At 42.1% G+C, this 115343-nt stretch carries 101 protein-coding genes, 1 pseudogene and 1 riboswitch (1 of these 103 running past the window's edge); of the genes and pseudogenes, 33 read left to right on the top strand and 69 right to left on the bottom strand.

The window, feature by feature from the left end; all coding sequences use genetic code 11:
- Positions 1–1177: the end of a TonB-dependent siderophore receptor gene (locus tag NXR94_RS07975; RefSeq protein ID WP_258104090.1), read on the top strand. The gene continues 1475 nt to the left of window position 1, outside the view; only the last 1177 of its 2652 coding nucleotides appear in the window; its start codon lies off the left edge, out of view; the stop codon is at positions 1175–1177.
- Here the strand turns inward: NXR94_RS07975 and mltB are convergent, their stop codons facing one another.
- From mltB to NXR94_RS07955, 4 genes are all read right to left on the bottom strand, one after another.
- Complete coding sequence (mltB, locus tag NXR94_RS07970) at positions 1178–2164, bottom strand: lytic murein transglycosylase B (RefSeq protein ID WP_258104089.1); 987 nt, start codon at positions 2162–2164, stop codon at positions 1178–1180. It abuts the gene before it with no gap.
- A gap of 104 nt (positions 2165–2268) precedes the next feature.
- Positions 2269–3291, bottom strand: coding sequence for a bestrophin family protein (locus NXR94_RS07965; protein WP_258104088.1), 1023 nt, complete (start codon positions 3289–3291; stop codon positions 2269–2271).
- Positions 3292–3336: 45 nt separating this feature from the next.
- Positions 3337–5610 (bottom strand): beta-glucosidase BglX, encoded by a 2274-nt coding sequence (gene bglX / locus NXR94_RS07960; RefSeq protein WP_258104087.1) that lies wholly within the window; start codon positions 5608–5610, stop codon positions 3337–3339.
- A gap of 268 nt (positions 5611–5878) precedes the next feature.
- On the bottom strand, positions 5879–8821 hold the full coding sequence (locus NXR94_RS07955) for a triple tyrosine motif-containing protein (RefSeq protein WP_258104086.1): 2943 nt from the start codon (positions 8819–8821) through the stop codon (positions 5879–5881).
- A 220-nt stretch (positions 8822–9041) separates the two neighbouring features.
- Here NXR94_RS07955 and NXR94_RS07950 point away from each other — a divergent pair, with 220 nt between their 5' ends.
- From NXR94_RS07950 to NXR94_RS07930, 5 genes are all read left to right on the top strand, one after another.
- A complete protein-coding gene (locus tag NXR94_RS07950) occupies positions 9042–10532 on the top strand; it encodes a PKD domain-containing protein (RefSeq protein ID WP_258104085.1) in 1491 nt (496 codons plus the stop codon).
- Between the two features lie 120 nt (positions 10533–10652).
- Positions 10653–11738: a glycoside hydrolase family 16 protein gene (locus NXR94_RS07945; RefSeq protein ID WP_258104084.1), complete on the top strand. Its 1086-nt coding sequence runs from the start codon at positions 10653–10655 to the stop codon at positions 11736–11738.
- A gap of 12 nt (positions 11739–11750) precedes the next feature.
- The gene (locus tag NXR94_RS07940; RefSeq protein ID WP_258104082.1) at positions 11751–12584 is read left to right on the top strand and encodes a glycoside hydrolase family 16 protein; all 834 of its coding nucleotides are present in this window, start codon (positions 11751–11753) and stop codon (positions 12582–12584) included.
- 36 nt (positions 12585–12620) lie between these two features.
- Positions 12621–15731, top strand: coding sequence for a TonB-dependent receptor (locus NXR94_RS07935; RefSeq protein ID WP_258104081.1), 3111 nt, complete (start codon positions 12621–12623; stop codon positions 15729–15731).
- A 19-nt stretch (positions 15732–15750) separates the two neighbouring features.
- Positions 15751–17298, top strand: a complete 1548-nt coding sequence (locus tag NXR94_RS07930) for a RagB/SusD family nutrient uptake outer membrane protein (RefSeq protein WP_258104080.1) — start codon at positions 15751–15753, stop codon at positions 17296–17298.
- A 443-nt stretch (positions 17299–17741) separates the two neighbouring features.
- On the opposite strand, the gene NXR94_RS07925 is transcribed toward NXR94_RS07930, so the two are convergent.
- The 16 genes from NXR94_RS07925 to NXR94_RS07850 all read right to left on the bottom strand — a co-directional run bounded on the left by NXR94_RS07925 (position 17742) and on the right by NXR94_RS07850 (position 32348).
- A complete protein-coding gene (locus tag NXR94_RS07925; protein ID WP_258104079.1) occupies positions 17742–20207 on the bottom strand; it encodes a glycoside hydrolase family 127 protein in 2466 nt (821 codons plus the stop codon).
- A gap of 258 nt (positions 20208–20465) precedes the next feature.
- Complete coding sequence (locus NXR94_RS07920; protein WP_258104078.1) at positions 20466–20699, bottom strand: hypothetical protein; 234 nt, start codon at positions 20697–20699, stop codon at positions 20466–20468.
- A gap of 9 nt (positions 20700–20708) precedes the next feature.
- Entirely contained in the window at positions 20709–21014 is a 306-nt protein-coding gene (locus NXR94_RS07915; protein ID WP_258104077.1) for a transposase, read from the bottom strand.
- 277 nt (positions 21015–21291) lie between these two features.
- Positions 21292–22119 (bottom strand): hypothetical protein, encoded by an 828-nt coding sequence (locus NXR94_RS07910; RefSeq protein ID WP_258104076.1) that lies wholly within the window; start codon positions 22117–22119, stop codon positions 21292–21294.
- Positions 22120–22158: 39 nt separating this feature from the next.
- Complete coding sequence (locus NXR94_RS07905; RefSeq protein ID WP_258104075.1) at positions 22159–23247, bottom strand: HesA/MoeB/ThiF family protein; 1089 nt, start codon at positions 23245–23247, stop codon at positions 22159–22161.
- A gap of 1 nt (position 23248) precedes the next feature.
- On the bottom strand, positions 23249–24358 hold the full coding sequence (gene thiH / locus NXR94_RS07900; RefSeq protein ID WP_258104074.1) for a 2-iminoacetate synthase ThiH: 1110 nt from the start codon (positions 24356–24358) through the stop codon (positions 23249–23251).
- Positions 24345–25121, bottom strand: a complete 777-nt coding sequence (locus NXR94_RS07895) for a thiazole synthase (RefSeq protein WP_258104073.1) — start codon at positions 25119–25121, stop codon at positions 24345–24347. Before NXR94_RS07895 ends, thiH begins: the two co-directional genes overlap by 14 nt.
- A gap of 2 nt (positions 25122–25123) precedes the next feature.
- Positions 25124–25750, bottom strand: coding sequence for a thiamine phosphate synthase (locus NXR94_RS07890; RefSeq protein ID WP_258104072.1), 627 nt, complete (start codon positions 25748–25750; stop codon positions 25124–25126).
- Entirely contained in the window at positions 25747–26505 is a 759-nt protein-coding gene (locus tag NXR94_RS07885; RefSeq protein ID WP_258104071.1) for a bifunctional hydroxymethylpyrimidine kinase/phosphomethylpyrimidine kinase, read from the bottom strand. Before NXR94_RS07885 ends, NXR94_RS07890 begins: the two co-directional genes overlap by 4 nt.
- Positions 26489–27082 (bottom strand): thiamine phosphate synthase, encoded by a 594-nt coding sequence (locus NXR94_RS07880; protein ID WP_258104070.1) that lies wholly within the window; start codon positions 27080–27082, stop codon positions 26489–26491. The genes NXR94_RS07885 and NXR94_RS07880 overlap by 17 nt, the downstream gene beginning before the upstream one ends.
- Before the next feature lie 8 nt (positions 27083–27090).
- Positions 27091–28947 (bottom strand): phosphomethylpyrimidine synthase ThiC, encoded by a 1857-nt coding sequence (gene thiC, locus NXR94_RS07875; protein WP_258104069.1) that lies wholly within the window; start codon positions 28945–28947, stop codon positions 27091–27093.
- Between the two features lie 95 nt (positions 28948–29042).
- The gene (thiS, locus tag NXR94_RS07870) at positions 29043–29258 is read right to left on the bottom strand and encodes a sulfur carrier protein ThiS (protein WP_258104500.1); all 216 of its coding nucleotides are present in this window, start codon (positions 29256–29258) and stop codon (positions 29043–29045) included.
- An 81-nt stretch (positions 29259–29339) separates the two neighbouring features.
- Positions 29340–29435, bottom strand: a riboswitch (TPP riboswitch).
- A 112-nt stretch (positions 29436–29547) separates the two neighbouring features.
- Complete coding sequence (locus NXR94_RS07865; RefSeq protein WP_258104068.1) at positions 29548–30564, bottom strand: zinc-binding alcohol dehydrogenase family protein; 1017 nt, start codon at positions 30562–30564, stop codon at positions 29548–29550.
- A 97-nt stretch (positions 30565–30661) separates the two neighbouring features.
- Positions 30662–31174: a hypothetical protein gene (locus NXR94_RS07860; RefSeq protein ID WP_258104067.1), complete on the bottom strand. Its 513-nt coding sequence runs from the start codon at positions 31172–31174 to the stop codon at positions 30662–30664.
- Positions 31171–31692, bottom strand: coding sequence for an acyl-CoA thioesterase (locus tag NXR94_RS07855; RefSeq protein WP_258104066.1), 522 nt, complete (start codon positions 31690–31692; stop codon positions 31171–31173). The genes NXR94_RS07860 and NXR94_RS07855 overlap by 4 nt, the downstream gene beginning before the upstream one ends.
- Positions 31689–32348 (bottom strand): protein-L-isoaspartate(D-aspartate) O-methyltransferase, encoded by a 660-nt coding sequence (locus NXR94_RS07850; protein WP_258104499.1) that lies wholly within the window; start codon positions 32346–32348, stop codon positions 31689–31691. The genes NXR94_RS07855 and NXR94_RS07850 overlap by 4 nt, the downstream gene beginning before the upstream one ends.
- 44 nt (positions 32349–32392) lie before the next feature.
- On the opposite strand from NXR94_RS07850, the gene NXR94_RS07845 reads away from it, so the two are divergent.
- Together NXR94_RS07845 and NXR94_RS07840 are read left to right on the top strand one after the other, a co-directional pair.
- Complete coding sequence (locus tag NXR94_RS07845) at positions 32393–32983, top strand: riboflavin synthase (RefSeq protein ID WP_258104065.1); 591 nt, start codon at positions 32393–32395, stop codon at positions 32981–32983.
- Entirely contained in the window at positions 32980–33681 is a 702-nt protein-coding gene (locus NXR94_RS07840) for a LytTR family DNA-binding domain-containing protein (protein ID WP_258104064.1), read from the top strand. The genes NXR94_RS07845 and NXR94_RS07840 overlap by 4 nt, the downstream gene beginning before the upstream one ends.
- A gap of 1 nt (position 33682) precedes the next feature.
- Here the strand turns inward: NXR94_RS07840 and hemF are convergent, their stop codons facing one another.
- Both hemF and NXR94_RS07830 read right to left on the bottom strand, forming a co-directional pair.
- Positions 33683–34579, bottom strand: a complete 897-nt coding sequence (gene hemF / locus NXR94_RS07835) for an oxygen-dependent coproporphyrinogen oxidase (RefSeq protein WP_258104063.1) — start codon at positions 34577–34579, stop codon at positions 33683–33685.
- A 2-nt stretch (positions 34580–34581) separates the two neighbouring features.
- Positions 34582–37017: an outer membrane protein assembly factor gene (locus NXR94_RS07830; protein ID WP_258104062.1), complete on the bottom strand. Its 2436-nt coding sequence runs from the start codon at positions 37015–37017 to the stop codon at positions 34582–34584.
- Between the two features lie 15 nt (positions 37018–37032).
- On the opposite strand from NXR94_RS07830, the gene NXR94_RS07825 reads away from it, so the two are divergent.
- Positions 37033–37764, top strand: coding sequence for an RNA methyltransferase (locus NXR94_RS07825; RefSeq protein WP_258104061.1), 732 nt, complete (start codon positions 37033–37035; stop codon positions 37762–37764).
- Positions 37765–37791: 27 nt separating this feature from the next.
- Here NXR94_RS07825 and pgi read toward each other — a convergent pair whose 3' ends face one another.
- The 4 genes from pgi to trpS form a co-directional block, all read right to left on the bottom strand.
- Positions 37792–39444, bottom strand: a complete 1653-nt coding sequence (gene pgi / locus NXR94_RS07820; protein ID WP_258104060.1) for a glucose-6-phosphate isomerase — start codon at positions 39442–39444, stop codon at positions 37792–37794.
- A 44-nt stretch (positions 39445–39488) separates the two neighbouring features.
- The gene (locus tag NXR94_RS07815; RefSeq protein ID WP_258104059.1) at positions 39489–40478 is read right to left on the bottom strand and encodes a calcium/sodium antiporter; all 990 of its coding nucleotides are present in this window, start codon (positions 40476–40478) and stop codon (positions 39489–39491) included.
- 112 nt (positions 40479–40590) lie between these two features.
- Complete coding sequence (locus NXR94_RS07810) at positions 40591–42315, bottom strand: phospho-sugar mutase (protein ID WP_258104058.1); 1725 nt, start codon at positions 42313–42315, stop codon at positions 40591–40593.
- A gap of 49 nt (positions 42316–42364) precedes the next feature.
- Entirely contained in the window at positions 42365–43339 is a 975-nt protein-coding gene (trpS, locus tag NXR94_RS07805) for a tryptophan--tRNA ligase (protein ID WP_258104057.1), read from the bottom strand.
- A gap of 72 nt (positions 43340–43411) precedes the next feature.
- Here trpS and NXR94_RS07800 point away from each other — a divergent pair, with 72 nt between their 5' ends.
- Complete coding sequence (locus tag NXR94_RS07800; RefSeq protein ID WP_258104056.1) at positions 43412–44464, top strand: DUF1573 domain-containing protein; 1053 nt, start codon at positions 43412–43414, stop codon at positions 44462–44464.
- A 1-nt stretch (position 44465) separates the two neighbouring features.
- On the opposite strand, the gene NXR94_RS07795 is transcribed toward NXR94_RS07800, so the two are convergent.
- From NXR94_RS07795 to NXR94_RS07775, 5 genes are all read right to left on the bottom strand, one after another.
- The gene (locus NXR94_RS07795; RefSeq protein WP_258104055.1) at positions 44466–46319 is read right to left on the bottom strand and encodes a M1 family metallopeptidase; all 1854 of its coding nucleotides are present in this window, start codon (positions 46317–46319) and stop codon (positions 44466–44468) included.
- 121 nt (positions 46320–46440) lie between these two features.
- The gene (gene gyrB, locus NXR94_RS07790) at positions 46441–48381 is read right to left on the bottom strand and encodes a DNA topoisomerase (ATP-hydrolyzing) subunit B (protein ID WP_258104054.1); all 1941 of its coding nucleotides are present in this window, start codon (positions 48379–48381) and stop codon (positions 46441–46443) included.
- A gap of 150 nt (positions 48382–48531) precedes the next feature.
- Positions 48532–48900, bottom strand: a complete 369-nt coding sequence (locus tag NXR94_RS07785; RefSeq protein ID WP_258104053.1) for a CoA-binding protein — start codon at positions 48898–48900, stop codon at positions 48532–48534.
- Between the two features lie 4 nt (positions 48901–48904).
- On the bottom strand, positions 48905–50737 hold the full coding sequence (locus tag NXR94_RS07780; protein ID WP_258104052.1) for a toxin-antitoxin system YwqK family antitoxin: 1833 nt from the start codon (positions 50735–50737) through the stop codon (positions 48905–48907).
- A gap of 12 nt (positions 50738–50749) precedes the next feature.
- Positions 50750–51688: a tryptophan 2,3-dioxygenase family protein gene (locus tag NXR94_RS07775; protein ID WP_258104051.1), complete on the bottom strand. Its 939-nt coding sequence runs from the start codon at positions 51686–51688 to the stop codon at positions 50750–50752.
- 62 nt (positions 51689–51750) lie between these two features.
- On the opposite strand from NXR94_RS07775, the gene NXR94_RS07770 reads away from it, so the two are divergent.
- Positions 51751–52974 (top strand): acyl-CoA dehydrogenase family protein, encoded by a 1224-nt coding sequence (locus tag NXR94_RS07770; RefSeq protein ID WP_258104050.1) that lies wholly within the window; start codon positions 51751–51753, stop codon positions 52972–52974.
- Here the strand turns inward: NXR94_RS07770 and NXR94_RS07765 are convergent, their stop codons facing one another.
- The 4 genes from NXR94_RS07765 to NXR94_RS07750 form a co-directional block, all read right to left on the bottom strand.
- A complete protein-coding gene (locus tag NXR94_RS07765) occupies positions 52975–53682 on the bottom strand; it encodes a pirin family protein (protein ID WP_258104049.1) in 708 nt (235 codons plus the stop codon).
- Between the two features lie 13 nt (positions 53683–53695).
- Positions 53696–54277 (bottom strand): nitroreductase family protein, encoded by a 582-nt coding sequence (locus NXR94_RS07760; RefSeq protein ID WP_258104048.1) that lies wholly within the window; start codon positions 54275–54277, stop codon positions 53696–53698.
- A gap of 85 nt (positions 54278–54362) precedes the next feature.
- Positions 54363–56411, bottom strand: a complete 2049-nt coding sequence (locus tag NXR94_RS07755) for a helix-hairpin-helix domain-containing protein (protein ID WP_258104047.1) — start codon at positions 56409–56411, stop codon at positions 54363–54365.
- A complete protein-coding gene (locus NXR94_RS07750) occupies positions 56408–57196 on the bottom strand; it encodes a hypothetical protein (RefSeq protein ID WP_258104046.1) in 789 nt (262 codons plus the stop codon). The genes NXR94_RS07755 and NXR94_RS07750 overlap by 4 nt, the downstream gene beginning before the upstream one ends.
- Positions 57197–57265: 69 nt before the next feature.
- Between NXR94_RS07750 and NXR94_RS07745 the strand changes: the two genes are divergently transcribed.
- Positions 57266–57880, top strand: coding sequence for a toxin-antitoxin system YwqK family antitoxin (locus NXR94_RS07745; RefSeq protein WP_258104045.1), 615 nt, complete (start codon positions 57266–57268; stop codon positions 57878–57880).
- On the opposite strand, the gene NXR94_RS07740 is transcribed toward NXR94_RS07745, so the two are convergent.
- Positions 57877–59322, bottom strand: coding sequence for a BamA/TamA family outer membrane protein (locus tag NXR94_RS07740; RefSeq protein ID WP_258104044.1), 1446 nt, complete (start codon positions 59320–59322; stop codon positions 57877–57879). The two genes, NXR94_RS07745 and NXR94_RS07740, sit on opposite strands and share 4 nt — an antisense overlap.
- Before the next feature lie 109 nt (positions 59323–59431).
- Here NXR94_RS07740 and yidD point away from each other — a divergent pair, with 109 nt between their 5' ends.
- Positions 59432–59641 (top strand): membrane protein insertion efficiency factor YidD, encoded by a 210-nt coding sequence (gene yidD, locus NXR94_RS07735; protein WP_258104498.1) that lies wholly within the window; start codon positions 59432–59434, stop codon positions 59639–59641.
- Between the two features lie 173 nt (positions 59642–59814).
- Here the strand turns inward: yidD and nadE are convergent, their stop codons facing one another.
- From nadE to NXR94_RS07715, 4 genes are read right to left on the bottom strand one after another with little or no spacing between them, the layout of a single operon-like run.
- Positions 59815–61611, bottom strand: a complete 1797-nt coding sequence (gene nadE / locus NXR94_RS07730) for an NAD(+) synthase (protein WP_308706260.1) — start codon at positions 61609–61611, stop codon at positions 59815–59817.
- Positions 61612–61652: 41 nt separating this feature from the next.
- The gene (gene rnc, locus NXR94_RS07725) at positions 61653–62402 is read right to left on the bottom strand and encodes a ribonuclease III (protein ID WP_258104042.1); all 750 of its coding nucleotides are present in this window, start codon (positions 62400–62402) and stop codon (positions 61653–61655) included.
- Positions 62402–63655: a beta-ketoacyl-ACP synthase II gene (gene fabF / locus NXR94_RS07720; RefSeq protein ID WP_258104041.1), complete on the bottom strand. Its 1254-nt coding sequence runs from the start codon at positions 63653–63655 to the stop codon at positions 62402–62404. The genes rnc and fabF overlap by 1 nt, the downstream gene beginning before the upstream one ends.
- 22 nt (positions 63656–63677) lie before the next feature.
- Positions 63678–63914, bottom strand: coding sequence for an acyl carrier protein (locus tag NXR94_RS07715; protein ID WP_258104040.1), 237 nt, complete (start codon positions 63912–63914; stop codon positions 63678–63680).
- 404 nt (positions 63915–64318) lie between these two features.
- Here NXR94_RS07715 and NXR94_RS07710 point away from each other — a divergent pair, with 404 nt between their 5' ends.
- Positions 64319–64747, top strand: a complete 429-nt coding sequence (locus NXR94_RS07710) for an IPExxxVDY family protein (protein WP_258104039.1) — start codon at positions 64319–64321, stop codon at positions 64745–64747.
- Positions 64748–64749: 2 nt separating this feature from the next.
- Positions 64750–66183 carry a pyruvate kinase gene (gene pyk / locus NXR94_RS07705; RefSeq protein ID WP_258104038.1) on the top strand — a complete coding sequence of 478 codons (1434 nt, stop codon included), beginning with the start codon at positions 64750–64752 and terminating at the stop codon, positions 66181–66183.
- 51 nt (positions 66184–66234) lie between these two features.
- Here the strand turns inward: pyk and NXR94_RS07700 are convergent, their stop codons facing one another.
- The 6 genes from NXR94_RS07700 to NXR94_RS07675 form a co-directional block, all read right to left on the bottom strand.
- Positions 66235–66651: a response regulator gene (locus tag NXR94_RS07700; RefSeq protein ID WP_258104037.1), complete on the bottom strand. Its 417-nt coding sequence runs from the start codon at positions 66649–66651 to the stop codon at positions 66235–66237.
- A 121-nt stretch (positions 66652–66772) separates the two neighbouring features.
- The gene (locus tag NXR94_RS07695) at positions 66773–68317 is read right to left on the bottom strand and encodes an NFACT RNA binding domain-containing protein (protein ID WP_258104036.1); all 1545 of its coding nucleotides are present in this window, start codon (positions 68315–68317) and stop codon (positions 66773–66775) included.
- Positions 68318–69079: an MBL fold metallo-hydrolase gene (locus tag NXR94_RS07690; protein ID WP_258104035.1), complete on the bottom strand. Its 762-nt coding sequence runs from the start codon at positions 69077–69079 to the stop codon at positions 68318–68320.
- Positions 69076–69351, bottom strand: coding sequence for a hypothetical protein (locus tag NXR94_RS07685; RefSeq protein ID WP_258104034.1), 276 nt, complete (start codon positions 69349–69351; stop codon positions 69076–69078). Before NXR94_RS07685 ends, NXR94_RS07690 begins: the two co-directional genes overlap by 4 nt.
- Positions 69341–69721, bottom strand: coding sequence for a response regulator (locus NXR94_RS07680; protein ID WP_258104033.1), 381 nt, complete (start codon positions 69719–69721; stop codon positions 69341–69343). Before NXR94_RS07680 ends, NXR94_RS07685 begins: the two co-directional genes overlap by 11 nt.
- Before the next feature lie 18 nt (positions 69722–69739).
- A complete protein-coding gene (locus NXR94_RS07675; protein WP_258104032.1) occupies positions 69740–73012 on the bottom strand; it encodes a PAS domain S-box protein in 3273 nt (1090 codons plus the stop codon).
- A gap of 40 nt (positions 73013–73052) precedes the next feature.
- Between NXR94_RS07675 and miaA the strand changes: the two genes are divergently transcribed.
- Positions 73053–73970, top strand: coding sequence for a tRNA (adenosine(37)-N6)-dimethylallyltransferase MiaA (miaA, locus tag NXR94_RS07670; protein WP_258104031.1), 918 nt, complete (start codon positions 73053–73055; stop codon positions 73968–73970).
- On the opposite strand, the gene pfkA is transcribed toward miaA, so the two are convergent.
- Positions 73967–74938: a 6-phosphofructokinase gene (gene pfkA, locus NXR94_RS07665; protein WP_258104030.1), complete on the bottom strand. Its 972-nt coding sequence runs from the start codon at positions 74936–74938 to the stop codon at positions 73967–73969. The genes miaA and pfkA overlap by 4 nt on opposite strands.
- A gap of 140 nt (positions 74939–75078) precedes the next feature.
- Between pfkA and NXR94_RS07660 the strand changes: the two are divergent.
- Both NXR94_RS07660 and NXR94_RS07655 read left to right on the top strand, forming a co-directional pair.
- A pseudogene (locus NXR94_RS07660) lies at positions 75079–76134 on the top strand (DegT/DnrJ/EryC1/StrS family aminotransferase); the annotation flags it as partial.
- Positions 76124–78520, top strand: coding sequence for a YfhO family protein (locus NXR94_RS07655; RefSeq protein WP_258104029.1), 2397 nt, complete (start codon positions 76124–76126; stop codon positions 78518–78520). The pseudogene NXR94_RS07660 and the gene NXR94_RS07655, both read left to right, overlap by 11 nt.
- Here the strand turns inward: NXR94_RS07655 and NXR94_RS07650 are convergent.
- Positions 78517–79389: a hypothetical protein gene (locus tag NXR94_RS07650; RefSeq protein ID WP_258104028.1), complete on the bottom strand. Its 873-nt coding sequence runs from the start codon at positions 79387–79389 to the stop codon at positions 78517–78519. The genes NXR94_RS07655 and NXR94_RS07650 overlap by 4 nt on opposite strands.
- Before the next feature lie 100 nt (positions 79390–79489).
- Here NXR94_RS07650 and NXR94_RS07645 point away from each other — a divergent pair, with 100 nt between their 5' ends.
- Both NXR94_RS07645 and NXR94_RS07640 read left to right on the top strand, forming a co-directional pair.
- The gene (locus NXR94_RS07645) at positions 79490–80761 is read left to right on the top strand and encodes a glycosyltransferase (protein WP_258104027.1); all 1272 of its coding nucleotides are present in this window, start codon (positions 79490–79492) and stop codon (positions 80759–80761) included.
- 227 nt (positions 80762–80988) lie between these two features.
- Complete coding sequence (locus NXR94_RS07640; protein WP_258104026.1) at positions 80989–81336, top strand: hypothetical protein; 348 nt, start codon at positions 80989–80991, stop codon at positions 81334–81336.
- A gap of 157 nt (positions 81337–81493) precedes the next feature.
- Here NXR94_RS07640 and NXR94_RS07635 read toward each other — a convergent pair whose 3' ends face one another.
- Entirely contained in the window at positions 81494–82255 is a 762-nt protein-coding gene (locus NXR94_RS07635) for a glycosyltransferase family 2 protein (protein WP_258104025.1), read from the bottom strand.
- A 180-nt stretch (positions 82256–82435) separates the two neighbouring features.
- Between NXR94_RS07635 and NXR94_RS07630 the strand changes: the two genes are divergently transcribed.
- Genes NXR94_RS07630 through NXR94_RS07615 form a run of 4 tightly spaced genes read left to right on the top strand, consistent with a single transcriptional unit; the run spans position 82436 to position 85965 of the window.
- Positions 82436–83149 carry a sulfotransferase gene (locus NXR94_RS07630; RefSeq protein WP_258104024.1) on the top strand — a complete coding sequence of 238 codons (714 nt, stop codon included), beginning with the start codon at positions 82436–82438 and terminating at the stop codon, positions 83147–83149.
- On the top strand, positions 83146–83826 hold the full coding sequence (locus NXR94_RS07625; RefSeq protein WP_258104023.1) for an FkbM family methyltransferase: 681 nt from the start codon (positions 83146–83148) through the stop codon (positions 83824–83826). Before NXR94_RS07630 ends, NXR94_RS07625 begins: the two co-directional genes overlap by 4 nt.
- Positions 83823–84779 carry a glycosyltransferase family 10 domain-containing protein gene (locus NXR94_RS07620; RefSeq protein ID WP_258104022.1) on the top strand — a complete coding sequence of 319 codons (957 nt, stop codon included), beginning with the start codon at positions 83823–83825 and terminating at the stop codon, positions 84777–84779. Before NXR94_RS07625 ends, NXR94_RS07620 begins: the two co-directional genes overlap by 4 nt.
- A 7-nt stretch (positions 84780–84786) precedes the next feature.
- Positions 84787–85965: a glycosyltransferase gene (locus NXR94_RS07615; protein WP_258104020.1), complete on the top strand. Its 1179-nt coding sequence runs from the start codon at positions 84787–84789 to the stop codon at positions 85963–85965.
- On the opposite strand, the gene NXR94_RS07610 is transcribed toward NXR94_RS07615, so the two are convergent.
- Both NXR94_RS07610 and NXR94_RS07605 read right to left on the bottom strand, forming a co-directional pair.
- Positions 85962–86627, bottom strand: a complete 666-nt coding sequence (locus NXR94_RS07610; protein ID WP_258104019.1) for a hypothetical protein — start codon at positions 86625–86627, stop codon at positions 85962–85964. The two genes, NXR94_RS07615 and NXR94_RS07610, sit on opposite strands and share 4 nt — an antisense overlap.
- Positions 86624–88111: a lipopolysaccharide biosynthesis protein gene (locus NXR94_RS07605; RefSeq protein WP_258104018.1), complete on the bottom strand. Its 1488-nt coding sequence runs from the start codon at positions 88109–88111 to the stop codon at positions 86624–86626. Before NXR94_RS07605 ends, NXR94_RS07610 begins: the two co-directional genes overlap by 4 nt.
- Positions 88112–88196: 85 nt before the next feature.
- Here NXR94_RS07605 and NXR94_RS07600 point away from each other — a divergent pair, with 85 nt between their 5' ends.
- Together NXR94_RS07600 and NXR94_RS07595 are read left to right on the top strand one after the other, a co-directional pair.
- A complete protein-coding gene (locus NXR94_RS07600; protein ID WP_258104017.1) occupies positions 88197–89189 on the top strand; it encodes a polysaccharide biosynthesis protein in 993 nt (330 codons plus the stop codon).
- Positions 89182–90315 carry a DegT/DnrJ/EryC1/StrS aminotransferase family protein gene (locus tag NXR94_RS07595; protein WP_258104016.1) on the top strand — a complete coding sequence of 378 codons (1134 nt, stop codon included), beginning with the start codon at positions 89182–89184 and terminating at the stop codon, positions 90313–90315. Before NXR94_RS07600 ends, NXR94_RS07595 begins: the two co-directional genes overlap by 8 nt.
- A 250-nt stretch (positions 90316–90565) precedes the next feature.
- Here the strand turns inward: NXR94_RS07595 and NXR94_RS07590 are convergent, their stop codons facing one another.
- The gene (locus NXR94_RS07590; RefSeq protein ID WP_258104015.1) at positions 90566–91318 is read right to left on the bottom strand and encodes a sulfite exporter TauE/SafE family protein; all 753 of its coding nucleotides are present in this window, start codon (positions 91316–91318) and stop codon (positions 90566–90568) included.
- Positions 91315–91812: a 2-amino-4-hydroxy-6-hydroxymethyldihydropteridine diphosphokinase gene (folK, locus tag NXR94_RS07585; RefSeq protein WP_258104014.1), complete on the bottom strand. Its 498-nt coding sequence runs from the start codon at positions 91810–91812 to the stop codon at positions 91315–91317. Before folK ends, NXR94_RS07590 begins: the two co-directional genes overlap by 4 nt.
- A gap of 157 nt (positions 91813–91969) precedes the next feature.
- Between folK and sppA the strand changes: the two genes are divergently transcribed.
- From sppA to NXR94_RS07570, 3 genes are all read left to right on the top strand, one after another.
- Positions 91970–93703 (top strand): signal peptide peptidase SppA, encoded by a 1734-nt coding sequence (gene sppA / locus NXR94_RS07580; protein WP_258104013.1) that lies wholly within the window; start codon positions 91970–91972, stop codon positions 93701–93703.
- A 30-nt stretch (positions 93704–93733) separates the two neighbouring features.
- Positions 93734–94717, top strand: coding sequence for a biotin synthase BioB (gene bioB / locus NXR94_RS07575; protein WP_258104012.1), 984 nt, complete (start codon positions 93734–93736; stop codon positions 94715–94717).
- A gap of 113 nt (positions 94718–94830) precedes the next feature.
- A complete protein-coding gene (locus tag NXR94_RS07570; protein ID WP_258104011.1) occupies positions 94831–95589 on the top strand; it encodes a hypothetical protein in 759 nt (252 codons plus the stop codon).
- Between the two features lie 1021 nt (positions 95590–96610).
- Here the strand turns inward: NXR94_RS07570 and NXR94_RS07565 are convergent.
- The 8 genes from NXR94_RS07565 to groES all read right to left on the bottom strand — a co-directional run bounded on the left by NXR94_RS07565 (position 96611) and on the right by groES (position 102723).
- Entirely contained in the window at positions 96611–96814 is a 204-nt protein-coding gene (locus NXR94_RS07565) for a hypothetical protein (protein WP_258104010.1), read from the bottom strand.
- 255 nt (positions 96815–97069) lie between these two features.
- Complete coding sequence (locus tag NXR94_RS07560; RefSeq protein ID WP_258104009.1) at positions 97070–97633, bottom strand: uracil-DNA glycosylase family protein; 564 nt, start codon at positions 97631–97633, stop codon at positions 97070–97072.
- A 42-nt stretch (positions 97634–97675) separates the two neighbouring features.
- Complete coding sequence (locus NXR94_RS07555) at positions 97676–98353, bottom strand: DsbA family oxidoreductase (protein ID WP_258104008.1); 678 nt, start codon at positions 98351–98353, stop codon at positions 97676–97678.
- Between the two features lie 53 nt (positions 98354–98406).
- Positions 98407–99348 (bottom strand): glycosyltransferase family 2 protein, encoded by a 942-nt coding sequence (locus NXR94_RS07550; RefSeq protein ID WP_258104007.1) that lies wholly within the window; start codon positions 99346–99348, stop codon positions 98407–98409.
- 40 nt (positions 99349–99388) lie between these two features.
- The gene (locus tag NXR94_RS07545; RefSeq protein WP_258104006.1) at positions 99389–100075 is read right to left on the bottom strand and encodes a hypothetical protein; all 687 of its coding nucleotides are present in this window, start codon (positions 100073–100075) and stop codon (positions 99389–99391) included.
- Positions 100068–100652 carry a DUF4202 domain-containing protein gene (locus NXR94_RS07540; protein WP_258104005.1) on the bottom strand — a complete coding sequence of 195 codons (585 nt, stop codon included), beginning with the start codon at positions 100650–100652 and terminating at the stop codon, positions 100068–100070. The genes NXR94_RS07545 and NXR94_RS07540 overlap by 8 nt, the downstream gene beginning before the upstream one ends.
- Positions 100653–100760: 108 nt before the next feature.
- Positions 100761–102398: a chaperonin GroEL gene (gene groL / locus NXR94_RS07535; protein WP_258104004.1), complete on the bottom strand. Its 1638-nt coding sequence runs from the start codon at positions 102396–102398 to the stop codon at positions 100761–100763.
- Positions 102399–102444: 46 nt separating this feature from the next.
- The gene (gene groES / locus NXR94_RS07530; protein WP_258104003.1) at positions 102445–102723 is read right to left on the bottom strand and encodes a co-chaperone GroES; all 279 of its coding nucleotides are present in this window, start codon (positions 102721–102723) and stop codon (positions 102445–102447) included.
- A gap of 213 nt (positions 102724–102936) precedes the next feature.
- On the opposite strand from groES, the gene NXR94_RS07525 reads away from it, so the two are divergent.
- Positions 102937–103647 (top strand): hypothetical protein, encoded by a 711-nt coding sequence (locus NXR94_RS07525; protein WP_258104002.1) that lies wholly within the window; start codon positions 102937–102939, stop codon positions 103645–103647.
- Positions 103648–103652: 5 nt separating this feature from the next.
- Here NXR94_RS07525 and secG read toward each other — a convergent pair whose 3' ends face one another.
- The 6 genes from secG to NXR94_RS07495 form a co-directional block, all read right to left on the bottom strand.
- The gene (gene secG / locus NXR94_RS07520; RefSeq protein ID WP_258104001.1) at positions 103653–104018 is read right to left on the bottom strand and encodes a preprotein translocase subunit SecG; all 366 of its coding nucleotides are present in this window, start codon (positions 104016–104018) and stop codon (positions 103653–103655) included.
- A gap of 1 nt (position 104019) precedes the next feature.
- Positions 104020–105147 carry a tetratricopeptide repeat protein gene (locus NXR94_RS07515; RefSeq protein ID WP_258104000.1) on the bottom strand — a complete coding sequence of 376 codons (1128 nt, stop codon included), beginning with the start codon at positions 105145–105147 and terminating at the stop codon, positions 104020–104022.
- Between the two features lie 39 nt (positions 105148–105186).
- Complete coding sequence (lptE, locus tag NXR94_RS07510; RefSeq protein WP_258103999.1) at positions 105187–105705, bottom strand: LPS assembly lipoprotein LptE; 519 nt, start codon at positions 105703–105705, stop codon at positions 105187–105189.
- The gene (locus tag NXR94_RS07505; protein WP_258103998.1) at positions 105686–106975 is read right to left on the bottom strand and encodes a sigma-54-dependent Fis family transcriptional regulator; all 1290 of its coding nucleotides are present in this window, start codon (positions 106973–106975) and stop codon (positions 105686–105688) included. The genes lptE and NXR94_RS07505 overlap by 20 nt, the downstream gene beginning before the upstream one ends.
- Entirely contained in the window at positions 106975–108438 is a 1464-nt protein-coding gene (miaB, locus tag NXR94_RS07500; RefSeq protein ID WP_258103997.1) for a tRNA (N6-isopentenyl adenosine(37)-C2)-methylthiotransferase MiaB, read from the bottom strand. Before miaB ends, NXR94_RS07505 begins: the two co-directional genes overlap by 1 nt.
- Before the next feature lie 68 nt (positions 108439–108506).
- The gene (locus NXR94_RS07495; RefSeq protein WP_258103996.1) at positions 108507–109235 is read right to left on the bottom strand and encodes a YceI family protein; all 729 of its coding nucleotides are present in this window, start codon (positions 109233–109235) and stop codon (positions 108507–108509) included.
- A 77-nt stretch (positions 109236–109312) separates the two neighbouring features.
- Between NXR94_RS07495 and NXR94_RS07490 the strand changes: the two genes are divergently transcribed.
- The 3 genes from NXR94_RS07490 to NXR94_RS07480 are packed head-to-tail and all read left to right on the top strand — an operon-like array spanning position 109313 to position 110709.
- On the top strand, positions 109313–109828 hold the full coding sequence (locus NXR94_RS07490; protein WP_258103995.1) for a gamma carbonic anhydrase family protein: 516 nt from the start codon (positions 109313–109315) through the stop codon (positions 109826–109828).
- Between the two features lie 3 nt (positions 109829–109831).
- Positions 109832–110356, top strand: a complete 525-nt coding sequence (locus tag NXR94_RS07485; RefSeq protein ID WP_258103994.1) for a DinB family protein — start codon at positions 109832–109834, stop codon at positions 110354–110356.
- Between the two features lie 5 nt (positions 110357–110361).
- Positions 110362–110709, top strand: a complete 348-nt coding sequence (locus NXR94_RS07480) for a phage holin family protein (protein ID WP_258103993.1) — start codon at positions 110362–110364, stop codon at positions 110707–110709.
- Here NXR94_RS07480 and NXR94_RS07475 read toward each other — a convergent pair.
- Positions 110700–111635 carry a type IX secretion system membrane protein PorP/SprF gene (locus tag NXR94_RS07475; protein ID WP_258103992.1) on the bottom strand — a complete coding sequence of 312 codons (936 nt, stop codon included), beginning with the start codon at positions 111633–111635 and terminating at the stop codon, positions 110700–110702. The genes NXR94_RS07480 and NXR94_RS07475 overlap by 10 nt on opposite strands.
- 10 nt (positions 111636–111645) lie before the next feature.
- A partial coding sequence (locus tag NXR94_RS07470; RefSeq protein WP_258103990.1) for a gliding motility-associated C-terminal domain-containing protein occupies positions 111646–115343 on the bottom strand: 3698 nt, incomplete at its 5' end.

Below are 115343 nucleotides of genomic sequence, written 5' to 3'. Positions count from 1 at the left end.
TTTTGAATGGAACCTGAATAGGCGTTGGAAGCATGAATGGGGAGGAGGCTATAGGCAGCAGGAAGTAAAATATAGAATAAGGACGCCCCTGAGAGGAGTTGATACTACCGCTAATCCAGGTGAACCATTAGAAGCATTTGAGATAATTAAGGCGAGAACGATTTCCTCCTATTTCAATACGATATGGAATGGTGTTGCAGGATTGACAGTGCAGCTGGGGCTAAGGGGATGTTATTATGATCAACTCAATAGTATAAATCTCATGCCCCGTGCTTCATTGAGTTACGATTTGTCTCCAAAATGGATGATTAAGGGGTCTTATGGTACATACGCTCAGTACTTGTCTCAGGTTCAGTATCTGGAATTTAGCAACGCCGGATTTGAAAACCGGCTTTGGTCCCTTGCTGATAAAGATGGTTTGAATATGATTGATGGTGACCAGTCAATGATGGGGTTTTTATTCAATAATGATCATGTCGTCTTTGATGTGGAGGCTTATAGAAAGAGAACTAATAATGTGAATTTCTCTACGACTAAAAGATATAACGAGAGAACAACTACTACGGCAGTGGATTATTTAGCTTATGGGATGGACATGTTCCTGAAGTTTAAAGCAGGAGAGTACAGCGATATTTGGATGGGATATACGTACAGTAGATTGCTCATGGCTTTTGATAGTGCTTCAAATAACCAGTATCCTTCAAAATATGATCAACCTAATAAGGTTTATGTTGGTGCATCCTATGCCAAGGGTAACTGGAGTATTTCCGGAGGTTGGAGAACAACTTCAGGACAATATGCTTATTCCGCAGAGGTGCGTCAGGCTGAGCAGGTTTTTCTGGATGCCAGAGCCTCTATGCCACCTCCTCCTCCGCCACCTCCTGGAAGTGGGCCTCCACCGCCACCACCGGAGAATCCCTTTAGAGGGCTGGATAAAAGGATAGATGCCGTTCACATGCTGGATATTTCTGCTTCTTATAAGTTGCCCAAGAAAGAGCGGAGACCCTTCAAGACGACCTTTGGGCTTTCTTTGCTCAATGTGTTTAACGTAGATAACCTTACGGATCAGGCTATTAGGTCCTCATTAGATGTGGGGGGTACAAGAGATATAGCTGTATTGGTGGATCGGAATGCGATCGGCTTTGCTCCGAACCTGATGATAACGATTGAGTGGTAGCTATTTTGGGAATTTTCTCTCCTTGATGGCCGCACCAAGCTGGTAGACAGCCAGTGCGTAAAGTGGGCTGTGGTTGTAGCGTGTGATGACGTAAAAGTTATTCATACAAAACCAGTATTCATTTTCGGCCTCATTTTCAAACTCAATCAGAGTGACCGTTTCGTCAATAGTAGACCCGTCCTCTGGTGCATACCCTAAAGCACCGTAATGACTGGTGGAATGTCTGGGCCTCGTGGATTGTTTGCTAAGGGTTTGGGCGTCCGCTGCTACCATTGCTTTTGTGGTAATTCTTCCCGATGGATCCCAACGATGCACTTTGAGGTAATTAGCCACACTGGCCATGGCATCATCTACATTGTTGATCAAATCAATACCACCCATGCCATCATAACTTTTAGCATAAGCAAGGTAGCTGGTAGGCATAAACTGGCAATAACCCATGGCCCCTGCATAAGAACCCTTAATGGTCAGCGGGTCCAGACCCTCATTTTTGCACAGCTCAAGAAACTTGGCCAGCTCCGCTTTAAAATAAGAAGATCGGGGAGGGTACCCGAATCCAAGGGTGTATAGCGCGTCCAGCACGCGGTAGGTGCCCTTTCTTGTTCCAAAAAACGTTTCAACGCCAATGATCCCCAGGATGATCTCTTCAGGAATTCCTGAGTTATTGCTAATGTTTTCAAGCTCAATGAGGTTCTCATTCCAGAACTTTACGCCGGCATTGATCCGGTCTTCAGTTAAAAAGATGCTTCTGTAGCGCTCCCAGGTAAGTGTCTTCTCAGCAGGACGCTCCATTTTCTCGATAATGGAATTTTGGAATTCTGCTTTGGAAAGAATTTCTTCAACTTCAGCTAATGGGATTCGCTCCTGGAAGGCATAATTTCGGGCAAAATCATCCACATCTGCTTGCCTAACCTGGCCATAGGCCAATACCGTGCAGAGTATTATATACAATATTAAACCCAGTCTTTTCCCGCTTCTTCCTCTCATGTCCTTTTCTTTTTGACCTAAGCCATCAACATTGATGCCACATCAACTGCAAAAATGGCTTTTTAGGTTCGCTAATCCAATAATTGAGGTAATGTTCTGTGCTTCTACCAAAGCATCCTGAATGGGCCTAGCGGCTTCATAGGTTCTGGTAGGTCAGTTTCTTCCAACATCTGTCGGATATCAATTTCAATCGATCTGGCCATGGAGGTAATAGGAACGTCATTGTAAAGTCCTTCAAAAGGGTTTTCGCTGTACTCTCCAATCATTTCCATAGTCCAAAAAACCATAGAGCAGAGGATTGAAAAAGGAATACTTAACCAGATCATGGTGCCATCTGCAAAACCATTGAAGATGCTGAGCATACCAAAGGGTAACAAGAACAGGAAGGTGCAGACAAAAAAGAAATTGGCGGTGGCATATTGCCTGGGAAAAGGGAAGTTCTTGATCCTTTCGGACTGTCCCTGAAGCTCATAGAGTCTACTAATCTTACTAACAATCTCCATATGACGGAAATCGTCAACCAAGCCCTGAAACTTTAATTGCTTAATGTCTGCTGACTGTAGGCTGAGCAGGTGAGAGGCTTTATTCCCTTTTTGTTTAATGTATTTTAAGTCGGCCTCTGATAGAAATTTTGCTAATTCATCAAACTGAGTTTCACTATAGTTCAGGCCTAAATAGGTTCTGAAACGGGAATTCCTTTTATCGTCATGTTCCCATTCCTGTAGTTTTCTTAACTGAAAGGTCAGGGCGTACATCCATGCGATATGGCGGTGAACAAGCCTTTTGGTAATGGTGAAAAGTGTTTCCTCAGGTTGAGGCTCTTTAGCATATTCGTTGGTCACAAAATCCCTGAACATGATGGTGATCGAGCGAGATTCGTTCACTATGCCACCCCAAATTTTTCTGGCTTCCCAAAGCCTTTCGTAGGAAGAGTTGTTTTTAAAACCCAGATAAAAGGCCACCGCAATACCTATCAGGGAAAGCGGTTGCCAGGGTATAGGGATCCAGGAATGATCAGTAAAGTAGTATAAAATAACGGGGATGGAATCCAGTACAAGGAATATGAAGAGATACTTTCTCTGCCAATTAATGAGTTGCCATAGGGTATATCTTTTTCCAGCTTGCATGATTAAAGATGCAAACAGAATCTCGCTTGTACAAATCCCCGAATTTTAGATTCCTTTTTCAAAGGAAAGACTAATCGTCTCTTTCAGTGTGGTTTCTGAGCTGCCTCCCACCATAATATCAAATTCTCCGGCTTCTACGACCCATTTTCCTTGATTGTTGTAATAACCCAGGTCCTTTTCAGTGAGTGTAAAAGAGATTTTTTGGGAGGCACCTGTTTCAAGCATTACCTTTTGAAAGCCTTTTAGTTCTTTAAGAGGTCTTACGAGGGTAGCAACCTTGTCTCGAATGTAAAGTTGCGCAACCTCTTCACCTGCCAGGGATCCTGTGTTTGTAACTGTGACTTCAACGGACACTTCCTGCTCACTCACCTTATCTACTTTCAAATCACCGTAGCTGAAAGTAGTATAACTCAATCCATATCCAAATGGGTAGAGGGGAGAGTTTTTTTCATCCGTATAGTGAGACCAGAAAACATCTTCATTTGGGCCCGGTCTACCGGTATTCATGTTGTTATAGTAGATGGGGATCTGGCCTACGCTTCTCGGGAAAGTCATTGGCAGTTTTCCCGAAGGATTATACTTTCCAAAGACCACATCTGCGATTGCATGTCCCGTCTGGCTACCTCCAAACCACGTTTCTAAGATGGCTGGTGCCTTTTCAGCTATCTCATTGATGATCATTGGACGTCCATTCATTAGAATCACCGCAACGTTTGGATTGACCTTGATGATTTCATTGAATAGCTCCATTTGCACACCTTTCAGGCTAATATCTGTCTGGCTTCTGCCTTCACCGGACTGATGACAATTTTCTCCTATGGCCAACAATACCAGATCAGCTTTTTTTGCTGTTGCGATAGCTTTTGCAAATCCGCTTTTGTCGTTATTGATGAATTCCAACTCCGTGAAAAATGTACCGGCCGAGGTGGTGAGGTCACAACCTTTGGCATAGCTGATATCGATCTGATCTCCAACGGCCGCCTTAACTCCTTCAAGTAGCGATACAGCAGATCCTTTAATGGCTTTGGCTCTCCAGTTACCCAGTGGGGTGTCTTTGTCATCAGCCAATGGGCCAATCACTGCAATGCTTTTAATGTCTGACTTGATGGGCAACAGGCTTCCTTCGTTTTTCAATAGCACCATGGACTCTCTGGCTACTTTTCTGGCCGCCTCATGGTTTTCCGGAGCATTGATGATGCTTTTTTCCCTTGTGCTATCTGAGTAACGATAAGGATCTTCAAACAGTCCAAGTCTATATTTGGCCCTTAGTACGCGTTTTACGGCATCGTCAATGAGTTTTTCATCCACTTTCCCATCCTCTACGAGTTGCTTTAGATGAGCTATATAGGCGTTGCCCTCCATATCCATGTCAGAACCGGCATTAATCGCCAATTCTGCAGCTCGTTTAAGGTCTTCAGCCGCCCCGTGAGCAACCATTTCGCCGATGCTGTTCCAGTCAGAGACAATGAAGCCATCGAAGTCCCACTTATCCTTAAGGAGATCTCTTTGGATGTAGGTGTTTGCTGTAGCTGGGAGACCCTGGATGGTGTTAAAAGCATTCATAAAAGTGAGCGCCCCCGCTTCAGCTGCCGCTTTAAAGGGAGGTAGTACTACATTATGAAGGGTCTTATCATTAATAGTAGTGATGTTGTAATCACGACCGGCCTCTACAAAGGCATAACCGGCAAAATGTTTGGCGCAAGCCGCAATAGTAAGGTCATTATTAAGGTCGTCGCCCTGAAACCCTTCAACTCTCGCAACAGACAAAACAGTTGCCAAATAAGGATCCTCACCAGCGCCCTCCATTACTCGTCCCCAACGTGGGTCACGACCTACGTCCATCATTGGAGCGAAAGTCCAGTGAAGACCTGCCGCCGCTGACTCTTTAGCTGCAATGCTTGCGGATAACTTAAGTAGCTCTGGATTCCATGAGGCAGCTTCACCAAGAGGTACGGGGAACATGGTCTGATAACCGTGGATCACATCATAGCCAAAGATCAAAGGAATTCCTAATCTGCTATTTTCTACAACCAGTTTTTGTGCTTTTAGTGTGGCTGCTGCTCCGGTTACGTTCAGCATGGAGCCTACTTTTCCGGTCTTGAGATGCTCCAGATAGTATTGGGCTGAACCTGTAGCTGGTGCGGGACCTGTCATTTCCCATTGGCTCGTGATCTGATGTAGCTGCCCAATTTTTTCTTCAAGGGTCATTTTGGAGAGCAGATTAGAAATAAACTGCTCTTCGTCAGTCTCCTTTATGGCGGAGGCGCAAGAAAACCCTAGAATAGCTAATACAATGACCGTCAGAAAAGATTGTCTCATAATTGGTGTTTTACGTTGTACAATTCCGGAACATGTAGGTTGGGGTATCCCGGATAATTTGATGATACGGCAATGTTCTGAAAGAAGTGCCTTTCAATTAAGAAACTAACCCCTACAATAATACACCAGGAGTTATTCAGGGGCTACATCAAAAATACATCAAAAGCACCAAAAATATGCTCTGTTTTGCAATTATCGGCAATTTGAGTATTAGGAAGAATACTGCAATTTTTGTTTTGAGTTGTATGGCTATTTGAGCTATTGCTGTTTAGAATCGGGCAATGAACTCCGTGAGGTTGTCCGTTCTGTCCAGCTCCAGTTTTTTCCTGAGTCGATACCGTGCGATCTCTACGCCACGTGTTGTTATATTCATTAGTTGGGCAATCTCTTTCGTTGACAGGTTCATTCTTAGGTAATTTGAGAGCTTTACTTCCTGGGGCGTAAGGTTGGTGTATTTGCTTCTCAATCGTTGGGTGAAGTCTCCGTGGACCTGATCAAAATATTGTTGGAAATGTTCCCACTCGTCATCACTCGAGATGTTCTTCTCAATTTTTTTGATCATATCCTTGATCAGCTTATTGCTGCCATTTTTTTTATCTGAATTAATAATGTTCATGAGCTCGTCTTTTAAACCTGTTAGAAGCTGGTTTTTATCAATGAGGTTCATGGTGGAGCTAGCCAGTTCCTTGTTTTTCGAGTTGATGTCCAGCTCCAGTTTTTCATTTTGAAGTCTCATGATCTCAGCGTTTGATTTTTCAGACATTTGCTCAAATTCATGATCTTTTCTAATCAACTCCCGCTGCTGTTTTATGGTCATGGCTTTTTTCTCGTATTTATGCCTCAAGCCTTGCCATAGGAGGGCACCACCGATAAACATAAAGCCAAGCAGGATGTAAGACAGGTAGGCAACACGTGTTCTATACCATGGAGGTAGTATGATAAATCGATAGGTCGATTGCTCGCTTACTACATCATAGATGTTTTTGGCCTGAACCATAAATTCGTATTTACCCTCTCTGAGGTTGGTATATTCCTTTTCAGTACTGGGTTGCCAATCAGACCAGTCCTTATCAAACCCTTTAAGGAAATAGCGATATTCCGTGTCTTCATCTGCAAACGTGGAGCTGAATTCAAAAGAAATAGAATTATAAGCGAATTTGTACTCAGGGGACTGATTAGAAGGCTGATTCATGGTGATGATGCCTTCGTCTGAAAAGCTTCCTGAAAACAGCACGCTATCCACATTGGTCGAGGTGATTTTGCGGATGAGGATGTTTATGGGGTTCAGTAGGTTGGTGGGTTGCTTGGCATCATAGTGTATGAATCCCTGATAGGCGCCGAATAGCACTTCATTGAACCCCACAACGGAAATGTCTTCCAGATCATCATTAAGCTGTGTTCGTATTTTATTGAAGATCTGGGTTTCCAGGCTAAATTTTCCAAATCGATCTTTCTTCAATACCCCACAAAAGTTTTTCGCAATGAAATAGATGTTTCCATAAGGGTCCTCCTCCATTTCACGCACGTGGATTTCCGGTCCCAGTAGTTGTGTGAACTGTTTGTGTAGGTGAAATCGGTCGGTTTGTTTGCTGTAAGCGTAAATCCCTTGTCCTGTACAGAAAACAAATTCATTATTCACATGAAACACGTTGATCAGTTGGTTAGTCGCGAAACCATCCTCTTCACCATAGTATTTAACATTTTTGAACGATTTGTAATCTTCTGATGGTTCAAGTTTGTAAACCCCCTTGTAGCCGTGGGTCATCCATATGGTGCCGTCCAGCTCTTCTTCAAATACCCTCGATGACTCTTCCAATCCTTTGATGTAGCCATGGTGATTCCAGTTGCCATTTTCTTTGGTGTAGAGTTCGAATCCAGTGTACCCTCCCTGAAGCAATATATTCTGTCGGCTTCTTGGGATCATAAATTTCCAGGCACCATAAACATCTGCCAGCTTTTTAATTTGATTGTTCTTCATAATCATAGCGGTGTTGTTGTGGCCGATAAATATGGAGTTGTTAAGCTCTGTAATAGAGTAGACCTGACCTTCAGCCAGTTTTCTGGAGCTGTAATGACTTACAGTATTGTTGATATTTCTTTCAAAAAGGAATAACCCATTGTTTGTCCCCATGAGTACCCCTTCGTTGGTTGGGTAACTGCAATAACCTGCACCCTGCACTCCATACTCTTCGTTGATGTAGGTGAAAGGGGAGGAGCTTTCAATTTTGGCAAGTCCGTTGTTCTGGCCAACCCAGATATTCCCATAATCATCCTCCATCAATCCAAGAATGTCACGATCATTAAAGCCCCTGCTGCTATCATGGTGGTATAGCACCTTGCCATCAGCGCTAAGGATGTAAAGCCCGCTGTTATGGGTCCCTACTGCAATCCGATTTCCTGAAAGCTGTTTCATCAGGCTTATGCGTGTTGACTTCAATACCTTATTTGCTGGAGTGTTCCATGGCTCCATGGTATTCCCGGTGTATTTATAGATGCCTGCATTTTCAGTGGCAACGAGCAGATGGTCACGCGTAATTGGGATCAGGCCGGTAACTACCTTGTCCGACATCCCATCAGAACCTATCAATGGAACCAGCTCATCATTTTCTATAAATGAAAGACCTGAATTGTCTAATTGAACGTAGATGCGAGATCCAACTAAATAGGTATTAATAATGGATGATTCAGGCTTGATTATTTTGGGTTGGTTGAACCTGTAAATGAATATGTACTCTGTGGTGGCAAAATAGACAGTGTTGCCGATGATATGTGTTTTCCAAACCTCATCCAGCTCCTGATATTGCTCGTCAAGGTCGTCGGAAAGGGAATGATAACTCAATGATCCAGAACCATCAGGGAAGAAGTAACCAAATTGATTCTGAGCAGACACATAAATTCTTCCAGTGGAATGAATGGCTATTGAGCGGACCTTGGTGCCATTTGAGACCGGATAAGTCTGCCAGTTAGTTCCGTCATATTCCAGCAGTCCGTAGTTGTTGGCAAGGTAAATTATGCCTCTGTTATCCTGTGACAGATCGCTGTTTTGCATACCAGCTCCATACTCTTTAGGCATGTAAGTCCTGACCAAAGGGATTCCTTTATAATCTCCGGCTATACTCATGAATTGATGTATAGTCAGGGCTATTAGGAGGATTGTAGTAGTATAGGGTCTTGAAATCATGGTAAATGTTGTAAGTATTGAATCCGCCATAAATATGCTTCATATGACATTTAAAGCCTCATTTTAAGTCCCGTTGTTGTGGTTTTGATGTAGTGTGATTAGTATTTTGATGTAATATTGATGTGGTACAATATAATGCATTCGTGGGATTCTATTTGAAAATTTGAAGAGTCGATTGAGTAAAAATTATGAAAACAATAAAATGACTTACTCGAAAGGCGTTCGAATTAACAACTAAATAATCCTAATTATGAAGAAAATTGGACTCAGTGCAATCTTATGGTCAGTGTTGATCACAAGTTTAACTCTACTAGTATCTTGTAAGGACGAGGAGCCTGGCAAGGACGGTGACGGAAATGGCGGAACTAACCCTATCGCAAGTTTCCAGTTTGAAATAAGCGAATCAAATTATCTGGAAGTAACCTTTACGAATTTTTCCCAAAATGCAACTTCGTATGCATGGGACTTCGGTGACGAGGGCAGCTCGGCCGAAGAAAGCCCTGTATATTCTTATGCAGACACTGGTACCTACGTTGTTAAATTAACAGCGATTAATGATGCCGGTACTCATACGTTTGAGAAAACCATCGAAATTACTGATCCGGAAGCAGCATCTAAGTTGCTACATGGTGAGGTGTCTAAAACCTGGAGCCTATACAGAGCAGAGACAAGTATGGGTGTTGGACCTGATGCGGCAGGTGCAAGAAGCTGGTGGTCATTGGCCAATGATGGCTCAAGACCATGTGTATACCACCACACATTTACTTTCAATGCTGATGGCTCGTTCGTTTTTGACGATATGGGTTCATTCTGGGGTGAAGGAGCAGTCTTCGCAGGAGATCTTAAAGAAACTTGCTTTGATGCTACAGCTACAAATATGGTGAATTCAGATGGAGCGGATGTGAGCGCATGGTTGTCAGGAACACACGCATTTACCTATGAGCCTTCTACAGGTAAAATAACCTTGAATGGTACTGGAGCATGGATGGGTCTTCCTCAACTCGGAACTGCCGCTGAGGCGATCACTCCTGAGGCATCAAAATCTTTCAGTGCTAAAATTGAGCAATTTACAGGCTATGATCTATTGACAGTTTCTTATACATATGACGGTCTGTATTGGGACTTCACTTATGCTAGTTATTCTGATGCTAGCCTTCAGCCTGATATAGTAACAGAAGCTGCTCCATTTGGAGAGGATCTGGCTAACATTACTCCGGATGAGTTGTCACATACTTTTGTTTCAGCGGAAAGCTTTGTTTTACTTGGAACTCTTGGAGGTGCTTCAGTGATCACGCCTGGTGTAGATGATCCTGCGGATGCTGCAGCAGCAAAAGTTGCTCAGTTTGATAGAATTGCTTCAGATTACCAGGAAGCTCAATTAACTATCAGCCCAGATCCTTCAGATATTACTTTCACTAACCTGACTACTATTTCTGTAGATGTATATCTTCCTAGCAGCAATGATTATTCTACTACATTGACTAAAGGAGTTGTACTTGGATTCGCAGATCAGAGTGCGACTCAAGAGTGGTGGACAGACATCTACCAGTATGAGGCTACTGATCTTGCACTTGATCAATGGCATACACTTACCTTTCAAATTGATACCCCGGCATGGGATTCAAACAATGGTAACTCTCCTCTGGATAGAGATGATCTCGATATGTTCTATATCGGAATAGGTGGAAGCGGACACAGCGTAGCTGGTACCTTCTACATCAGAAACCTTTCTATTCAATAAGACCAGTGCTAAGCGCCTCAGGGTTGTCCTGACCCTGAGGCCTTTAAACAACTATTGACTGTTCCTGACTGATAAGTGATGTATTCGATTTTGAACAACTTTAAGTATTTATTTTTGGCAATGTTACTACTTACCGCATGCGGCGAAGAGGGTGGTGATAATGTCGAAATGACCGATCCTTCTGATCTGGTAGTAGATGTTGAGGTCTCAACAGATGGCTCCGGGTTGGTTAGTCTTGAGGCAAGCGCGATCAATGCTGAAGGTTTTCAATTTGATATGGGAGATGCCTCTGAGGTGATCTTCAATACATCCGGGCAAGTAATCGACTACAAATATGAAACAACAGGCATTTATGCTGTTGAAGTTCGGGCGATTGGTAAAACGGGCAGATACGTCAAAAAGGAAATGTCTTTGAGTGTTCAGGTGGGAGATTCCGGACCGGTTACTCTTGAAGATGGATATGCTACTCCGATCTCCTATGATGGGATGTCCCTGGTGTGGAGTGATGAGTTCAACGGCTCTTCCCTCAATACAGATGACTGGACCCATGAAATAGGGAATGGATGTCCCGGGCTGTGTGGCTGGGGTAACAATGAACTGGAATACTACCGATCTGAAAACACCTGGATTGAGGATGGAGCGCTTGTGATTGAGGCACGAAAGGAAAACTTTCAAAGTAACAACTACACCTCATCAAGGATCATAACAAAAGGGAAGAAGTCTTTTCAATATGGCCGTGTGGACATCAGAGCACTTTTACCAAAAGGTCAGGGAATTTGGCCCGCACTTTGGATGCTCGGTGACAACATTGACGCGGTGGGATGGCCAGCTTGTGGAGAGATCGATGTCATGGAACTCATAGGAGGTACCCCGAATGGAGACAATACCTCATATGGCACTGTACACTGGGATAGTGGTGGTCATGCAGAACACGGAGGTAGCTATACGCTGTCATCCGGAATATTTAACAACGAATATCACGTCTTCTCCATCATTTGGGACTCAAGTGCAATCAAATGGTATGTGGACGATGAGCAATATCAAACAATTGATATAACACCAGCGACCTTAAGCGAATTTCATGAAAAGTTCTTTTTCATTTTCAATGTAGCCGTGGGCGGTACCTGGCCGGGAAATCCGGATGGGAGTACTGTGTTTCCGCAACAGATGAAGGTGGATTACATAAGGGTTTTTCAAGCCAATTAAATGATGAAAACAATGAATAAGGTTATCAAGCTATTAGCATTAGCCCTTTTGGTGATCATTACGATAAAAGGCTGCTATATGATCGGAAAGAACAGCGAGGAGAACTCATCCAAATACACCACAGAGGTTTGGGCTGATGAATTTGATTATGCAGGCTTGCCGGATTCTACCAAATGGAGTTATGATGTAGGAGATGGTTGTCCTGATAATTGCGGGTGGGGTAATAATGAATTGGAGTATTATACTGAAGCGCGACCAAAAAATGCTCGTGTCGAAGATGGAAAGCTGATCATTCAGTTACACAAAGAATCCTTTGGTTCACGTGAATATACCTCTGCAAGACTAACAACAAAAGGTAAAGGCGACTGGAAATATGGCAGATTCGAAATTCGTGCCAAGCTGCCTTCAGGTTTAGGTACCTGGCCTGCTTTGTGGATGCTTCCAACTGACTGGAAGTATGGAGGATGGCCTGAAAGTGGAGAGATAGATATCATTGAGAAAGTAGGCTACAGTCCGGATACCGTTGTGGCAGCTGCTCACACAGGAGCTTACAATCATGGGATTGGCACACATAAGAATGCTTATCACAAGGTAGCAGACAATGATGAAGCGTTTCACACTTATGTGCTGGAATGGGAAGAAGATGAATACCGTGTATATACGGATGACGAACTCTTTTTCACCTTCAGGAATGAAAATAAAACCACCTCAGAATGGCCTTTCAACCAGCGGTTCCATTTGTTGCTCAATATAGCATTTGGTGGAAATTGGGGTGGAAAAATGGGCATCGATGATGCCTCCTTGCCCGCCACTATGGAAATAGATTACGTAAGGGTGTTTCAATAAAACATGCCCAGAAACAACAACTTTAATCAAGTAACAATGCAAAGAAAATTTTACAGAATCTTATCGATGCTTTTCGTATTGCTAATATCTACCCAGGTATTTGGGCAAGAGAAGCTTAGCGGAAAAGTAATCGATGATCAAACCGGGGAGGGAGTTCCCGGAGCGACGGTAATGGTCAAAGGGACCACTAACGGTACAGTAACAGATTTTGATGGTAACTACTCTTTGGAGGTTAATTCAGAAGATGCGGTCATCACAGTTTCTTTCATAGGTTATCAACCAATGGAAGAGGTTGTTAATGGTAGATCTGTGATCAATTTCGACATGCGAACGGATATAACTGAGCTTACAGAAGTGATCGTAGTGGGTTATGGAACTCAGAAAAAGAAGGTAGTAACAGGGGCAATTGCCTCAGTGACCTCTGAGCAAATTACTCAAACGCCCGTCCTAAGAATGGAACAGGCGCTACAAGGACGTACTCCTGGGGTGCAGGTTACCAATTTGTCAGGACAGCCGGGTGAGGCACCTACAGTGAGAATTCGTGGTGCAGGAACTACCGGAAATGCGGAGCCACTTTATGTGGTAGATGGAATGGTAGTTGGAGGAATAGACTTCCTAAACCCTGGGGATATTGAGAGTATAGATGTATTGAAAGATGCTGCTTCTGCAGCGATCTATGGAGCGAGAGCAGCTAATGGTGTTGTTTTGATCACCACCAAATCCGGAGTGAAAGGACAAATGAATGTTTCATACTCAGGGTATTATGGTATTCAAAATGTAAACAATACACTCGATATGCTCAATGCTGAGCAATATCGTGAATTTATGAATGAGGGAGCCAGAAACGCCGGATTGACCGAGCCTTTTGACCTGAATCAGGTGCCGGCTCATGATACCGACTGGCAGGATGTGCTTTTCGAAAGAAATGTACCGATCATGAATCACCAGATCACGGTTTCCGGTGGTACAGATAAGTCTACTTATTCATCTTCACTATCCTATTTTTCTCAGCAGGGAATTATCGGAGGAGACAAGTCTCAGTTTGACAGGATTACTGCAAGGCTAAATACTTCACATAAAGTGAATAAGATTTTCAGTTTTGGAAACAATATCGCTTACTCACATATCATTCGCAGAGGGATATCAAGCAACAGTTCATTCAACGGTGCTTATAACGGTGCTTTAAACCTGGATCCATTAACCCCTGTTTACGAAACGGATACTGCTATTCTTAATAATCAGACTCCTTATGCAGATCAACCGGTTGTAACCGATGAGGATGGAAATGTTTTTGGAATATCTAATTATGTAGGAGCAGAAATTGTCAACCCTTTGGCGCTATTGGCTAATACTTACACCGAGACTCGTGTGGATAAGATCGTTGGAAATGTTTACGGGGAAATTGAGCCTATTTCAGGATTAAAACTTAAGACAAGCTATGGTATTGATCTGGCTTATGTGCTTAACGATAGCCACTCACCCATTTATTATCTAAATGGTGCACAGAATAGGGACATTTCCAATGTGAATAAAGGCATTGACCGATACTTCACCTGGCAATGGGAAAATACGATGATATATACCAAAAACATTGGTGATCACCATATGAGTGGTTTGTTGGGTATTACAGCTCAGGAAAGGGTTTTTGAGAATATTACCGGATTTACGGCAGGTGCTTCAACGGCTGATCCTGACAATGTTTACTTAGTAATGGGTGTTGATTCTCTCGATAGAGTCGGAGGTGGTGCATGGCACTCGACACTTTACTCTCAATTTGGTAGGGTTACTTACGATTATAAAGACAAGTATTTATTTACTGCGATCCTTCGTCGTGACGGCTCGTCAAAATTTGGTCCCAACAAGAGATTTGGTATTTTCCCATCTATTGGAGTAGGCTGGGTTGCGAGTGATGAGGCATTTCTTCAAGATCTTGGTCCGGTTAACTTCCTGAAGCTTCGTGGATCATGGGGAGTTAACGGTAACCAGGAGATTGGGGACTATCAGTTTGTATCGACTATCGACCGAACAAGAGGATACCTGTTTGGTTCTGGCCTGGCGATTGGTGCCTCTCCGCAATATTTGGAGAACGCAGACATCCACTGGGAAGAATCAGAGCAAATTGACGTGGCGTTAGATTTTGGATTGTTCGACGATAAACTGACCGGATCATTTGATTACTATGTGAAGACGACAAAAGGGCTATTAGAAAAGGTTCCTATTCCTGGTCACGTAGGTAATGAGGCTCCTGTTTCCAATGCCGGATCGGTAGAGAATAAGGGTGTGGAGATTGCATTGAACTGGAGAAGCAAAGCCGGTCCGGTTAACTACACTATAGGTGCTAACGCTGCCTATAATAAGAACACCATGACCAAAATTGCCAACTCACAGGGTGAACTTCCGGGAGCAACCTGGGGGGTTGCAGGCCAGGTAACCAGAGCTAAAATAGGGCTTCCTATCGCATACTTCTGGGGTTATAAGACAGACGGTATTTTCCAGAGCACTGCGGAGGTCTTCCAACACATCAACAGTACTGGTGATTTGCTACAGCCTAATGCGGTAGCCGGAGACGTTCGTTTTGTGGACGTGAATGGCGACGGTCAATTAAACGATGAGGATCGTACGATGATCGGTAACCCAAATCCTGACTGGACCTTCGGTTTCAACCTGTCAGCAGACTATCAAGGGTTTGATGTCGCAATATTCCTTCAGGGCTCATTGGGCAATGATATCTTCAATGGTACTCAAAGAAATGACCTGAGGTATACCAACAGGACCACTGCTGCATTGGACAGATGGACAGCTGAGAATCCATCCAATACCACCCCAAGATATACCTGGATTGATACGAACAATAATGAGCGCATTTCAGATCTGTACATCGAGGATGGCTCTTTTGCGAGATTGAAAAACGTTCAGATCGGATACAACCTTCCTAAGGGAGTATTGGAGAAAATAGGTGCTACGAACTGGAGGTTCTATGTGTCAGGGGAGAACCTGCTAACCTTCACCAACTACAGTGGTGCAGATCCTGAAATAGGAGTGATGGATGGTGCTAATGGACAGAAAAGTGCATTTAACGTGGGTATCGATAGAGGTATCTACCCTCAGGCACGCACCTTCCGAGTTGGTACAACACTTACTTTTTAAGATTTAAAGGAAAATGACCATGAAAAAGATATATATCATAGCTGCTTTAGCCGGAATGTTGATTTCGGGTTGTTCAGAAGATTTTTTGGACACACAGCCTTTGGATAACGAAGTATCATCCAACTTTTATCAGACAGAGGAGGATGCCATGGAAGCCCTTGTGGCGGTGTACGATGCCCTGGGTTATCAATCTACCCCGGGAGTTTCCTGGGCGCCGTTTCAGGCTGTATCTGATATGCTTTCAGATGATGAGTTTGCTGGTGGATCTGATGCCAATGACGGAAAATTTCAGGATGAGCTGAATAACTTCAATATTTCGACCTCCAACCCGGTTGTTCGTTCTCTTTGGATGAAGAACTACGTTGGAATCTACAGGGCCAATTTACTGCTGGAGAAAATTGGAGGTATTGATGCAAGCGATGAGTTTAAGGCTCGCGTAATTGCAGAATGTAAATTCATGAGAGCCTACTTCTACTTCGAGTTAGTGAGGTTCTTTGAAAACATCCCATTGATGACTTCTACTATTAAAGGTCCTTCAGGATATGTTCAGGAACAAGCTGAACCGGCAGATGTTTACAACCAGATCGCGCTTGATTTGGTAGAGGCTGCTGAGGACCTTCCGGGAGTGATCCCGGCCACCGAAAAAGGAAGGATATCAAAATGGGCAGCACAGTCCTTATTGGGAAGAGTGTACCTGTTTTACAATGGTGTATATGGCGCAGACCTTATAGCCGGAGATGTAACCATCAATGCGCAGGCTGCGGCAGACTACCTGGATGACGTGATTGATAATAGTGGTCATGACCTGATGGCTGACTATGGTGACATCTTCCACCTTTCAGGGGAGTTTGGAATAGAATCTGTTTTTGAGATTTCTTATGGAGATGATGCTACCTGGTGGGACTGGGGCTATGTGCGCGGGGGCGAAGGCAACCTGGCAGCTCAGCAGCAAGGTCCGCGTGTAACCAATTCAAACAATTGGGACCGGGGATGGAGCTTTGGAACAGTATCAGAGAAGTTGGCTGCTGACATGACCGGTGATCCAAGATTTCAGCACACGATCCTTACAGAAGGTGAGCTGGATGGTGATTTAGCTTACGGATACCAACATACCGGATACTTCAATAAAAAGTATTCATCAGATGCGGAGCATCAGAGTGCCGGAGGTCAGTTTGAGCTCAACCGTACCTGCAACTATCGTGTGATCCGTTTTTCGGATGTGCTTTTGATGGCCGCAGAGCTGGGAAGTCCCAATGCTCAGGATCACCTGGACAGAGTGAGAGCAAGAGTAGGACTGGGCAGCGTGCCGGTTAACCTGGACAATATTTATAATGAAAGAAGAATGGAGTTGGCATTAGAGGGAATCAGGTACTTCGACGTAATCAGACGAGGTATGAGCTATGCCGATGCCCAATTATCGAGTAGTGGTGTGCGCGGAACTAACTACGTAGGAGATCAGCAGATCTTTGATGTTAGTTTCAATTCCTCCACAAATGGGTTCCTTCCGATTCCTCAGGAGGAGATGGATATCATTTCGGGAACCTTCACTCAGAATACAGGATATTAAGATCAAACCAACCAACCAGCGGTTTAGTAGTTGTTTCTAAACGGGCGAGGCTACCTCTTTTAAGGGGTAGCCTCTTGTTTTTTGGTGTTGATTGGCCTTTAGCGTTAGCCATTGGCTGTTTGCTTTTGACCTCTACAATTAACTATGAACTGATAACCGGAAACTGAAGGCTATTTAGCTTTTGGCCGTTAGCTGTATGCTTTTAGCGTTAGCTGTGGACTGCTCACGAAGAAATCCTGCGTTTAGAAAAGTTTAGCATTTGGTCCTTGGTCGTTTAGCCTTTGGCCTTTCCAACCAGCGCGGAAGTTACTTCCGTGATAGAGATGATTCAGGCCTCAGACCTCTATATATGAATCATTTGGCACAACCGATTGATTGTCTGAATATTAACCCATTTTGGACAATCAGACCTTTAATATTATTGATGATCTATCAGGAGGTATTCAATAAACTCCCCATTCATGCACTCCTCCTGAAACACCCTCCTGAAAGGTCATTTCTAATTTGAGAGTCGTAGTTTTTACCGGTTCGAATTGAATTTCCGTCCATCCGTCTTTGACGATATTGATGCCGTCAGGCACGTAGACAGAACGCCATTTGCCATTTTCCAGGTATTTCAAGTCAATTGATTTTGGTATCCGACATCCTCCGTTGATGTCTTCATCATCAAAAAAGTAAATTCGAGCTGTACCTACTTGTTCCTCTTGTGGAAACTCATACTTCAACCATGCTGTAGTTCCGAATTGAGGCCACCAGTGGACAAAGGAGCTTTCATGGTCGGAGGCCGATTGAGGTTCATACTGATCGGCAATTTTTTGAATTTGACCTTTTACTCCTTCGGAAGCATCTACACTGGAGAGATAGGCAAGACTTGGTTGTGCTATTTCCCTTGCAGCGCTCAAAGTATAAGGAAGCCAAACAAGCATGTTGTCCTTTCCCCGATTAGCCCACATGAAATAGGGGATCGCTTTAAGCTCCAGTTTTTCGAGTTCTGCTTCATTTTCATTTATTTTTTCGGACACGAGATAGCCATTAAAATTCAGGGTGATGATACCTCCGAAAAGCTGCTCATCAAATTTCTTCATTACGGAAACCGTATCCGGTACAAGCAAGCTGAGAATGCGATCATCTTCCTGATCCTTTCCTTCCAGGCAATAGACCAGAGGCCCACTTTTTAGCGCGAATCTTCCTTTGTCTGATTCAACTTTTTCGTTCGCCCTTATTTTATGAATTTCCATTGGTAGATCCATTTCTATGAGATCACCCTTTTTCCACTTTCGGGAAATTACTATAAAGCCCTTCTCCAGCCTGGGTTGAACCATTTTACCATTTATTTTAATTGAAATTGGTTCACTCGACTGATTGCTTACCATATATAAATCAAGAGGTACTGTTTGCCCTTGAGCCCAACCCGGGATTCTCATATAAATGGTAAATGCTAAAGCCTTCTCAGGGTCAATTTGCAAACTGATTTTACCATCCCACGGGTAGTTGGTTTCCTGGCGAATACTAACAGAGGAGGTTTGACCATTTTTTAATTTTTGCTGAATACTCGTTTGACTGGCCGCATATTGAGTGATATAGATGTCATTCCCTTTTTGTCCATAAAACAGACCAGACAAAGAGTTGTAAAATCGGCTCAGATTGGGCGGACAACAAGCACATCCAAACCAAGGGGTACGCTCCACATTCTTTCGACTTTCTAACGGATTAGGATAGAAATAGTGATCTCCTGATAAGGACAGGCCAGCATTGAGGGCATTGTAGATGGTCAGTTCCAGTACATCAAGATAGCGACTCTCACCCGTCAGCTGAAACATTCGTTGAGACCACAAAACAAAAGAGATAGAAGAGCAAGTCTCGTTGTAAGCAGTGTAATTGGGCAGATCGAAAGAACCCCCAAAGCCCTCATTACTACCAGTAGCTCCAACCCCGCCAGTGAGATAAATTTGACTGCCGACGATGTCCTCCCATACAGATATCATCGCTTCATCGTATTCTTTGGAGCCTGTCAATGCTGCCACATCTGCTGCTCCCATGAACATATATCCCAGTCGAACGGCATGACCAACGGCTTTACGCTGATCCTTTAGATTTTGATGATTTTGCGAATATTCTTCTCCGTAACCTCGCACGTCGATAAAGTATTTGGCAAGGTCCAGCCAGCGTTCATCATTGGTTGCCCGATACAGCTTGATCAGGCCTACTTCCACCTCCTGATGTCCGGGTGCTTTTTCTAGTTTTCCAGGGCCGAAATCCTGATAGACTAATTCGGCATTTTTAAGGGCGATATCCAGAAGTTTTCGCTTTCCAGTAGCTTCATAATAGGCTACTGCCGCTTCGTACAGATGTCCGACATTGTAAAGTTCGTGGCTCAATTTGTCAACATTTTCCCAGCGGTCACCTTCCAGCCAGTTGAATGTTCTCGGCTTGTTAGGTATGTCAGCAGGTACCTGCTGATTCGTTTTATTATAAATGGTTCTCCAGGTGTACAGATATCCATCTTCTTCCTGAGCATTTCCAATTAATTGAATTAATCGATCTACCTCAGCTTCCAGTTCAGCATCAGGATAAACTTTTAAAGCATAGGCAGCACCCTCTATGCTTTTGTAAACATCCGTGTCGTCAAATGGATATTGAGTGCAAATTTCACCATCCGTAACTCCTGCTGCAATCTCAAAGAGCTTTACCCTAAAGGTTTCTTCATTTTTTTGAAATGTAGCCGGAATCGTAATCTTTCGTGCCGTTTCCATACGTGGCTGCCAGAAGGAATCCTGCATTTTCACTTCATAAAATGGAATGGCCTTGATTGGATAGTCATTTTGTGAAAAAGCCTGGAAGACAATCACAAGAGAAAATAGGGTATAGGTAGTTTTAGTAATTAGAGATTGTAAACTTTGGATAGTCATAGTTATCAATATCAGGTTATTAGTTGTTGTTCGCGATGAAAGGTTGAGCTAATCTGGTCCTTGCTTCTTACAATATACAATTAAATTAAAAGTAGCTTGTCTGTTTCTTCTGTTGGTGATGTGGCATTTAGCCCTTTGCTATTGGCTTTTAGCCGTTGCGTGAACAAATTAATTGTCATGTTGAGCCTTCGCTAGCGCACGCGTGTCGCGTGTGTCAATTTCTATTAAAGTTTTCTTCATATTCATCCATTCTTCAATTCAATCAAGAAAATCTATTTCCAATAAACCTTTACCTCCGGAGTAATCAATAGCACTACTGTACCTCCAGTGCCAGCCTTCCAATACAAAACCTGCAGCGACAGGGTTTTCATGAATGTACGCAACTTTTTGATCGATTACGGGCGCACTCCAAAGTTCAATAGGTTTGTTATGGTGCTGCCACAATTGTTTTCCTTTTACATTACTGGAATTAGTAGCTGCTCTTTCCATCATCCACAACATTCATTGAGCTCTGCTTTCTTGTGGATTGTTCTTAATCTCTTTTTGAAGCTTCTTGGAGGTGTATTCTTTGAATCTACAGAGAATGGCTTCTTGATTGTTTTCTTGAGCAGAAAAGATCAGATGTAAATGACTCGGCATAATACACCAACAAAAAATATTCCTTCCTTTGTTTTTGCGACAGTAATCAAGACTTTCAATAACAATGGAACTATAAGAGTCTCTGACAAACAGGTCAATCCAATATACAGTAGCGAAGCTGACGAAATAGAGTCCTTCGGGATTATGAAACTTATACTTTCTACTCATTTCAGAAAAATATTAAGAATAATGGAATTGTGTGAAAGCACACGCGACAAGCGTGCGCCAGCGGGGGGGGGGATATTGTGCAGAGAAAGTAGTTGATGCAAAGACTAATTCTCCCACGCTGGCCCACGCGCAATGTCGTTAAGGACGGTATATGATAGTAAAGCACAAGTGGACACTTGCGCCAGCTCCTCATTTTTAATATTACATCCTTAGACTAGTTGGGGAATTGCGTGAAAGCACACCCGACAAGCGTGCGCCAGCGGGGGGACAAGAAAGGTTACCGACTTTTACTTAGATATTTTTTGAATTTCTTTCGGTCAACAAAGTTCACCTTAAAAGTGAGTTCAGTCAAAATCCCTTGTTCAAAATCCCTGATTGAAGGGTTAAGGCTTCGTTTGTTGATAATAATGTCATCTGGTAGGAATTCGCTTATTAATGCCGAAAGATTCGGGTCATAATTTTTATAAGTGGTGTCGGACATAAATGGTATTAGGAAAGATTCTTGCCCATTTGATTGGATGATTAAAGTATCAATATCATTTTCAAATGCAACAGTTACACCTGAGTATCCAGATGAGTTTGATTGAATCACATGATAAAATGCCATTTGTTCAAACTGTTGAAAATCATTCAAAACATACTTGGCATATTCCTGCTTGATTTTGTCATTTTGTTCGTTTGATGATAACCATTCTTGAATCAGTCTTTCCTTATTGGAGCTGTGCCAAATGCTGTCAATCCGGAAGAAGTCCAGCAGGCTATTTAGTCCTTTGGGATGGTTTATAGTTTCAATGAGACTATCAATTAAATGAGGGCTAATTGAACCAAGTGGTTTATTTGGAGTTCTGTTTTGAATATCATCCCAGTTCGGAATTCTCCCTTGATAGATTCGATGTAATGTGTCTGGGTATTTGTATTCACTTGTTAACGTAAGGTTAGGTAGACTATCATGTAAATTCAGTTTGTAAACCCTTCCGTAAATCACGTTATAGTTGTTGTTGTATTCATCAGCGATTACCAGTCTGTCAAATTCGGATTTATCAACCAGTTGGCTTGTTGCGGACAAATGACTTAAAATCAGAAATAGAAATGTCAGATTTCGCATAACAACGGTATATATATAAACCTCCAATATAACCGCTTTCTACAATGAAGGCAAATGACCGCCATTTCTGACCCTAGCCATACCTCCTGTTAGGTTGTAGTACCTTTTGTCGGGGAACAATTGCTGCAATTGCTGAATGGCCTGTTCGCTGCGCTTGCCGGATGCACAATAGACGAGGATCGAATCATGATCTTCCAGTTCCGTGTATCGCTTCGAAATCTCATTTAGTGGGATATGAAGTCCACCGAGGCTGGCTACCTCCCTTTCATGAGCATTTCTTACATCCAGCAGACTGAATACTTCCTGGTTTTGTTCGTAGTCGCTGTAGTCAACCTCCGCAATCTGTGACGTTGGAGCCGCACAGATTAAATTGATCGTTTCCAGTTTCTGAACCTGAATGGCAGGGTCCTTTTCAAATGGGAAAATAATGTTGTCCATGCTCAGCGTATTCAGGGACAATAGTTTTCCCGATAGGACATCGCCTGTACCAAGGATGATTTTCAATACCTCGTTGGCCATATAACCTCCCGTAATTCCGGTGATCACTCCCATGACCCCCACCTCGGAACAGGTAGGCATTTCCTGAGCATTCATGGGTTTCGGGAATAGGCAGCGATAGGTGGGGCCGTTTTGATAGTTGTACACGGAGAGCTGACTTTCATATTTGAAAATGGAGGCCATCACCAGCGTTTTGCCCGTTAGCACGGCAGCATCATTGGCCAGGTACTTAGTGGTAAAATTGTCACTACCTTCTACAATCAGATCATACTCCTCAAATAAGGAAATTGCATTGGAGGCATTTAAAGCTTCAGGGTAGGTGCTGATCTCAATGTCCGGATTCATGGCTTCCAGTCGTTGCTTAGCGACATCCACTTTAAGTTGTCCTATATCCTGTTCGGTATAGAGGATTTGACGTTGAAGGTTGCTGCGGGAGACCTTGTCCTCATCGATGATACCGATTTTACCGATGCCGGCTGCCGACAGGTATTGTAGTGTCGGACAACCCAGTCCTCCTGCTCCAATCATGAGAACACTAGCGGACTTGAGCTTCAGCTGGCCCTCGAGTCCGATGTTTTCCAGTAAGATATGTCTGGAATAACGATCCTTTTCTCTTGCTGATAATGTCATGCTACCATGCTTTTTCCCAATCTTTCCATACCGGTTCGATTCCGCTATTGCTTAGCATTGCCCTGATATCCTCTGTACTTCGTTCATCGGAGATTTCGAATTGCTCCAGAGATTGTCGCTCCACGACATAGCCGCCTGGGTTGGTTTTGGATTCGGCACTCATGGAGGTGATCCCCAATTGGGTAATATGATCTCTGAACCTTGGTGTTTCTCTTGTAGAAATAGAAAGCTCTACATCTTCATCCAATATTCGATAAGCGCAGATGAGCTGGAGCAGGTCAGAATCAGTCATTTCTACCTTTGGCTCTAGTCCTCCACTAAATGGCCTTAGTCGAGGGAATGAAATCGAATAGCGGGTCTTCCAATAGGATTTTTGCAGGTATTTCAAATGTAGCGCCGTAAAAAAGCTATCAGCCCGCCAGTCTTCCAGTCCAAATAACGCACCCAAACCTATTTTATGTATTCCCGCTTTCCCAAGTCGGTCGGGTGTTTCCAATCGGTAATCGAAATTGGATTTTTTGCCTTTTGGATGATGCGTTTTGTATGTGGCCCGATGGTAGGTTTCCTGATAGACCAGTGTCGCATACAATCCCTCGTTGATGAGGAGTATATACTCATCCTGATCCAGTGGCTGTACCTCCATGGAAATATTGGCAAAATGAGGCTTTAGTAGCCGGATCGCATTTCGCAAATAGTCCGTACCAACCGTTTGATTAGCCTCACCGGTTACCAGTAGGATGTGCTGGTATCCTTTCTTTTTGAGATGGTTAGCTTCCAGAAGGATCTCTTCATCCGTCAATGTCTTCCGCGGGATTTTATTCGTTAGACTAAATCCACAATAGGTGCAGATGTTTTGGCACTCGTTGCTCAGGTAGAGGGGTGCATACATCTGCATGGTATTGCCGAACCTCCTTCTGGTGATTTGCTGACTTTTCCGAGCCATTTCCTCAAGGAAGGGACGCGCAGCAGGAGAGATCAATGCCTTGAAATCCTTCAGGTCAGGCTTGGTTTTGGACAATGCGATCTGCACGTCCATTGAAGTCCTGGAGTTGATATCACTCAAAACCTCATCCCAATCATATTGATCCAGAAGCATATTAAACCTGGTCATACAAAAACTGGGTTAGTGGACTACTGGCTTCTGCTGTTTTTACTGTTTTGGCAAGCTGGGCTTCATATGCCATGCGACCCGCTTCAACAGCCATTTTAAAAGCAACCGCCATATCTACCGGGTTCGGGGATACTGCAATGGCAGTATTGACCAATACCGCATCAGCACCTATTTCCATGGCGTGGGCCGCATGGGATGGACTTCCAATTCCAGCATCAACGATAACCGGTACATTGCTTTGCTCTATGATGATCTCCAGAAAATCCAGCGTTTTGAGCCCTTTGTTGGTGCCGATAGGAGCCCCTAATGGCATCACGCATTGTGCTCCAACTTCTTCCAGGCGTTTGCAAAGTACAGGGTCTGCATGGATGTAGGGCATCACCACAAATCCCTGCTTCACCAGCTCCTCGCATGCCAGTAATGTTTCCATGGCATCGGGCAAAAGGTATTTTGGATCGGGATGAATTTCCACCTTGATCCAGTTGGTTTCCAGGGCTTCTCTGGCCATTTGAGCTGCGAAAACAGCTTCTTTGGCATCGCGAACTCCTGAGGTGTTAGGTAGAAGACTAAGGCGCTCATGGGCGAGACCATTGAGTAATTCATCTTCTTCATTTTCTGCTTCCACACGTTTCAGAGCCACCGTGACCAACTCACTTTCTGACGCCAGGACGGCATCGCGCATCAATGTTGGATTACTGAATTTTCCCGTTCCGGTGAATAAACGGGAGTTAAATGTTTTATCTGCTATGGTTAACTTTTTCATGATCAGTTTTTTAAGCATTCAATTATTTCGTTCGCGACCAGCTCCGGCTTTTCTGCATTGGTCAGCAAGCCTGAGATGGCTACGCCGTGTAGTCCGATGCCCTTGAGGATTGGGATATCTTCTGTCACCACTCCCCCGATCGCAATAACCGGAACAGCTCTTTCATCTTTCAGGTAGGTGCCCAACAGTTGCTCGTACCCATCAAAACCCAGTATCGGGCTGAGCTTTTGTTTGGTCGTGGTGAAACGCAATGGACCGAGTCCGATGTAGTCAACCCCGGCGTGCAGCAATCGAAGACAATCTTCTAGTGTGTTGGCGGTACCGCCGATGATCTTATTCGCTCCAAGTATTTTCCTTGCTTCGATGGGGGACATGTCATCTTTTCCAAGGTGGACCCCATCGACATCTGAAGCTTTGGCAATTTCCGGATAATCGTTGATGATCAGCTTTGCACCATATTGAAGGCATGCATTTTTTGCTGAAAGTGCCGTTTCCAGAATCTCCTGCTCCGGCATTTCTTTCAATCTGAGTTGAATCCAGTTGGCCCCGGCTTCGAGCATTCTTATTGTGTTCGTCAGATGGGCTGCCTGGTCTTTGCCCTGCGAGATATAGTGTAAGCTTGAGATCATATGTGATTACCTAGTAGTGAGATGGAGGAGGAGAGAAATTCCTCTGTGTATTTTTTGGCTTCTGAAGCCCCAAGATGCAGTCCTTTTCCGAGGGCCAGTTGTGATGCCAGCGCCGAAGATAGCACACAGCCGCTGCCGTGTTTAGGATAGACCGTCGATAGAATGGGATCAAGTTGCAAGACTTCTCCATTACTGAAGTAGACCTGATCTACCCCTGGGTTAGCTTCGTTGTGACCGCCTTTGAGATAGCAATGGCAAAACTGAGTAATGTATGAAATACCCTCTTCGACAGTTCCCGCAGAAGTAAATGCACTGATCTCCTCCAGGTTTGGAGTGACTACATCCAGATTGCTGAGTATCTGTTCCAGCTTAGGATGATCATAAAAGTCCTTCCCAAATTCGAAACCGGTCGTTGCCGATAATACAGGGTCCCAAACGATCTGAATATTTGGAGACTTGGCCTTCAAAAGAGAGATGATGTCATCCAGTACGTCCAGACTTTGGACGATGCCAATTTTAGCCGCTGCAACAGGATAATAAAACATCTCATCGATCTGCTTCAGGAGCCAATCCGCGTTGGTCCAGTCACATTGATAGAAGTGAGCATCCGTTTGAATCGTATTGGCCGTCATGGTGCCTAATCCATAAACCCCATGGTTTTCCATCGTCTTGATATCGGCTAAAAGGCCGGCACCTGCAGAGGGGTCAAGCCCTGAGATCGCAAGCACAAATCGCTTATCAAAATGCGTTGTCATAAGCTTCTTTTATTTGTGAAAATGCATCTGCAGGATGGTCAGATTTCCAAACAGCACCCATTACTGCTGCTCCTGAAAACCCATCTTTTTTTAGCTGTGATAGATTTTTGACACTCACACCTCCCAGACCAACAACCTTTTGGCGTATGCCTGAAACGTCGAATCCCTTTCCTTTGTAGTTGTTTTTGGAAATGGAATCGAAAACCGGACTTAACAGCACGTAGTCAAAGCCATTGGACTCTTCAAGCGAAGCGGTTGCATGAAAGGAAGAACTTACGGAAAGCCCCTGATCACAATACGAATGAATCTGATCGTCAAGGGCTTCTCCGAGAACTGTTCTTTCGGCTTCCTTGAAATGGATGCCACCAGTCGAATACTCCATCGCAAGGTCATGATGCTGGTGAAGGACCATTTTCTTGCGCACTGAAGTGTCAAACTGCTCTATCCATGATCTAAGGCCATCCTTCGTAAGATGCGGTTTCCGTACGTGAATTGTACAGCTTTCCGTATCGCAGATGGTTTTCAGGATATCAGCTTCCATTTCAATGGATTGCTCTGCTGTGATGAGAATGAGCATTTACTTACTTACAGATAAACCTCACTGCCTTTTTCTTTGAATTCTTCAGACTTTTCAGCCAGACCTTTTGCGATGGCCTCATCAGTCTCAAGTTCATTTTCTTTGGCGTAGTTACGTACATCCTGCGTGATCTTCATCGAACAGAAATGCGGTCCGCACATAGAGCAGAAATGTGCCACTTTAGCATTTTCTGAAGGCAATGTTTCATCATGATAGGACTTAGCTGTGTCCGGATCAAGAGAAAGATTGAACTGGTCTTGCCATCTAAACTCAAATCGAGCTTTACTAAGTGCATCGTCTCTGTGCTGTGCACCAGGATGGCCTTTCGCAAGGTCAGCTGCATGAGCGGCGATCTTGTAAGTGATCACACCCTCTTTAACATCTTCTTTGTTTGGCAAACCAAGATGTTCCTTAGGCGTCACGTAACAAAGCATCGCACATCCGTACCATCCAATCATCGCGGCGCCAATACCACTAGTGATATGATCATAACCCGGCGCAATGTCGGTAGTCAATGGACCGAGCGTGTAAAAAGGTGCTTCTCCACATTCCTTCAACTGCTTGTCCATGTTTTCTTTGATCATGTGCATCGGAATGTGGCCCGGACCTTCGATGATACACTGGACATCGTGTTTCCATGCAATTTGTGTAAGCTCTCCAAGTGTCTCAAGCTCAGCGAACTGGGCATAGTCGTTGGCATCAGCGATACTTCCCGGACGAAGTCCATCTCCAAGAGAGAATGACACGTCGTAGGCTTTCATGATCTCACAAATCTCCTCGAAGTGGGTGTAAAGGAAGTTTTCCTTGTGATGAGCAAGACACCACTTGGCCATGATAGAACCACCCCTTGATACGATTCCTGTAACTCGCTTGGCTGTGTGAGGAACGTATTTTAAGCGCACACCTGCGTGGATGGTGAAGTAGTCAACACCTTGTTCAGCCTGCTCGATGAGGGTGTCTCTGAAGATCTCCCAGGTCAGGTCTTCTGCCTTACCATTAACTTTTTCGAGCGCCTGGTAAATTGGTACGGTTCCGATCGGAACAGGAGAGTTTCTGACAATCCACTCGCGGGTTTCGTGAATATTCTTTCCGGTAGAAAGGTCCATGATCGTATCAGCTCCCCAACGACAGGCCCATACGGCCTTTTCAACTTCCTCTTCGATAGATGAACTCACGGCAGAGTTACCAATGTTCGCGTTGATCTTTACAAGGAAGTTTCTACCAATGATCATTGGCTCGATTTCCGGGTGGTTGATATTGCTAGGAATTACTGCTCGTCCTTTGGCTACCTCTTCTCTGACAAATTCAGGAGTGATGACCTTCGGGATATCGGCTCCGAAGCTGTTACCTTCATGCTGAGAAGTAATTGCTTTGATCTCCTGAAGCTTTTGATTCTCACGAATGGCGATGTATTCCATTTCCGGCGTGATGATGCCTTTTTTGGCATAATGCATCTGCGTCACGTTACTTCCTGCTTTCGCTTTCAAAGGCTGCTGGATTCTTTTGAATCTCAGATGGTCCAGTTTTTCATCGGCTTCACGATCTCTACCGTACTGGGAGGACAGTCCCGGAAGTTGCTCCACGTCTCCACGTCCTACGATCCACTCATGACGAACAGGCTCAAGTCCTTTTCGTACATCGATAGCTACGTTTGGATCTGTGTACGCGCCGCTGGTGTCATAAACCAATACTGGTTCGTTGGGCGTGCGCGTGTTGTTAAATTGATCTACCGTGTCGTCCAGTGAGATTTTTCGCATCGGGACTTTGATGTCCTTGTGGATGCTGCCTTGCAGATAGATTTTTTCTGAATTTGGAAATGGATCCCTGCTGATTGCCTGATCCGTTGGAATTTGTTCTTGCTTCATGCCACGTTTTAATGGGTTCTAAAATTCGATTTTGAGATTGCCGAAAACTGCTAACTGATTACCGTTAACTGGTCACTGAGATTTGTCAACTGATTTCAACCACCCTGGGTCGCTTTGATGATGAGGACTTTGCTGTCTTGCTCCAGTTGGTGTTCGGTCCATTTTGATCGGGAAACGACCTGGTTGTCCACCGCCACAGCAATGCCATTGGTCTTGATGCTCAGTTGCTCCAGCAACGCTTGTAGGCTCAAAGGCTGATCAAAGGAATGATGTTGGTTGTTAACGTTTACAGTTATCATAGTTTTGAAAATTCGGATAGCTGTAAACCAAAAGGGAGTGGCCCTAAGAAAAGAAGTGAGAATAAAGATGGTACTGTTTACCTATCTATCGTCTCGGATTGTTCAACTTTTCCCTTCGCAGGTATTATCCTGGATCAGGTTCAAAGGGTGTTATCTCAGCCGGGAAAACCGGCACCCCTAAAGTCTACAGACGCGACAAAATTACCCAAAGAATGTTCAATACAAAAAAGGAAGAACCCTCAAAAAACTTTGTCTTGGAAAATTGTTTGGTAAAGTACTGTTAATGAGATGGTTGTGACGATCAATCCAGTGTTGTCACCACTTTAATTTCTTTTGACTCGGGGCTCGTCCATGCATCGAATCCTGTAAGGATGGTCTCAAAGGGAACCTTACTGGTAATGTAGGCTTCGGTATTAAACTCTCCTTCAGAAAGTACTTTCATCACGAACTCAAAATCATAAAGGGTAGCATTTCGACTACACATCAAAGTGGTTTCCTTGGCGTGTATTTTCGGATGTGTAAAAGTTAAATCCCCTTTGAACAAACCTACAAGGACATAGTTTCCTCCATGACGCATATAATCTGTTCCACCTTCGATGGCCCGCTTACTGCCGGTTGCATCAAAAACGGAGTTGGCAAGCCGACCGTTAGTAATTTCTTTGACTTTCTCCACCGGATCCTCAAGAGCATTTACAATATGATCTGCACCAAACTGTTCTTTCACCATTTTGAGGCGGTGGTCATTAATATCGATGGCAATAACTTCTGCACCCAGGTATTTCGCCAGTTGAATAATACCAATACCTATAGGTCCGCAGCCCATGACCACGACGACATCTCTGGATTTAATATCTGCTCGCCTTAATGCATGGGCACCGATGGCCAGAGGCTCTACAATGGCAATTTCCTCGAAGGTCAAATCGTTGGCCTTAAGTAACAGTCGGGTAGGTAAGGAGATGACTTCCTGCATGCCACCATCAGTATGTACGCCAAATACCTTAATATTTTCACAACAGTTTGATTTCCCTGCTTTGCAGGCATCACATTCCTGGCAGTTGATATAGGGCATGATCACTACTCGATCCCCAACTGAAATGCCCTGATGGTTTTCACCGACTTCTACCACCTCTGTTGCAAGCTCGTGCCCTAGAATTCGTGGGTAGCTAAAGAAAGGTTGATTTCCTTTGAACGCATGCAAGTCCGTTCCACAGATGCCCACTCTTTTTACTTTAAGTAGGGCGTTTCCTTCAGAAAAGGCTGGAGCTTCTTTCGTTTTTAGTTCGAACCGGTCGGGCTCTTCGCAAACAATGTATTTCATGGTTACAGTGGTGTCTATTGCCTTAACAAAAATAGGCACAATTAAATGCTCCGATTTTCAGTTTTGATCATAAATAATTTTTGTAAGACAGCATGCATTACAGAAACACCTGCTGTAATGCTTTCCAGAGTTTGCCTTTCTCTACATTGTTATCATGAAGGCTGGAAAGCGGCTTTGAAATGAGAATTTCTTTTGACTTCCATTCTGCCGGGCTGTATTCAGCTAACTCAACCTGAAGTTTTGCTTTGAGTTCATTGTGGTACCCAAAAGAGAGCAACTTTTTGAAGTTGGCATCCAGCTCAGAAAAGGAATTGATCAACTTAATATCATCTCGCTTTTTGTTGATGGCCTTAAGAAGATTTTGGAGCAGTTGCTCGTCTTTACTATTCATTGGAAAGACCAGTACTACCAGCTCATGAATTTCCGGTTGCGGAGTTGGTTCCGGCTCTTTGGCTACCGGTATTTTAGGCGCTTCAACTTTTGCCTGTGGCTGAACAGGAACTACTTCCTCTTTTTGAGCAGGGGGTTCCTCCTTGGGCTCGGCCTGAGACTCATCCAGCACAAAAATGCTTTCGGTGATAAAATGCTTTAAGTTTTGATCTTCAATCATTTGTCTTTGAACAATGCCATAAGTTCCGTGGCGTCCTGAGGTTTCATTCGGTTGCCTAAAATAAGCCTTAATTGACGTCTGCGAAGCGCACCGGCGTGTAATTTTCTCTCCCGTTCAGTTTGAGGTATAGCCTCCGCTACCGGAATAGGTGATCCTTCCGGACTAACGGCTACAAAGGTGAAAAACGCGCTATTGGTCTCTATTTTTTCAAGTTCCGGTACTTTTTCAGCAGTCACCTCCATGTAAACCTCCATAGAGGTGTTGAAGGACCGCGTTACAAAGGCCTTTAACGTAACCACATGTCCTAGTCCTATTGGATTGCGAAACGAAATATTATCGACCGAGGCCGTTACCACAAGACCGTTACAATGTCTTTGAGCAGCGATGGCACCAACAACATCCATCCAGTGCATGAGTCGGCCTCCCATGAGGTTGTTTAGGTAATTGGTGTCATTGGGCATGACCATTTCGGTCATCGTGACAGAGGACTCATTGCAGAATTTTTGACCTTGACTCATTTGTTCCATCCTTTTTCTCCGAGTAAAGGTACAAACCGGAACTGGTTATATTCCTTTTTCATCACTTTGTTATTTGGATGGAGTGTGAGCTTATACATAGTCTGTGTTCTGCCCCCGCCAACGGGGATCACAAGCCGTCCACCAACCTTTAGTTGCTTGAGCAATTCATTGGGAACTGATGGTGCACCGGCCGTTACAATGATGCCATCATAAGGGGCATGTTGTGGAAGCCCTTTTGATCCATCACCGTAAAAGAAGTTTAAGGAGTAACCCAGTTTAGGTAGGAATTTCCGGGTCTTATCAAACAAAGTCTTTTGATACTCGATGGTGTAGACATTGGCACCCATCTCCGCAAGTATGGCGCCCTGATAGCCTGATCCTGTTCCGATTTCCAAAATATTATCTCCAGGTTCAATCTCCAATAGCTCCGTCTGGAAGGCTACAGTATATGGCTGGGAGATGGTCTGGCCGGCACCTATCGGAAAGGCTTTATCCTCATATGCATGGGTATCGAAGATGTCATCAAAGAAAAAATGACGTGGTACTTTCAGTAGTGCATTGAGCACTCGCTCGTCTCTAATGCCCTTTGAGGCCACTTCTTTGACGAGCTGCTTTCTCATTCCCTTGTGCTTGTAGCTATCCTTCAAATGCCTAATATTGTATCAACGAAATTACTTTAACTTCAATTCAATAGCGATATATGTTTACCGGGATCATCGAAGTGGTTGGCGAAATAATAGAAAAAAGAGGGGATGGGACCAATCTTCATTTAAAAATTAATTCCTCCATAAGTGAAGAGTTGAAAATCGATCAAAGTGTGAGTCATAATGGGATTTGTCTGACGGTTACGGCAGTAGAGGAGGGAAGTCACTGGGTCACAGCCATTGACGAAACTTTATCGAAGACAAACCTCAATAACCTTGAAGTCGGAAGTAAGGTGAACCTGGAACGTTGTATGATTATGAATGGGCGTTTCGACGGACACATTGTGCAGGGCCATGTAGATACTGTGGCCAAAGTGGTGAAGAAGGTTAATAAGGATGGTAGCTGGCAGTTTACTTTTACCTACCCTGAAGAAAAGGGTTTCATGGTGGAGAAGGGGAGTGTTTGCGTGAATGGAGTAAGCCTAACTTGCTTTAACATAAAGTCCGGTCAATTCGATGTTGCGATCATTCCCTATACGCTGGAAAACACAAATTTTTTAAATTTAGCAGAAGAAGATTATGTAAACGTTGAGTTTGATATAATTGGTAAGTATATTGAGAATCTGCTACTAAAACGTAATCAATGATTCTGAATTGCCTCCTTGTAGATGATGATCAAACGTCTCGACTAGTAATTAAAAAATTTATCGAGCAAACTGACTTTCTTCATCTTGCCGAAGAAGCAGAGAGTTCGGTCGCTGCTTCCAATATCCTGTTGAATGAAAAGAACAGTGATATTGATTTAGTTTTCATGGACATCCAAATGCCGGAAATGACCGGTATGGAGCTTGTCAAAAATCTCAATAATGCGTATCCCGTGATATTTATCACCTCTAATAAGGATCATGCTTTAGAGGCTTTTGAAGACAATGTGCTGGATTACCTGGTCAAACCGGTAGATTACAGTCGATTCCTGAAAGCTGTAAAAAAAGCACTTGAGGCACGTGAGAAAGAGCTTAAATACGCTGAACAGGAAAATCACATACTTGTAAAGTCTGACTCTAAATATGTGAGGATATCGTATTCTGAGTTGATGTATGTCGAAGCCCTGGCTGATTATGTTATATTCAATACCACGAAGGGCAAGTATATCGTCCATCATACCATGAAGGGTATTGAAAAGAAACTACCGTTTAGTTCCTTTAGCCGTGTTCATCGCTCGTATATAGTCAATCGTAACCAAATCAACTACATCGAAGACCTGACTGTCTCAATAGGGACCAAGATGATCCCGATTGGTGCTTCCTATCGAGAGAAGTTTCTTGAGAAGCTGAATCAGATCTAGTTTAGATCCAGTCTATGTCCTTTTTCAGCCAATTGAGCGTTTCTGCTTCCAGAGATCCTGCAGTGGGTTGATGGTCATATTCCCATGAGCATTGAGGAGGCAGACTCATCAGGATAGACTCTGTCCTGCCATTGGTGTCCAGTCCAAATTTGGTTCCTTTATCCCATACCAGGTTAAATTCAGCGTAGCGTCCTCTTCTTAGGAATTGCCATTTTTTATTGCCCTCATTAAAAGACCTGGATCGATGCTTCTGAGCGTAATCGGAATAAATGGGAACGAACGACTTTCCAACACTCTGAACAAATTGCCATAAGTCTTCTTTTGATTTGCCTTCGGATTGTTCATTGATACGATCAAAGAAGATTCCACCAATGCCTCTTGTTTCATTGCGGTGTCTTATGAAAAAGTAATCATCGGCCCAGGATTTGAATCTTGCATAATACTCTGGGTCTATTTGATCACAAGCCGCTTTCAATATAGAGTGGATCGTGACACCATCCTCTTTTCCATGCACATAATGAGGAGTCAGATCAATCCCTCCACCAAACCAATAGGTTCCATTACCCATTTCGAAGTAGCGTACATTCATGTGAATGATGGGAACCCATGGGTTTTGTGGATGAAGAACTATAGATACACCCGTGGCATAAAAGTCTGTTTCCGGAAGGTTCAGTGCCTCCAGGATCTTTTTGGGAGTTGGTCCGCTAACAGCTGAAAAATTGACACCACCTTTTTCAATTAGATTACCGTCATCTATAACCCGGGTTCTACCGCCTCCACCTTCCGGTCGTTGCCAGTTATCTTCTTTGAAACTAGATTTTCCATCCAGATCTTCCAGGCCCTTGCAAATTTCATCCTGAAGTTCTTTGAACCAATCGGTTATCGTTTGTTTGTTCATTTTTAAAAAGGGTATCCAATACCAAAATTCCAGTTGATCCTAGGCCAGAGATTCCTCGGCTTTAATTCATCCAAAACATATCGTTGATTGAGAGGAACAGCCGGGTCAATAAACTTGTAGGCCGCATCAATTCTCATGACGAGGAATGACATATCTATTCTCAAGCCGGCTCCTGCGCCTACCGCAACCTCGCTAGCAAAGTTGTCTAAATTAAATTTACCACGATCACCCTGAGGGTCCAAGTTGTTGTCGATGGTCTTACTTCTCCATAGCCAAACGTTACCAGCATCCACAAAAAGAGCATAATCGAAGATGGCAAAGAAGTCTCTTCGAATTTCGGCGCTCAATTCTACGATAATATCTCCCGGCTGCTCCCTGTCATAGTTAACTTCTTTATCGCCATTTTCTCTGACAATATATTCTCCATACGCACCGGGACCTAGCCTTCTTGGCTGCCATGCTCTGATGCTGTTGCTACCACCTGCGAAATAATACTTTTCATATGGGAGGGATCTACTTGAACCAAACACATAAGCCACTCCAATATTGGTGCGATATACGAAGGAGGTTTTTCTGTCAAGTCTCACACTCTGCCTGAAATCTATTCCTCCTTTGAGGTATTTATAATAAGTCAGGTCCTTTCTAAAAGGTGTATCTCCAAGTATGGGCTGAAGGAGTCCACCGTATTCGATCTCCATATGAAGGAATTTGGCGTTGACATTACCAAGTCCGTAGCCTCCGCTATTGTAGTCCATCGACATGGCGCTATTACTTACGAATGAGGATTTGAAGGCGCTCACGTACGAGATGTTACCATTCGCTTCAAGTGTATCCAATTCTGCTTTAAAGGCATCAGAGTTGATGGACCTGATGTATGCGACTTCATATGGTTTGAAATTGAACCTAAGGTTATCGCTGATTTGCCAGGTATAGGTCCAACTGGAATTGAAGGTAGTCCTCTCATACTCACCAAATCTGTATTCAAAATTTACCCCGATGGCAGCCTTTGTTTTGGGGTTGTAAGCTCCAATTTGCTTTTTATAAGCATTCTTAATCGGAAAGACGAATTGAGGGAAGGTGATAGACAGTGTGGCACCATATTGTAGTCGTGAGTATTTTCTTGAGTTGGAGGTTTCCTTACTTACCCCGTTAATCCCCTGGATACTTGCGCTCCCATCCAACTGAAGAATTTCTAATCCCTTAAAAGTATTTCGGTTCTTGGCGTTAAAGTTAATGAACGGACCGGGTAACCCTTGTGCCTGGCTTTCCAGAATACTAAGCCCGCCTTCAAAAGAGGTTTGGTACTTGCTCAATGGGCTGGTGAAAATATTGGTAACGAACCGGCCTCCTGTGGTATCGTGGTTGATGTTGACAAATTTGAACATGTCGAGGTACCCAAGCTGCTTTTGGGTCTCCTGCACCAGCTGTTTATTGTACAAACTGTCGGGATAGGTAAATATTCGCCAGTCGACTACTCGGGGATAGAATACATTATTCGTCAGATTGAAAGTGATATTGTTATGCCTCGAGGGTTCGCGTCGTCTGACGTAGGATTCGTTTGGGTTTGCGGTAAATATCACCGAGTCGATCTGATATTGCTTATGTTCCTTGTCAATGGGGTTGGCAATAATTTCTTTTACAATCAGTCTTTGATCATCGAGACTGGCACTGTCCACCTCGAAAATGACATATTGTCTTTTGAAATCATAGTAGCCGTTGTTACTCAAAAGTTCATAAACGCGATCTCTTTCTCTGGTGATTAGGTCCTGGGAGTAGGGTTCTCCATCTAAAAGTCGTTGTTTAGGGTAGCGGTTAAAGATTTCGGAGATTTTCTCATTTTGAATGTCATAGATCATCGAGTCCATCATGTATTGTGGGCCTTCAATGACTTTAAGTTTTATGGAGGTCTTTTTTTCTTCAGTTTTGAAATACCTTGTTTCTACCTCAGCATCAAAATGGCCGATAGAGAAGAGGTAGTTTTTGAAATTTTCTTTTGTCTGCAAGTATTTGGAGCTATCAAAAACCGCCAGTTTTTCACCCCATCGCATTCTGAGGTTTCCTTCCTTGATTTTTGAATCCCACTTGTCTTGCTTTCGGATTTTCTTTGACTGGAGCTTCCGTTTTTCTTTTTTGGTTTTAGCCTTTTCCATTTTTCGGTCATACCGTTCACCAATCCTGTCACGTTTTTGCACCATTCCAATAGAATCGTAATTGGCGTAGCCCCACTGGTATAAATAAACAAGATGCGTAAACGGGAAAAGGAAAAAGTGGGTGTTAGGTTCTTGTTCCTGCAATAGGACGAGCTCATCAATACTCACATGGCCATCTGTTTTGATAGCTTGCTTTTTGAGGATAGTTTGACCTTCTTCTAAATATCGAGTACCCAGGCAAGAAGAAAGAATGAATATTGTGGAGATGACGAGTAACTTTACCTTCAAACCCTTCAGATCAATATGGTTTCCAAAAATCGCTTAAAATTCATCAAATCACTCAAGATAAAAAAGTACAGACAGAAGGAAAGAAGCTTTTTAGTAGAAGGACGAAAAAACGTATTGGAACTCATTAATTCCGATTTTGAAGTTCAGTGTATATTGGCAACGAATAAATTCATTTCATCTTATGGAAATACCGGCAATAATTTGGAAATCCATGAGGTGAATTCAGACCTGCTTGCAGAGGTAGGGTCCTTTCAAACCAACGAAGACTGCCTGGCTGTCGCAAGTATGAAACCATCCATTTTGAGCGAATTGATCATTTCTAAACCGACGTTTGTATTGGATGGAGTAGGGGATCCGGGAAATCTCGGAACGATTATCAGGACACTTGACTGGTTTGGCCACGATACTTTGATATGCTCCTCAGACACCGCGGAGTTTTATAATCCGAAAGTCATCAACAGCACGATGGGGTCTTTTACAAGGGTCAAGGTTTATTATACCGCTTTAAAAGAATACTTAACCAATGTTGGCCTTCCTATCTATGGTGCAGACTTAGACGGCGTTCATCCCAGGGATTGTGATTTTTCCGTTCCGTCGCTGATGGTAATGGGTAGTGAGTCCCATGGCTTATCTGAGGAGGTTAAACCATTGATTAATCACTTTGTGTCAATTCCAGGCAGTGACAGAGCCGAGTCGCTTAATGTTGCGATGGCCACGGGGATATTGGCTTATCAGGCCTATCATTAAAAAAGCCACCCAAAGGTGGCTTTGTGATTAATTTCTAAATGCTTTGTAAGCGTTGATAAGACCAGATGTCGATGCATCATGGTCTGTAACTTGCTGATCATTTTCCAGTTTTGGAAGAATTCTTTTTGCTAGCTGCTTACCTAATTCGACACCCCATTGATCAAAGCTGAAAATATTCCAGATCACACCCTGCGTGAATATTTTATGCTCGTACATGGCAATAAGTGATCCAAGTGTTCTCGGGTTCAGTTCTTTGAACAAAATGGAATTCGTAGGTCTGTTCCCTTCAAATACTTTGAAAGCGGTGAGTTCATCTATTGTTGCCTGATCTACTCCCTGGCTTTTAAACTCCGCCACTACTTCGTCAGAAGTCTTACCCATCATAAGTGCTTCTGTCTGTGCAAAGAAGTTTGCCAATAATTTAGGGTGATGATCACCTACTGGGTTTTGACTATTCGCAGCTGCCAGGAAATCACAAGGTATGATTTTAGTGCCCTGATGGATCAATTGATAGAAAGCGTGTTGACCGTTAGTGCCTGGTTCACCCCAGATAATAGGCCCTGTCTGGTAACTGACTTTTTGGCCGTCTCTTCCAACGTATTTCCCATTGCTTTCCATGTCACCTTGCTGTAAGTATGGAGCAAAAGCATGCATGTATTGGTCATATGGAAGGATTGCGTGAGATTCTGCTCCAAAGAAGTTGTTATACCAAACTCCTAGTAAAGCCAGAAGTACAGGAATGTTTTCCTCATCAGGGGCAGTTTGGAAATGTTGATCCATTGCCTCAGCTCCTTTAAGTAGCTCCAGGAAGTTATCGAACCCCACGGCACAGGCGATTGGCATACCTATCGCAGACCATAAGGAATAACGTCCGCCAACCCAATCCCAGAATTCAAACATATTGTCGGTATCAATACCGAATGCTGAGACTGCATCTTTGTTCGTAGAGATTGCGATGAAATGATTTTTTACAAACGTCTCATCTTTTGCAGTTTTCAAAAACCAGGATTTGGCTGATTCTGCATTGGTCATTGTTTCCTGTGTGGTAAAGGTTTTGGAAGCAATGATGAAGAGCGTTGTTTCCGGATCTACTTCTTTTAACGTGGTGTAGATATGACTACCATCCACGTTCGATACAAAGTGTGGAGTGATGCCTTCCACCGCGAAAGGTTTCAGACACTCTGTTACCATGAAAGGGCCTAAATCAGATCCGCCGATACCAATATTTACTACGTGCTTGATTGGCTTACCTGTGTATCCTTTTAGCTCACCTGAATGAAGTTTGGATGTGAATGCTTTGATTTTGTCTAGCACCGCGTTTACATCCGGCATAACATCCTTGCCATCTACGAGAACGGGCTTATTGCTGGTGTTTCTCAGGGCAATATGAAGGACGGATCGGTTTTCAGTTTTGTTGATGGCTGCACCATCAAACATTTGCTTCCTTGCATCTGAAAGACCGCAATCTTTCGCCAGATCAAAAAGTAAACTTAAGGTTTCTTCTGAAATACGATTTTTGGAATAGTCTAGAAGTATATCCTCAAATTGAGTAGAAAATTTCTTGAATCTATCCGGATCAGCAGCAAACTGATCCTTCATTTTTATTGCATACTGCTTGTCAAAATGGGCTTGAAGTTTTTTCCAGGATGGTGTCTCCGTGGGGTTAGTTGTTGGTAGCATACTTTGTCAAATAATCTGATACATCTTTCGATGTACGAAGATTATTAAAAAATACCAATAGCCAACTCTCTATCAAACAAAAAGAGCATGTAAACAAAGAATCCGATGAGATAAATTAATCCTTCTGCCCTGTCAACCTGCTGCTTCGCGAAGGTGAACATGAAAACAAACAATAACAGGGTACCCAGAATCACCATGTACATATCCATGTTGAGCACCACATTGAATGTTAGCGGGCTGTGAATCATTCCCGTCACCCCTAATACTAATAAGAGATTGAAGATATTGGATCCAACGATGTTACCAATGGCCAAATCGGACTTCTTTTGATATGCTGCCACCGCAGATGTTGCAAGTTCAGGAAGAGAAGTTCCTGCTGCTAGTATTGTCAGACCAATAAGTTTTTCACTCACACCAAACAATTCAGCAATTGACACTGCATTATCAACGATCATTTTACCCCCGAAAATCAACCCGGCAATACCCAGAATAATCATGATGGTAGTTTTCATGCTGCTGTAAACAACAATCTCTTCAAGTTCTTCTGCCTCATCCGGATGCCTTGTAAGGTTCATGAAAATGTATATCAGGAACAGTGCAAACATCACCAAAAGGACTATCGAATCATAAAAACTCAACGTATTGGTATCCTTCTCAAAGAAGATTACATCATTCACCAGAATGAAGAAAACAGCGGTTGCAAGTAGGGAATAAGGAATTTCCTTCCACAATGCATTTTTTTGTACTGTTAGCGGGTAGATTGTGGCTGATACACCAAGAATCAGAAAGATGTTAAAGACATTGGATCCGATAATATTTCCGAATACCACGTCGTGAGAAACAGAACCGGAAATAATATTTACCACTAGTTCCGGGGCAGATGTGCCCATAGCTACTACCGTCAGACCAATCGCAATGTCTGATACATTAAATCTTTTGGCTAGCGATGAAGCTCCATTTACTAGAAAGTCTGCTCCCTTGATTAAGAGAACAAATCCAACAATTATCAGGAAAAAATTTAATACAACTTCCAAGGCGGATCTAAAGGTTAAGCTGACAAATACAAATCAATATAAATATATTGGGATTTTATTTAATCTCGGCAAGATAGCCATAACATTAATTTTAACAAAACTACTCAATTGGCTAAATACCAAGCTCTTCTATGATTTTATTTGTTTTATTTTTTAATAGCTGTTTCGCATTTTCGTAATCCTCAGTACTACTAAGCTCGCCCTTCACACTAAAATAAAATTTGATCTTGGGTTCTGTTCCCGAAGGTCTTACTGATACTTTGGTTTCATCGGCAGTTAAAAACTGTAGAACATTGGAAGATGGAAAATCAATTTTAGTTTCAGTACCATTTGTTGGGTTCTTACTAGTACTCGATTTATAATCGATTAATTCTACCACAGGAGAGCCCGCCAAAGTTTGAGGAGGATTGTTCCTGAAGTTAGCCATCATCTCGTTAATTTCTTCGGCTCCCGATTTCCCTTTTTTAGTAATTGACTTCAATGATTCCTGATACAGACCAAACTCCCTGTGAATTTTTTCAAGGGTATCAAATATGGTTGAACCTTCTGATAATATCCATGCTGTCATTTCAGCTATTAAGGCACATGAAGCCACTGCATCTTTATCTCTTACAGAATCTCCTACAAGATAGCCGTAGCTTTCCTCTCCGCCACCTATAAACTTCTCTTTTCCTTCTAGCTTCCGGATGATTTCTGCAATGTATTTAAAGCCGGTAAGTGTATCGTAGAGTTTGACATCGAACTTAGCCGCGATCTTAGCAATAAGGTCGGTGGTCACCACGGTTTTCACCATGAACTGTTTGCCGTCAATTTTTCCGTTCTCTTTCCATTTTTTGGCGAGGTAGTAGAGAAGTAAGGATCCCGTTTGGTTTCCATTTAACAATTCAAATTCCCCGTCTTTATTTCTGGCTGCAATTCCTACACGGTCAGCATCAGGGTCTGTAGCCATTACCAGCTCCGCATTCACTTCTTTAGCCTTTTTCAAAGCCAGTGTCAAAGCTTCAGCTTCCTCCGGGTTAGGATATACGACAGTAGGGAAGTTGCCATCAGGCTCAGCCTGCTCGTCAACTACTGTGACATTGGTAAACCCAAATTTCTCAAGAACCGGAGGCACGACCTTAATTCCCGTTCCGTGAATTGAACTGAATACGATAGGGATGTCTTGGTTTTGCTTGATGATTTCTGGAGAAAGGGTAAGTTCAGCGAGTGTGTTGAAATACTTTTCGTCCATTTCCTCACCAATAATTTCGATAAGATCCTGACGTGCATCAAATTTCACCTCATCAATCGAGGTTATTTTTCCAACCTCAGTAATCACATTTTTATCGTGTGGAGGAACCATTTGCGCTCCATCTTCCCAATAAGCCTTATACCCGTTGTATTCCTTAGGGTTATGAGAGGCAGTTAGTACCACACCACTTTTACAGCCTAATTCGCGAATAGCAAAGGATAATTCCGGAGTAGGCCGAAGGCTTTCAAATAAATAAACTTTAATGTTATTGGCTGAAAAAACAGCTGCAGTCGTTTCTGCAAAAAACCGGCTGTTGTTTCTGCTATCGTGGGCAATAGCCACGGAGATAGATTCTCCGGAAAAGACATCGTTAAGGTAATTGGCCAGTCCCTGGGTAGCCATCCCCACTGTATATTGGTTCATTCTGTTGGAACCAACGCCCATGATTCCTCTCAATCCACCCGTACCAAATTCAAGGTCTTTATAAAAACACTCTGTCAACTCTGTGTTGTCAGAATCATTGAGCATTTTCTTTATCGCTTCTTTCGTTTCACTGTCAACTTTTTGGCTGTTTAGCCAATTCTGTGCCTTTGCTTCTAAACTCATTTTGGTGATATTTTAATGTGTGCTATTTGGGAGGTGTTAATTTATGATTTTAATAACTAAATCCAATCTTTTTTCTAACCCTTTCAAGAGTGTCCATGGCAATTTCTGAGGCCTTTTCTTCTCCAGTTTGGAGCTGGTCTTCCAGCTCTTTTGGATTTTGGATCAGGTACTGAAATTTCTCTCTCTCCACTTTGAATTTTTCCATTACCAATTCAAACAATGCTTGCTTGGCATGACCGTATCCAAAATTTCCACCCAGATACTTCTCTCTCAGCTCCTGAACTTCCTTTTCTTCTCCCAAAAGTGAATACAGTGAGAACACATTACAGGTATCCGGATTTTTTGGTTCTTCCAGAGGAGTACTGTCAGTCACAATGGACATTATTGATTTTCTTAAGGGCTTATCTGCCTGAAAGATGTCAATGGTATTGCCATAAGACTTACTCATCTTTTGTCCATCAGTGCCCGGAATGGTCATGACCGACTCATCTATCTTTGATTCAGGGACCACGAAAGTTTCTCCATACTTGTTGTTGAAGCTAGTAGCAATATCCCTGGTCATCTCAAGGTGTTGCTTTTGGTCCTTGCCAACAGGGACAATATTTGCATCATAAAGCAAAATATCCGCAGCCATTAATACCGGATATGTGAAAAGTCCTGCGTTGACATCTGAAAGTCTGTCGGCCTTATCTTTAAATGAATGCGCATTAGCCAGCATAGGAAAGGGCGTATAGCAATTTAGATACCATGCCAATTCACATACCTGAGGTACTTTGCTCTGACGGTAGAAAAGGTTTTTTTCAGTATCAAACCCACAGGCTATCCAGGCAGCAGCCACAGCAAGGGTATTCGCCTTCCTTTCTTCTGCGTCCTTGATCGTTGTGAGCGAGTGCAAGTCTGCGATAAAAAAGAAGGATTCATTTTTTTCATCCCTGGAAAGCTCTATTGCCGGAATGATGGCTCCAAGTAGGTTTCCAAGGTGAGGTTTTCCCGAGCTTTGAATGCCCGTTAGTATTCTTGCCATGCAGGGTAAAATTTTTTGTGCAAACCTAAATAATTTGAACCTTTGTCGCGAGTTAGAAAATAAAGAATAGTCGTGCTAAGAAATATCTGGATTGTGATTTTGGTAATGGGCCTTCATTTCGTTCTGTTAGCCCAAAATGAGGTTGGTTTTATTGAGAAGAAATTTGATTTTGGAAAGATAGGGGCAGTCGGGGGAAGGCTGGATCATTCATTTCTATTTGTAAACAAAAGTACAGATCCAGTTTCGGTCATCGGCCTGAGATCTGGTTGCGAGTGTATCGTGGGTGAATGGCCCTCAGAGGCAATAGCGCCCGGAGATTCAGGGGCAATTGAGGTAGGTTACTTCTCTTCAGGGAGGCTAGGTTATTTTTCGGAATCAATTCAAGTACAGTTTAAGTCCAGAGAATCCGTTTCATTGGAGATTTCAGGTCATGTGATTTATGATGATGCCGAACTCGTGCATCTCGAATTTGGCCAGGGAGCGATTTATTCGAAAAGTCAGAAGTTAAGCCTTGGAACCCTTTATGAAGGGGATACCATTTCGAAAAGCATTCTAATTCAAAACCAGTCGGAAGACACTGTGATATTTGACCTCAGTAGGTCCACAGGTCCCAACCCGATATCCTGGTTTTTGAGTGATAAACAGATGGGTCCAAATGAAGTTCAGGAACTGGTCTTTAAGATGAATACCAGTGGATTACAACCTGGGTACAGGATGGATGAAGTGGAGTTGATTACTGATGAGAAAGATTCGGTGAAAACTTACCAGCTATCCAGCGTTATAGTGCCGTCTCCTCAGCGGGAGGGAGCCTCCGGAAGAATTTCGCTTGATCGGGATTCACATGATTTTGGAATGGTACCCGAAGGGGACAGCGTGGTCACCACTTTTCAACTGATCAACACCGGAAGGGGTGATTTGGAGATATTGCGTGTAGAACCTAATTGTAGCTGCATTGGTGTGCTGCTTCCAAAGGAGCGTCTGGAATCATATGAGCGGCTCGATTTCCAGGTTTATTTCCTGACGGAAGGTCGACGTGATAATGAATATAAACGAGTAGCACTATACACAAATGACCCTAACCATCCGGTCAGGGTCATTTCTCTAAAAGCCAGGGTTCAACCATGAATTATTCGGCACTAAAAACATTATTGGTTCTGTCCAGATCAGCCATGCGCTGCGTCTCGTCTATTTCTATTTTTTTGATATCAGATTTTGGTAGATCAATAGTAAACGAATATTCCGGATGCGTCCAATACCAATCAGGAAGTATGGTGCGCTCAAGGTCTGTTTCGTTCGGCTTCTCTCCGCGCATTACGCCAATCGGGATATAGTACAGAAACTGTGATCCATCTTTCTTTGTGACAACAATATCAAGGGGCATTGGAATGCGTCCAATCTTGGATAGAGTTACTTCAGTAGTTTTTCGATTTTTCTCTACCGACTTGATCCCATAATCAATGGTATTGGTGGTGTGAATCCACTCATCGAAAAACCAGTGCAGTTCCAGATCACTTTTCTTTTCCATGAGTCTGATGAAATCATTTGGTGTTGGGTGCTTGAATCCCCACTCATTTCTGTACTCGATAAGTCCTGCTCTCATGGTTTGGTCACCAATGATGTAACTCAGTTGATTGAGTGCTACACCACCTTTTACATAAGCAGATCGACCATAGCCACTATTGGTGATAAAATGGTCAGCATGGGTGCAAGCAGGTTCCTCCAGGCCTGTTTTAGCCCAATTGATATAGTGTTCATTACTACCTCCTACCGCCGGCCAATCCTGACCCCAGTCCCTGATCTCATTTAGAATGATGTCTTCCGCATAGGTCGTAAAGCCCTCATCCATCCAGGCAAAGTAGCTTTCGTTGGTGGCAAGCATACCCTGATACCAACTGTGGAGTGCCTCATGAACGAGGGTGCCGGTAAGCGAGCTAAGGGAACGGACTCCGGTTCGTTTTCTATTAATAATTAATGTTGCCATGGGGTACTCCATACCACCATCTCCACCTTGAATGATAGAGTATTGAGACCAACCATACTTGCCGAAGTTTTTTTCTATTGATTCGAAAATTTTTGCGGCTTGTGGAGCCAATTCCGTCCGCCAAAGGATGGTTTCTTCCTCATCGATACTAAATATCCGAATGAGCGGTCCTCCATTTGGGGTTTGTATGGTGTTTTGCACATATTCGGTGTCCGCTGCCCAGGCAAAATCATGAACATTTTCTGCTTTAAACTTCCATGTTAATTTATCTGATGGGTAGGACACGTTCACCCCTTCATCCTCATAGCCATAACCTACTTCATTAGGGTTTTGGACAATTCCGGTTCCTGCCAATACATAGTCTTTATCGATGGTGATATTGACCTCATAATTTCCCCAGGGTGCATGAAACTCCCGAGCGACATAAGGGTCGGCATGCCAGCCACTCTCATCATACTCGGCCATTTTCGGGAACCATTGGGTCATAGAGTAATCCACGCCATCGAAGCTGTCTCTTCCCGTTCTTCTGATTTGGAGTGGAACCTGTGCATTGAATTCCATTTCAAATGTGGTTGAGCCTCCCGGAGGAATCGGGTCTGCCAATTTTACTTCCAGCGTGGTATATGAAACATGGCATTCAAGGTCTTTTCCATCCTGAGTCAGAGTAGCAACTTTCTGATAGCCTATTTCGTCTTTTTTGAGCTTATCCATTTGTCCCATCAATGGAAATCTGGGATCCGGATCAGGTACGCTCAAGGTTTTCCAGTACATCATGCTATTGGGTTGAAAAGCATTGTAGTAAAGGTGGTAGTAAACCTTTTTGAGTGTGTCTGGTGAGTTGTTAGAATAAACTAGGGTCTGCTTGCCGGAAAATTGATGATTCTTGGCGTCGAAATCAATGTCCATTTTATAGTCCACATGTTGTTGCCAGTAACCCTGTGCGAAGGGGGTGGAGGTGGTCATGAGGAATACCATAATAGACAAAATGAAAAACTTCATGTTAATATGTTTTATTTGAATCTTAACCTGGTGTAAAAATAAAAACCACCAACCAATTGCCTGTAAGACTCTTGATTGATGGTTTATCAATGTTATAAATGGGAAAGAATATTAAGATGCATTAAACATCCACTTTCGCATATTTTGCATTTTTCTCAATGAATTCTCTACGCGGAGCTACTTCATCACCCATTAGCATGGAGAACAGGTGATCTGCCTCAGCGGCTGACTCAATAGTAACCTGCTTTAAACTTCGGCTATGAGGATCCATGGTAGTGGTCCACAACTGCTCCGGGTTCATCTCTCCCAGACCCTTGTATCGTTGGATGTTTACAGAATCTTCCTTGCCTTCTCCAGCGATCTCCTTAATCAAACGATCTCTTTCATCATCGGACCAGCAGTATTTTTCCTGCTTTCCTTTTTTGATTTGGTATAGGGGAGGAAGAGCAATGTACAGATAACCGTTCTCGATTAGCTCTCTCATATACCTGAAGAAGAATGTTAAGATCAGCGTACGAATATGGCTACCATCGATATCGGCATCAGTCATGATGATGATTTTATGATAGCGCAATTTTTCGGTATCCAAAGCCTTTTCATCGTCTTCCTTGCCAAATTTCACTCCAAGGGCCGTAATGATGTTTTTGATTTCATCATTGTCATATATTTTGTGCTCCTGGGCCTTTTCAACATTCAGAATCTTACCTCTTAGCGGAAGAATAGCCTGAAACGCTCGATCACGTCCTTGTTTGGCTGATCCACCCGCTGAGTCTCCCTCCACCAGGTAAATTTCACAGGCGTGAGGATCTTTATTTGAGCAATCTGCCAGTTTTCCGGGTAGTCCGGTTCCGGAAAGCACGTTCTTTCTTTGAACCATCTCACGAGCTTTTCGTGCGGCGTGTCTTGCCTGTGCGGCCAACACTACCTTTTGCACAATTTGCTTCGCTTCTTTTGGGTGCTCTTCCAGGTACTCATTGAGCATGTCGGCTACGCAAGTATCCACAGCTCCCATGGCCTCCGAGTTACCCAATTTGGTTTTGGTCTGGCCTTCAAATTGAGGTTCAGCAACCTTCACTGAAATAACAGCCGTGAGGCCTTCTCTAAAGTCATCCCCGGTGATATCAACTTTCACTTTTTCCAGTTGACCTGATTTATCGGCGTAGGACTTTAATGTTCTGGTTAAAGCTCTTCTAAAGCCTGCAACGTGCGTACCTCCCTCTATGGTATTGATGTTGTTTACATAGGAGACTACATTTTCACTGTAAGAAGTGTTGTAGTTCAAGGAAACCTGAACGGGAATACCCCCTTTGTCACCTTCAATAAAGATAGGCTCAGGAATTAGCTTCTCCCTGGTATTATCCAGGTACTCAACAAATTCTTTTAACCCTCCTTCAGAGTGAAAAATATCGTGTAAATCTTTACCATCTTCGTCTTGCTCACGATGATCATAAAGATGAATAGTGATCCCTGCATTCAGGAATGATAACTCTCGCAGTCTGGCTGCAACCGTCTCATGATTAAACTCTGAAACGGTAAATATGTCGGTATCCGGTTTAAAGTGGATAATGGTCCCTGTTTTATCCGTCTTACCGATTTCTTTTACCTCGTATTTTGGAATACCAATGCTGAACTCCTGCTGGAAGATGGTGCCTTTTCTATGAACTGTGGCGATCAATTGCGAAGAAAGTGCATTCACACAGGACACCCCAACACCATGAAGTCCACCGGACACTTTGTAGGTGTCTTTATCAAATTTACCACCGGCATGAAGTACCGTAAGAACCACCTCCAGTGCCGATCTTTTTTCTTTTTCATGGTAGTCCGTCGGGATACCACGACCATTGTCGGTTACTGTGATGGAGTTATCTTCATTTATCTCAACTGTGATTTCATCACAATGGCCGGCGAGTGCTTCATCTATGGAGTTGTCTACTACTTCCCATATTAAGTGATGCAGTCCTTTTACCCCTACATCACCAATGTACATAGCGGGTCTCTTTCTTACAGCCTCCAGACCTTCAAGTACCTGAATATTACTCGCTGAATACTCTTTTTGACTCATTGTAAATTGCTTGTGTTGTTCATTTTGATAACAGGCAAAACTATATAAATTCTACCACTCTGACCCGGGTATTTTGGCCATATATGGACTTGGCGAAAGGGGGGTAATAAAACCCTGTGAAATAGGGCTTTGATTGTGGATGGAAGGAATTTAATATGTACTTGATGAGAGCATCACCAGGGTACATCCGTTCACAGTTTCGATACCCTGATTAGCTGCCCGTCTTGCAAGATCGGGGTTTTCAGTTCCCGGATTAAAAATGATTCGCTTAGGGCTAAGACTAAGCAGGTAATCTTCCCATTCTTTTTGATGATCGGGATTGATGTACAGAGTCATCGTGTCAATGTTGGGTATTTCGGGTTGATCACTTAGTTGCATGATCTCTTTCCCAAAAATGTTGCCCTTCCTGATGCCTAAAGGAACAATCTCATGATGGTAACTTGTAAGACGCTCTGCGGCGAGGTAAGCAAAGCGCGAGGTGTGTGGGGTAGCTCCTATGATTGCTGTTTTTTTACTCATAGAGTTAGAAACTAGGACTTGGTCTTTTTGGACCTGAAAATCCAATATTCACCCCAAAGATAATAGGAGTAATGCCGGTTCTTTGGGGAACCTGATTAAATAGCCCTTCATTGATGGTGGTCGAGGCGTATTTCTTTGAGAACAGTCGGGTGCCTACCGATATTCCAAGATGGAAGTCTAAAGTTACCCCCGCATTCCCCGGACGTTGCATCCATCGGTTCCCAATAAAAAGTCCATACGCGAATTGCGACTCGTTTGCTTTTAACCCTATTTCTCTTGGAGAGAGCGGATTAAAAATTGAATCTAATTTATTGATTTGGTGAGACTTGTATGTCAGCATGATCTGGTGGCCGAAATAGAACATCCCGAGCTTTTTATCGAGGTGATAAAACTTTTGTCTAAACTCAGTACGCACTCCATTTGTACTCACTTTATTGATCTCGGCCTTTTCGAAGAAGGGGTCATTAATGATGGTTAATTCTAATTCATAACCGAGTCGCTCCTGAATATAGTATTCTGCTGCAATAGGCAATTCCCCAAATAATGTCCAAAAAGGGTTTGTAGCAAAAATGTATCCCTTAAACTCTCCTTGCCGGGGTACGAAATAGCGTATGCTGTTGCTCTTGTATTTGTATTCGGGTTTGTCGATAAACTCTTTCTCTTGTTTTGCGATGGATTCTGAAGTTCGAAAAATGGGCTTTTCGTCTTCGTACACAGGCCGGTAAACACCGGCTACGGAGCCATCCGGATTATAAAGAATCCATTTTCCAACACGTCTGTCTCCATGCAGTTCACCTTCCATCTTTAAACTACCGTCCGGGTAGTAGCTCATATAGGTGCCATGGCCTTTGTCATAATGAGCAACGCCATCTTCCAGCCCTTCTTCGTTGTAAAAGACCCAGTCTCCATGCTTTTGGCCATCAAGAAGTTCTCCGCTTGCTTTTTGCTTGCCACTCTCATAGTATTCCTGATAGTTTCCTGTCCCCACTTCAAACTCGCCTTCACCCTGGACGATACCTGAAGGGTAGTAGAGCTTCCAGTACCCATCTTTTTGATCTTGCCTCATAGGACCTTCGGAGCTTACAGAGCCGTCAGAATAATAATATTTCCAGGGACCACTTTTTTGCCCATCCACAAATAATCCCTCCGCAGCTACCTGTCCATTCTTGTGGTAATATTTCCAGTAGCCATTTCTCAATCCATCATGAAAATCTCCGTGGGCCTCCAGTTCACCAGATTGATAGTAATAAGTCCAGTTGCCTTCACTTTTTTCATCTACGTTTTTACCCTCCATCTTGAGACTACCATCAGGGTAAAACTCTTTGTAAATGCCCCTCCCCAGATTAAAAAAGGCCTGTGCTTTGAGTGTTCCATCTTCGTACTGATAATTCCAGATGCCCTCTTTTTTACCCTCGTAATAGATACCGGCACTTTTTTCATTGCCATTTTCGAAGAAAAAGGTCCAAGAGCCATGCTTAGCATCATCCTTGAAAGCCCCTTTAACTTTCATATTGCCATTTTCAAAGTAGTAGATCCATTTTCCTACCTGGCTGCCATCGCGAAACTTGCCTTCAGCTTTTTTCTGACCGTTTTCATAAAAGAAAGCCCATGTGCTATCCGACTCGTTGTTATGATAATAACCCCTTGATTCGAGGGAGCCGTTTAAGTAAAATGATTGATAAAGGCCCTGAAGGCTGGAGTCTGCCTCACTCAGTGAGATCATCTCCTTTAAGTGAGTGGTGTCCGCGTCAAAGAAGGTTTTTTTGACGAACACCTGTCCGAAAGCAGGACAGACCACGGAGAAGATTAGCAGATATTTTAGGAAGGTGGGCCGCATGGACTGGTGGGTTTAATGAAGATTTTCCTTCTTTCCCCAATCCTCCATTTCCTGCTCTTTGTACAACCCGGGGTAGAAAACTACCTGCTGCTTTTTGGGCGGTAGATATTTCTGCCAGTTAGTACCACCGGTGGCCTTGATTTCCTTAGGATCTCGGTTCAGGTATCTTGCTGCACTTCTGTAATGCATCAAAGGCCAGGTGACATTGGCTTTATAATCCAGGTTCCTTAATTCATGCTCAACTTCCTTATCACCCTGAAAATTTTTCAGGTATAGCTGTCGAAGGTTGGTGTCCTTAAGGTCATGAGCCATCTGGATAAATTGCTTGGAATACTTCTCTTCAAACTGAATCAGCGTAAGGGTTTTCTTTCCGGTGGCAAGTTCTGTGGCGCCTCTCTTCCAGTAAAGTGACTCATAAATATCTTCAATGCTGCTATACTCGTTGAATTGGTCCCGTTGATCCGGAGCAACCAGTAGATGGAAGTCGGTTGAATTAATCTCAATCATTCGGTATTGTGCTGATTGGAATCCGGAAGCTGGCAATAGGGACATTCTGAACTGCAGAAATTGATCGGTATCCATCCCATCTATCATCACATCGAAGGAATCAATCAAATGATCGAAATAGCGGTTCATTCGATTTAAACTACGCTTGAATTCCTCTCGTGTAAAAGTTCCTTGCGTAAGTCGCTCCTGTTCCGTTAATATTAAGCGGAAATACAATTCGGAAATCTGATGATACAGGATGAAAATGCGCTCATCGGGGAAACTGGTTTTGGGCGTTTGCAGGCTCAAAAGAGTATCCAAATGGATATAATCCCAGTAAGTGAGGTAGTCAGCATGCAGCAGTCCGTCGAGATAAGATCCCAGGTTTTGACCACTGGATTTGTATTTGGCTTCAAGCTGTTCCAGCTTGTCCAATATCTCAGGACTGAAAGTTCGGTTTCCCATTCTTGTTCGTTAGCTTACGAATGTAAAATTGGATCAATATACTGATAATACAAAAGCGGCCAATGTCTAATCAATCAACACCCCAACATGGTTCCGACGTAAAAAGGTCATTTTCAGATGATTTTGAGTCACCTGATTTTTATCAAGTCGATGATTTACTGTCAGAGGAGCATCTACTCATACGGGCGTCGATCCGTGATTTTGTGAAAAAGGAGATCACCCCATTTATTGAAGGGTGGGCCGAAAACAATCACTTTCCTGAGGAGATCGTCAAAAAGTTTGGTGAGATCGGTGCCTTCGGTCCTACGATTCCGGAAGAATATGGAGGAGGAGGACTGGATTATATCAGCTATGGTTTGATCATGCAAGAGATAGAGCGCGGCGATTCAGGCATGAGGTCCACTGCTTCTGTGCAGGGCTCGCTGGTCATGTACCCGATTTATGCCTACGGGTCGGAAGAGCAACGAAAAAAATACCTTCCCAGATTAGTTTCAGGGGAACTATTAGGTTGTTTTGGACTCACGGAGCCGAACCATGGATCCAATCCGGGAGGTATGGAGACACGGTTTACGGATGAAGGAGATCATTATCTGTTGAATGGAGCCAAAATGTGGATTTCCAATGCTCCCAAGGCAGATATAGCCGTGGTTTGGGCAAAGAATGAAAAGGGCAGAGTGCAGGGACTCATTGTAGAGCGCGGGATGGAGGGTTTTTCTACCCCTGAAACACACGGCAAGTGGTCGTTGAGAGCATCGTGTACAGGTGAATTGGTTTTTAGTGATGTAAAGGTTCCAAAAGAGAATCTTTTGCCAGGAAAAGATGGTCTTGGTGCACCAATGAGTTGTCTTGATCGGGCACGATATGGTATCTCTTGGGGAGCAGTAGGTGCGGCGATGGATTGTTATGAAGCGGCACGTAAATATGCGATCGAACGGGTTCAATTTGGGAAACCAATCGCGTCATTTCAGCTTATCCAAAAGAAACTGGCTGAAATGCTGACAGAAATTACCAAAGCACAATTATTGAACTGGAAACTGGGTAAAATGATGGATGAAGGTAAGGCCACGACACCTCAGATATCTCTTGCAAAGCGTAACAATGTCGAAGCGGCCCTATCAATTGCACGAGAAGCCCGGCAGATCCATGGAGGAATGGGCATCACAGGAGAGTATCCTATGATGCGCCATATGATGAACCTTGAATCGGTAATAACCTATGAAGGCACGCATGATATCCATTTATTGATTTTGGGTAACGAGATCACAGGGATTCAGGCTTTTAAGTAATTACTGCATTGGTACTTCTACCAACAATAATTTGGAATCTGAGCCTGCTTTTATTTCAAGCTTCTCAGTCTCATAAACCCCCAGTCCATCACGCCTTGAGATACTGAGGCCATTTACATCAACTAACCCATCAATAACAAAGATGTAAACTCCATTTTCAGCACTGTGAAGTGTATAATCGAGAGTTAAACCCTTGTTAATATCAGCCAAAGAAAACCAGGCATCCTGATTGATCCAAAGTGCCTGCTCATTATCGGGAGCCACTACGGTTTGTACCTGATTGTTTCGATCTTCAGATTTAAAGGTCTTTTGATCATAGCGAGGGGTAATATTTTCCTCCTTCGGGAATACCCAAAGCTGAAGAAAATTGACTTTGTCATCCTTGGAATGGTTATACTCAGAGTGAGTCAGCCCTGATCCTGCGCTCATGATCTGCACATCGCCGGTGCGAATTACCTCTGTATTTCCGGTGCTGTCCTTATGCTCCAGATCTCCCTGGAGTGGGATGGACACTATTTCCATGTTGTCATGAGGGTGTGTCCCAAATCCCATTCCCGGTTCAACGATATCATCATTGAGAACTCGAAGTGCACCAAAATGAATTCTATCCGGGTCATAGTACCTACCGAAACTAAAAGTATGTCTGCTGTGCAGCCAACCAAAAAAGGCTGTACCTCTGGTGTCTGCTTTATGTAATACGGTTTTCATTTTTCCTCCTTTTTTAACCGTTAAATGTTTCGTGAAAAACAATCTCTTCTAAAGGTCTGCGATTACGGGTCGCAAGTTCTCGATCTCTTAAAGCTCCCTCCAACTGTTCAGGACTACCTGCTTTTCCAACAGCAATAATCGTTACAGGTTCATAATCTTCCGGGATATTAAAATAATCGATTATTAAATGATGCTCAAATCCACCCATTTGATGTAGTGCATATCCCAGTTCGGTTGCCTGAATAGTCAAGTTGCCTACGGCGAGACCAAGATCATGGCTGGCAGCTGCGTTAGGAGCCCCATTGCGCTCAAATGTCTTTTTCACGAGAGTGACAATGAGGGCAGATGCGTTGGGTGCCCATGGTTGATTGCCTGGTTTCAAAGCCGCAACCATTTTATCAAAGGCCGCTTCACCTCTTTTGGCATAAAGAAACCTCCAGGGCTGCTCGTTCATAGCTGATGGCGCCCATCTGGCAGCCTCGAATAGTGAGAAAAGATCTTCGTCACTAATAGACTCTCCAGTAAACGATCTTGGGCTCCATCTGCTCGCAATAAGGTCATTTATTTTATATGTTGTTTTGGCTGTTTTGTTCATGCTAATAGATTGTTTGATTCATTATAATCAATTATACGTTACTACATTATATGTAGTTACATTTAATTTATAAAAACTTCTTTGTCTAATTGAACTTGTACCTCATCATAACCTCAATTCCACTTTTTGTGTTTCCATCTATTTTGGTAGATCCGGAGCCAATGGAATCTTGGTTATAGTACCGATATTGGCCGTAGCGTGTCCAGAGTGACAAGCTTCGGTTGCATTTGTATTGTAGAAGGAGATAGGTGCGTGTTCCCAAACCATTGTAAGCTGGTATGGAAAAGGCATAAAGTACATTTTTTTCATAGGTGTACTGTCGGTTGTCGTAGTCCGTGTCAAAAACAGCCACTCTTCCACTAATTTTTAGTCTTTTGTATTGGTAGGTGAGGTCTTGAATGAGGGCATAACCATCACTTTTCTGTTTAGAGGTTCTGAAGGTTGAGGTTTGTAGGCGTGTTTTGAGTGATAAATTGGCGTTGAGCTGATGGTCAAGGTTGATCAGATAGTTTCGTTTCACGGTGTTGACCAGTTGATTGATGTTATCACCATCTTGCAGATAGGTCCTCTGTTTATTTTCCTGACGAAACTGAGCATAGATTATGGTGGCCTTTCGTGGTTGAAAAGTGTAGCGGCCAAGGTATTCGAATCCCTCAGATGGAGATTCAGTTCGATATTTTAACCAGGGGAAACTGAATTTATCATAGTAAGCCGCGAAGGTATGTCGTCTCGACGGATGAAACTTCAGCCCCCAGTAAATACCTTTTTCATTAATGATTCTACTGTTTTCCCCAAATCCGTTCCCATAAAAGCTGTGAAAATTCTTGTCATAGTTTCTAATCACCAAACTAAAATCCAGCGTGGGTGAGAGGCTTGTGATAAAACCGCCTATTATGCCATTTCCCCCTGAACTGGACCGGGCAACTTCACCAAAAAAGAGACTGTTTTGCCATCCATAGGAACCGTAGATGCTGCCAACCTGATTGTGGCTTCCCGTAAACTCAAACTGGTTGTAGTTGTTGGGCTTTCTTTGAATTGGTTTTGAATACTGAGATTGTAAATAAGCAGCACCAAACTTCAGACGCGGGTTCCGTCTTTGTTCGAAAATGACTCCGGCTGAACGTTCAAAAATCTGGTCTCTCGAAGATAATTCTCTGGTTGTACGATGATATCCTGTTGATTGGATGGTGTTGATGAATTCTTCAAAGTTGGAATAGGTGGAATCATTCACGGGATTGGCGTCCTGAGCTAGCTGTGAGTAGAACCCGGTAATCTCATTTCGTCCAATCTGTAAAGTGGTCGCAGTTCCACGAAAGAAACTAGATTCTAAAACACTAGTGTAAGGTCTGATTCCGGTGCTGTTGCGCTTGACCGTGGTGATTGTCTCTGACCCTTTCCCCAGGCTAAATCCAGAGCCAAAGACAAGACCCTGCCCAAACTGCATTTGGAAGTCACCCACTATCATGCTTTTGATGATGCCCTTGTTCATTAGACATGCATGACCCGAATAAAAGTCGAAACCTTTGGCTTGTCGGTTCCATTGCAATGACTCTCCGGGATCCTTTTCAAAAGTGAAACCAAAACTGAAATCGCCGGGACTGCTCAGGCGGTATCGTCCGTATACTTTGTTTGGGTCTCCTATGAATTTGTTGGATGTTTCGGATTGATAACCCTTTTGTGCTTCAATATTTCTGGTAAACCTTAATAGAAAATAATGATTGATAGGATCCCTAAGTCGTTGAGGAAATGGCTGGTTATCCGTTTTCTCTCTTACGGTTACAAAAGGAAGCATCAAGTTTATCGTGGCGAGATCAAAATGAGGGATATTTTGCAGTTCATAGGTGGATAGAAGCATTCCAAACTCTTGGATGTAATCAAAGAAGGATGTTATTTGAACCGGAGACAGGATATAAAGTGCGTCAAGGTCTTCACGAGTGGCTTTGTTAAGGTTGATGGGGTTGGTGTAATGAATCAAAAGTGATTCATACAAGTCCTCATAGTCTACGTTTTCATCCTGAATGGAGAAAAGGTTTTCCGCAAGGTCATTAAAGTCTTCAATAGATTGTGATTGTGTTGTTTGAAACCATAACAGGAGTAGCACCAGATGAAATACCCGCTTTAGATTGTATATCATGAGTGAATGTTGTAGGCCAAAGACAGTTCATGGATAGGACCAAGATTGTTGTCACTCGAGAAACAATAATCAATGTTGAATTTCATTACTAAAAGCCCCAGGCCAAATGCGCTTTTAAAAGGGTAGGTGGAGAGCCCTGTTCGAAAGAATAGCGGATGTATGATTTGATATTGAATGCCGGCTTTGAACTGTTCCTTAAAACCTATTTCTTTTTCTGTTTCAATATTGATCATGACCTGATCGTTGGGGCGATAGCTCATTCCGGCCTTCATGTTAGTAGGTATGTATTTACTTTCACGAAAATTGAAGATATGCGCTCCTAGATAAAGCTTTGGGAAGATTTCAGCAACACCACCAAACTCAAGTGCGAACCTTCTTTTGGTTCCCAATCCTTCGATATGATATTGAACTACATTGGCACCAATTCCGAGACTTACCATTTGTATTTGATTGCCAATTGCCAACGATATTTTTTGCTGGTTAAAAAAGTCGTCACCAAATTTGAAGTAGCTAATACCACTGGTAACGGAATTAAAATGATGTGACAGGGTTGCAGCTTTTACCTGAAAGGCATGGATATCATATCGGTTTTGATATCCGGCAGCTACCTGGGTGCCTGTTATTCTTCCAATCGCGCCGACATTGTTAAAAATGGACCAGGAATCGGCTATTGTAACACTGGCACCTCCCAAAGCCGCATTAGTGGCTCCCATCCGATAATTGGCATCCTGGCAGAATGCAATCAAGTTGATGATCAAGAGGATTAAAAGAAATAATATTCGCATATAACGCAAATTATCAATATTTACTATAAATCTGCGTCTCGAGGTTGTCAATGTTTATATTGTAGTGGAATGAAATACCTGTTATTGATATCAGCCTTGTTCATGGTCATTCCTTTGATGGCACAGGATACCATTTACTATGAGAATGGAGCCATTAAAGGGATTGGTAGCATTGTGGATGATGAAAAGCATGGAAAATGGGCTTATAGGTATCCTGATGGTGTAATTAGTGCTGTTTTCAATTACGATAGCGGGATGTTGGATGGGCCGCAGGTCTATTTTCATCCTAATGGGAATCTTTCAGGCGAAGAAATTTGGGAAAAGGGCGTACAAACGGATACCACCAAAAACTTCTATGACAATGGCCAGCTGAAACGTATTGGTATCTTTAAAGATGATGCCTATGCAGGCCTGTGGAAATACTACTATCCTTCAGGAGTTCTGGAACAAAAGGGAGGGTATGTGGACGGTCTTCCGGATGGCGAGTGGTGTATTTATCATCCCAATGGACAAGTATCACAAAAGGGGAATTTTCAGGCAGGAGAGATGATCGGGAAATGGACTTATTTTGATGAGAACGGCAGAAAGACTTATGTAGGTAATTATGAGTCCGGAGAGCAATCGGGACAGTGGTACTTCTTCAATAAAAAGGGGAAGAAGAAAAAATGGAAGAACTTTGATTAAAGGTCGTGCTTGAAGTTGAGCACGAAATGAAAATCCCCTTCTGCATTATAAGACTCTTCCAATCGAATGGTCAGGTCATGGATAGTCACGAAATCAACCCCCACCCCAACAGAATAGAGAGCCTTGTTCGATAGTCTGCTATTGAGCTCATAGTTCGGGTAGTTTCTGACATATCCCGCATCAAAGAAAGTTTTGATATAGAGTGCCATGGGCCATCTTCTGAATTGCTTAAGAGGCATGAGCTGATCAGGTACGTTGAATGCAGTTTTAAATACTCTCTTTTTGAAGGAGTTTTTGAAAAGAAAGGCTTCATACCCTTCCACCACACTGAGTTCGTACCCCCGAACCAGGTAGTTTTCAATACCAAATTCATAGTACCGGGAATAGGGGACATCATTTTTAGAAGAGAACCGGGAGGAGAAATAACTCCCTAAGTAGAATCCCTTTCCAAGCGCCAGGTATTTATAATAGCTCGCCTGCAAATACCATCGGTCAAAATCATTGAAAATACCAAGTCCATTTTTCCCCACAGTGAAAACGAGTAGATCACCTTTGAGCGGATAGGTATGATTGTCTCTATAGTCCCTGCTAAAGCTATAGCTCAGGCTAAAATATCTTTGAGTTCGATCTCCATTACCAAAAAAGTCCGGATTCAGAGTATTAACAGAGTCTGAGATATGAGAGGAATAGAAGCCTGTGCTCAGGTAATGTCTGGAATAAAATGATTTTCTGTAATTCGCGGTGGCTGATGTAGAAAAAGTACGGCGCTGTTGTTCCCGGCTCAGGAGAAAGGCAGGGAGGTGGTCGATCGTGCGATAGGCGATGTTATTGTATTCACCATATCCAGCCACCAGATTAAGCCCAACACGCTGGCTCTTATCAATATATGGCATGGTATAATCCAGAAGAAATACCCGCTCGAACCCAAATTGAGCAGTCAATAAGACGGTTTCGTCTCGTCCTCTAAAGTTATACTGGCTCAGCCGGGCTCCATAATTTACCCTGCTTAAGTCATGGTCTCTGTTGACCCACCAGTCGTTGAAATTTCGGTCACTCAGTTTAAATATAATATTCGGATAGGTGTACCAGCGCTCAGTTACTTTGACGAGCACATTTACCGTGGACTTATCTAATTCCAGTATTTGTAGTTCGACGGTATTGAAGATGTTGGTATTGTATATTTTGTTGCGATCCTCCGTTTGATAGCCGATTAATTGATGCATGGTCAGGCTATCCCCCTTTTCAAAGCTCAATTCTCTGGTGATAATTGACTCTTTGGTCTTCTTATTTCCAATGATGAATATGTTGCTTACGAGTACCTTAGGGTTTGGTACAGTATCCAGATTGATAGGTGGGAGCTCTTCCAACGACTGAGCAGTCACCTCGGATACGTAGCAGACTATTATTAATACAAGAAAAAGTAAACGGTATCTTCCTTTCAACTGGTTTCTGACTTTCTACCTGCGATTAAAAAGCGGACTAAGGCACAAAAGAACCTAATTTATTGTTAGCACCAAATATGAAGCATACTTTTGGCAGGTGGGCAAATTAATCAAGCAACTCTTTATTCTCCCCGTACTTTTCTATCAGTACTGTATTTCTCCGTTGTTTCCGAGTACTTGTCGCTACACACCTACCTGTTCTCAATATGCAAAGGAAGCAATAATGAAACATGGGCCACTTAAAGGAATAGTGCTAGCAATTAAGCGCATTGCAAGTTGTCACCCATGGGGTGGAAGTGGGTACGATCCTGTGCCTTAATTGTTTAACCCGAAATATGCACTAGAAAATCTATTACAAGCGAAATTACTGTGAATCAGTCGCTATGCTAGGTTTTTTAATTTCACCATAGCGGTGCTTGCAGAAATCAATAAAACTTCCTGATTCTTTGTTATTTAGGCTTTCATCACGAAGTTCTAATGCATAATTCGGGTTTATGAACGACTTAATTCGTCCAATTCTTCCTGAAATCCACTGGAAAGGATAGGGAACCGACACCATGTTCGGGGATCTACATTGAAGTCATCCAGATGAAAACTAGGTGCAATTCGCTCACGCTTCCACTGATTGATAGACCACATTCGGAAAAATTTGGTGATCCATTGTTTCAATAGGACATGATCCGGATAGCCTCCTTTTAGTCGATCATATACCTCCAGCGGAGATTTTTTGTCACGAACAGCTTTCCTTTCTATATCCACGAGAACTGAATAAGGCATCAGGTCGGCTTCATCCGTCTGCATCATCTCCTGTGGTCTTAGCTCGGCTGTAGGGGCCAGGCTGTTTACGTGTTTTAATCCTTTGTAACCCAGCTCATTTTCAGCATACGTAAGCCAGGAAAGAATAAAGCTTTTATCTACAGCTGCAATCGGAGAAATACTTCCACTGGTATCTCCATCCATCGTGGCATAACCCACATCTCCTTCGCTCCGATTTGAAGTGGATAGGAGCAAGCATTTTTCGATATTGGCAAGCATCCAGATGATTGGTGAACGTGCACGAGCCTGTATGTTTTGAAGTGCTATATCGTCGGTTTCCCAGGTCAGTTCGCGTCCGATGGCCTTTTCGATTGAGTCCCTGTAAGCCCCCACCTCCTCATCAATCTTCCAATCGTAAAAGCGTGCCCCAAGGCTTTCTGCAAGTGATTTTGCTGAATTGAAGGTGTCTTCTGATGAATTGACAGTTCCTTGGTAAGCAGTATGTAATAGCTGGTAAACAACTTTCTTTGCATCACCTTCTGTCAGGTCAAGACCTGATTTGACATTAAATCCATCAAAACCTAATTCCTCCAGCCCATTTTTGACCATTTCAGCAACCAGAACAGCAATACTACTTGAGTCTGCACCTCCGCTTAGCGATAGGACAAAACCTTTGCTTCTACTTTTTCGCATGTAATCAAAGAGTGCAAGCGAAGCGGCTTTGCCAAACTCGGCAAAAGGGTTCGGGTGATCCAGTTGAATGGCTTTCTCACCATCCTGGTTCCCATTAAAATCTATGACCGCACTGAGCAGGTTGAAGTTTTTGAATGATAATCGTCTATTTCTCCCTATGAGCTGACCTTTTTTGGCAATTAGTATATCGCCATCATAGATCATACGGCCAGCCTCATTTCCTAGTAGGTTGGTATAAAGATAGGTGCAGTCAAAGCGCTCCGAACTTTTAACTACCAGGGATTCTCTAAATTCTGCTTTACCAAAGGCAAAGTGACTAGCACTGGGGTTCAAGAAAAGATCTACCCCATGGTTGATTGTGTGGCCCGCCGGTCGATCTTCTCGCCAGGCATCTTCACATATTTCAAAGCCAATTTTGATGTCGAAGAGGTCAAGGGTGAAATGTCCAATGGGGTAATCAGTTCCTAAATAATGAAATGAAGCTGCCTTTCCAGTTGGCCATGGAGTAAACCATCTGGGCTCATAATGAACACCATCATTTGCAAGCTTTTGTTTTGCATAGAATCCAAGGACCTGTTGATTATAGATCAGACAGATAGCGTTATAACACTTATCCTCAAACCATACAGGTAAACCTACAGTGACAAAGATGTCTTTTGTTTCGGGTACAATGTGTCCGAGCTTATCGAGGGCTTTTTCCGCAATCCATGTGCTGTGAAACATATCTTCGCAGCCATAACCGGTTATGCACAATTCCGGTAGACAAAGTATTTGGATACCCTTATGCTGAGCCTCATTAATAGCTTCAATGATATTGGAAAGGTTATTTTCCCAATTCATTGGGATTTGATTAAGACAAGCTCCTCCTAAATGTAATTTCTTCATCCCAGGTCTAAATCAAGTTGGTCCAATGTCTTTTGTGCCGCATCCTGTTCGGCCTTCTTTTTGCTAAAACCAAAGCCTTTTTCCATCGGAGTATCGTCAATGAAAACCTGGGCAATGAACTGCTTATTATCAGATTCTTCATTCGTTTGAAGAATTTCAAACTTCAGGTTTTTATCCTCCTTTTGAGCCCATTCAATGATTTTGCTTTTGTGGTTGATGGTGGTGGCGGCAATCTCATCGAGGTCAAAGTGCGGAGTAATGAGTTTGACGATAATGAATTTTTTGCAAGCCCAATAACCTCTGTCGAGATAGATGGCTCCAATTAAGGCTTCCAGGGAATCTCCATAAACAGATTTATGGGAGACGCTATTACCACGGTTGCGATTGTACTTCACCAGAAGTTGGAGCCCTATTTTTTTTGAAAGCTGATTGAGCGTTTCTCTGTTTACCAGCTTAGATCTGGTTTCAGTAAGAAATCCCTCGTCTTTGAAAGGAAATTTCTTGTAAAGCATCTCAGCGACCACCATTCCAAGAATGGAATCCCCAAGAAACTCCAGGCGTTCGTACGATTCTTTTACTCCCTTTTTGTTGACTTTGGCAGCACTGGTATGTCGCATTGCCAATGTGTACAGAGAAAGGTTGATCGGACGGTTACCCGTAATGATTTTAAAGTTTTTGTAAAGCTCCTTATCGTTAGAGATGAGGTATCCAAGTAGGCCAATAGATCTTCTGATCAGTGATAGCACTACCCCTCGTATTTCCCGAAAATCATAGAGCTGTTGTGTCCACCAAATCCAAAGGTGTTACTCAATGCAACCTTAACCTCTCTTTTTTGAGCTTTGTTAAATGTTAGATTAAGTTTTGGATTTATCTCCGGGTCATCAGTAAAGTGATTGATGGTAGGAGGGATGATCCCCTGATCGATGGTCATAAGACAGGCAATACTCTCAATTGCTCCGGCTCCTCCCAACAAATGACCAGTCATAGATTTGGTTGAACTGATGTTCACGTCAAATACGTGATCACCAAGAACACTGCAAATAGCTTTGATCTCTCCGGCATCTCCTAGTGGAGTCGAGGTACCATGTGTGTTCACATAGTCAATTTGCTCAGCAGAAATGCCGGCATCTTCCAATGCAGCATTCATCACCAGCTTGATACCCAAACCTTCCGGATGGGGTGCAGTAATGTGATAAGCATCGGCTGACATACCACCACCCAAAACTTCAGCATAGATTTTCGCTCCACGAGCTTTGGCGTGTTCCAGTTCTTCGAGTATCAATGCACCGGCACCTTCACCAAGAACGAATCCATCACGATCTTTATCGTAAGGTCTTGAGGCCGTTTCCGGAGAGTCATTTCTCTCAGAAAGAGCTTTCAACGCATTGAATCCACCAATGCCCGACTCAATGACTGCTGCCTCAGATCCTCCAGCGAGAATGGCGTTGGCTTTGCCAAGTCGAACATAGTTGAAAGCATCATTGATAGCATGGCTCGAAGATGCGCATGCAGATACGGTTGCAAAATTTGGCCCTCTAAAGCCATATTTCATTGATAGTTGACCTGGAGTGATGTCCAGGATCATTTTAGGAACAAAGAACGGGTTGAATCTCGGTGTGCCGTCTCCAGTGGCAAAGGCGGTTACTTCTTCCTGAAAGGTGGTGAAACCTCCAATACCACTTCCCCAAATCACACCGATTCGGTCTTTGTTTACTTTTTCAAGATCCAATCCTGAATCTTTTACAGCCTCATCACCAGCGACCATCCCATATTGGGTGCATGGGTCCATCTTTCTGGCTTCTTTGCGATCCAGGTAATCCTGAGGATCGAACCCTTTCACTTCACAGGCAAATTTTGTCTTAAATTTTTCTGTGTCAAATCGCGTTATTGGGGCAGCACCGCTTACACCATTAGCCAAAGCTTCCCAATATGATTGTTTAGAATTACCTAGTGGTGTAACAGCACCAATCCCCGTAACAACGACTCTTTTTAATTCCATGAAAGGATTTTAAATAAAAATATTATTTAACGTTTTCTTCTAGATAAGATACTGCCTGTCCAACAGTGGCAATGTTTTCGGCCTGATCGTCTGGAATAGAGATGTTAAATTCTTTTTCAAATTCCATGATCAATTCCACTGTATCAAGTGAATCTGCGCCAAGGTCATTTGTGAAGCTAGCTTCAGGAGTTACTTCTGATTCCTCAACACCCAATTTGTCAATGATTATTGACTTCACCTTTTGTGCTATTTCTGACATTTTTTTAAGTTTTAGTTAAAATCCAGTGCAAAGAAATACATTAACGATTTAAAAACAAACTAAAATAATCTCCCTAAAAAGAAGGCGCAGGCGGTTGTCGGCAACAGTGGGTAGAATACCCTTGAAAATAAGTCAATATCCATATATCTCTGCTGTAGATATAAGTACCTATTATGTAAATAGGTAGCTGGACCATTATTAGAAGTAAGAAGAAGTGGTCTTTATAATTGCCTGTTTCGATGAAATGGTTCTTGAAGTTATTTTTCAAAGGGTTAAGAAAAATTGGCATGCAATCGATTATTCAGGAAAAACTACTGAGAAAATACGTAGTTGTGGAAAATTATTTTGCGATTTGAGCAAATCATGCCTTCAGAGTTTTGTTATTTTGCCACGCAAATTCTGATATGAGTAAGAAGAATAAACTAGAAGGTGATTACCCAATAGATTTCGAACTCATTGGTGTGGTGTCCCCCATGAAAGAGTATAAACTTGGATGGCATCTAAACCAGTTAGATCTGTTTCATCTGGTGAAGGGTGCTGACATCAAAATTGAATTTGCGGGTAATAAATTGATTAGTATTTCCAATTTGATAGACGAAACTGAGTTCAGCTCCGTACATTTGCTGCGCAACAAATTGCAGCAGACTTCGGCCAAGGTTCAGTTTTTAGTGTCTGATTTACAGCAATTTGATTATCTGCTTAAACTTAAAAATTCCTTGATCGACTCATGGTCGAAAGAGGTAATGACCAAACTTAAAGATTGTGAGGCTGTTGACTACGCGGTTGTAATTGATCTCGATAAAGTCAAAGCCAGGGAGAATTTAATTTTTTAAAAATGAATCCTTATTTGTCTAAGAAGACTAAGATTGTTGCCACCATTGGACCAGCAAGTAGAGATCGCAAGATCTTGAAAGAGCTTATCCTCAGCGGGGCTAATGTGTTCCGATTGAACTTTTCTCATGGATCTCATGAGGATCACAAGAAAACCATAGAAATGGTAAGAAGCCTAAACGAGGAGTTGGGCACGCATGTGGCTTTGCTACAGGATTTACAGGGACCAAAAATCAGAGTAGGTCAGGTAAAAGATGGCGGAGTGCCGATCCAGCCCGGACAGCAACTGATTATTACCACGGATGAGATGGAAGGTACGAGCGAGAAGGTGAGTACCGTATATAAAGGTATCACTCAGGATGTGAAACCTGGTGATATGATTTTGGTAGACGATGGTAACATTGAATTGAAGACCATCAAAGTAGAAGGCAATGATGTATACACTGAGGTGATACATGGAGAATTATTGAAGTCTAGAAAAGGTATTAACCTACCTAATTCTAATGTCTCGGCTCCTTCTATGACCGAAAAAGACATTGAAGATCTGGAATTTGCTTTCCAATTCGATTTGGAGTGGGTTGCACTTTCTTTTGTTAGAACGGCAGAAGATATCAGAGATATCAAAGAAAGAATTGCCAAGGCTGGTGTAGGTACCAAGGTGGTAGCCAAGATGGAAAAGCCGGAGGCCATGATAAACATGGATGAAATCATCGACGCAACTGATGGGTTGATGGTGGCACGTGGTGACCTTGGTGTTGAGGTTCCATCTGAAATGGTTCCGATATACCAGAAACGTCTTGTTAGAAAGTGTAATAAAGTAGCGAAGCCGGTAATCATCGCGACTCAAATGCTTGAGAGCATGACCGAGAATCCAAGACCAACTCGTGCTGAAACTAATGACGTTGCGAATGCGGTGTTAGATGGAGCGGATGCTTTGATGCTATCTGCGGAATCTGCTTCTGGTAAATTTCCGATTGAGTCAGTTCGTCAAATGGCTCAAACCATTCTTGCTATCGAGAATGACTCAAATACCATTTATAACAAGTTTGCAGAAGAGGATGAATTTTCATCGACCCGACTGAACGACCTTTTGGTTAAGTCGGCATGTGAACTGAGCAAAACTGTAAGTGCGAGAGCAATCATAGGTATGACTAAAACAGGTTATACCGGCTTCAGAATTTCCATGCATAGACCTCAGGCTAGCATATATGTGTTTACGAACGATAAATATATCCTAAGCCAATTGAGCCTTGTATGGGGTGTGAAGGGATATTACTATGAGAAGTTCGAAAACATTGATGATACTTTCGATGAACTTGAAGGTATTCTTAAGAAAGAGGGCTTACTTGAAAGCGGTGATATATTTATCAATACTTCTTCAATGCCTTTGCATTGGGAAGGTCATACAAACATGGTAAGGTTGAATCAGGTGAAATAAGCCTGATAACCTAATGATATTAAAAAGGGATGCTTAGCATCCCTTTTTTGTTTAATCTGCAAATGTGATAAGTTTCGGATCTGGTCTTAACAGGTTTTGAAAAATGCCCATCAGGTCATCAAAATCCCATGGTTTGGTCACATACCCGTGAATTCCGAAATTTTCCGAAGCAAGTTTAAGCTCCTCAATCTTAATGAAGCCACTAAGGATCATTCTCCTAATATCAGGATTCAGGTTTGATACCTTGTTAAGTAACTCGGTGCCATTCATTTCAGGCATTCGGTGATCAGAAACGATAATGTTGATGTTGTTGTTCTCGATGATGTCTAAAGCTTCCGCGCCACTTAAGGCTGTATGAATGTTGAAATGTCTTCGGAATGCTGTCTTAAAACCTCTTAGGTTAGGAGCCTCATCGTCTACGTAAAGTATTGAAAACTCCTTTTTCTTTTTTACTCTGGGTTCTCTCATAGTCAGGTGGTTGGGTTGGTTCTTTAAGACTAAATCAAATGAGCCTTGTCATTACTTATTTGATTTAGATTAATTTCAAATATATCCCGAAAGAGTGAGATTTAAATAAAATGTGAGCATTTTAATTGAGGTGATTTTTCGGAGTGACAATAATCACATTTTCTTTATCCACTTTCACCATTCCCGCGGGAGCCCCCTTGATCTTTCGGACATATTTTCGTTCTGTGTAGATGACAGGGCAGAGGGAGTCTGTTTTTCTTTTTGAGAACCAGCCCGCCAATTCAGCAGCGAACTCGAGTATGTCTGAGGGAATTTTTGTATTACCATGACGCTTGATAATTACGTGAGATCCTGCTACATCTTTGGCATGTAACCAGAGGTCATTCTTTTTTGCTATACGAGTAGTGAGTTCATCATTTCCTCTGGCATTTTTACCAATGAGTATTTCATGCGAGCCCTTTATTATGCTATGATAGGGTTGATTGGTATCAGCTTTCTTCTTTGGGGAGGATTTTTGTAACTCCTTGATCCCTTTGAAGTCAGCTTTTGATGCTACTATCTCCTTTTGGTGCTTTAGGTCAGATAACTGATTCTGTCTGTTTTGAATGTTGTCCTCTAATTTTTGAACTTCTATTTTCTGATTTTTTGATTTACGATAAAGGTTTTCGGCGTGTTTTTGTGGTGAGGTGCCATGCTTGATTTTAACTTTCAAGGGTTGGTTCAGGTAGAAATCAAAAAGCTCCAGTTCAGTGGTTTCAGGCCTAAATGCGTGTAAATTCGCCATGATCACATTGGCCATCTCTTCATAGCTACGCTGGTTTTCAACCTCCTTTAGTTTCAATCTCGATTTTTTTAAGTAATTCTCCGTTTTATGAATTTTCGCATCGAGTTCTCTGATCATTTTACTCTTAGAGCTATTGAGATAGTATTCGCGGGTAAAAGTCAGATAGAATTCATTGGCTGCAGCTATTGGATCATTTAATTGAACCAGGTCTGCATTGGGGTTTTCGAGGAGCGTAAGGGTAGGGGGTGTGTCGAGATTATTGATTGTAACAGGGTTGGATTCCAGTTTGGAAAGAAGATTGGACATCATAGTCCATTTTTCCTCCAAGGACATATCCCAATATTGTTGCGTCGCCAGCCAATTCTTAACTTCCTTGCCGAGAGCTGGAAGAAACTTACCGGGTTCACCATCAACTTCAATAAAGTGTTCCTTGTCAGGGGCAGGCTTGTTTAATGACGTAGGTATGATGTCCAGATCATTTTGCAGGGATTTTCGAAAGCAGTTGATCACCTGGTCATTTTCCGATAGAAGGATATTGGAACGGGATCCGTGCATTTTGAAGACCAGGCTTTGCGTATTCTCGAATATGATCTGAAAAGACCGGTCATATTGAAAGGGTTTAACAGATTCGACCTTGGAGTCCAACAGACCAGAGAAAAGATCAACACTGTTCTTCTTGGCCCTTTTAAATTCAGGCGTGATCTGTAACAGGGAGACCTGGGGAGCTAGATTGGCCTTGATGTAGAACTGTTTGTCCTTGCTGTAAAAACCAAGAATTAGTTCGTCTTTGTTTTGTGAAAAACATTCACCCAGCGCGAATCCCCCGATTTGATCATTGAGTGCTTGCGCAAGCCGTTTTAAGAAGAAATAATTATGAAACATTTACAATTCGACTTTCAACCCATCGAATGCAAGTTCGCAGTTTTGAGGGAGTTCTTTTTCGATATCTCGCTGCTTACCCAGTTTGTGACTGATATGCGTGAAATAAGCTTTTTCCGGCTGTATTCGTTGCACCATTTTCACTGCCTGCTCAAGGGTAAAATGGCTTAGGTGGGGTTTCTTTTGTAATGCATTGAGGACAATTACCTTACTGCCCTTTATTTTTTCAATTTCTTCATCACTAATAAAATTGGCATCTGTGATATAGGTGAAATCCTTAATTCGAAATCCATATACAGGTAATTTGTGGTGCATCACTTCAACAGGGGTGATCATGGTGTCACTGATTTTGAATGGACTCCCGTTTATTTCATGAATGGCCACTTGTGGAACTCCGGGATATTTCTTGTCAGCAAACACATAGCTAAACTCCTTCTTTAGTTGCTCTATGACCCTGTGATGGGCATAGATGGGCATGTCTGCTTTTTGAATGAAATTAAAACTACGCACATCATCCATACCCGCTGTATGGTCTTTGTGCTCATGAGTGTAAAGTATGGCATCTAATCTTTTTACCCGCTCTCTGAGCATCTGGTAGCGAAAATCCGGGCCACTGTCAATAACCAAACTCAATCCGTCGACATCAATATGTACGGAGCTTCTTGTTCTTTTGTCTCTAAAGTCTATGGATTTGCATACATCACATTCGCATGCGATGACGGGAACACCCTGTGAGGTACCTGTGCCAAGAAAGGTTACTATCAAAACTGGAGCTGTGTTGAGTTGATTTCGAAGTAAAGCTTTCTGTTTTTATCGCTCAACCCTGAGATGTCAAGTTCCACGGATTTTAGGATTTCCAATAGGCTGTTGATTTTACCATCGAGTGAATAATATTTATTCACAATAGCGATTTTTGTTTCTTTCAGGACACAGTAACCAGACTGGAAATTGCCTTTTTCATACCTGAGTATGTAATCGGTTTCTGAGAATATATCCTCAAGGCGATTTAAGAATTGCTTGGTGTATTTAATTTCCATTAGTCATGAAGCTGTTTACAGTTTCTACCAATGTGTCATAGTTCAATGGTTTGGGAAGGAAATAATCTATACCCACTCTCTTGAACTCATCCTCACTGTAGTTGTTGGCATTCCCTGTAATGGCAATAATAGGGATAGCGCCATTCATGTCCTTGGGTAATTTACGGATTTCCTGTGCGCATTCCATTCCATCCATTATTGGCATGTGAATGTCTAAAAGAACCAAATCAAATGGCTCTTTATTCAAAAGCTCCAGAACCTGAGCGCCGTTTTTCACGGAGCTGATCTTATAATTCTGCAACGAAAGAATCCTTCTGGTTAGATTTTGTATAACCGAACTATCTTCTGCAACTAAAATTTTTTTACTCATGTGTTCAGATCTAATTAGCTAGCTAGTAATAAGGTTTTGATAACTTTCTTTGAACTCAGAGAGATTAAATAGCAGTGTTTTCAGTAGAGCGTCAAGGTTATCAAAGTTATTTTCTTTTATTGATTTTTCCATCAGCGCCGCCGTTTTTGATAATTTTTCTATTCCCAAAGTCCCTGCGTTGCCTTTAAGCGTATGCAACTCCTTTCGCAAATCTTCATATTTCTTTTCTTTGAAAAATAATTCAATATTCTCCGTTTGTTCAGTGGATTCCTTATCAAAATCCTCCAGAACACTTTGGATAAATTCTTTTCCTCCGAATTTATAAAGCTGATTCAGGGTGTTTTGGTTGATCGTCAACTCGCCCGTTTCCTCGGTAAAAAACTCAGTATTGACATGACTTGCAGGTTCAAAGGCCAGCCATTTTTTGACCAACTCAATGAGATTACTTGCCTTAATGGGCTTTGGCAGGTAGTCGTCCATTCCCTGATTAAGGAAATTGGCTTTGTCGTTCTCCATTGAATAGGCTGTCATGGCCACAATTGGAGGTAAATCAGTAATTTTCAGTTCTCTTATGTGATGTGTGGTTTGTATGCCATCCATTCCTGGCATTTGTATATCCATAAAGATCAGGTCGAAATGGTTCTTCTTCACTGACTCAATAGCATGTTCCCCGGTTTCTGCTTCGATTACCTCACAGCCCGATTTTGATAATATATTCATGGCTACACGCCTGTTTATATCATTATCATCAACCAGTAATATTTTTGGACTTGAGGTAGTGAACTGCTTAATGAAAACTGGTTCTTCCTTTTTTTCTGATACTTCTTCCGGTGCAATACTTTCCGCATCGAAGGTAAATGAGAAGGTGCTTCCAAGGCCGGGAGTAGACACCACGCCAATTTCACCTCCCATGGATTTGACAAGTTCCTTGGAAATGGCAAGGCCGAGACCTGTGCCTGAAAAATTCTTACTGGAGGAGCTGTCCAATTGACTAAAGCTTTGGAAGAGCTTTTCACAATCTTCCTTAGAAATTCCAATACCTGAATCCTTTACAGATATTTTTATTTTGCACTTTTTGCCGTCTTGTTCTAATAAGCGTGCACTGATGTTAATATGCCCTTTATTGGGTGAAAACTTAATTGCATTGCTGGTGAGGTTGGATAGCACCTGAAGGAGTCTGGTTTCATCCGTAAGGATGTATTGGGGCAATTTATCGTCAATATGGTAATAGAGTGTATTGTTAATCAAGTTGGCCTGCTGGGAATACAGCTCATATACTTTTTCAAAAGGTTCGAGTATTCTTACCGGATCCTTTCTTAACTCCATCTTGCCGGCTTCGATCTTCGAAAGGTCGAGTATGTTATTGAGAATGTTGAGCAGTGTGTCTGAAGATTTTTTAATGGTTTTGATATAATCTGTTTGCTCGTGATCCAGGTTGGTAGTTGCAATCAGGTCAATCATGCCTATAATACCATTCATCGGTGTTCTGATCTCATGGCTCATGTTAGCCAGGAAACGCTCTTTTATCTTTAGGGAGTTCTCTGCAAGTTCTTTTGCTGCTCTTAGCTCTTCATTTGTTCGTTTGATCCGGGTGATGTCTCTTGCAACCCCTTCAATTTGAGGTTTTGCTTTGTCTCTTTTTATCAACCTGACATTGCTAATAAACTCAATTGGATTACCTCCCTTAGTTTGAACAGATCCTTCAAAGTTGCTGACCTTATTGTCTGTATAAAGTTTTCTGAAGAGTTCAGAGATTTTGGCTTTGGAAAGAAAAAAATCAGTAATGTTTTTACCAATCAAATCGGAGGCTTTCATACCGACAACGTCCTGAACCGAAGGGCTGATCATTGTGATTTTTCCGTTGATATTACACCTGAAATAGATGTCCTGGAATGACTCAAATATATTTCGGAACTTCTCCTCGCTTTCCTTAAGAGCCATATCCGCCTGCCTTCTTTCGGTGATATCATTTGCAATGACTGATAGCTCCTCAATTTCCCCACTGGGAAGGTGAATGGGGTTCACAAAGAAATCCCTCCATACCCGCTTACCCTCTTTATTTTTAATAGATGTCTGAAAGTTGATAGTACTACCCTTGAATGCTTCGTCATATTTCTCCTTCCAGAAACGGCGTGTTTCCCTTGGCACAGTTACAGCTCCTTCGTTGACCAGAGAGTCGCCTAATTTTGGTTCTGCGCCAAAGTATGATTCAAAAGCCTCTGCATAATTTTGATTGAAGGAAGTAAACTCGTATTTGTTATTAATCGACCAGATTTGGTGGGTACTACTTTCAAAAATAGCACTTAGTCGAGCTGCCTGATTCTGAATTTTTTCCTCATTCATCTTGCGCTCAAGTGCAAGACTCATTTGCCCGGAAATAAAGTCCAGAAGCTCAAGATCTTTATGGTTATAAACTGCCTGATCACGATAAGAACTGATGGACAATACCCCGATAGCTTCTCCTTCCAATTTTACAATCACCCCAAGCCAAATTTTCGGAATATCGGTTTTGATTTTCCTTCGCTTCTGTTCAGCAATTTTTTGAATACCATCTTCGTAGATGATCAGCGGTTTGGTTCGTTCAAAAGTGTAAGAGATAAGAAGTCGTTCCAGATCCTGGATCATAGCAGTCTCCTGATGTTGGATTTCATTTCTCCAATACACAAAATTCACCTCCTGCTCTCCCTGTGAGCTTTTTAGAGCGACACAAAAGTTATTGACATTAAGGATTTCATTGAGCTCTAAGTAAATCTTGTGATAAAAGTTTTCAAGGCTCAGCGGCTCCATGGTAATGTTGGCGATCTTGTAGTAGAGCGCCTGAGCTCTTTCTGCGCGAAATCTTTCTGTGATGTCAAAGAAGATGCACCTAAATTCAATGATTTGATCATTATGGAAAATGGAGGTAAGTCTTCCCGTGACATAGACATTCTTTCCATACTTGGTTACCAGAACCGTTTCAAATCTTTCAAGGTGACTGCCAGCCGAAAGTTTTACAAGACTTTGAAGGGTTTGCTTTCGATGGTCGGGATGGATAACATCCACGAACTTTAATTCAGAAACCTCTGATTCTCGGTATCCGAGTTTATTCCGCCATGCCTCATTGACGAATTTGAATTCCCCATCTGGTCTAAAAACCTGGACCAGGTCATTTGAAGAGTCGAAAAGCTCTTTGAGGTGTTGATAATCATGGAGTTTTAGCTTTTCGTATTCCTTTCGAAAGAAATCGAGATCTGCCCTAAGCTTTTCTATCTCATCATTTAAATTTTCTACCCGATCATCTATCTCTTCCATATTGCTAAATTTAGCCAAATAAAGGTACATTTTTGAGTTTATGAATGACAAGAATGGATTGTTGGTTTCGGTGGTTGGACCAACTGCAGTAGGTAAGACCAGCTTTGGAATAAGCCTCGCACAGCATTTTGGTACGGAGGTGGTCTCAGTAGATTCCAGGCAGTTTTATCGTGAAATGGAGATCGGGACAGCAAAACCCAGTAAGGAAGAACGATCCCTTGTCCCTCATCATTTTGTTGACAATTTGTCTATTCATGACTCTTATACCGTTGGGATGTTTGAAACAGAAGTTATTCAACTGCTGGATGAATTATTTCTTAAGCATGATGTAGTGATAGCAGCGGGGGGTTCGGGTCTCTTTTTTAAGGCAATCTGGGAAGGTTTTGACGAAATGCCCATGGTGAAGGAGGGGCTGCGTGATGAATTAAATCAAGCGTTCAAATCCAATGGTCTCACTCCGCTGACGGAAGAACTAAAACTGAAAGACCCTAAATATTATGAGGAGGTAGATCTGAAAAACCATCAGAGGGTCATACGAGCCTTAGAAGTGATCAGAACTACGGGTAAACCATTTAGCAGCTTCAGAGTAAAAAAGGTAAAAGAACGTCCTTTTCGAAATCTAAAGCTGGGGATATCAATGGATAGGGATATTTTGAATGAAAGAATTGACCTCCGAATGGATGAGATGATTTCTCAGGGTTTGTTTGAAGAAGCCGAAAAACTTCACGTAGACAGGAATCTTACTGCTTTACAAACAGTTGGTTACACAGAGATTTTTGACTACCTGGAAGGTAAATATGATAAGGAAGAAGCTATTCGACTGTTAAAGCGGAACAGTAGGAGATATGCCAAAAGACAAATGACCTGGTTTAATGCATGTGAGGATGTGATTTGGTTACATCCTGAAGACATTAATCAGGCCATTGATAATATAAATGTCGAGCTTGCTAAATTTTAGATACTCATTACCTCAACCAGTCTCATCAACTCATCATTGATTGGCTTGGATTTAGAGATAGCCAGTTTGATGTTAGTAAAGACGATCTTGTTATCAATGATTCCCACCATTGAATTTTTCTGACCGTTAACTAACCCTTCAACAGCTGCCATTCCTAAACGAGAAGCAATCATTCTATCAAGAGCGGTAGGTGCACCGCCTCTTTGAACGTGTCCAAGGTTAGTTACCCTGATATCCAGTTTTGGTAGTTCTTTGGAAACTTTAGCCGCCACTTCTATGGCATCGCCCTGCTCTCCGCCTTCCGCAACGATTACGATGTGAGAGGTTTTATGTCTGTTCTCTCCGGCTTTCAGGGTGTCGATTACGTCCTGAATGGTCACGGAAGTTTCAGGAACCATTACCATTTCGGCACCACCACCTATACCACAATTAATAGCGATGTAACCGGAATGTCTTCCCATTACCTCAACAAAGAAAACACGATCGTGAGAATTGGCCGTATCTCTGATTTTATCAATAGCATCTAATGCGGTGTTAACAGCAGTGTCAAAACCAATGGTATAATCAGAACCGTAAAGGTCATTATCGATAGTTCCCGGACATCCAATGGTAGGGATACCAAACTCTTCGTAGAATAGGTTTGCTCCTGTTAATGTGCCATCTCCTCCAATGGCCACAAGACCTTCAATGCCTCTTTTCTTAAGTTGTTCGTAGGCCTTTTGTCTACCTTCTTTTGTACGGAATTCGTTGCTTCTAGCAGACTTCAATATCGTTCCACCTTTCTGTAATATGTTACTTACAGAATAAGATTTCATCTTATAGATATCCCCTTCAATCATTCCATTGTATCCGTATTTGATCCCGTAGACATCAATGCCTAGATACAGTGCCGAACGAACTACAGATCGAATGCAGGCGTTCATTCCCGGAGCATCACCACCTGATGTAAAAACACCAATACTTTTCATAAACAAATCTTTAAAATCTTCTAAAAGGTTAGGGGGTTGTAGTTTATTTGTTTCGGGGGTCAATATTAGCTAAAATTCAAATGCTATTGAAGTGCCCCTTTTAAAATGTGAAGATTCTTTTCTGATATAACGATTGCTCAGGTTTGAATAATAAAATAGACCCTAAAAAGTTGAATGAAGAGGTGCAAAAAGCCATCACTAAAGTGGTAGATAGCGGGATATTTATTCAGGGTGAGATGGTTAGGAGATTTGAACAAAATTTTGCTAAATATCTTGGTGTAAATCACTGTGTAACTTGTGGAAATGGAACTGATGCCCTGGAGATGTCTTTAGAGGTTTTGAGTATTGGGCAGGGTGACGAAGTGATACTGCCTGCATTTGGGTGGGTTTCACCCGCTATGGCTGTAAAGAGATCCGGTGCAACACCTGTTTTCGTGGATGTGGAATACACAACCGGGAATATAGATATTAGTCTGGTGCAAGCTGCGATTTCGGAAAGAACTAAAGCGATCATTCCTATTCATTTATTTGGTAATCCTTGTGATATTATTTCTTTGCGAAAGCTATGCGGTGATTACAAAATCTATCTCATTGAAGATTGCGCACAGGCGCATGGAGCCGAGGTGCAGGGAAAGAAGGTTGGGAGTTTTGGTGAACTAGCTGTTTTCAGCTTTTATCCGACAAAGAATTTAGGAGCATTTGGTGATGGGGGAGCTTTGGTAACCAATAATGATCAACTGGCTGAAAAATTAAGAGCATTGCGGGATTATGGAAGGACCTCAAGGCATGAGTTTAATTTTGCTGGCCGAAACAGCCGATTAGACGAAATTCAGGCCGCCGTGCTGGGTGTTAAGTTGAGGTATCTGGATCGAATAAATGAGGAGCGCAGAGAGAGAGCTAAAATCCTATGGGAAAAAATAGCCTTGCCAAAGAAAGATTTTCCGGTTAATTCGGTTTTTCATCAGTTTGTGATCAAGGTTAAGGATCGTGATGAGGTCTTGAGTGTATTAAAACAATTGGATATCCATTATCCCTTTACCATTCCCGAAACAATCAATTATCATAACAATTATCCAATCGCCAAAGGACTTAGCGAGGAGAGTATATCTCTTCCTTTGTACACAAGGTTGTCAGAAATAGAAATAACATACATTTGCGATCATCTAAAGTCAAGATCAGACCAATATGAAATTTGATAAAGCCTACTTAAAGCACCTGCTGCCAATAGCCATATTCTTCATTATTACGAGTATCTATTTTGCGCCACTTTACTCTGGTAAAGTATTGGTGCAATCAGATAACCTGCAGATGAAAGGGACTGGAAAGGAAATAGCAGAATATCGTGCTAAAGGAGAGGTTATACGTTGGAATCCACGTGAATTTGCAGGAGTACCATTACAAAGTGGTTCGAGTTATAATCCATTCGCATATGTGAATAAAATATTTTTTTATGGAATAATACCTAAGCCAATGGCGATGGTCTTGGCTCTTTTTGTTGGCTTTTATTTGCTTTTGCAGGTATTTGGGGTGTCAAGATGGCTTTCTGCGATTGGTAGTTTTGCCTACGCCTTTTCGACATTTAACATTATTAGTATTGAAGTCGGCCATGACAACAAGGTGATTGCTATGGCTTTGATGGCACCGGTACTTGCCGGTATAATAGCTGCTTATAAGGGTAAATTCATGAAAGGTTTCATTTACGCTTTTATTGGCTCAGGTTTTCAATTGTACTTTGGTCATATCCAGATCACCTATTATTTACTCATAATGGCATTGGCTTATGCCGTTTATGTGGTATTTGAGTATTCGAAAAGTGGAGAATGGGGGCAATTTTTCAAGGCATCCGGTGTACTCTTGCTCTCGGCGACACTGGCTTTTGGTTCCAATTTCATGAAACTGTACTCGATGCTTGAGTACAAAGATTATTCCACAAGAGGTGGTTCAGAGCTTACCACTACAGATGGAGAGAAGTCAAGCAGCGATGGTTTGGATAAAGATTATGCATTAAGCTGGAGTTATGGTAAAATGGAAACATTTACCCTAATATTCCCCTATTTTCATGGGGGCGCCTCCTCTGAGTCACTTTCTAAAAGCTCTGAAACCTATGAAACGTTGAGCAGTAATGGAGTGGATCGTCGGACAACCCAGAATGTCACCGAAAACGTGCCTTTATACTGGGGTGATCAACCATTTACCGGAGGTACCATCTACTTTGGGGCAATACTTTGTTTCCTTTTCATCCTGAGTTTCTTCGTATTAGATAACAATTTGAAATGGTGGGGGCTAAGCCTATTTATCTTATCCGTTTTACTTGCGATGGGTAAGAACCTGGAATGGTTTACTGATATTTTCTTTTATCATGTTCCGCTTTACAACAAGTTCCGTACGGTTACTATGATATTCTCCATTACTCAATTGATAGTTCCTTTTATGGGTATTTTAACTCTGGATCAAATCCTGAAACAGGAGCAGTCAGTTGATACAAGGAGACTAATGCAGGTGGTTCTTGGGGTCATTGGAATTGGTTTGTTCTTCCTAATGTTCAAAGGGGCATTCTTCGATTTCAAGGGGGCAAGGGACCAGGCTTACGGATTCCCGGATTGGTTGATGGATGCCATCATTTCAGATCGCAAAAGACTATTCAATCAGGATATTATAAGGTCCATAGTTTTTATCGGTTTGGCTGGGGCCGGTATTTGGCTTTATGCCAAATCAAAACTTAAAAGTCTCTATTTGCTGGGAGGAGTTGGCTTTTTGATTCTGATTGATCTCTGGGGTGTAGATAAAAGACATTTGGATTCAAAGGATTTTCAAAAGGAAAAAACCGTAAGTGCTCAGGTTTTTAAGCCGAGTGTAGCTGATGATGAAATAATGAAGGATAACACCTACCACAGGGTGCTTAATCTTACTAGTCAAAACCCTTTTAGTGATGGTGTAACTTCCTATTTTCATTATTCGATATTGGGTTATAGCGCCATAAAGATGCAGCGCTATCAGGAGCTGATTGATCGGTATATCGGTAAAATGGATAGGTCAGTTCTAAATATGCTTAATACGAAATATTTTATTGTGAAAAGTGAGCAAGGTCCTGTGGTACAACAAAACCCCCAGGCCCTGGGTAATGTCTGGTTAATAGATGAGTTAATCGAAGTTGAGAATGCTGACCAGGAAATAGCGAGACTAGGAGAGATAGATCCGGGCTCGACTGCCATATATGATACTCGATTTTCAGAAGTGGTCGATCAAAGAACAAGCTTTAGTGGGGTTGGAGAAGTTTCTTTAGTTAGTTACCATCCTGAAAAGATGGAGTACTCTTTCTCGTCAGAGGAGGATCAGTTTGTGGTTTTCTCGGAAATATTCTATGCACCAGGTTGGAATGCCTACATAGATGGAGAACCGGTAGAACACCTTAGAGTGAATTATGTTCTTAGAGGATTGCCGGTTCCCGCTGGGAATCATCAAATTGAGTTTAGGTATGAACCTGTTAGTATTGCCTTAGGTAACAAATTAGTGTTGGTTTCCTTCCTAATATTTGTAGCCCTTGTTGGTGCAGGCTTTTATGTTGCAAGGAAGAATGCTTAGCGTCTGGGTTTAAGAAACGGCAGTAGCACCTTCAAATAGACTTTCAATAGCTTTATCCGACTGTCAATTAAAATTTCATTGACAAATTGATTGTCCTGTACTTCGCTTATTTGTCTAGAGTGGGGCGAAATGCCTTTTGAGTCAAAACTTGGAGAAGGATTGATGTTTGAAAGCCTTTTTAATCTGTTTTGATCCTTCGTATTAGTAGCGTTTTCACCAAATCCAACGTTCTGAATTAGATTTTGATTAGGCTGAATACATCTTCCATTATGGTACCTAATGTTGAGAGCCCAAAAATATGCCCAGGATCTTTTTTTTAGTGAGCCATTTGGAAGCTTCATTTTCTCAATAATTATTGTCCAAAAAGCGCGATCAATCCATCTTGGGTACATGGATTTAATGATTTGGTTGTCTAGTTTATCCAAAAAAGAGTCGCTGTCATCATAATATTTCCAAGCACGTCTCCATGTTGCCCACCCCCATACTCTGGGATATTTTGAAAAATGGTATCCAGGGAAATTTTTAGGCTGAAGATTATTACCCGACAGATGCATTATTGTTGAATCATCTTCATATTCCATCAGTCGTGACCGAGTGAAATTAAAAAACTCGTGAGTAGGCAGACAGTCATCTTCCAGAATAATGCCCCATTTTTCGTTTTCAAAGAACCACGTTACGGCTTGGCTGACAGCAATTCTCAATCCTAAGTTCTGATCCCTGTACAATTTGTGAACTGAACATGGCCAGCTGATTTCTTCTTCTACTATTCCTCGACATTGATCGGTTAGATTTTTTTCCTCGACATTTCTTGGGCCATCTGCTGCAATGTAAATATTGGCAGGTTGATATTGCTTGATTGATTTGAACAATAATCTTACGTTTTGAGGACGATTGAAAATAAGAAGAAGAATAGGAGTGTCGATCATATGTATATTGCGAATATGTTTCAAAAGTAGACCAAAGTCTTGAATGAATATTTTGATACTGACTACGTTTGAGAAATCAGGCGGTGCTGGAATTGCGGCAAACAGGCTGGCTGCTTCACTAAAGAATAGCGGCTTTAATGTAAAATTAGCATATGCATTGGGTGACTCTTCCGGAGAGGGTAAGGTAAATATGACAAATTCATTTTTCCTTAAGGCCAGTTTTTGGTGGAATTTTATAAGTGAAAGAGTGTTCGTGAGGTCGTTTATTTCTAAGAAGAAATATCTGTACAAATTTTCACTTGGAAAGAGTGGTTTAAATCTATCAAGGAACCTTGAGGTAGCCTGGGCAGATGTAATACATATTCATTGGGTGAATTTTGGCTTTGTATCACTTGAAGAAATATATAACCTCTCTAAAATAAAACCGATAATCTGGACTTTTCATGACTTTTGGCCCATTACAGGTGGCTGTCATATTCCGCTAAGCTGCGAACTATTTAAAGATAAATGTCAGAGTTGCTTTTATACCTCAAAACCTAGTGATAGAGCTGAGAAACAATTGAACGAAAAGACGCTGTTCTTTAAAAAATTCAGAGGACAAATTACTGTAGTTAGTCATTGGCTTAAAGAACAGGTTTTGGCAGGTAAAGTTTTAAAGGACAGAGATGTACGAGTGTTGGGCAATTCTCTAAATACCAAATTGTACCATCCAATTGCGGATAAGGTTGAATTGAGATATAAATTTAATTTGTCTCCGGAAAAATTTATTATAGTTGCCGGCGCAGCAGATTTAAATGATGAAATAAAGGGGTTTTCATTTTTGATTGAGACGTTAAAAATACTGGATGGATTAGATGATTTCTCATGCACGCTAATTCTGTTTGGACGAGGAACACATTCACTAAATTTTTCTAACATTGAAATTAGGCATGTTGGGGCTGTTGCTTCTCCGAAACAAATGTGTGAGATATATAATTTAGGGGATTGTTTTGTTTTGTCTTCCATTCAAGAAACACTATCGTATACAACAATGGAAGCTATGGCTTGTGGTATCCCGGTGGTTTGTTTTGACGCCGGTGGAGTTACAGATTTATTAATTCATGGGAAAACCGGTTACTTATCGAAGTTGCGCGACTCCAAAGATTTGGCAAAAGGTATTTTTCACTTTTATACTAGCCCTGACTTAAGAAGGGAAGTGTCTGAGCAGTGTCGGAAGCATGTGGCTAATAATTATGATGAACAGGTAGTTTCTCTTGATTACTACAATTTATATCAGGAGGTTTTAGCAGCTTTCAAGTCTAAAAATCAAGGGTGATCAGTTGTCGCACTCTGAAGTTTACCAGAATTTCTGGATCAAACCGAAAATCTGTGGGGTGTATTGAAAAAATCTAATTTAGCAATAATTTATTGATACCTATCTCACGGCGTTCAGGCGGGTGGATTCATCCAAGGCCAGTGTGAACGATTTTGACCTGAATTTGTAAGTATTTAAGTCAAATTGAAACGGTCAAAATCGTTTTTGGTGTGCGACCGGCTAGGTTGGTGCCTTTTTCTTTTGTCCGCCGTGGACTCGGCTCCGTTTTCTTTTGCCTGCGCGGCCCGGGGCATGCAAAAGAAAATGAGGTATATCCTTTGATTGGAATACCGAATAATCAAGTATTGAACGATTGTTTTCAGGTAAAATACAATTACCCCACAACTTTATTGCTTGATCCGAATTTCTTCCCTTCTTTTATCAAAAGGGATGTTTTTGCAGGAATTGATAATGCGATTAGTCAATCCGAATTGCCAAGCTTTAAAGTTTTTTGGGGGATTGAATCTTTTGCAGAAATGAGATTTAAGTACAATATGGAACGCTCTAAAAACATCCAAATACTCAGGAGTAATTAGTTCATCTGACCGATCCAATTGCTTGGATAACTTATTTTCAAGATGAAAAAGTCAGGTCCTTGGCGTTGGCCTGTGCACGGAATAAGGTTCTGAGTGAATTCACTGAAGAAATTTGTGTAAAGTAACATATGGAATTATACGGCAGTTTATTAAGTCGCTAAGATTTACGGTAAGCCCCCATTTTTAAAAATCTGAGGGCAAATTTCAGATGCTGCCAAATCACTAATGGGATACTAAAATGTTTGCATAGTATGGAAAAACGTTCTTTCCAGCATGTTGCAAGTTGCCGATCTGATATTCCTCCTTGGAGGTATTTTGAAATGGCCAAGTTCGTGTTTTTAATAGAACTGGTCCTTGAAATAATTTCGAGCATCCAATTGATGTCACTGCTACATGAATATTTCAAATCATATTCGTTGCAAAGGCTTTTTTTGGCAATGAAGGATTGATGACTCACGACCTGACCATTTAGGAAATCATTTTTACATAGGTGTTTAGGGAGTCTCCGGCTGGTCAGTTCTGTTCGAGTCCCTAAAACTTCACGATTCTGGTTCATTATCAAAGTTTCTCCATAGATGATATCTGCGTCCACTTTTGTTGAGAAGATTTTGTCCAATGTAGAAGAGTCTGCTAATTCATCTCCTGCATTTAAGAATAATACATATTCCCCTTGCGCCATTTTAAATCCCTTATTCATGGCATCATATACTCCGTCATCAGGGGCTGAAGTTACGGTTCTATAAGGGGCTTTGTGGTTTGAGATTATTGAAAGGGTGGAGTCTGTACTATTTCCATCTATAATTATATGTTCAAAATCTGAACATATTTGTTGGTCTATACTGGAGAGCGTAGGCTCTATAAACTCTTCAGCATTGTAGCAGGCAGTAATAATTGAAAGAGATGGCATTGGGTTGTTCATATTTCAAGCTTTCAACAACATGTATTTATTTGAAAATGGGAGCTATTGATTTTATCATTTAGCTATGAATTTTGAAATAACTAAATGATTATTGCGAACTTACCACCCAATTTATTTTTCAGAGCTGATTAGCTGTTTTTTAGTTTATTCAGCATCTACCTAACTGTTTGAGACGCTTAAATGAAGATTTTCGGAATTGACCTAAGGTTAAGAAAGAAGGAAAGGCCCAAAAATGTTGTAAGTGATGAAGTGGTCCAAAAAAATGTATCAGATCCGGATTTCCCCTACTTGGTGAGCTTCTCCAGAACAGGAAGTCATTGGTTGAGAATACTGACTGAAAGCTATTTCGACATTCCTTCTTTAAAATTGATTTTTGAGGAAAAGAATTACCGTAGCTCGGATTTTCTATATTTCCATACTCATGATATGGATTTAAAAACAGAAAGAAGCAGGGTAGTATATCTGTACCGAAACCCTGTCCCTACTGTTTTTTCTCAGATGAAATATTATAAAACGCCAATGGACGATAAGAGTAAAATTGAAGAGTGGGCTACTTTATACGCAAAGCACCTCGACAAATGGCTTTTCTCTGAGCGTTTCACACATGAAAAGCTTATTATCACCTATGAAGATTTGAAGTCAAATCCAGAACGCGTTTTTAAAAAATTGAGTGAATTTTTTGGCCGCGGATATGATAAGGAGAAGGTAGCTTATGCACTAAATCTAGGAACGAAAGAGAACATTAAAGCGCAGACGACTCATGATAGCCAGGTAATAAATGTTAAAGAGGACTATGAAGATCTTCGGAAGGAATTCGAGGAACAGAATAAAGAATTTATTTTTAACATTCTTGAAAAGGTGAATCCAGATCTAAAATCTTTGTTTGATCGATGAGTGTATTAAATGAAATTAAAAAAATACTTGGAAAAGCCGGGATATCTAAAAGAGATATTATTTCCCATTTAGCAATTGATAATCCTGTGATTTTTGAAGCCGGGGCCAATAACGGTGATGATACGGTTGATTGGGCCAAAAAACTCCCTAATGCTCAAATCTATTGCTTTGAACCAATTCCAAGGTTGTTTGAGGTTTTGCAAGATCGGTTGTCTGGTTTTAATAATGTGCAGTGCTTCCCCTTGGGCTTTTCCAACTCTGCAGGTAAGGTAGAAATGTATATTAGTGCCAGAGATGGAGACGAATCAAGCAATCCTTCATCCAGCTCTATTTTGAAGCCAGATCAGCATGTTGAATTTCATCCAAGAATCTCCTTTGATCAAAGAATAGAAATTGAGGTAGATACCATTGATCAATGGGCTAAGAGACAAGGAGTAGATCGTATCGATCTCATGTGGCTGGATATGCAGGGAGCAGAGCATCTGGCATTACAAGGAGCAGAAGAAATGCTATCAAGGGTAAAATTGATTTACTCAGAAGTTAGTTTTAAACAAATGTTCGAAGGCACCCCGCTATTTGATGAGTACACAGGAATATTGAATTCTTTCGGATTCAATTTGATCGCTGTGGATAGAAGATGGAAAGATATGGGTAATGCACTTTATCAAAGAAGATGATTAAAGTTTCCGTTGTTAAGGACTGGAAATATCCGAAAATAAGTAGACAAAGCCCGAATGGTGAAGGAAAGTGGGGTGATGTCCAGTTTATTGATGGTTTTGATTCCAATGCAGATTACTTGATTGTATTCAATGCACCGAACAGGAATATGTTTGGAAACTTTGTTAAGGGCGGTAAATGGATATTAAGCCAAGAGTCACCTATACCATATTACGATTGGCATAAAGAATCCTATCAGTATTTTGACAAAATTTTTGGGTTTTGGAGGGAGGATGAAGTGCCAGGTATTATTCATGCACAAACTTCTTTGCCTTGGCACATTGATCTTAATTATGATGAATTAAAGTCTCTCTCTCGCGGAGCCTTAAATAAGACCAAGAATGTTTCATGGATTACTAGTAGTGCCACGTCTAAACCGGGCCATAAATTACGGATTACTTTTAAGGATTATCTGGAAGGGATCGGATTTGATTTTGATTTATACGGAAGAGGGTTTACTCCGATAAACAATAAATTTGATGCTCTGAGGGATTATAGATATAGTTTGGCGATAGAGAATTATCAGGTGAATGATTATTGGACCGAAAAGTTTGCAGACTGTGTGCTTTCATGGTCAATGCCAATATATTATGGATGCAAGAACATACTGAAATACTTTCCGGAGAAATCAATGTTAATGATCGATCCAGATAATCCTGAGTTGGCTGTACGAAAAATTAATGAGGCAATAGAAGGCAACTTATGGGAAAATAGTCTTGATTATATTGAAGAGGCACGTGAATTGATTCTCGATAAGTACCAGCTATTTCCAAATATTGCCAGCCGGATAATGTCACATCACAGGCCCGGTATAGAAAGAGTTAGCGCAAGTATCCCTGCCAATGCTTACTATAAGCAGAAAGGAAAAGTTAGCTTTTCTAGATTCCTAAAAAAGATATTCGGAAAAATATAATTAGCAAGTGAAGATAAGTGTCGTATTAGGTTATAGGGATAGGGATAGCATCAGGGTCAAAAGGTGTTTTGAATCGTTAAGAGATCAGGGTTTTACAAATTTCGAAATTGTTTTTGTTGATTATGGTAGCATAAAGGAAAACTCAGAGACGATTCTAAATCTTATTAAAGAATTCCCCGCTTTAGATATCAATTACGTTTACGTTTACACAGAAGGTTGGTATTGGAATAGATCTCACGCTCTGAATATCGGGATAAAACAGGCTAAAGGAGAAATCATTTTTTTTGGAGACGTGGATTTCTTGTATCCCTCCGAAACAATGGGATATGTGGCAGAGAATTTAAGGTCGAATCAACAGATCCATTCTTATCTTTTTTACTTGAATGAAACATTCGACAAGTGGGATCAGCTCTTTTACAATAATTCGGATTTCCACAAGAGGCAGTTTGGAGATTTCATTAGAGATTCTAAAGGATCCCATGCGATTTTCAAAAAGGCCCTTAAGGATATAAATGGTTATGATGAGTTTTATTGTATATGGGGGGTGGAAGACCGGGATTTAAGTACACGGCTTGAAGTCAATGGACTTGAAACGGTATGGTTGGATGATGATAAGTTTACGGTGTATCACCAATGGCACCCTACGGTAAATAATAAACATCACTTTTTCCCATCTGGATGGATGCAAAGAATGGAACTTCATTTTTTGGAAAATAGGAACAGACCCAAACGAAATCCAAATGGTTGGGGTAAAATGATTGAGAAGGCTGAAAGACCGATTTTAAAGATGATTGACAATGAAGAATTTTGGTCTGATTGTTTGATCAGGCTAAAGAGAAATAGCTTTTCTCTCAATAATTTTCAATTAGGCCTTATTGATCTATTGGAGACTAAGGGGAAAGTTCGGGTTGAGTATGAGCTTAGAAGCTCCAATAATCCATTCATTCAAATGTTGAACAGAATATTGAATTTGGTTATACCTCAATCTTCTAAAATTGATTTGACAGCCTATGTCAATAATCTTAGCCTCAGGAAATTTCTTATAAGCGCAAGGCCGGATAAATTTTTTGATATGGAAAAGGAGGTCATCGCTGTTGTTTGGTATCTTATATTTAACAAGCGATTGAAAGATCATTATCTCGACTTTACTCACGAAAATAAAGTGGTAATTTCACTATTTGCTTAACCAGTAATAGCCATTATCCTACCTAATCCATTTGGCTCCGCCCCAAATACGTATAGCCCCCAACCTACTAAAGGGTGGTGTTTGGAGGTTTTTTCTTCGTATCCAGGATAGTAGAGCTTATAATTTGACTTGAAGTAATCTTTTATGTACTCATGTGCACAAAGCTGGTTCTCAAATTTATCATAACTGAACATGGGCTTATCTGGCACCTGGAAGTCATCAATAAGAATATAGCCGGAATTAAGGTACTCGCTGAAGTACGAAATCTCTTCTTGCAAAGGCCATCTAAATCCATAGCTGTGTGCATCAATCCATACCAGACATTTTTTGCCAAATATATCCTGATGGTTTTTCTTCAAGCTAATCATGAAATCCTGTGAGAGCTGATTGTAAATCTTCACATTACTAAAATTTGATGTATTCCTAGTGGCATGCTGATAAGCCTCAGGATCAGGCTCACAAGAATAGCACATTATGTCAGGGTAACTTTTTGCAACATAAGCTAACGTTGACCCCACATTGGTGCCGGTTTCAATAAAGACTTCAACACCTGTATTAATCAAAAAATCTACTAGGTCCATCAAGTAAGTGTCACCATGAAAACCTACTGGCATAAGATTGAATCTGGATTTTTTTTCTAAGAGTTTCTTAAGGATGTTCATTTTAAAAGTTTGTTCAGATAATTTTCACTAATCTTCAAAAATATTTGATTTATTTCTTGTGACGGTTTAATGATAATTAATCCACCTAAATAAATAATTGAAATAACCGTAGAATTTAGCATAATGCTGATAATTGGATACTGAAATTGTGGGATCAGGGTGCCTATAGTAAATGTGAACAGCCCAAGTAGCAGGATCGTAACAGTATGTTTATCAAATGGATGAATTTTAAACTTATCATAAACAATTATCAATCTCGATGTATCAAATATCAAATAACTTAATAAGGTAGCGATTGCCGCACCAATCATGCCTATTTTTGGAATCAATAATAAGTTTAGACTCCAGGCCGCCAAGCCTAGAATTAAAGTAGTTGTAAATCTTTGTCGGTACAGACTTGACATGCTTATAATGGAACTGCTAACATTAAATAGCATTTGAATTAGCCGGCTAACACCAATAATTACAACTACTAAAAACCCTTCTCTAAATTCATTGCCTTTTGGCATGAGCTGGTACATTTGATCAAGGTTAAGCACAATTAACAGGAAAATGAATGATCCCAGTATGAATTGATTTTTAGAGGTTTGCTTGTAGAGTTTATCAATACTTTCAATATCGTTTGATTTTAAATGCTGGGAAATGATCGGAGTGATCATTTTACTGATTGACTGACTCGGGATTTGGATCACAAGAGCAATGAGTAATGCTGTTGTGTAAATGGCGTTTGAGTTCAGTCCTAAATAGCTGGAAACCATAAGTTTATCCATTTCCAAAACAAATATAAAGCTTGCTGCAGACATCGTGGAAAACAGGATAAAATTACCAAATTCTTTATACTGCTCTATTCTAAAATGAAAGTGCCAATCCCATCCTAACTGATCTCTTTTAATCAAAACAAATAACATCACAATATTGATGATGGCGTAGTTGATAATATTTCCCCAGACGTAACCATCAAAGCTTATGAATCCAAGCCCGAACAAAACAATAATAGCCGTATGGAGTAATTTTTGAACGATGTTTACTAATAATCCAGAAATGGAAATATTTAGATAGGTGTTTAATATTCCCTGAAGGTAAGTGCTGATTAATATTAAGGATAAAAGCAGATAAATAATTGAGTAGTAGGGAGACAAGGCCTGAGAGCTATCATTAAATAAAATGATGATCTCTTTTTTAAAAATATGGCCAATAAAAGTGAGGATTGTGAATCCTAATGAAAGGAATAGAATATTTAGAGAAATAAATTGCCTTTTTTCTTTTTCTGAGAACCCTGGAAAAAATTTCATGACAGCACCAGGAATCCCCAGTATTCCAAAAGAAGCCAAAAATGTCCCAGCACTTAGTATTGTTCTCCAAAGTCCGATTTCTTCCAGATTCATCCATAGTGGAAGCAGTATTATAGCATTGATGTAACCTACTCCGGTTCCCAAGTAGGCGCTCACTGTTCCCCAAAAGCTCTGCCTAACTACAATTCCCATTCTTTAACCTCTTTGCGATACATAACAGCGTATCCAACCCTTTCACTATTTTTGGCTTGAAGTTACTACCATATTTACATCTCAATTGACTCAATTTTTAAATAATCAAAAGATTTTCATAACTGGGGGGACCGGGAGCATCGGACGAGGCTTGATTGCTTATTTGCTCGAAAATATTCCAGGTATTCAATTGACCATTTTTTCCAGGGATGAGCATAAGCAGCTTGATCTGGAGCGTGATTTCCCTGGAATCCATTGTGCTTTAGGAGATATCAGGGACTACGACAGGCTAAAGGAATGCATGGATGGGCAGGATGTGGTGATACATTTAGCTGCACTAAAACAACTTCCCAGGGGAGAGTTGCATCCTACTGAGTTCACGAAGACGAATACCTTAGGTGCAGAGAATGTCGTAAAGGCTGCCTGTAAAAAGAATGTCAGGAGATTGTTGTTCGTGTCCTCAGATAAGGCGGTATTACCTCCAAGCCATTACGGTTCTACTAAGTTATCAGGAGAAAAGTTAATGGTGCAGTATTCGAGCAGATACCCAGATATAGCCATGTCCATCCTTCGGCCGGGCAATGTCTGGGGATCTAGAGGTTCTATCTCCCAGCTATTGATGTCAGAGAAGATGGATGACCTGCTCGCCATAACCGATACGAATAATACACGTTTCTCGATTTCACCTGAAGAGGTGGCAAAATCAATCGTGTTTGCTTTGAAATATGGACAGCGATCGGAGGTTTTTATTCCGAAGATGCGTGCTTATTTGCTCAAGGATCTATTGGAAGCCGCTGATATTATTGAGTTCCAACTGGTTGGCTTGCGATCAGGAGAAAGGAGCCATGAAGTCATCATGTCAAAACAAGAGATGAAAAGAGCACTTGAAACAGGCCAGGGTTTTTATATTTTACCAAACCAGGAAGTAACTCCAAATAATTCGGATTTATGGTCCGATTTGTCCCTGAATAAGGTAGACGAATCAGAGGCCTTCGATTCTCAGAATGCTGCACGAATCTCTGTTGATGAGTTGAGAGAATTATTAAGAAAACCTGCAAAACGCTTTGTTAATGAATAGTGAGGAGTTTATCCCGCTTTCGCGTCCCTATATTACTGACCAGGATGAGCGTGCAGTACTTGATGCCATCAAATCTTCTCAGCTTAGCCTGGGCGAAAGAACAAGCGCATTTGAACAAAAGTTTGCATCGCTGGTCGGAGCGGAATATGCGGTAGCGGTGAATTCGGGTACCTCAGCCTTGCATTTGGGTATAAAGGCCCTAGGGATATCGAAAGATGATGAAGTGGTTGTTTCTCCGTTTTCATTTATCGCATCGGTTAACTGTGTGCTGTATGAAAGCGCAAACCCTGTATTTGTAGATATTGAAGAGCAAACACTTGGCTTGGATCCGAACCTGGTGTACCAAGTCATCTCAGATAAGACCAGGGCTATTCTCCCGACCCACGTTTTTGGTCAGTCATGTCAAATGAAAGACTTGTGTGAACTGGCAAAGGGTCATCAGTTATCAATCCTGGCTGACAGTTGTGAAGCAATTTCAGCTAAACATCATGGTAAGGAGGTACTGGAGTATGCCGATCTGGCCACATTTGGCTTTTATCCTAACAAGCAAATGACAACCGGTGAGGGGGGGATGCTGGTGACCAATAATCTCCAAATGTATCAGATGGCCAAAAGCCTAAGAAACCAGGGAAGGGGAGATGATATGAATTGGTTGGTTCACGATCGGCTCGGGTACAATTACCGTATCAGTGAGATAACGGCAGCCCTGGGATGCTCTCAGGTAGATCAGATGCCCGAAATTCACCTGAGGCGTCAAAAACTGGCAGCGTATTACATGAGTGCATTCTTGGAAATTGATGAGATCCAATTGCCTCGAGTGCCGGACTACAACGAACACTCCTGGTTTGTTTTTGCGATACGAGTTTCGGAAACCATTAGAGATGTGTTACTTCAGAAATTAAATCAAAAAGGTATTCAGTCTAAAGCCTATTTCTACCCGTGCATCCATTTACAACCGTTTTACCGGGAGCGTTTTGGCTTTAAGGAAGGCCAGTTTCCGGTAGCTGAGCGTGTGAGTAAGGAAACCATTGTGTTGCCGTTTTTTACTTCCATGACCGAAAGACAGGTAGATATCGTAAAGACCAGATTGATAGAATCCCTCAATGAGATCCGAAAGGGTTATTAGAAGAAGAACAAATCCCCCTTTTTCAAAGGGGGTAAGGGGGATTTCTAAGTCGCGGTCTCAATTGATTGTTACTCGATGACCGGTTAAACAATCCCCGGCTTTCAGCCACCCGTTACAAGGGGGACTTCTTGCTATAATATTCATTTCAAGAAGAAAGCGAAGCTTAGCGGCTAACCCTATGGGATTACCATAATATGTTGCAATGATAGGATCAAGATAAATCCCCCTTTTTAAAGAGGGTAAGGGGGATTTAAGAAAAGAACCAGAGTTTGATGGCTAAGCCAAATACGGTCACAATCAAAATTAGCCTGATCCATTTGTCGTCCTTCCCAACAGACCATCGGCTGGCAATCCAGCCTCCGGCAGAGTTACCAGCTGCCAGGGTCAGTCCGTAGTCCCAGCGAATGTGGTCATTCCACCAGAAAATCCCCAGGGCTACAATCGTATAACAAACGATCACGAACGTCTTGATGCTGTTTGTTTTCGCCATGTTCAAGCCGTGAATCGTAGTAAGTGTTGCAATCATTAGGAATCCAACGCCAGCCTGAATAAAACCTCCATAAATACCCAGGAAAAAGAAAACGGTAATGCTGAGTGCCTTTCGCTTCTGAGTAAATATTTCGGTAATTCCGTTTTTGTGAAAATAGGGCTTTAATAGGGTCAGCGTCATTACCAGAACCATGATTACCGCCAATATTCTATTGAACAACTCACCACGAATGTCCAGGGCGAAAAATGTGCCAATAATGCATCCTATCAAAGCAGAAATTGATACCCACAGCACATAAGGGAAGACGAAAACACCTTTACTCTTAAACCCTCCGACAGCTACCAGGCTTGAGAGAAAGACCCCAATTCGGTTGCTGGCATTAGCTTCTACTGAGGGGAGTCCCATGAAAATGAAAAGCGGAAGGGTGATAAGCGATCCTCCACCAGCAAGGGTATTGATTACCCCTGTAAATAGTCCTGCAGCAAGTAGCATGAGAGCCTCTATCCAGGTCATAGATTCAAATTTGTGGATACTTTTCTACACTCCAGTTCATCTGGGCATACCGCAAGCATTTCTTTTTGAGTCAGACTCAAAATTGGATGTGATTCTGAGGGTATCAGGTCGCAGAGGGGGAGCAGGGTAAAGCGCCTCATAGCAATACCCGGATGTGGGATACGGAGGTTGTCTGTATCGATCTTTTCATCGTTGAAGTATAGAATGTCAATATCTATAATTCTGGCACCCCATTTTTCTATTCTTTCACGTCCCATTTGGACTTCGGTATCAAGGCAAACATTGAGTAACTCCTTCGGAGTAAGCACTGTATCCACCTCGATAACCATATTCAGAAACCAGTCTTGGTTTGGGTTTCCCCAGGGTTCTGTTTCGTAAATGGATGAGGTGCTGATGGTAGGAATATGTTTGGCTTCCAAAAGCTCAATGGCCTTTTGGAAGTTTTCTGAACGATTGCCAAGATTTGAGCCTAGTAGTATAAAAATTCCTTTCATGCGTATTGGAAGCTTGCATGCGAAGGTAATTCGCATAGCAGAAATGGCATAGCCGAACAAAAAGGAAATCGGGTCTTTTATCAGATAATTCGCAACTGTTATCCGTTCAATTCGTGTTAACTTCGTTCGATAATTATTTTCTCAACCCAACGACTACATGGCATTTTTAAGGAATCTATTAGCTACCCTGGTAGGTCTCACTATTTTTTGTGTGCTATTCATTGCAATTATTAGCGGTATTGCTGCATCCTCAGATGCCGTAATGCCTGTAGAATCAAATTCTGTTCTAAGTATCAGGCTGTCAGGGCCAATCATGGAGCGAACCATTGAAAACCCATTAGCTCAGGTTTTTGGTGATGCCCCAGTGCCTTTAGATATAAGAGATGTCCTGGCTAGTATAAGGTCCGCGAAGACGGATGCTAATATTAAGGGTATTTATCTTGAAGCAGGATTTCCGCAGGCAGGACAGTCTACTTTGCTAGAGATAAGAAATGCCATACTTGATTTCAAAGAGAGCGAGAAATTTGTTTATGCCTACGGAGAATATGTAAGCGAGAGAGACTATTTGGTGGTTTCGGCTGCAGATACCCTATTTGTTAATCCCGAAGGGATGATTGAGTTTAATGGGCTATCCGTCACCATGACTTTCTTTAAGGGACTTTTTGATAAACTAAACATAGAACCTGAGATTTTCAGGGTGGGTGATTATAAAAGTGCGGTAGAACCTTTCCTTCGTAAGTCCATGAGTGAAGAAAATCGCTTACAATTAAACGAACTGATTGCCTCCATTCATGATACCTATCTGGATGCCACATCCGTCAATATTGATGTTAATAAGGATGAGCTTAAGACTATATCGGATGAGCTTTTGGTTCGAAATCCACAACAGGCGGCAGAGCGAGGCTTAATCACGGCTACTGGCTATCGTGATGAGATTGGAGCTGTTCTGAGGTCTAAGCTTGGAATTGACGCGGATGAAAAGATCAAATTTGTGTCAGTGGAGCGGTATGCCAAAACCCTGGGTGAGAATACTGAGAATAAGAATAAGATCGCGGTGATTATCGCAGAAGGAGAGATCGTCATGGGCGGAGACGAGGAGCAAATCGTTGGGTTGGCTTTTGCGGAAGAAATAAGGAAGGCTCGTGAAGATGATGAAGTGAAAGCTGTAGTGCTAAGAGTGAATTCACCCGGAGGGAGTCTCACGGCTTCGGAAATTATTTGGCGAGAGCTGGTGCTTACTCGTGAAGTAAAACCGGTTATAGCCAGTATGTCTAATGTGGCGGCGTCCGGAGGTTATTTTATTTCTGCGCCATGTGATGTGATCGTGGCACAGCCAAATACGATTACCGGTTCAATCGGTATTTATGGGATTATGTTCAATTTTGGGGATTTTCTGGATAGTAAACTCGGGATTACCCATGATCGCGTGAGTACAGGTGATTTTTCTGATATCATGACGGTAACAAGGTCTCTTACTCCTGAGGAACGACAAATCATACAGGAAGAGGTAGAAAATGGCTTTGATACCTTTGTGCAGCGTGTCTCTGAAGGGCGAAGTATGAGTAGAGAGGAAGTGCTGAAAGTTGCAGGAGGAAGAGTGTGGAGTGGTCAGCAGGCTTATGAACATGGTTTGGTGGATGTGTTGGGTTCTTATGAAGATGCCATTAATATTGCAGCGGAAAAAGCCGGAATTGGGAATGATTATGATTTGATTTACTTCCCTAAATCCAAGGAATTTTTGGAGAGACTACTGGAAGATATGGGCGAGGTGAAAAATGATTTGTTTGAAATGAAAGAAAATCCTCTTTCTCCATATTTGCAAAACATTGAATCTTTGCAGAGAATGAAAGGACTTCAGGCGAGGATGCCCGGAGAACTACAGGTATATTAAATCAACTACTAGATCCGAAATAAGACTAAAATGGAAATACGAAACGACTGGACCAAAGAAGAAATCAATGAAATTTTTAATAAGCCGGTAATGGACCTCATCTATGAGGCGGCCACGGTCCATCGCAAGTATAATGAAGCATCGGAAGTTCAGGTGTGTACCTTGCTTTCAATTAAAACGGGAGGTTGTCCTGAGGACTGTTCCTATTGTCCACAAGCAGCACGCTATCACACAGATGTTAAAGTTCATAAGTTGCTGGATGTTGACATGGTGCTGGATAAGGCTATGCAGGCCAAGAATAATGGTAGTACAAGATTTTGCATGGGCGCAGCCTGGAGAGAGGTAAGAGACAACCGTGATTTTGATAAGGTGATCGAAATGGTATCGGGTGTCAATGCTATGGGACTGGAAGTTTGCTGTACGTTGGGTATGCTCACAGAAGATCAGGCTCAAAGATTGAAAGATGCGGGTCTTTACGCTTACAATCACAATCTGGACACCAGCGAGGAGAAATACGAGGACATTATTACGACCAGGACTTATGACGATCGTTTAGATACGATCGATAATGTAAGAAATGCGAAAATCTCAGTTTGCTCAGGAGGTATCATTGGGATGGGAGAGACCAATGAGGATAGGATAGGGATGCTTCATACACTGGCAACCATGACTGAGCATCCGGAATCAGTTCCGGTAAATGCTTTGGTACCTGTTCCGGGGACCCCTTTAGAGGATCAGGAGAAGGTGTCTGTCTGGGATATGGTCAGGATGATTGCTACAGCTCGAATAATCATGCCTAAAGCGATGGTAAGGCTGTCAGCGGGTCGTGTTAGAATGTCGGTTGAGGAGCAGGCTCTTTGTTTCCTTGCCGGTGCAAATTCAATTTTTGCCGGTGATGAACTGCTAACAACGCCAAATCCGGAAGTAGATGCCGATAAAGAGATGTTCCAGGTTCTAAACCTCAAGCCTCGAGCTTCTTTTAAAGGTGCTGCAGCGGAAAAATACATGGCTTAAATGTGTAATTCAGACATTTATCACGGGCTTGTCTGGGCTTAATCATAGGATGTAAGGGTGAAATTCATTAAATTATAAGGTAATTAACTGAATTTCACTTAATACTTTACGCCATGAAAATGCTCGACGAATTCTGGTTCCAGCTATGTTCAATGCTAGGATCAGGTTTTTTTGCGTTGTGTCTGCTCAATATTCTGACCTATTACGTTGGATTGATGGGAGTCAAAACGCGGTCTGAAAAGTATCGATTAGCTTCTCAAAAAGAAGCCAACACGTTTGCGAGATCATCAAATTTCCTAGCAATTGGAATTTCATTCTTTTCGTTCGTCCTCATCGGTAAGGCGATAGGAATGGTAGAACCCTATATCTATTATTTTGTGGGTTTCTTTTCTATAATGATTGGTTTTGCAATAGGTTACGGGATGTGGGCTTATCTGAAGTATTTCTACCCATTTATTCTGGAAAAACATTTGAATCACATTCGATTCAAGCCGATGAAATCTCCTAAGGATGGCAGACCTATGAAGCTTCTAAATGAAAATGAAGAGGATGTTCATATGACTCAGGAAATGATCGAAGAGGAGGATTCAATGACGGTAGATTATGATGTCTGGATCGATGAGGTGACGGATTACAAGATCATCGAGCGGTATGATACCTATTATCACGCACTGGTCTGTGATAAATGTAATTTCCGTACCCTAAAAGAGGATAAAGAGGAGGTGATCAAAGAACCTTCGGCCAAAGAACAGGGCTTGTTAATGAAGCATTTCAGATGCAGCTACTGTGGGCATCAGGAGTCCAAACAGGTGAAAGTCCCCAGTTGGGAGGAAGAAATGGCATTTAGCAAGGTTGAGAAGGATGTGGTTTAACTAAAGGAATATTTATTGAAGAAACATTACTAAGGCAGAAATATGAAGCCTCTCATCTTGAGGGGCTTTTTAATTTTGATGCAGCTTGCAGGTTATTAGGGATAAAACCGAAAATCTGTGGGATATCTAAGAAACTTAATGCTTTAAAAAAGCAGGGTGCAATTTGGGCTGGGTTATCCAGTGTCGACGAGGATATCTTATGAATAGCGGGATTCCCCTTTTTCCACATCTCCTCCCAAGGTTGAAAATCCCTTCCATTTACCTCGATGCAAACGGAAGCCAAAAATCAAGGCTGTGAAGTAATTCAGGAAATTCAAATTCAATAGGTAATGAATCCGAAACTCATCCCGACGTTATCGGGACTCAAAGAACGGATTCAAAAATGTACATCTAAATATTTGAATTTCTGATCGGAATTCCTTCAATGCCAAAGACCTCTAAGGCAGGTAGGAAGAAATTGTTTAAAAAGTCATGCCATGATTTCTATTAGCGTTATAGCCAATCATCGCATGACTAGCGTAACTTTTAGGGGGAGACAATCATACACAATAAAGAGATGTATTCAATTCTACATTTCTGCCAGTGGTTTTCACTGATGAACAAAATCTCCCCACAAAAATTTTGCTTGATTCGTTATTAGGGATCAATTCGAAAACCTGTGGGGTATCTTGAAAAAATACAATAAGCCCTTTTTACCACCGAGAACACAAAGGACACAGAGGAACTAATCTTATTGCAAATCTCTAATTCTCCTTTATTTGGACAAAATGTCATTTTTTATTCAAAGAATGAAGGCTTTAAATCACCAAAAGACTTTTGACAACTCTGTCTCTGCTTTCTCAGTGATCTCCGGGGTGAGAGAAATGGAGGAAATTCTCACCTCACAATGTGGCTATACGAAAAGAACAATCGACCCACAGAAATATTGCTTGATCCAGTATCTCTTTATTAATCCTAGACACAAGGGCAAAAAAAAGCCTCTCTAAATTGCTTTAGAGAGGCTGCTGACAATTTTATGTTTTTATTCGGCAGTAGTAGTGTCCATCTCAGTCATTGTGGAATCCATCTCAGCCATAGCTGTGTCAACTTCAGCTTCGGCAGTTTCCATTACAGCCTCTAAAGTGTCAACTGTTGATTCTACATCTGATTCGCTGGTTTCTTTACTTGGTGAACTGCATGCACCTAGTGCTACTGCCAGTCCTAAAACGATAAGTGTTTTGTTCATGTTAGAAGGTTAGTTTTGAGTGCCAATTACATAAGATTATTCCATAAATCAAATATTACGGGCAATAATATTAACGAAATAATGTGATTATTAAGAAATTTTTAAAAATAAGATGATTAATGGGTCATATTGATAAAGAATAGCTGGTGAAAAGCGGTTTTTGTCTTGCAGGAATTATAAAATTTGCAATAAAATGACTTTTTGGGCTTAAAATGAACAAAAAAAGGCCTTTATGTTATTTGCAATGACAAGCAATCAGCAAGCCTCTGAAACGGTTTTACGTACATAAGGCAATATTTTATGTTCAAACCACGGGTTTTTCGTTAACCAAAAGCGGTTGCGAGGAGTGGGGTGAGGAAGTGGTAAATAACGAGGGAGATACTGTTGGAATTGCTTAACCGTGGCTGTGAGGTTTTCACCAGTCTCATTACCTAAATAGTAACGCTGAGCATATTGACCAATAAGAATAGTTAGTTTGATGTCAGGCATTGCCTGTAAAAGTTGTCGGTGCCATGTCTCGGAACATTCCGGTCTGGGAGGAAGATCCCCGGATTTTCCTTTACCCGGGTAGCAAAAGCCCATGGGTACCAGTGCAATGATTTCAGGATCATAGAAAATATCATTACTTACCCCAAGCCATTCTCTTAGCAATTTACCGCTGGCATCGTTCCATGGAATTCCGGATTCATGAACCTTCGCACCCGGTGCCTGCCCTATGATGGCAATTTTACTTTTGCTTGACGCAGATAAAATGGGACGCGGAGTTAAATGAGTTTTACACAATTGGCAAGCCCTAATTTCACCAAGCAAAGTTTCCATTTCATAAACTTAAGCTATTTAGTCTAAAGGTAGTTCAGGTATTTATTTACCATCTTTCTGATTGACGACATCCTTGTAGCTCTGATTCAATGCCTGGGAAAAATATTCAACAGGGTGTGCTCCGGATATGCCATATTTCCTGTTGATCACAAAGAATGGAACGCCTTTTACACCTATAGACATGGCTTCGCGTATATCTTCTCTCACATGAGCACCATATTCCTGGTCGGATAAGGCTTTTTCAGTTTCTTCCTTAGTGAACCCATTCTGCTGCCCTATTTCCATTAGCACATTGAAATCATCAATGTTCTTGCCATTCACGAAATGCGCTTCGAAGAGTGCTTTTTTGACTGGCTCCTGTTTGTTGGTTGCTTTTGCTAGATGAAGAAGCATGTGGGCTCGGAGTGTGTTGGCAGGAATAACCCTGTCAAAATTGAACCAGACTCCGAATTTCTTACCCATTTCCTCCACATAACTATTCATTCGCAGAGCTTCTTCCACACTTACTCCTTTATGCCGGGCTAGATATTGGTGTGAGTTAAGTGTTGGGTCGGTAATGGTGTTTGGAGAAAGCTGATAGCTTTTGTATTCCACAGAAACCTCATTCGAATGCTCAAAACCTTCGAGAGCTTTATGCAGGTTATGGTGTCCGATGTAACAAAAGGGGCAGGCGATATCACTCCATATTTCGATTTTAATAGCCGGGTTGTCCTGAAACATATGTATTTACATTGAATTTCGTTGGACAACAGCGGATCGGGGTGGACAGTTCCCTAGTGACCGTGAACTTTTTTGTATTCCTGGAATACAAACCCACCAAGTCCGGCAAAGGATCCTGCTCCCTTCCATATAAAGCGCAGTGTATGGACGATTCCAGCTTTACCGAGGAATATGTATACGGGGAGGGAAAGAATGCCCAGAGCGAGGTGTAGTAAGCCGTAGAGGCCTTCAGTCCATAGTACCCTTGGGTAGCTGTGTTTTAATCTTGCCCTTATTGTGCGACAGTTAGTATGTCGAAAGGCTCTTTGAAGTAGCCACTTTACGGTCATTCTTGAAGTCGGGATGGACTCTTTGATCAGGTCGTCATTGACCCAAATAATTTTCGCTCCCTTTTCGGTCGCTTCAGTAAACAGAAAGGTGTCAGAGGACCCTGCAAGGTTTAAAGCGGGATGGAATTTCAGCCCCATCTCAAGGCATAATAATTTGAAGTCAAAAATAACATTGCTGGTACTTGCGGCCTTGCGGACCGTTCCTGTCGTGATGCTGGGTCTTTCGAAGAATTTTCCTTTAATGATCCATTTTGGGGTATCTTCTGGAAGAATTCTGGCTACACGTCCTACCACTACATCAGCATTGAATTTGGCTTTATTTTCAAGCATAGCTTCCAGCCAATTGGGTGCTACTTCCTCATCGTCATCAATAAACGCCAGAAGGTCAGTATTTTGTTCGCGAGCTTGCTCTATAATGGCATTTCGCATGAAAACGATACCTCTGTTCTCCTCCACAATGTACTCGCATTCAATTGGAAGTTGACCCTTCACTTTGTTGACCACAGGCTCAGCCGATTTTTCCGGGTCATTATCGGCCACCAGAAGCCTTGCCTTATATCCATCAGGTATTCGAAGCTGGATGAATGACTTGAGCGTCTCCTCCAGCATCTGAGGTCTTTTAAGGGTTCCCAGCCCGATGATAATTAGCTTTAGGTCTGTTGACATTGGCAGCTTAATATGGTGCTGCAATATTAGTTACAGTAGGTTATTTTCCACCCATTTTCACCCCAAGAGATATTTCAATCCCTTCAAGGAGTGTTTTGGCATTATCGAAATTTAGGTCCTTAGATGCTATCGGTTGCCCGAGTTGACCACCTGCATAGGAGCCATTAATGCGCGTTTCGTAGCTTCCACTGAGGTATTCTACTTCAGCAGTAATCGAGAATTTTCGATTGACCTTAAATTCAAACTCCGTTCCTGCCATCCAACCAAGGCCGGGTTTGGTCTTTTTATTGATTGACGAGGTGGCTACATCCCATCCTTCGTAAGCCATCAATGCCCGATCCAGATTCCCTTTGTTAATGCTGGTACTCAGGTTAAGGATGGCAAACCCACCTCCTAGAAATTTGATGCCGACATTACCTGCCTTGAGTGACAAGGTTAACTGCCCAGGAACGAGGATAGACCATCCCTGACCCGAAATGGGCCTGTCCGTTTCAAATGGTAGTCCGTTCATTGGAAGTCCGGGAATTGAATAGAGACTGAAACCGGTTTCCGCTCCAATGCGGCCACCAATACCTACTCCACGAATTGAGAACGGGCTGATAGGGGCAGAGAGGTAGCCATTTTTAGGGATGAGATAGGAGAAGGAGACCCCTTGCGCCATGATGTCTGAGCATATGAAAAATAAAGCGAAAGCGGAAAGGATAATGGAGATACGAAGTTTACGCATTAAGAGCTTTTTTAATAAGATGAAGTACAGGTTCTGAAAGGGGGAGCTGTAGGGCCAGGTCCTGTCCTTTTTGGGACATTTTAGCCCAGGTCTTTTGAATAATGTCGATGAGTTTGTCTTCCTCTTTTCCTTCTGCAAAGTCAGCAATGTGAAATTTCAGGAAAACCAGACAGGCTATATCCTCCAGGGTTTGGGAATCCGGGTTCTTCTTTAAATCTTTTTTCATGAGAAGGTCACGCACATATTTTATGTCCTCTTTCTCGTAACCATATTTTTGCATGATCTCGGCTACCAAATCGCCATGCATGATCTTGAGCTGGGTACGCCATTTAAGGTAGCCTTTGCGATCCATTGGGTAATCCTTGCGAGGAATAACCCAGCGCTTAATATGCTGACCCCTGGTGGCGATTTGAAGCAATTCAGAGGATTCCGGGTAGGAGCTTTCAAGAATTTCAGTCATGCGTTGACCATAAAGTAACTCCTTTGGGTAGGAATTACCTTCAAAACTTTCAACGTTTGGGTCCTCACCATTTAGTTGATCAATTTCGGCAAGAACGTTTTGTAGTCTTTCACTCATACTTCAAAGTTAAACTTTTGGGGTTAGTGGTGACAATTAGTTCAAAATGAAAAAGCCCCTCGTTTTCACGAGAGGCTTTAATCTATATATGAATCTAAAAATGCGTGATTACATCATACCGCCCATGCCGCCTGGCATTCCGCCCGGCATTGCTGGTGCACCACCTTCTTTCTCAGGCTGATCAGCTACTACGGCTTCCGTCGTCAATAGAAGAGAAGCGATAGATGCAGCATGCTCAAGTGCAAGACGAGTTACTTTGGTAGGGTCAATGATACCAGCTTTGAACATGTTTACATATTCTTCAGAAGCAGCATTGTAACCGTAATCATCTTTACCTTCTTTCACAGCATTGACAACTACTGATGCTTCACCACCAGCATTCTCAACGATAGTTCTCAAAGGAGACTGGATCGCATTGTAAACGATTTTCACACCAGTATTCTGGTCAAGATTACCCAAATCTAGGTCCTCAATGGCCTTGAGAGCTCTGATCAATGCAACTCCACCACCGGCAACGATACCTTCTTGTACCGCGGCTCTTGTAGCATGAAGCGCATCATCTACTCTGTCTTTCTTTTCTTTCATTTCTACCTCAGTAGCAGCACCAATGTAAAGGATGGCTACACCACCAGAAAGCTTAGCAAGTCTTTCCTGAAGCTTTTCCTTGTCGTAGTCAGAAGTAGTATTTTCTATTTGTTGCTTGATTTGGTTTACACGATTCTCGATATCCTCATGCTTACCAGCACCATTTACAATAGTCGTGTTGTCCTTATCGATGTTGATTTTCTCAGCAGTACCAAGATAATCAAGCGTCGCGTTCTCTAGTTTGTAACCTCTTTCCTCAGAGATAACAGTACCACCAGTTAGGATAGCGATATCCTCAAGCATTGCTTTTCTTCTGTCACCAAAACCAGGAGCTTTAACCGCAGCAATTTTCAGCGCGCCTCTGATTTTGTTTACAACAAGCGTTGCAAGAGCTTCACCTTCTACATCCTCAGCGATGATCAAAAGAGGCTTTCCAGTCTGAGCAGTTGCTTCAAGGATTGGAAGCAATTCCTTCATGTTAGAAACCTTCTTGTCGTAGATCAGGATGTATGGGTTTTCCAACTCAGCTTCCATTTTCTCCGTGTTGGTTACGAAGTATGGAGAAAGATATCCTCTGTCAAACTGCATACCTTCTACAGTTTTTACTTCAGTTTCAGTTCCTTTTGCTTCTTCAACAGTGATCACACCATCTTTACCAACCTTGTCCATCGCATTAGCGATCATCTGACCAATCTCATGATCGTTGTTAGCAGAAACAGTAGCCACCTGAGCGATTTCCTCGCTGGTGGAAATTTCTTTTGACTGTGCGCGGAGATTTTCAACCACTTTCGCAACTGCTTTGTCAACACCTCTCTTAAGGTCCATTGGGTTAGCACCGGCTGCTACGTTTTTGATTCCGTGATTAAAGATCGCCTGAGTCAAAACAGTTGCAGTGGTAGTACCATCACCAGCGCTATCTGCTGTTTTAGATGCTACCTCTTTTACCAACTGTGCACCCATGTTTTCGATTGGCTCGCTCAATTCAATCTCTTTAGCAACAGAAACACCATCTTTTGTTACCGTAGGAGCACCGAATTTCTTGTCAAGGATTACATTTCTTCCTTTTGGACCTAATGTTACTTTAACCGCATTTGCAAGGATGTCAACACCTTTTTTCAGGCTGTCTCTTGCATCTGTATCAAAGAAAATATCTTTTGCCATTTTAATTATCTATTTAAAAGTTTTGGATTTGTTTGTTGAATTGAACTTAAACGATACCGTAGATGTCACTTTCTTTCATGATAAGGAATTCCTTACCATCAATCGTGATCTCAGTACCTGAGTACTTTCCGTACAATACCTGGTCTCCAACTTTAACGTTAAGCGGTTCGTCTTTCTTACCAGTACCGATTGCCACAATCTCGCCTCTCTGAGGCTTTTCTTTTGCAGTATCAGGAATAATGATTCCGGAAGCAGTTTTTTCTTCTGCAGCCGCTGGTTCAACCAGAACCCTGTCGGCAAGAGGTTTGAAATTAACTTTAGACATTTGATTTATTATTTGAGTTGAATACAAATTAAAATTCTGATCAGCTTGTAGCAGTAAATATGCCAATCCCAAAAGCTGACAGCAGATACCCTGAAAAGCTGACATTTTATCAGTATTGCACCCATTCATGACATTTTTATGTTCAATGGGTATGACATTCTTGTCATTAACCGGATTCGTAATTAATTTTTAGTAAGGTTAAAATGACAGAATATGGACAAACTGAAACACGATTGGCTAACAGATGGTCTGATTGACTATGAATACAAGAAGTATTTGCTGCTTGCATATCTGAAAGATATCAAGCTGAAATTTGATGACTCCCACCTCTATCCATTCCTCTCGGATTTGGTTTTTCATTACCGAAACCTCGAGCGAATAAGACAGAGCAAACAGCTTTTATATGAACAATTCCCCAAAAGTATCTCGAAGGCGGATTTCGAAAAGCTGAGCTTTACTTATGAGGAACTCATCAAAGATGACGATATCATGAAGGAGATAGAAGAGATTATAGCTTTTGCCATTCCAAAATTATCGGGAGCTATTAAAGATGGTAAAGAGCTTTTTGAGTTCGTTGAGGAAAATGTGGAATTGAGTCCGATCGGACTTTCTTCTTTGTATGAAAAGGAGGGGTACTTGTTTATCACTCACACTTATGCGCCTTCGGTGAGTATTTATCGATACCAGGTAAGCATTTTTGAAGGAGCTGATGAGCCCTATCGCGGGATTTCAACCACTTTTATCAATAATGAGCTAAAGCAATTTGCAAGAACTTATGAGCACTTGAAGATCGAGCTTGCCAGAAAATTTAAGGATTTGCCAAATCCGGCAACCTTTTTACTTCATTCGAAGATCAGATTGCCGGAAATGTCAACATTGCTGCCAGTGGCCAAAAGACTACTGGTAATGAATATTGCTGCCTGATATTTTTATTGTGCAGAATCAGATTCCAAACCAAGATCTTCAAGGCCTGAATCTTCAGTCGCTCCTCCTAAGGTTGGAGAAAGGCTTGGAGCACCCTGCGTGCTTTCAAGGTTAGGAGAGGTTACATCCATTTCGTCGCTGGGATCTCCCAGGAAGAAGTTAGTGGAAAGGCTAAGCACAAGTAGTGCAATAGCAAAACCCCATGTCAATTTTTCTAAAAGGTCACTGGTCTTTTTAACTCCCATTAGCTGAGATGATCCGGAACCACCGAACTGGCTTGAAAGGCCTCCGCCTTTGGGGTTTTGAGCCAAAACAACAAGAATAAGTAAAACTGCTGTTACGATGATTATCCCTACGATTAATGCGTACATTCTAACTCTGTTCTTTTAATTTTTTAATAACGTCCGCAAAGTAAGCTGATTTTTCAGGATATTTCGTTATTAGTACCTCATATATTTGAATAGCACGCTCTTTTCTGCCTTGCTGCAGATAGATCTCGGCGAGATATTCTGAGGCGACATCTACAGGAAATTCTGTGCTATCACCAGAAAGGTCGCCAGGCTTAATGTCCATTTCTTTGGACATTGGTGGCATGGTCGGGTTGACCTTAATGAAATTATCTATTATATCCTGCTGTTGAGCCTTCCGATCACCTTTGTCATCTTTTTTTGAGGATCCCCCACCGCTCTTATCTTCTTTCTTCTCTGCCGTTCCACTGCTTTTCTTTGTAGTGGTCTTCTTGGTAGTAGTGGTTTTTTTAGCAGCAGGTTTCTTGGTCGTTGTGGCTGTTTTCTTAGTCTTGGTGGTACTTGCTTTGGAGGTACCCTCCGTCTTGGTTTTGGTACTGGAAGTAGACTTGGTAGGTTTGGTCGTTTTAGAAGTAGTGCTCTTCTTAGCTGCTTTCTTCAAAGCCTCATCCACAGCTTCATCTTCTTCTATTTTCTTTTCAATTTCCAGGAAACGTGCCTTGGACTTTCGAAGCTCCTCGACATCTTTCCAGAGAGCATCAATTAGATCATCCAATTCGGTATGTTCTACCTGCTGCTGTTTAATAGGAGCAGATGGAACTGGTCTTTGAGCGGGAGTAGGCTTAGCTTCGGAGGGTCTGTCTGTAGATGCGGTCTTCGTTTTCGCAACCTGAGCACTTTTTTGATGAAAATCATCTTCACCCATCTTTGGTTTGGCTGCTTTTTCAGGAGCAACCTCAACCTTTTGTTTTCTGGTTCCCGGACTGGATTCTTCAGCTTCCAATGAACGCAAAAAGATCAGCTGATCATTGATATATTTTTTCAGGAGTGCCCTGTTGGTAGAATAGACTGAAGCTGAGGCAATGTTTTTAGCCGCATCAGCCGAATCTTTCAGTTTACTTCCTTTCGCCAGAATGATTCGCGCATTTTGGAAATAGGGGAATTCCTTGACCACTTCCTCCAGCTCATCCAGATTTTTTTGGGATAGTTCAGACGGCTTTCTAATAAACTCAACGAATTTCAGCTTATTCACGAATATATGGGCTTGGTGAAAATCTAAATTAAGAAAATACTACCAATTTGCCACGGATGCATTGAATATATCCAGTATTATTTGGTCAAAGATTTCCTCTACAAAATCCTGCTCATTTGATGCGAGGTCTGTCTGATTCGGATCATAATCTTTGAAGAAAGAAAATTTGCGTTCGAAATCAAATTGGTCATCTTGTGTATTCACGTAGGTGGCGAATACGGTAATTGTGATCCTTGAAAGACTGGAAACATCCCCTGTACCTCTATTGGCATTGGCCGCAACCGGCGAAATTTGATAATTAGCGATATAACCATCGACCTGAAGGTCTCCTTCTTCATCCACGATCGTAAGACTGGTATTTTGCTGGTAATAGTCCTTGATCATTTCAGTGAAAGTAGCAGTCATATTACTTGGACCAAGTGGAGCATTGTTATAAAAGGTTTGAATGCTAATGGTCTTGATGTCCGGAGAAATGGAAGCTCCTGTAAACCCATAAATACCACAACCCGAAAGGCCCAAAAAGGTGATAATTATAAGACTATTTATTATCGATCTCATATTGCTTGATTTTGCGATAAAGGGTACGTTCAGAGATGCCTAAATCCTGGGCGGCATATTTACGTTTGTTTTTGTTCTTGGCTAGTGCTCTGAGGATCATTTCTTTTTCTTGCTTTTCTAAAGAAAGAGAATCCTCATCTTCTGTTTCATGAGTAATATCCTCTATTTCGTAAGAATCATCATCGGAAGAAGATCCTCCTGCATTTATCAAAATAGGAGCAGGCTTATCTCCCTCTTCCGGTTCTTCATATGTCGAATTTTCATAACTGTCGATCTCATTGAATAAACCCTTATGCTGCGATAGGATTTCGCTCTTATTGGTATCTCCCTGCAACATTTTCAGGACCAGTTCTTTCATGTCAGTGACATCTTTTTTAAGATCGAAAAGGACCTTATAAAGAATGTCTCTTTCAGAAAAATCGCTACTTCCAGAACCCTGGGACTTGTTGATGAGCGCTGGTAAACTGGACCGGTTTTCAGGTAAATATTTTCGAAGTGTATCGGCATCAATATTCCTTTCGATTTCCAGCACACTCATTTGTTCAACCAGATTTTTTAGTTGTCTGATATTACCCGGAAATCTATAATTAAGTATTAACGCCTGCGCATCTTTATCTAGTACAATGGGCTTAGTTCGATAGGTTTCAGAGAAATCTGAGGCAAATTTCCTGAAGAGTAACAAGATGTCTTCATCCCTTTCTCGAAGGGCCGGAACATAAATAGGGACGGTATTTAAACGATAATAAAGATCCTCTCGGAATTTACCTTCATTGACCGCTTCCAAAAGGTTGACGTTAGTAGCTGCAATTACGCGGACGTCTGTTTTCTGAACTTTCGAAGATCCTACTTTGATAAATTCTCCGTTCTCAAGCACTCTCAACAGTCTGGCTTGAGTACCTGTCGGCATTTCCCCGATTTCATCAAGGAAAATAGTACCCCCATTGGTTACCTCGAAATAGCCCTTACGTGCTTCATGTGCACCCGTAAAGGATCCTTTTTCGTGTCCGAAAAGCTCTGAATCAATTGTTCCTTCAGGGATGGCACCGCAGTTTATGGCAATAAACTGACCATGTTTCCTGGGGGATAGGCTATGAATGATTTTGGAGAATGATTCCTTACCTGCTCCACTTTCTCCGGTGATGAGCACGCTCATGTCCGTAGGTGCCACCTGCATGGCTACACGTATAGCGTAATTGAGCTTCGGGGAATTACCGATGATCTCAAATCGTTGCTTTATTGACTGCGTTTCAGAGTCTATCCTATAATCCATTATGCTTCGACTATTTCACCGAAAAGTGTTGCTGGAGAGCAATCAGTGACCTTCACGTTGACATAGGTTCCTTTTTCAATGCCTTTATTCTGAAAAACAACCACTTTATTCGCTGAGTTGCGTCCCTGAAGATCTTTATCAGAACGTTTGCTGTATCCTTCTACTAATACCTTGAAGGTTTTTCCAATGTCAAGTTGATTTCGCTCCAGTGAAAGGTCACGCTGCTTGTTGATGATTTCCTGTAGCCTTTTTTTCTTGACATCAAGAGGAATATCATCCTCGAATTTCTTCTCAGCGAGCGTGCCAGGTCTTTCAGAGTAATAGAACATGTAGGAAAAGTCGTACTTGACATAATCCATTAGAGTGAGGGTGTCCTGATGTTCTTCTTCCGTTTCAGTACAAAAACCGGCTATCATATCTGAGCTGATACCACATTCCTCACCCAATATGTCACGAATGGCGTCAACTCTATTCATGTACCACTCACGGTCATAGGTTCGGTTCATCAGGTCTAGAACGCGACTGTTGCCACTTTGAGCTGGTAAATGGATGTATTTACAGATGTTGTTGTACTTTTTTATAGTATGAAGCACCTCATCTGTGATGTCTTTTGGATGGGAGGTAGAAAAACGAATCCTTAGGTCCGGGTGTACTTTTGCAACCATTTCCAGAAGGTTGGCAAAGTTGACGATGTCATTGATTCCCTGCTTTTCTAAACGGGCCTTATTGTTTTCCTGATGGGACCATTTGTACGAATCCACGTTTTGACCTAAGAGGGTTACTTCCCGGTAGCCATTTTCATATAAATCCTTTGCTTCCTGCACAATAGAGTAGGGGTCACGAGATCTTTCGCGACCTCTGGTGAAAGGCACCACACAGAAGGAACACATGTTATCGCATCCTCGCATGATCGAGATAAAGGCAGTTACGCCATTCGAATTTAGCCTGACAGGGGAAATGTCTGCATAAGTTTCCTCCCGCGACAGGAAGGTATTCACACCCTTTTCTCCTTCATCTGCTTTTTTGACAAGGTTGGGAAGGTCTCTATAGGCATCCGGTCCAACCACCAGATCAACGATTTTCTCCTCTTCCAGAAGTTTAGACTTTAGCCGCTCCGCCATACAGCCAAGCACACCAATGGTGATGTCAGGGTTGTTTTTCTTTACTGTGTTGAACTGGCTTAACCTTTTGCGAACGGTAAGTTCTGCCTTCTCTCTAATAGAACAAGTATTGAGTAAGATGACATCCGCGCTCTCAAAGGAAGAAGTCGTATCAAAGCCTTCCTTTTTCAGGATGGATGTTACGATTTCACTATCCGAGAAATTCATTTGACATCCATAGCTCTCGATATAAAGCTTTTTAGCAGCGTTACGATCACCCTCAGCTGATATCTTGACTCCACAACTTTCCTCTCTGGCTGTTGCGTTGTCCAGAATATCCAAATCTTTAATTACTTGTTCCATTCCCATGTCTCTTTTGGATTTGCAAAGATAGACGAATCACCTGGAAGGTGACAAATTGGCAGATAAAATCACAAAGGAGCAGGCAATGTTTCCAGGTAAAAGCCTGTATTTACCGTGTTGTAAATGAATTGGTCCTTTGCTTTGTCGATAAGGGAAGCCTCATCGCCGTAGGATAGCCCCCAAATAGTTCGGTCAATATTGAATTTGGCTTCAATAGACCAGACACCATTGTTATTATGGATTTTGGCAGGAAACTTCACCCCCTGGGTAGTTCCTCTCAGCGTTAGATTACCCTCAACAATGTAGTTAGCTTCTTTAACAAGGAAGTTGGCTGCCGCCTCGGGCTCAAATTTCGACGGAAACTCTACTTTATTTTCAATTTGATAGGAACTATCGAATGGCGTTATTCCTGTCACGAAGAATTCCCCGGTTTTGTAATTGGTCGTGTCAAAGAAGTCTTTTGACAGCAAATGCGTTTTGAGTTTTTCTTTTGCCTCCGGATCATCTTCCAGGTTCATGATTTCTATAGATGGAATATTCATGGTGATTTTTCCACCTATGACTTCACCATCAGATACAAGCACCATTCCTTCAGACAGATCTATCATGCCATCATGTTGCCCGGTTGGTTTACTGCCTATCCAGGTAATAACCGATTTTTTTAGATTCACCGCTAGTGTATCAGCTTCAGGAAAATCAACAGCATCAGGGGATTCGTATTGAACCGCTCCGGACTGCTTGCCTTGACAGCTAATGATGAAAATAGAAATAATGATAATGACCGGGTTAAATTTCATAGTCGCGAAGTTATGTTTTGATGAAAAACATTACCTTAAACCCCGTCAAAAAATTAAGGTTTCGTAAATATTTGTACATGGCAATAATTAAGAAGGTTAGAGGGTTTGATCCGAAATATGGAAAAGATTGCTGGTTCGCAGAAACAGCCACTTTGATAGGGGAGGTCACCATGGGAGATCAATGTACTGTATGGTATAGTGCGGTAGTCAGGGGAGATGTGAATTCCATCACCATTGGGGATCGGACGAATATTCAGGATAACGCCACTATTCACGGGACCTATGAAAAGGCTGCAACAGTGATTGGTAGTGATGTGTCCATTGGGCATAATGCCATTGTGCATGGCTGCACCCTGGAAGATCAGGTTTTAATAGGAATGGGGGCCATCGTGATGGATGGTGCTGTCATAAAAAAGGGAGCGATCGTTGCGGCTGGAGCAGTTGTCCTGCAAGGAACTATTGTGGAAGAAAATACGATATATGCAGGAGTCCCTGCTAAAAAAGTGAAAAAGGTAGAGGGAGAAAACAGGGAAATGCTCGTGCGCATAGCAGGAAATTATATCAAATACGCAGGCTGGTTTAAAGACGAATGAGGTATGGAAACCATTTCAAGACCAAAATTTGATGAGTATGATCCGTTTTACCAGGGTTATATTGACAGAGTTGAAGATGACCAGGTCGTACAAGCTTTAAGGGATCAAATCGAAGTATTCAGGGAAGTGGTAAAGCATGCTGAAGAAGCCTCTCAAAAAGATTTTAGATATGAAGAAGGCAAATGGAGCCTGTTAGAGTTGTTGGTTCACATGGTTGATACGGAGCGGGTGATGTCATTTAGGTGCTTCTGTTTGGCAAGAGATAATAATCAGGTCTTGCCCAATATGGATCAAAATGAATATATAAAGCAGGCACGATGCGAAAACCGATCACTGTCTTCGGTATTGACTGAGTTTGAGTCCCTGAGAAAGTCAAATATTGAAATGATCAATGCTCTGGATGAAGAAGTGCTGGAGAACAGGGGCATTGCAGGGGGCAATTCAATTTCAGTCAGGGCACTTATTTATATTATGATTGGGCATTTACAGCACCACTTTGAAATTATTAATGAAAGGTATTTTAAGTAAACAATATGAATTTTCTAGTTAAGCTTTTTCTCTCTTCCTTGGCAGTCATTTTAACTTCCTATCTCTTACCGGGAGTTTATGTCGATAGCTTTTTAGCAGCACTGATTGTGGCACTTTTTCTTTCGCTGCTGAACGTCACTATCAAACCTTTGCTGATCATTCTGACCATCCCATTAACGGTATTTACCCTTGGGCTTTTTTTGCTGGTGATCAATGCTTTGATCATCCTTATTGCTGACTCCTTTGTTTCAGGATTTGCAGTAAATGGATTTTGGTGGGCGCTCTTGTTTAGTTTGATATTATCCTTGATCAACTCTATTATCGCTGAGTTGAGTGGGTCAGATCAGAAATAAACAGGGCACTGAGGATGCTTTTTGTAGTTGGTTAGCTTGATCCTGTAGTTCACAATGATCTCATGTGATCCGGTCGTTGATCCACCAAGATCAGAGGTGGCTGCATCATAAGCATAGCCGACCCTGAAGTTTTCATTAAGGATCAATTGACCCAGGAACACAATCTCACCTGAATTCCTGACACCTAATCCTGCGTAAGCTATATCCTCGAATATGACCAGTCCAGTAAATTCATAAGACCATCTGTTCTGTTCCTGTTTTCTGATCAGAACAGATGGACTTAATTTAATTTGATCTGACACAGGGAAAATAACCCCACCAGTTACGTAGTAGTATCGGCTTTCTCTGGATTTTGAGAGACTATTTGCTCCTTCGGGCAAATCCATTGTTTTGTTCTCAAGAATCCATGGAACGGCAGCTCCGGCCCACATATGCGGATTAGCAAAGTAAACCCCCAGTCCTACATTAGGGGAGAATTTCGAGACTACACCATTAAGTAATGGGTCTGATTCATCAAGCAAGGATAGTGAAGTGAAGTCAGATCGCCTCTGATCAAAACCGCCCTGAAGCCCCATGGCCAAAACACCAAATGAGGTATGTACCTTGTAGGCATAGCTGGCATAAGTTGAGAAGCTTTCTGTAACACCCACCTTATCATGCGTGAATGCGAGACCTACGCCTACCTGATTACTCATGAAGGAATTGTGAGCGGTAAACGCCTGATGTACAGGCGCTCCCTCAATATTAATCCATTGAGCTCTGTGTACCGCAATGACTGAAAGCACATTCAGACTTCCCGCATAGGCAGGATTGAGCAACAACCCATTGAAAGGATAGGTCGAGGTCAACGCCCGCTGTTGCCCATAGCCAACAGCGGAGGCAAGCAATAGGGCGGTTAACAGAATTACAGATCTAAGCGTCTTCATTATTTACAAATTAACGAACTAATTCTAAATATCCCTGAATTGGATCGGTTCCATCACCACGACTGATGATATAGAAGTAAGTACCCGAAGGCATTCTCAATCCTTTTTGTCCAACGTTGTTGTAGCCGTTAAAGCTTCTGTCAGCGTTGTTATAGCCATCTATCTCATAAACCCTTGAACCATCACGGTTGAAGATAATCACGTGGTTGTTCGGGAAATCCTCGATACAATCGATGAAGAAGATGTCATTCATTCCGTCATTGTTTTCTGAAACCCCATTGTAAACGTGGATTTCAACTCCAATTTCGAATTCTGCTGAATAACTACATCCATTTCCGGATACAAATTCTACCATCCACAATCCTGGCTCAGCTTCAACCAATGCAGGATCTTCAGAATAGATAGTTCCATCAGGGCTATACCAGGTTTGCGAAAGTACCACTTTATTCAACTCTTCCTCAGCAAATACTATGGAGGCCGTTCCAGTGTACAGGTTGGTTGAATTGTCAGCAGTTCTCAAACATTGTGAAACGGTAGTTCTGATTCTGAAGTCTGGCTCCTCAATATCATTGAGAATAATAACCTCAGATGCTTCTGACAGACAGCCCGTGATTTCGTTGAATGCCGTTACCAGGTAGGTAATAGAATCCAACTCGATCTGCTCGCTTCCTTCGAATACCGGCACTGTTGGGTTCGATGCCTCATACCATGTGAAAGTATAGTTTTCAGATACACCATCCACAGTAGCTATTGCCCAACCATTTGGCTCATTACAGTTCTTTCTATGACTGATAATGTTCACTGATGGTGGAGGGACAGGTTCTGATTTATCCAGCATCTCAACCGTAGTCGTGGACACACAACCTGTTACCAAGTGAGTGGTTTCGATGGTGTAGATACCTACCGCCAATGAATCTACATTTTTATCAGTAGCTATCAGGTTGTTGCTTTCATCATACCAGTCGAATTGATACAAGTGAATGTCCTCAGTAGGGTAGCCGATGGTTGCTCTACCATCTTGCTGATCTACATAACATTTCGTTACATGATTAACCACGTCCACCCTTGTAGCAGGAGGAGCAGAGTTATCAGGCAAGAAGATGGTCACAGAAGTGGTATCACATCCCTGATCAATTACATCCAGTACATATACAGTATAGAACCCTTCAGCTAATCCCGTGTATTGAGAACCTACAGTATCTGCAGTTGCAAAGTCCGGTATTGGTTGACCGGTTAGGTCACCATCAAACCAGTAGAACTGGAAGTTTGAAAGGTCTTTGCCTCTTTCCGTCAATTCATCAGTTGGAACTGCCACTTTGGCCACTAAAGTACCATTAGGATCAACACAGTTGATATTTGGTTCCTTGGTGAATGAGAGAGGAATCGGCTCCAATAGATCATCAATCATGGTATAGGTTTCAGAAATGGTACATCCTGTGCTTGTCTCCGTAATATTCACGGTATAGTCACCAGCGCTCAATCCGGTTATTGCCGGATTATTAGCGTCCACTACGGACAGGTCAGACTCCCTGATCCACTCGAAGGTGTAATCAGTAGTATTGGATGATCCGTTCGCAGTGACTGTAAGTGATCCGTTCGGACTGGCTGGATCACAATTGGTTTGCAATGCAAAGTCTACCAAAGCAACTACCGGAGGAACGGTCAGATCTTCAATCAGAATCTGGAAGATGTCTGAAGAACATCCTGTGATTTTGCTTGTCGCAATCACGTAGTAATCTCCGGCAACCACGTCGAACGCCGCTGTTGAAGTGGCAGAAAGTACTGAGTCATCACCCGATTGAATTGGGGTAGGAGTGCCTACGGTCGGATCTACATTGTAGAAGTCGAAGGTGTAATCACTCAATACTCCGGAATTCATTTGAAGTACTTCAAAGAAGGCGTCAGACGGCGAACATGTTGTCACATTCGAGGAATCCACTGCAACTATCCTGATGTTCTGCGGTACCGCAGGTAGTGTTAGGAAAGTGCTTGAAGTACAACCAATATTCACGTTGGTCACCTCTACCTCATACCTTGAGGTCTGCAATGAGCTAATAGTATCATTAGTTCCGAGAACCCCACTTATTCTGTTATTTGTTCCATCAACTTCGTACCAGTTGAAAGTATAGGACGAGTCTATGTGTACTCTACTATTGGAGTTGTCAGGAATTACCATCAAACTACCATTGTAATTCGTACCTGAGCAAGTTGAGTCAGCCTGAAGAATCACAATTTCCAATTGAGGGTATAGTAAGTTATCCTCGATTATGAACTGTACTTTTTCAGACTCACATCCTGAAGAATCCAATGTAACAGAAGCGTAATAGGTACCTGCGGCTAATCCTTCCAGCTTGAATGGAGTAGAAGGATCCGGATCAGGGATTGGAGTAGTTCCATTCGATTCAAAGTAGTTGAAGACGTAATCTGATGCAATGGTTGCAGAATCCAAACCTATACTCAATGTTTGACCATTGTATCGAATCTTGGTCACTACAAACGCACCGATAGGAACATTACATGCCAGGTTCTTATTCACTTCATAAGATTGAATGATTGGATAAGTAGGATTATTCTGTACCTCAATAGTTTGGCTAGAACTACATCCGGTCACAGTATTGGTGATTTCCACCGTATACAATTGATCAGGAAGGTTTTGAACGATGTAATCATTATCCGTTTCACCAAGTATGGTGCTTACTTCCTGGCCAAGTGTAACAGCATCCCCAACATACCACTGATAATCGTAGATATCAGCAGGGGATGGTGCAGTACCATCAATAGACAGAAGCTCAATGGATCCAACCTCTATTGTACCTGTACAGTTGGCGTTTGGAACCATGTTAACAGATTCGATAACCGGTTCAGTTCGTTTATCGAGAATGACAACATTCACATCTCCACCCGCACAAGAAGTTGTTGCATTCACGGCACTTACAGTATAAGTATCCGGAGCAAGATTTGTAAAGGTAAGAGTGGTTGTTCCTCCAGCGATCACAGGTGTGTAAGGGCTTGCGTTTCCACTGATAGTCGATCCACCTGCAGCCGTAATAGTGAGGTCATAGTCAGCAAGGTCAGTTGCTGCTACACCATTCAATACAATATCTGAGGCATTGATCGTGAACTCTCCATCTCCACCAAGGAAGCAAGTTGTGCTGTGGGTGATTTGTGCATCAGGAATATTTAGTACCGGATAGATTTCAGCTACCCCGATCTCAAAGGTTTGTGTCGCAATACAGCCCAAACTTGGAGAGGTAGTCTTCGCAATACTCACGGTATAGAAACCTTCACTTAATCCGGTTAAGGAGGTAAGAGATCCAGCATCTAATGCTGTTCCTCGTTGTCCCAAATCCGTCGGGAATATTTCGTTAGGAGCAGAAGCTGAAGTTCCTCTATACCATGTGATCGTGAACTCTGAAGGATCGACCACTACGCCATCTACATTAAATTCAACGTCTAACGTTCCATTTCCATCTGTCGCAGCATTGTTACACAAGGTTGAAGCAGTTTTGCTTACCAGGTTAACAATTGGATCAACTTTTTCATCCTCAATGTTGAATTCTTTGTAATCATCAAGAGGAGTAGCACAACCGGTAGTGTTGTTCTGGATCTGTACATAGTAAGTACCAGCCGGCAGACCAGAGACGATGTTCGCACCAGCCGCACCATTAGCCGCAGCCGGGAATCTCACATCCGGGAAGCTACCCGAAG

This window comes from Marinoscillum sp. MHG1-6 (assembly GCF_024714475.1).
In the GTDB taxonomy this organism is placed as follows: Bacteria; Bacteroidota; Bacteroidia; order Cytophagales; family Cyclobacteriaceae; genus JAMZMI01.
Note: the sequence above shows the minus strand (reverse complement) of the source record. Positions and strands in the feature narration are given on the sequence as shown.

Excerpts from the sequence above, each read along its gene's own strand:
- NXR94_RS07895 (WP_258104073.1), bottom strand. The coding sequence starts at position 25,121 with ATGAAAAAGTTAACCATAGCAGATAAAACATTTAACTCCCGTTTATTC.
- NXR94_RS07645 (WP_258104027.1), top strand. The coding sequence starts at position 79,490 with ATGAATATTTTGATACTGACTACGTTTGAGAAATCAGGCGGTGCTGGA.
- nadE (WP_308706260.1), bottom strand. The coding sequence starts at position 61,611 with ATGAATTGGGAAAATAACCTTTCCAATATCATTGAAGCTATTAATGAG.
- NXR94_RS07685 (WP_258104034.1), bottom strand. The coding sequence starts at position 69,351 with ATGGAAATTAAATACACCAAGCAATTCTTAAATCGCCTTGAGGATATA.
- NXR94_RS07715 (WP_258104040.1), bottom strand. The coding sequence starts at position 63,914 with ATGTCAGAAATAGCACAAAAGGTGAAGTCAATAATCATTGACAAATTG.
- groES (WP_258104003.1), bottom strand. The coding sequence starts at position 102,723 with ATGTCTAAAGTTAATTTCAAACCTCTTGCCGACAGGGTTCTGGTTGAA.
- NXR94_RS07765 (WP_258104049.1), bottom strand. The coding sequence starts at position 53,682 with ATGAAAACCGTATTACATAAAGCAGACACCAGAGGTACAGCCTTTTTT.
- secG (WP_258104001.1), bottom strand. The coding sequence starts at position 104,018 with ATGTACGCATTAATCGTAGGGATAATCATCGTAACAGCAGTTTTACTT.
- NXR94_RS07545 (WP_258104006.1), bottom strand. The coding sequence starts at position 100,075 with ATGCGTAAACTTCGTATCTCCATTATCCTTTCCGCTTTCGCTTTATTT.
- NXR94_RS07620 (WP_258104022.1), top strand. The coding sequence starts at position 83,823 with ATGATTAAAGTTTCCGTTGTTAAGGACTGGAAATATCCGAAAATAAGT.
- mltB (WP_258104089.1), bottom strand. The coding sequence starts at position 2,164 with ATGAGAGGAAGAAGCGGGAAAAGACTGGGTTTAATATTGTATATAATA.
- NXR94_RS07955 (WP_258104086.1), bottom strand. The coding sequence starts at position 8,821 with ATGGCGGATTCAATACTTACAACATTTACCATGATTTCAAGACCCTAT.
- lptE (WP_258103999.1), bottom strand. The coding sequence starts at position 105,705 with ATGAGATCGATAATAAATAGTCTTATAATTATCACCTTTTTGGGCCTT.
- thiC (WP_258104069.1), bottom strand. The coding sequence starts at position 28,947 with ATGAAGCAAGAACAAATTCCAACGGATCAGGCAATCAGCAGGGATCCA.
- NXR94_RS07655 (WP_258104029.1), top strand. The coding sequence starts at position 76,124 with ATGAAATTTGATAAAGCCTACTTAAAGCACCTGCTGCCAATAGCCATA.
- sppA (WP_258104013.1), top strand. The coding sequence starts at position 91,970 with ATGGCATTTTTAAGGAATCTATTAGCTACCCTGGTAGGTCTCACTATT.
- NXR94_RS07610 (WP_258104019.1), bottom strand. The coding sequence starts at position 86,627 with ATGAACATCCTTAAGAAACTCTTAGAAAAAAAATCCAGATTCAATCTT.
- NXR94_RS07905 (WP_258104075.1), bottom strand. The coding sequence starts at position 23,247 with ATGACATTATCAGCAAGAGAAAAGGATCGTTATTCCAGACATATCTTA.
- NXR94_RS07635 (WP_258104025.1), bottom strand. The coding sequence starts at position 82,255 with ATGAACAACCCAATGCCATCTCTTTCAATTATTACTGCCTGCTACAAT.
- miaB (WP_258103997.1), bottom strand. The coding sequence starts at position 108,438 with ATGGAACAAGTAATTAAAGATTTGGATATTCTGGACAACGCAACAGCC.
- NXR94_RS07965 (WP_258104088.1), bottom strand. The coding sequence starts at position 3,291 with ATGCAAGCTGGAAAAAGATATACCCTATGGCAACTCATTAATTGGCAG.
- NXR94_RS07865 (WP_258104068.1), bottom strand. The coding sequence starts at position 30,564 with ATGAAATACATTGTTTGCGAAGAGCCCGACCGGTTCGAACTAAAAACG.
- NXR94_RS07540 (WP_258104005.1), bottom strand. The coding sequence starts at position 100,652 with ATGAGTGAAAGACTACAAAACGTTCTTGCCGAAATTGATCAACTAAAT.
- NXR94_RS07885 (WP_258104071.1), bottom strand. The coding sequence starts at position 26,505 with ATGACAACGCATTTTGATAAGCGATTTGTGCTTGCGATCTCAGGGCTT.
- NXR94_RS07505 (WP_258103998.1), bottom strand. The coding sequence starts at position 106,975 with ATGGATTATAGGATAGACTCTGAAACGCAGTCAATAAAGCAACGATTT.
- NXR94_RS07745 (WP_258104045.1), top strand. The coding sequence starts at position 57,266 with ATGAAATACCTGTTATTGATATCAGCCTTGTTCATGGTCATTCCTTTG.
- NXR94_RS07560 (WP_258104009.1), bottom strand. The coding sequence starts at position 97,633 with ATGGAAACTTTGCTTGGTGAAATTAGGGCTTGCCAATTGTGTAAAACT.
- NXR94_RS07925 (WP_258104079.1), bottom strand. The coding sequence starts at position 20,207 with ATGACTATCCAAAGTTTACAATCTCTAATTACTAAAACTACCTATACC.
- NXR94_RS07565 (WP_258104010.1), bottom strand. The coding sequence starts at position 96,814 with ATGAACAAAACACTTATCGTTTTAGGACTGGCAGTAGCACTAGGTGCA.
- bioB (WP_258104012.1), top strand. The coding sequence starts at position 93,734 with ATGGAAATACGAAACGACTGGACCAAAGAAGAAATCAATGAAATTTTT.
- NXR94_RS07780 (WP_258104052.1), bottom strand. The coding sequence starts at position 50,737 with ATGCGGCCCACCTTCCTAAAATATCTGCTAATCTTCTCCGTGGTCTGT.
- NXR94_RS07495 (WP_258103996.1), bottom strand. The coding sequence starts at position 109,235 with ATGAAATTTAACCCGGTCATTATCATTATTTCTATTTTCATCATTAGC.
- NXR94_RS07570 (WP_258104011.1), top strand. The coding sequence starts at position 94,831 with ATGAAAATGCTCGACGAATTCTGGTTCCAGCTATGTTCAATGCTAGGA.
- fabF (WP_258104041.1), bottom strand. The coding sequence starts at position 63,655 with ATGGAATTAAAAAGAGTCGTTGTTACGGGGATTGGTGCTGTTACACCA.
- gyrB (WP_258104054.1), bottom strand. The coding sequence starts at position 48,381 with ATGAGTCAAAAAGAGTATTCAGCGAGTAATATTCAGGTACTTGAAGGT.
- NXR94_RS07760 (WP_258104048.1), bottom strand. The coding sequence starts at position 54,277 with ATGAACAAAACAGCCAAAACAACATATAAAATAAATGACCTTATTGCG.
- NXR94_RS07525 (WP_258104002.1), top strand. The coding sequence starts at position 102,937 with ATGGACAAACTGAAACACGATTGGCTAACAGATGGTCTGATTGACTAT.
- NXR94_RS07935 (WP_258104081.1), top strand. The coding sequence starts at position 12,621 with ATGCAAAGAAAATTTTACAGAATCTTATCGATGCTTTTCGTATTGCTA.
- hemF (WP_258104063.1), bottom strand. The coding sequence starts at position 34,579 with ATGAACAAACAAACGATAACCGATTGGTTCAAAGAACTTCAGGATGAA.
- pfkA (WP_258104030.1), bottom strand. The coding sequence starts at position 74,938 with ATGAAAAGTATTGGTGTTTTTACATCAGGTGGTGATGCTCCGGGAATG.
- groL (WP_258104004.1), bottom strand. The coding sequence starts at position 102,398 with ATGGCAAAAGATATTTTCTTTGATACAGATGCAAGAGACAGCCTGAAA.
- NXR94_RS07630 (WP_258104024.1), top strand. The coding sequence starts at position 82,436 with ATGAAGATTTTCGGAATTGACCTAAGGTTAAGAAAGAAGGAAAGGCCC.
- NXR94_RS07880 (WP_258104070.1), bottom strand. The coding sequence starts at position 27,082 with ATGCTCATTCTCATCACAGCAGAGCAATCCATTGAAATGGAAGCTGAT.
- folK (WP_258104014.1), bottom strand. The coding sequence starts at position 91,812 with ATGAAAGGAATTTTTATACTACTAGGCTCAAATCTTGGCAATCGTTCA.
- NXR94_RS07695 (WP_258104036.1), bottom strand. The coding sequence starts at position 68,317 with ATGTTTCATAATTATTTCTTCTTAAAACGGCTTGCGCAAGCACTCAAT.
- NXR94_RS07750 (WP_258104046.1), bottom strand. The coding sequence starts at position 57,196 with ATGCGAATATTATTTCTTTTAATCCTCTTGATCATCAACTTGATTGCA.
- NXR94_RS07920 (WP_258104078.1), bottom strand. The coding sequence starts at position 20,699 with ATGATGGAAAGAGCAGCTACTAATTCCAGTAATGTAAAAGGAAAACAA.
- NXR94_RS07890 (WP_258104072.1), bottom strand. The coding sequence starts at position 25,750 with ATGATCTCAAGCTTACACTATATCTCGCAGGGCAAAGACCAGGCAGCC.
- NXR94_RS07810 (WP_258104058.1), bottom strand. The coding sequence starts at position 42,315 with ATGAGTTTAGAAGCAAAGGCACAGAATTGGCTAAACAGCCAAAAAGTT.
- NXR94_RS07825 (WP_258104061.1), top strand. The coding sequence starts at position 37,033 with ATGGTTTCCAAAAATCGCTTAAAATTCATCAAATCACTCAAGATAAAA.
- NXR94_RS07855 (WP_258104066.1), bottom strand. The coding sequence starts at position 31,692 with ATGAGTCAAGGTCAAAAATTCTGCAATGAGTCCTCTGTCACGATGACC.
- NXR94_RS07625 (WP_258104023.1), top strand. The coding sequence starts at position 83,146 with ATGAGTGTATTAAATGAAATTAAAAAAATACTTGGAAAAGCCGGGATA.
- trpS (WP_258104057.1), bottom strand. The coding sequence starts at position 43,339 with ATGGCAAGAATACTAACGGGCATTCAAAGCTCGGGAAAACCTCACCTT.
- NXR94_RS07675 (WP_258104032.1), bottom strand. The coding sequence starts at position 73,012 with ATGGAAGAGATAGATGATCGGGTAGAAAATTTAAATGATGAGATAGAA.
- NXR94_RS07595 (WP_258104016.1), top strand. The coding sequence starts at position 89,182 with ATGAATAGTGAGGAGTTTATCCCGCTTTCGCGTCCCTATATTACTGAC.
- NXR94_RS07785 (WP_258104053.1), bottom strand. The coding sequence starts at position 48,900 with ATGAGTAAAAAAACAGCAATCATAGGAGCTACCCCACACACCTCGCGC.
- NXR94_RS07795 (WP_258104055.1), bottom strand. The coding sequence starts at position 46,319 with ATGAAGTTTTTCATTTTGTCTATTATGGTATTCCTCATGACCACCTCC.
- NXR94_RS07840 (WP_258104064.1), top strand. The coding sequence starts at position 32,980 with ATGATTCTGAATTGCCTCCTTGTAGATGATGATCAAACGTCTCGACTA.
- NXR94_RS07480 (WP_258103993.1), top strand. The coding sequence starts at position 110,362 with ATGAATTTTCTAGTTAAGCTTTTTCTCTCTTCCTTGGCAGTCATTTTA.
- NXR94_RS07680 (WP_258104033.1), bottom strand. The coding sequence starts at position 69,721 with ATGAGTAAAAAAATTTTAGTTGCAGAAGATAGTTCGGTTATACAAAAT.
- NXR94_RS07860 (WP_258104067.1), bottom strand. The coding sequence starts at position 31,174 with ATGATTGAAGATCAAAACTTAAAGCATTTTATCACCGAAAGCATTTTT.
- NXR94_RS07910 (WP_258104076.1), bottom strand. The coding sequence starts at position 22,119 with ATGCGAAATCTGACATTTCTATTTCTGATTTTAAGTCATTTGTCCGCA.
- NXR94_RS07915 (WP_258104077.1), bottom strand. The coding sequence starts at position 21,014 with ATGAGTAGAAAGTATAAGTTTCATAATCCCGAAGGACTCTATTTCGTC.
- thiH (WP_258104074.1), bottom strand. The coding sequence starts at position 24,358 with ATGACCAGGTTTAATATGCTTCTGGATCAATATGATTGGGATGAGGTT.
- NXR94_RS07845 (WP_258104065.1), top strand. The coding sequence starts at position 32,393 with ATGTTTACCGGGATCATCGAAGTGGTTGGCGAAATAATAGAAAAAAGA.
- NXR94_RS07605 (WP_258104018.1), bottom strand. The coding sequence starts at position 88,111 with ATGGGAATTGTAGTTAGGCAGAGCTTTTGGGGAACAGTGAGCGCCTAC.
- NXR94_RS07590 (WP_258104015.1), bottom strand. The coding sequence starts at position 91,318 with ATGACCTGGATAGAGGCTCTCATGCTACTTGCTGCAGGACTATTTACA.
- miaA (WP_258104031.1), top strand. The coding sequence starts at position 73,053 with ATGAATGACAAGAATGGATTGTTGGTTTCGGTGGTTGGACCAACTGCA.
- NXR94_RS07950 (WP_258104085.1), top strand. The coding sequence starts at position 9,042 with ATGAAGAAAATTGGACTCAGTGCAATCTTATGGTCAGTGTTGATCACA.
- NXR94_RS07775 (WP_258104051.1), bottom strand. The coding sequence starts at position 51,688 with ATGGGAAACCGAACTTTCAGTCCTGAGATATTGGACAAGCTGGAACAG.
- NXR94_RS07930 (WP_258104080.1), top strand. The coding sequence starts at position 15,751 with ATGAAAAAGATATATATCATAGCTGCTTTAGCCGGAATGTTGATTTCG.
- bglX (WP_258104087.1), bottom strand. The coding sequence starts at position 5,610 with ATGAGACAATCTTTTCTGACGGTCATTGTATTAGCTATTCTAGGGTTT.
- pgi (WP_258104060.1), bottom strand. The coding sequence starts at position 39,444 with ATGCTACCAACAACTAACCCCACGGAGACACCATCCTGGAAAAAACTT.
- NXR94_RS07700 (WP_258104037.1), bottom strand. The coding sequence starts at position 66,651 with ATGAGAGAACCCAGAGTAAAAAAGAAAAAGGAGTTTTCAATACTTTAC.
- NXR94_RS07550 (WP_258104007.1), bottom strand. The coding sequence starts at position 99,348 with ATGTCAACAGACCTAAAGCTAATTATCATCGGGCTGGGAACCCTTAAA.
- NXR94_RS07555 (WP_258104008.1), bottom strand. The coding sequence starts at position 98,353 with ATGTTTCAGGACAACCCGGCTATTAAAATCGAAATATGGAGTGATATC.
- NXR94_RS07755 (WP_258104047.1), bottom strand. The coding sequence starts at position 56,411 with ATGATATACAATCTAAAGCGGGTATTTCATCTGGTGCTACTCCTGTTA.
- NXR94_RS07770 (WP_258104050.1), top strand. The coding sequence starts at position 51,751 with ATGTCTAATCAATCAACACCCCAACATGGTTCCGACGTAAAAAGGTCA.
- NXR94_RS07485 (WP_258103994.1), top strand. The coding sequence starts at position 109,832 with ATGGAAACCATTTCAAGACCAAAATTTGATGAGTATGATCCGTTTTAC.
- NXR94_RS07940 (WP_258104082.1), top strand. The coding sequence starts at position 11,751 with ATGAATAAGGTTATCAAGCTATTAGCATTAGCCCTTTTGGTGATCATT.
- pyk (WP_258104038.1), top strand. The coding sequence starts at position 64,750 with ATGAATCCTTATTTGTCTAAGAAGACTAAGATTGTTGCCACCATTGGA.
- NXR94_RS07945 (WP_258104084.1), top strand. The coding sequence starts at position 10,653 with ATGTTACTACTTACCGCATGCGGCGAAGAGGGTGGTGATAATGTCGAA.
- NXR94_RS07710 (WP_258104039.1), top strand. The coding sequence starts at position 64,319 with ATGAGTAAGAAGAATAAACTAGAAGGTGATTACCCAATAGATTTCGAA.
- NXR94_RS07490 (WP_258103995.1), top strand. The coding sequence starts at position 109,313 with ATGGCAATAATTAAGAAGGTTAGAGGGTTTGATCCGAAATATGGAAAA.
- NXR94_RS07475 (WP_258103992.1), bottom strand. The coding sequence starts at position 111,635 with ATGAAGACGCTTAGATCTGTAATTCTGTTAACCGCCCTATTGCTTGCC.